The 111,841-nt window shown below is 67.4% G+C and carries 108 protein-coding genes, 1 tRNA gene and 1 pseudogene (2 of these 110 cut by a window edge); 50 read left to right on the top strand and 60 right to left on the bottom strand.

The genetic code is table 11. The features are described 5' to 3' along the window. The 3 genes from ACTIFS_RS13920 to ACTIFS_RS13930 form a co-directional block, all read right to left on the bottom strand. A protein-coding gene (locus ACTIFS_RS13920) for a response regulator (RefSeq protein ID WP_439574712.1) crosses the window boundary here: on the bottom strand, positions 1-186 show its 5' end (the start). Its footprint begins 465 nt before the window's first position; 186 of the gene's 651 nt are visible here — the first part of the coding sequence; the start codon lies at positions 184-186; its stop codon lies beyond the left edge, outside the window. Positions 187-260: 74 nt separating this feature from the next. Beyond that, positions 261-3,392, bottom strand: coding sequence for an efflux RND transporter permease subunit (locus ACTIFS_RS13925; RefSeq protein ID WP_439574713.1), 3,132 nt, complete (start codon positions 3,390-3,392; stop codon positions 261-263). Between the two features lie 12 nt (positions 3,393-3,404). Continuing rightward, positions 3,405-4,613 (bottom strand): efflux RND transporter periplasmic adaptor subunit, encoded by a 1,209-nt coding sequence (locus ACTIFS_RS13930; protein WP_439574714.1) that lies wholly within the window; start codon positions 4,611-4,613, stop codon positions 3,405-3,407. Positions 4,614-4,801: 188 nt separating this feature from the next. Here ACTIFS_RS13930 and ACTIFS_RS13935 point away from each other — a divergent pair, with 188 nt between their 5' ends. From ACTIFS_RS13935 to paaE, 6 genes are all read left to right on the top strand, one after another. Further along, positions 4,802-5,707, top strand: a complete 906-nt coding sequence (locus ACTIFS_RS13935) for a PaaX family transcriptional regulator C-terminal domain-containing protein (RefSeq protein ID WP_439574715.1) — start codon at positions 4,802-4,804, stop codon at positions 5,705-5,707. A gap of 100 nt (positions 5,708-5,807) precedes the next feature. Beyond that, positions 5,808-6,800, top strand: a complete 993-nt coding sequence (gene paaA / locus ACTIFS_RS13940) for a 1,2-phenylacetyl-CoA epoxidase subunit PaaA (protein WP_439574716.1) — start codon at positions 5,808-5,810, stop codon at positions 6,798-6,800. Between the two features lie 5 nt (positions 6,801-6,805). Further along, on the top strand, positions 6,806-7,108 hold the full coding sequence (gene paaB, locus ACTIFS_RS13945; RefSeq protein WP_439574717.1) for a 1,2-phenylacetyl-CoA epoxidase subunit PaaB: 303 nt from the start codon (positions 6,806-6,808) through the stop codon (positions 7,106-7,108). Positions 7,109-7,178: 70 nt separating this feature from the next. Continuing rightward, positions 7,179-7,940 carry a 1,2-phenylacetyl-CoA epoxidase subunit PaaC gene (gene paaC / locus ACTIFS_RS13950; RefSeq protein ID WP_439574823.1) on the top strand — a complete coding sequence of 254 codons (762 nt, stop codon included), beginning with the start codon at positions 7,179-7,181 and terminating at the stop codon, positions 7,938-7,940. Positions 7,941-7,999: 59 nt separating this feature from the next. Continuing rightward, positions 8,000-8,458 carry a 1,2-phenylacetyl-CoA epoxidase subunit PaaD gene (gene paaD, locus ACTIFS_RS13955; RefSeq protein WP_439574824.1) on the top strand — a complete coding sequence of 153 codons (459 nt, stop codon included), beginning with the start codon at positions 8,000-8,002 and terminating at the stop codon, positions 8,456-8,458. A 12-nt stretch (positions 8,459-8,470) separates the two neighbouring features. Further along, positions 8,471-9,556: a 1,2-phenylacetyl-CoA epoxidase subunit PaaE gene (gene paaE, locus ACTIFS_RS13960; protein ID WP_439574718.1), complete on the top strand. Its 1,086-nt coding sequence runs from the start codon at positions 8,471-8,473 to the stop codon at positions 9,554-9,556. A gap of 6 nt (positions 9,557-9,562) precedes the next feature. On the opposite strand, the gene phnF is transcribed toward paaE, so the two are convergent. Beyond that, positions 9,563-10,297 carry a phosphonate metabolism transcriptional regulator PhnF gene (gene phnF, locus ACTIFS_RS13965; protein ID WP_439574719.1) on the bottom strand — a complete coding sequence of 245 codons (735 nt, stop codon included), beginning with the start codon at positions 10,295-10,297 and terminating at the stop codon, positions 9,563-9,565. A 121-nt stretch (positions 10,298-10,418) separates the two neighbouring features. On the opposite strand from phnF, the gene phnG reads away from it, so the two are divergent. From phnG to ACTIFS_RS14025, 12 genes are all read left to right on the top strand, one after another. Further along, positions 10,419-10,883 (top strand): phosphonate C-P lyase system protein PhnG, encoded by a 465-nt coding sequence (gene phnG, locus ACTIFS_RS13970; RefSeq protein ID WP_439574720.1) that lies wholly within the window; start codon positions 10,419-10,421, stop codon positions 10,881-10,883. Next, on the top strand, positions 10,883-11,503 hold the full coding sequence (phnH, locus tag ACTIFS_RS13975; protein WP_439574721.1) for a phosphonate C-P lyase system protein PhnH: 621 nt from the start codon (positions 10,883-10,885) through the stop codon (positions 11,501-11,503). The genes phnG and phnH overlap by 1 nt, the downstream gene beginning before the upstream one ends. A 1-nt stretch (position 11,504) precedes the next feature. Beyond that, on the top strand, positions 11,505-12,626 hold the full coding sequence (locus ACTIFS_RS13980; RefSeq protein WP_439574722.1) for a carbon-phosphorus lyase complex subunit PhnI: 1,122 nt from the start codon (positions 11,505-11,507) through the stop codon (positions 12,624-12,626). Next, entirely contained in the window at positions 12,623-13,543 is a 921-nt protein-coding gene (locus ACTIFS_RS13985; RefSeq protein ID WP_439574723.1) for an alpha-D-ribose 1-methylphosphonate 5-phosphate C-P-lyase PhnJ, read from the top strand. Before ACTIFS_RS13980 ends, ACTIFS_RS13985 begins: the two co-directional genes overlap by 4 nt. After that, a complete protein-coding gene (gene phnK, locus ACTIFS_RS13990; protein WP_439574724.1) occupies positions 13,540-14,331 on the top strand; it encodes a phosphonate C-P lyase system protein PhnK in 792 nt (263 codons plus the stop codon). The genes ACTIFS_RS13985 and phnK overlap by 4 nt, the downstream gene beginning before the upstream one ends. A gap of 7 nt (positions 14,332-14,338) precedes the next feature. Then, positions 14,339-15,052 (top strand): phosphonate C-P lyase system protein PhnL, encoded by a 714-nt coding sequence (gene phnL, locus ACTIFS_RS13995; protein WP_439574825.1) that lies wholly within the window; start codon positions 14,339-14,341, stop codon positions 15,050-15,052. 8 nt (positions 15,053-15,060) lie between these two features. After that, on the top strand, positions 15,061-16,224 hold the full coding sequence (locus ACTIFS_RS14000; RefSeq protein ID WP_439574725.1) for an alpha-D-ribose 1-methylphosphonate 5-triphosphate diphosphatase: 1,164 nt from the start codon (positions 15,061-15,063) through the stop codon (positions 16,222-16,224). A gap of 22 nt (positions 16,225-16,246) precedes the next feature. Then, positions 16,247-16,888, top strand: a complete 642-nt coding sequence (phnN, locus tag ACTIFS_RS14005) for a phosphonate metabolism protein/1,5-bisphosphokinase (PRPP-forming) PhnN (RefSeq protein ID WP_439574726.1) — start codon at positions 16,247-16,249, stop codon at positions 16,886-16,888. A gap of 67 nt (positions 16,889-16,955) precedes the next feature. Continuing rightward, the gene (locus ACTIFS_RS14010) at positions 16,956-17,684 is read left to right on the top strand and encodes an FkbM family methyltransferase (protein ID WP_439574727.1); all 729 of its coding nucleotides are present in this window, start codon (positions 16,956-16,958) and stop codon (positions 17,682-17,684) included. 98 nt (positions 17,685-17,782) lie between these two features. Then, positions 17,783-19,207, top strand: a complete 1,425-nt coding sequence (locus ACTIFS_RS14015; protein ID WP_439574728.1) for a dihydrolipoyl dehydrogenase family protein — start codon at positions 17,783-17,785, stop codon at positions 19,205-19,207. 33 nt (positions 19,208-19,240) lie between these two features. Beyond that, positions 19,241-20,749: an ATP-binding protein gene (locus ACTIFS_RS14020; protein ID WP_439574729.1), complete on the top strand. Its 1,509-nt coding sequence runs from the start codon at positions 19,241-19,243 to the stop codon at positions 20,747-20,749. 255 nt (positions 20,750-21,004) lie between these two features. Continuing rightward, a tRNA-Arg gene (locus tag ACTIFS_RS14025) sits at positions 21,005-21,081 on the top strand. 146 nt (positions 21,082-21,227) lie between these two features. Here the strand turns inward: ACTIFS_RS14025 and ACTIFS_RS14030 are convergent. The 4 genes from ACTIFS_RS14030 to ACTIFS_RS14045 form a co-directional block, all read right to left on the bottom strand. Then, on the bottom strand, positions 21,228-22,097 hold the full coding sequence (locus ACTIFS_RS14030; RefSeq protein WP_439574730.1) for a nucleotidyltransferase family protein: 870 nt from the start codon (positions 22,095-22,097) through the stop codon (positions 21,228-21,230). Positions 22,098-22,239: 142 nt separating this feature from the next. Continuing rightward, on the bottom strand, positions 22,240-22,491 hold the full coding sequence (locus ACTIFS_RS14035; RefSeq protein WP_439574731.1) for an acyl carrier protein: 252 nt from the start codon (positions 22,489-22,491) through the stop codon (positions 22,240-22,242). Continuing rightward, positions 22,481-23,050: a GNAT family N-acetyltransferase gene (locus ACTIFS_RS14040; protein ID WP_439574732.1), complete on the bottom strand. Its 570-nt coding sequence runs from the start codon at positions 23,048-23,050 to the stop codon at positions 22,481-22,483. The genes ACTIFS_RS14035 and ACTIFS_RS14040 overlap by 11 nt, the downstream gene beginning before the upstream one ends. 5 nt (positions 23,051-23,055) lie before the next feature. Further along, on the bottom strand, positions 23,056-24,459 hold the full coding sequence (locus ACTIFS_RS14045) for a class I adenylate-forming enzyme family protein (protein ID WP_439574733.1): 1,404 nt from the start codon (positions 24,457-24,459) through the stop codon (positions 23,056-23,058). A gap of 96 nt (positions 24,460-24,555) precedes the next feature. Between ACTIFS_RS14045 and ACTIFS_RS14050 the strand changes: the two genes are divergently transcribed. After that, positions 24,556-24,756, top strand: a complete 201-nt coding sequence (locus ACTIFS_RS14050) for a hypothetical protein (protein WP_439574734.1) — start codon at positions 24,556-24,558, stop codon at positions 24,754-24,756. 153 nt (positions 24,757-24,909) lie between these two features. Here the strand turns inward: ACTIFS_RS14050 and ACTIFS_RS14055 are convergent, their stop codons facing one another. Both ACTIFS_RS14055 and ACTIFS_RS14060 read right to left on the bottom strand, forming a co-directional pair. Beyond that, positions 24,910-25,878: a hypothetical protein gene (locus tag ACTIFS_RS14055; protein WP_439574735.1), complete on the bottom strand. Its 969-nt coding sequence runs from the start codon at positions 25,876-25,878 to the stop codon at positions 24,910-24,912. 84 nt (positions 25,879-25,962) lie between these two features. Further along, positions 25,963-26,247, bottom strand: a complete 285-nt coding sequence (locus tag ACTIFS_RS14060; protein ID WP_439574736.1) for a PqqD family peptide modification chaperone — start codon at positions 26,245-26,247, stop codon at positions 25,963-25,965. Between the two features lie 140 nt (positions 26,248-26,387). On the opposite strand from ACTIFS_RS14060, the gene ACTIFS_RS14065 reads away from it, so the two are divergent. The 3 genes from ACTIFS_RS14065 to ACTIFS_RS14075 all read left to right on the top strand — a co-directional run bounded on the left by ACTIFS_RS14065 (position 26,388) and on the right by ACTIFS_RS14075 (position 31,609). Then, positions 26,388-27,713, top strand: coding sequence for a Mur ligase family protein (locus tag ACTIFS_RS14065; RefSeq protein WP_439574737.1), 1,326 nt, complete (start codon positions 26,388-26,390; stop codon positions 27,711-27,713). Positions 27,714-27,738: 25 nt separating this feature from the next. Then, positions 27,739-29,601, top strand: coding sequence for an asparagine synthase (glutamine-hydrolyzing) (gene asnB / locus ACTIFS_RS14070; protein WP_439574738.1), 1,863 nt, complete (start codon positions 27,739-27,741; stop codon positions 29,599-29,601). A 250-nt stretch (positions 29,602-29,851) separates the two neighbouring features. Beyond that, positions 29,852-31,609: an ABC transporter ATP-binding protein gene (locus tag ACTIFS_RS14075; RefSeq protein WP_439574739.1), complete on the top strand. Its 1,758-nt coding sequence runs from the start codon at positions 29,852-29,854 to the stop codon at positions 31,607-31,609. Between the two features lie 121 nt (positions 31,610-31,730). Here ACTIFS_RS14075 and ACTIFS_RS14080 read toward each other — a convergent pair whose 3' ends face one another. The 6 genes from ACTIFS_RS14080 to ACTIFS_RS14105 all read right to left on the bottom strand — a co-directional run bounded on the left by ACTIFS_RS14080 (position 31,731) and on the right by ACTIFS_RS14105 (position 37,278). Further along, a complete protein-coding gene (locus ACTIFS_RS14080) occupies positions 31,731-32,588 on the bottom strand; it encodes an FAS1-like dehydratase domain-containing protein (RefSeq protein WP_439574740.1) in 858 nt (285 codons plus the stop codon). Beyond that, positions 32,585-33,712, bottom strand: a complete 1,128-nt coding sequence (locus tag ACTIFS_RS14085) for a CaiB/BaiF CoA transferase family protein (RefSeq protein WP_439574741.1) — start codon at positions 33,710-33,712, stop codon at positions 32,585-32,587. The genes ACTIFS_RS14080 and ACTIFS_RS14085 overlap by 4 nt, the downstream gene beginning before the upstream one ends. Then, complete coding sequence (locus tag ACTIFS_RS14090; protein ID WP_439574742.1) at positions 33,712-34,875, bottom strand: acyl-CoA dehydrogenase family protein; 1,164 nt, start codon at positions 34,873-34,875, stop codon at positions 33,712-33,714. The genes ACTIFS_RS14085 and ACTIFS_RS14090 overlap by 1 nt, the downstream gene beginning before the upstream one ends. A gap of 197 nt (positions 34,876-35,072) precedes the next feature. Continuing rightward, on the bottom strand, positions 35,073-35,855 hold the full coding sequence (gene hpaH / locus ACTIFS_RS14095) for a 2-oxo-hept-4-ene-1,7-dioate hydratase (RefSeq protein WP_439574743.1): 783 nt from the start codon (positions 35,853-35,855) through the stop codon (positions 35,073-35,075). A gap of 27 nt (positions 35,856-35,882) precedes the next feature. Further along, a complete protein-coding gene (locus ACTIFS_RS14100; RefSeq protein WP_439574744.1) occupies positions 35,883-36,266 on the bottom strand; it encodes a carboxymuconolactone decarboxylase family protein in 384 nt (127 codons plus the stop codon). A 40-nt stretch (positions 36,267-36,306) separates the two neighbouring features. Beyond that, positions 36,307-37,278: a Bug family tripartite tricarboxylate transporter substrate binding protein gene (locus ACTIFS_RS14105; RefSeq protein ID WP_439574745.1), complete on the bottom strand. Its 972-nt coding sequence runs from the start codon at positions 37,276-37,278 to the stop codon at positions 36,307-36,309. On the opposite strand from ACTIFS_RS14105, the gene ACTIFS_RS14110 reads away from it, so the two are divergent. The 4 genes from ACTIFS_RS14110 to ACTIFS_RS14125 all read left to right on the top strand — a co-directional run bounded on the left by ACTIFS_RS14110 (position 37,253) and on the right by ACTIFS_RS14125 (position 39,882). Beyond that, entirely contained in the window at positions 37,253-37,411 is a 159-nt protein-coding gene (locus ACTIFS_RS14110) for a hypothetical protein (protein WP_439574746.1), read from the top strand. The two genes, ACTIFS_RS14105 and ACTIFS_RS14110, sit on opposite strands and share 26 nt — an antisense overlap. Next, positions 37,408-38,307 (top strand): amidohydrolase family protein, encoded by a 900-nt coding sequence (locus ACTIFS_RS14115; protein WP_439574747.1) that lies wholly within the window; start codon positions 37,408-37,410, stop codon positions 38,305-38,307. Before ACTIFS_RS14110 ends, ACTIFS_RS14115 begins: the two co-directional genes overlap by 4 nt. A gap of 13 nt (positions 38,308-38,320) precedes the next feature. Beyond that, complete coding sequence (locus tag ACTIFS_RS14120; protein WP_439574748.1) at positions 38,321-39,010, top strand: GntR family transcriptional regulator; 690 nt, start codon at positions 38,321-38,323, stop codon at positions 39,008-39,010. 92 nt (positions 39,011-39,102) lie between these two features. After that, entirely contained in the window at positions 39,103-39,882 is a 780-nt protein-coding gene (locus ACTIFS_RS14125) for an SDR family NAD(P)-dependent oxidoreductase (protein ID WP_439574749.1), read from the top strand. Positions 39,883-39,886: 4 nt separating this feature from the next. Here the strand turns inward: ACTIFS_RS14125 and ACTIFS_RS14130 are convergent, their stop codons facing one another. The 24 genes from ACTIFS_RS14130 to ACTIFS_RS14245 form a co-directional block, all read right to left on the bottom strand. Then, entirely contained in the window at positions 39,887-40,729 is an 843-nt protein-coding gene (locus ACTIFS_RS14130) for an HpcH/HpaI aldolase/citrate lyase family protein (protein ID WP_439574750.1), read from the bottom strand. 1 nt (position 40,730) lies between these two features. Continuing rightward, a complete protein-coding gene (locus ACTIFS_RS14135) occupies positions 40,731-41,192 on the bottom strand; it encodes a MaoC family dehydratase (RefSeq protein WP_439574751.1) in 462 nt (153 codons plus the stop codon). 3 nt (positions 41,193-41,195) lie between these two features. Next, positions 41,196-43,166 carry a biotin carboxylase N-terminal domain-containing protein gene (locus ACTIFS_RS14140; RefSeq protein ID WP_439574752.1) on the bottom strand — a complete coding sequence of 657 codons (1,971 nt, stop codon included), beginning with the start codon at positions 43,164-43,166 and terminating at the stop codon, positions 41,196-41,198. A gap of 2 nt (positions 43,167-43,168) precedes the next feature. Beyond that, on the bottom strand, positions 43,169-44,770 hold the full coding sequence (locus ACTIFS_RS14145) for an acyl-CoA carboxylase subunit beta (protein WP_439574753.1): 1,602 nt from the start codon (positions 44,768-44,770) through the stop codon (positions 43,169-43,171). Between the two features lie 112 nt (positions 44,771-44,882). Continuing rightward, positions 44,883-45,680 (bottom strand): ABC transporter ATP-binding protein, encoded by a 798-nt coding sequence (locus ACTIFS_RS14150; protein WP_439574754.1) that lies wholly within the window; start codon positions 45,678-45,680, stop codon positions 44,883-44,885. A gap of 14 nt (positions 45,681-45,694) precedes the next feature. Continuing rightward, positions 45,695-46,888 (bottom strand): ABC transporter substrate-binding protein, encoded by a 1,194-nt coding sequence (locus ACTIFS_RS14155; RefSeq protein ID WP_439574755.1) that lies wholly within the window; start codon positions 46,886-46,888, stop codon positions 45,695-45,697. A gap of 59 nt (positions 46,889-46,947) precedes the next feature. Continuing rightward, positions 46,948-47,997, bottom strand: coding sequence for a branched-chain amino acid ABC transporter permease (locus ACTIFS_RS14160; protein ID WP_439574756.1), 1,050 nt, complete (start codon positions 47,995-47,997; stop codon positions 46,948-46,950). Between the two features lie 3 nt (positions 47,998-48,000). Beyond that, entirely contained in the window at positions 48,001-48,900 is a 900-nt protein-coding gene (locus tag ACTIFS_RS14165; protein ID WP_439574757.1) for a branched-chain amino acid ABC transporter permease, read from the bottom strand. Beyond that, complete coding sequence (locus ACTIFS_RS14170; protein ID WP_439574758.1) at positions 48,897-50,855, bottom strand: AMP-dependent synthetase/ligase; 1,959 nt, start codon at positions 50,853-50,855, stop codon at positions 48,897-48,899. Before ACTIFS_RS14170 ends, ACTIFS_RS14165 begins: the two co-directional genes overlap by 4 nt. Further along, complete coding sequence (locus ACTIFS_RS14175; protein ID WP_439574759.1) at positions 50,852-51,688, bottom strand: ABC transporter ATP-binding protein; 837 nt, start codon at positions 51,686-51,688, stop codon at positions 50,852-50,854. The genes ACTIFS_RS14170 and ACTIFS_RS14175 overlap by 4 nt, the downstream gene beginning before the upstream one ends. Before the next feature lie 72 nt (positions 51,689-51,760). Continuing rightward, the gene (locus ACTIFS_RS14180; protein ID WP_439574760.1) at positions 51,761-52,924 is read right to left on the bottom strand and encodes an acyl-CoA dehydrogenase family protein; all 1,164 of its coding nucleotides are present in this window, start codon (positions 52,922-52,924) and stop codon (positions 51,761-51,763) included. 70 nt (positions 52,925-52,994) lie between these two features. Continuing rightward, positions 52,995-53,636: a TetR/AcrR family transcriptional regulator gene (locus tag ACTIFS_RS14185; protein WP_439574761.1), complete on the bottom strand. Its 642-nt coding sequence runs from the start codon at positions 53,634-53,636 to the stop codon at positions 52,995-52,997. Between the two features lie 432 nt (positions 53,637-54,068). Beyond that, a complete protein-coding gene (pufC, locus tag ACTIFS_RS14190; RefSeq protein ID WP_439574762.1) occupies positions 54,069-55,088 on the bottom strand; it encodes a photosynthetic reaction center cytochrome PufC in 1,020 nt (339 codons plus the stop codon). Continuing rightward, positions 55,085-56,071: a photosynthetic reaction center subunit M gene (pufM, locus tag ACTIFS_RS14195; RefSeq protein ID WP_439574763.1), complete on the bottom strand. Its 987-nt coding sequence runs from the start codon at positions 56,069-56,071 to the stop codon at positions 55,085-55,087. The genes pufC and pufM overlap by 4 nt, the downstream gene beginning before the upstream one ends. Before the next feature lie 10 nt (positions 56,072-56,081). Then, complete coding sequence (gene pufL, locus ACTIFS_RS14200) at positions 56,082-56,906, bottom strand: photosynthetic reaction center subunit L (RefSeq protein ID WP_439574764.1); 825 nt, start codon at positions 56,904-56,906, stop codon at positions 56,082-56,084. Positions 56,907-57,017: 111 nt separating this feature from the next. Continuing rightward, complete coding sequence (pufA, locus tag ACTIFS_RS14205) at positions 57,018-57,236, bottom strand: light-harvesting antenna LH1, alpha subunit (RefSeq protein WP_439574765.1); 219 nt, start codon at positions 57,234-57,236, stop codon at positions 57,018-57,020. 15 nt (positions 57,237-57,251) lie between these two features. Continuing rightward, a complete protein-coding gene (gene pufB / locus ACTIFS_RS14210) occupies positions 57,252-57,464 on the bottom strand; it encodes a light-harvesting antenna LH1, beta subunit (RefSeq protein ID WP_439574766.1) in 213 nt (70 codons plus the stop codon). Between the two features lie 122 nt (positions 57,465-57,586). After that, the gene (locus ACTIFS_RS14215) at positions 57,587-57,814 is read right to left on the bottom strand and encodes a hypothetical protein (RefSeq protein ID WP_439574767.1); all 228 of its coding nucleotides are present in this window, start codon (positions 57,812-57,814) and stop codon (positions 57,587-57,589) included. 94 nt (positions 57,815-57,908) lie between these two features. Next, complete coding sequence (gene bchZ / locus ACTIFS_RS14220; protein WP_439574768.1) at positions 57,909-59,354, bottom strand: chlorophyllide a reductase subunit Z; 1,446 nt, start codon at positions 59,352-59,354, stop codon at positions 57,909-57,911. Beyond that, complete coding sequence (gene bchY / locus ACTIFS_RS14225) at positions 59,354-60,898, bottom strand: chlorophyllide a reductase subunit Y (protein ID WP_439574769.1); 1,545 nt, start codon at positions 60,896-60,898, stop codon at positions 59,354-59,356. Before bchY ends, bchZ begins: the two co-directional genes overlap by 1 nt. 4 nt (positions 60,899-60,902) lie before the next feature. After that, a complete protein-coding gene (locus ACTIFS_RS14230; protein ID WP_439574770.1) occupies positions 60,903-61,910 on the bottom strand; it encodes a chlorophyllide a reductase iron protein subunit X in 1,008 nt (335 codons plus the stop codon). After that, positions 61,907-62,842 carry a chlorophyll synthesis pathway protein BchC gene (gene bchC, locus ACTIFS_RS14235; RefSeq protein ID WP_439574771.1) on the bottom strand — a complete coding sequence of 312 codons (936 nt, stop codon included), beginning with the start codon at positions 62,840-62,842 and terminating at the stop codon, positions 61,907-61,909. Before bchC ends, ACTIFS_RS14230 begins: the two co-directional genes overlap by 4 nt. Before the next feature lie 80 nt (positions 62,843-62,922). Next, entirely contained in the window at positions 62,923-64,068 is a 1,146-nt protein-coding gene (locus ACTIFS_RS14240; RefSeq protein WP_439574772.1) for a methyltransferase, read from the bottom strand. Continuing rightward, complete coding sequence (locus ACTIFS_RS14245; RefSeq protein ID WP_439574773.1) at positions 64,065-64,934, bottom strand: polyprenyl synthetase family protein; 870 nt, start codon at positions 64,932-64,934, stop codon at positions 64,065-64,067. The genes ACTIFS_RS14240 and ACTIFS_RS14245 overlap by 4 nt, the downstream gene beginning before the upstream one ends. Before the next feature lie 101 nt (positions 64,935-65,035). On the opposite strand from ACTIFS_RS14245, the gene crtD reads away from it, so the two are divergent. Then, positions 65,036-66,556: a 1-hydroxycarotenoid 3,4-desaturase CrtD gene (gene crtD, locus ACTIFS_RS14250; RefSeq protein ID WP_439574774.1), complete on the top strand. Its 1,521-nt coding sequence runs from the start codon at positions 65,036-65,038 to the stop codon at positions 66,554-66,556. Further along, positions 66,514-67,425 (top strand): carotenoid 1,2-hydratase, encoded by a 912-nt coding sequence (locus ACTIFS_RS14255; protein ID WP_439574775.1) that lies wholly within the window; start codon positions 66,514-66,516, stop codon positions 67,423-67,425. Before crtD ends, ACTIFS_RS14255 begins: the two co-directional genes overlap by 43 nt. Here the strand turns inward: ACTIFS_RS14255 and ACTIFS_RS14260 are convergent. From ACTIFS_RS14260 to ACTIFS_RS14320, 13 genes are read right to left on the bottom strand one after another with little or no spacing between them, the layout of a single operon-like run. Next, positions 67,422-67,571 carry a hypothetical protein gene (locus ACTIFS_RS14260; protein ID WP_439574776.1) on the bottom strand — a complete coding sequence of 50 codons (150 nt, stop codon included), beginning with the start codon at positions 67,569-67,571 and terminating at the stop codon, positions 67,422-67,424. The genes ACTIFS_RS14255 and ACTIFS_RS14260 overlap by 4 nt on opposite strands. A gap of 11 nt (positions 67,572-67,582) precedes the next feature. Then, complete coding sequence (locus ACTIFS_RS14265) at positions 67,583-68,683, bottom strand: phytoene/squalene synthase family protein (protein ID WP_439574777.1); 1,101 nt, start codon at positions 68,681-68,683, stop codon at positions 67,583-67,585. Next, positions 68,661-70,187 carry a phytoene desaturase gene (locus ACTIFS_RS14270; RefSeq protein ID WP_439574778.1) on the bottom strand — a complete coding sequence of 509 codons (1,527 nt, stop codon included), beginning with the start codon at positions 70,185-70,187 and terminating at the stop codon, positions 68,661-68,663. Before ACTIFS_RS14270 ends, ACTIFS_RS14265 begins: the two co-directional genes overlap by 23 nt. Continuing rightward, positions 70,184-71,104, bottom strand: a complete 921-nt coding sequence (gene bchO / locus ACTIFS_RS14275; RefSeq protein WP_439574779.1) for an alpha/beta fold hydrolase BchO — start codon at positions 71,102-71,104, stop codon at positions 70,184-70,186. Before bchO ends, ACTIFS_RS14270 begins: the two co-directional genes overlap by 4 nt. Further along, complete coding sequence (locus ACTIFS_RS14280) at positions 71,101-72,867, bottom strand: magnesium chelatase subunit D (protein ID WP_439574780.1); 1,767 nt, start codon at positions 72,865-72,867, stop codon at positions 71,101-71,103. The genes bchO and ACTIFS_RS14280 overlap by 4 nt, the downstream gene beginning before the upstream one ends. Continuing rightward, a complete protein-coding gene (bchI, locus tag ACTIFS_RS14285) occupies positions 72,864-73,892 on the bottom strand; it encodes a magnesium chelatase ATPase subunit I (RefSeq protein WP_439574781.1) in 1,029 nt (342 codons plus the stop codon). The genes ACTIFS_RS14280 and bchI overlap by 4 nt, the downstream gene beginning before the upstream one ends. Before the next feature lie 2 nt (positions 73,893-73,894). Then, positions 73,895-74,887: a 4-hydroxy-3-methylbut-2-enyl diphosphate reductase gene (gene ispH, locus ACTIFS_RS14290; RefSeq protein WP_439574782.1), complete on the bottom strand. Its 993-nt coding sequence runs from the start codon at positions 74,885-74,887 to the stop codon at positions 73,895-73,897. Positions 74,888-74,912: 25 nt separating this feature from the next. Then, positions 74,913-75,416 (bottom strand): TspO/MBR family protein, encoded by a 504-nt coding sequence (locus tag ACTIFS_RS14295; protein WP_439574783.1) that lies wholly within the window; start codon positions 75,414-75,416, stop codon positions 74,913-74,915. Further along, positions 75,413-76,603, bottom strand: a complete 1,191-nt coding sequence (locus ACTIFS_RS14300; protein WP_439574784.1) for a geranylgeranyl diphosphate reductase — start codon at positions 76,601-76,603, stop codon at positions 75,413-75,415. Before ACTIFS_RS14300 ends, ACTIFS_RS14295 begins: the two co-directional genes overlap by 4 nt. Before the next feature lie 4 nt (positions 76,604-76,607). Next, positions 76,608-77,966, bottom strand: a complete 1,359-nt coding sequence (locus tag ACTIFS_RS14305) for a BCD family MFS transporter (protein ID WP_439574785.1) — start codon at positions 77,964-77,966, stop codon at positions 76,608-76,610. Between the two features lie 8 nt (positions 77,967-77,974). Further along, positions 77,975-78,844: a chlorophyll synthase ChlG gene (gene chlG, locus ACTIFS_RS14310; protein ID WP_439574786.1), complete on the bottom strand. Its 870-nt coding sequence runs from the start codon at positions 78,842-78,844 to the stop codon at positions 77,975-77,977. 56 nt (positions 78,845-78,900) lie between these two features. Continuing rightward, positions 78,901-80,316 carry a transcriptional regulator PpsR gene (ppsR, locus tag ACTIFS_RS14315; protein WP_439574787.1) on the bottom strand — a complete coding sequence of 472 codons (1,416 nt, stop codon included), beginning with the start codon at positions 80,314-80,316 and terminating at the stop codon, positions 78,901-78,903. A gap of 51 nt (positions 80,317-80,367) precedes the next feature. Further along, positions 80,368-81,267, bottom strand: coding sequence for a cobalamin B12-binding domain-containing protein (locus tag ACTIFS_RS14320; protein ID WP_439574788.1), 900 nt, complete (start codon positions 81,265-81,267; stop codon positions 80,368-80,370). Positions 81,268-81,553: 286 nt separating this feature from the next. Here ACTIFS_RS14320 and bchF point away from each other — a divergent pair, with 286 nt between their 5' ends. Genes bchF through hemA form a run of 14 tightly spaced genes read left to right on the top strand, consistent with a single transcriptional unit; the run spans position 81,554 to position 97,417 of the window. After that, the gene (bchF, locus tag ACTIFS_RS14325) at positions 81,554-82,057 is read left to right on the top strand and encodes a 2-vinyl bacteriochlorophyllide hydratase (protein ID WP_439574789.1); all 504 of its coding nucleotides are present in this window, start codon (positions 81,554-81,556) and stop codon (positions 82,055-82,057) included. After that, positions 82,054-83,346: a ferredoxin:protochlorophyllide reductase (ATP-dependent) subunit N gene (locus tag ACTIFS_RS14330; protein ID WP_439574790.1), complete on the top strand. Its 1,293-nt coding sequence runs from the start codon at positions 82,054-82,056 to the stop codon at positions 83,344-83,346. Before bchF ends, ACTIFS_RS14330 begins: the two co-directional genes overlap by 4 nt. A 2-nt stretch (positions 83,347-83,348) precedes the next feature. Next, positions 83,349-84,893 carry a ferredoxin:protochlorophyllide reductase (ATP-dependent) subunit B gene (gene bchB / locus ACTIFS_RS14335; protein WP_439574791.1) on the top strand — a complete coding sequence of 515 codons (1,545 nt, stop codon included), beginning with the start codon at positions 83,349-83,351 and terminating at the stop codon, positions 84,891-84,893. Then, positions 84,868-88,614: a magnesium chelatase subunit H gene (locus ACTIFS_RS14340; protein WP_439574792.1), complete on the top strand. Its 3,747-nt coding sequence runs from the start codon at positions 84,868-84,870 to the stop codon at positions 88,612-88,614. Before bchB ends, ACTIFS_RS14340 begins: the two co-directional genes overlap by 26 nt. Beyond that, entirely contained in the window at positions 88,611-89,522 is a 912-nt protein-coding gene (gene bchL, locus ACTIFS_RS14345; protein ID WP_439574793.1) for a ferredoxin:protochlorophyllide reductase (ATP-dependent) iron-sulfur ATP-binding protein, read from the top strand. Before ACTIFS_RS14340 ends, bchL begins: the two co-directional genes overlap by 4 nt. Then, positions 89,522-90,223 carry a magnesium protoporphyrin IX methyltransferase gene (gene bchM, locus ACTIFS_RS14350; RefSeq protein ID WP_439574794.1) on the top strand — a complete coding sequence of 234 codons (702 nt, stop codon included), beginning with the start codon at positions 89,522-89,524 and terminating at the stop codon, positions 90,221-90,223. Before bchL ends, bchM begins: the two co-directional genes overlap by 1 nt. Further along, the gene (locus tag ACTIFS_RS14355; RefSeq protein WP_439574795.1) at positions 90,220-91,662 is read left to right on the top strand and encodes a BCD family MFS transporter; all 1,443 of its coding nucleotides are present in this window, start codon (positions 90,220-90,222) and stop codon (positions 91,660-91,662) included. Before bchM ends, ACTIFS_RS14355 begins: the two co-directional genes overlap by 4 nt. 46 nt (positions 91,663-91,708) lie before the next feature. After that, positions 91,709-92,482: a photosynthetic reaction center subunit H gene (gene puhA / locus ACTIFS_RS14360; protein ID WP_439574796.1), complete on the top strand. Its 774-nt coding sequence runs from the start codon at positions 91,709-91,711 to the stop codon at positions 92,480-92,482. Further along, positions 92,479-93,135, top strand: a complete 657-nt coding sequence (puhB, locus tag ACTIFS_RS14365; RefSeq protein ID WP_439574797.1) for a photosynthetic complex putative assembly protein PuhB — start codon at positions 92,479-92,481, stop codon at positions 93,133-93,135. The genes puhA and puhB overlap by 4 nt, the downstream gene beginning before the upstream one ends. 10 nt (positions 93,136-93,145) lie before the next feature. Further along, positions 93,146-93,607, top strand: coding sequence for a photosynthetic complex assembly protein PuhC (gene puhC / locus ACTIFS_RS14370; RefSeq protein ID WP_439574798.1), 462 nt, complete (start codon positions 93,146-93,148; stop codon positions 93,605-93,607). Continuing rightward, positions 93,604-93,909: a hypothetical protein gene (locus ACTIFS_RS14375; RefSeq protein WP_439574799.1), complete on the top strand. Its 306-nt coding sequence runs from the start codon at positions 93,604-93,606 to the stop codon at positions 93,907-93,909. Before puhC ends, ACTIFS_RS14375 begins: the two co-directional genes overlap by 4 nt. Next, on the top strand, positions 93,906-94,967 hold the full coding sequence (gene acsF, locus ACTIFS_RS14380) for a magnesium-protoporphyrin IX monomethyl ester (oxidative) cyclase (protein WP_439574800.1): 1,062 nt from the start codon (positions 93,906-93,908) through the stop codon (positions 94,965-94,967). Before ACTIFS_RS14375 ends, acsF begins: the two co-directional genes overlap by 4 nt. Positions 94,968-94,979: 12 nt before the next feature. Then, complete coding sequence (puhE, locus tag ACTIFS_RS14385) at positions 94,980-96,053, top strand: putative photosynthetic complex assembly protein PuhE (protein WP_439574801.1); 1,074 nt, start codon at positions 94,980-94,982, stop codon at positions 96,051-96,053. 29 nt (positions 96,054-96,082) lie between these two features. Next, complete coding sequence (gene hemA / locus ACTIFS_RS14390) at positions 96,083-97,417, top strand: 5-aminolevulinate synthase (RefSeq protein WP_439574802.1); 1,335 nt, start codon at positions 96,083-96,085, stop codon at positions 97,415-97,417. 69 nt (positions 97,418-97,486) lie between these two features. On the opposite strand, the gene ACTIFS_RS14395 is transcribed toward hemA, so the two are convergent. From ACTIFS_RS14395 to ACTIFS_RS14405, 3 genes are all read right to left on the bottom strand, one after another. Further along, on the bottom strand, positions 97,487-97,885 hold the full coding sequence (locus ACTIFS_RS14395; protein WP_439574803.1) for a c-type cytochrome: 399 nt from the start codon (positions 97,883-97,885) through the stop codon (positions 97,487-97,489). A 117-nt stretch (positions 97,886-98,002) separates the two neighbouring features. Further along, positions 98,003-99,937, bottom strand: coding sequence for a 1-deoxy-D-xylulose-5-phosphate synthase (dxs, locus tag ACTIFS_RS14400; protein WP_439574804.1), 1,935 nt, complete (start codon positions 99,935-99,937; stop codon positions 98,003-98,005). Between the two features lie 245 nt (positions 99,938-100,182). Beyond that, positions 100,183-101,085: a polysaccharide deacetylase family protein gene (locus ACTIFS_RS14405; RefSeq protein WP_439574805.1), complete on the bottom strand. Its 903-nt coding sequence runs from the start codon at positions 101,083-101,085 to the stop codon at positions 100,183-100,185. Between the two features lie 109 nt (positions 101,086-101,194). Here ACTIFS_RS14405 and ACTIFS_RS14410 point away from each other — a divergent pair, with 109 nt between their 5' ends. After that, positions 101,195-102,292, top strand: coding sequence for a helix-turn-helix transcriptional regulator (locus ACTIFS_RS14410; RefSeq protein WP_439574806.1), 1,098 nt, complete (start codon positions 101,195-101,197; stop codon positions 102,290-102,292). Positions 102,293-102,525: 233 nt separating this feature from the next. Here the strand turns inward: ACTIFS_RS14410 and ACTIFS_RS14415 are convergent, their stop codons facing one another. The 4 genes and pseudogenes from ACTIFS_RS14415 to ACTIFS_RS14430 all read right to left on the bottom strand — a co-directional run. Continuing rightward, positions 102,526-103,767, bottom strand: coding sequence for an RNA polymerase sigma factor (locus ACTIFS_RS14415; protein WP_439574807.1), 1,242 nt, complete (start codon positions 103,765-103,767; stop codon positions 102,526-102,528). After that, positions 103,764-104,123: a YciI family protein gene (locus ACTIFS_RS14420; RefSeq protein ID WP_439574808.1), complete on the bottom strand. Its 360-nt coding sequence runs from the start codon at positions 104,121-104,123 to the stop codon at positions 103,764-103,766. Before ACTIFS_RS14420 ends, ACTIFS_RS14415 begins: the two co-directional genes overlap by 4 nt. Positions 104,124-104,169: 46 nt before the next feature. Next, a complete protein-coding gene (locus tag ACTIFS_RS14425; RefSeq protein WP_439574809.1) occupies positions 104,170-104,613 on the bottom strand; it encodes a hypothetical protein in 444 nt (147 codons plus the stop codon). Between the two features lie 391 nt (positions 104,614-105,004). Further along, positions 105,005-105,172, bottom strand: a pseudogene (locus tag ACTIFS_RS14430) (IS3 family transposase); the annotation flags it as partial. 171 nt (positions 105,173-105,343) lie between these two features. Between ACTIFS_RS14430 and ACTIFS_RS14435 the strand changes: the two are divergent. From ACTIFS_RS14435 to ACTIFS_RS14465, 7 genes are all read left to right on the top strand, one after another. Continuing rightward, positions 105,344-106,036, top strand: a complete 693-nt coding sequence (locus ACTIFS_RS14435) for a GntR family transcriptional regulator (protein WP_439574826.1) — start codon at positions 105,344-105,346, stop codon at positions 106,034-106,036. Next, complete coding sequence (locus ACTIFS_RS14440; protein WP_439574810.1) at positions 106,033-106,698, top strand: GntR family transcriptional regulator; 666 nt, start codon at positions 106,033-106,035, stop codon at positions 106,696-106,698. Before ACTIFS_RS14435 ends, ACTIFS_RS14440 begins: the two co-directional genes overlap by 4 nt. A gap of 80 nt (positions 106,699-106,778) precedes the next feature. After that, complete coding sequence (locus ACTIFS_RS14445) at positions 106,779-107,627, top strand: shikimate dehydrogenase family protein (RefSeq protein ID WP_439574811.1); 849 nt, start codon at positions 106,779-106,781, stop codon at positions 107,625-107,627. Next, positions 107,627-109,528, top strand: a complete 1,902-nt coding sequence (locus ACTIFS_RS14450) for a bifunctional sugar phosphate isomerase/epimerase/4-hydroxyphenylpyruvate dioxygenase family protein (RefSeq protein ID WP_439574812.1) — start codon at positions 107,627-107,629, stop codon at positions 109,526-109,528. The genes ACTIFS_RS14445 and ACTIFS_RS14450 overlap by 1 nt, the downstream gene beginning before the upstream one ends. Before the next feature lie 111 nt (positions 109,529-109,639). Continuing rightward, positions 109,640-110,629, top strand: coding sequence for a TRAP transporter substrate-binding protein DctP (gene dctP / locus ACTIFS_RS14455; protein ID WP_439574813.1), 990 nt, complete (start codon positions 109,640-109,642; stop codon positions 110,627-110,629). 54 nt (positions 110,630-110,683) lie between these two features. Beyond that, the gene (locus ACTIFS_RS14460) at positions 110,684-111,202 is read left to right on the top strand and encodes a TRAP transporter small permease (protein WP_439574814.1); all 519 of its coding nucleotides are present in this window, start codon (positions 110,684-110,686) and stop codon (positions 111,200-111,202) included. Beyond that, positions 111,199-111,841, top strand: partial view of a TRAP transporter large permease gene (locus ACTIFS_RS14465; RefSeq protein WP_439574815.1) — the 5' end (the start) only. It continues 653 nt past the right edge of the window; only the first 643 of its 1,296 coding nucleotides appear in the window; it begins with the start codon at positions 111,199-111,201; its stop codon lies beyond the right edge, outside the window. The genes ACTIFS_RS14460 and ACTIFS_RS14465 overlap by 4 nt, the downstream gene beginning before the upstream one ends.

Raw genomic sequence — 111,841 nt, forward strand, 5'->3', positions numbered from 1 at the left:
ACCGGGCATGGACAGGTCGAACAGCGCAAGCGCCACGTCATCCGTCTCGCCGAGCAGTGCCAGGGCCTCGTCGAGGGAAGCGGCCTCCTCCACCACGTCGAAGCCGAGCCGGTCCCTCAGGGTGAGGGCAAGTCCCATGCGGTAGAGACCGTGATCGTCGGCGACGATGGCGATGCGGAGCGGCATGCGGAGAGGCCTAGAGCCGGGCCGGCGCGCCTGTCAACGCACAAGGCCGTGGAACGGTCCTGCCGGCCGGCGGCTCATTCCGCCGGCGTGGTCTGCGGCGTGTGGCCGACCGGTTTCGGCTCGTTCTGGCGAACCGTACCGCGCCGCGAGATCCGGTCGCTGATGCCCTCGAACATCAGGTAGACCACCGGCGTGATGTAGAGCGTCAGAAGCTGCGAGACGGCGAGGCCCCCGACCACCGCCACGCCCAGCGGCTGGCGCAGCTCGGCGCCGGCACCGTGGCCGATGGCGATCGGCACCGCGCCGAGAATGGCGCAGAGCGTGGTCATCATGATCGGCCGGAAGCGCAGCACGGCCGCCTCGCAGATGGCGTCCTTCGCGGTGTAGCCCTGGTTCCGTCGCTCGATGGCGAAATCGACCATCATGATGGCGTTCTTCTTGACGATGCCGATGAGCATGACGAGGCCGATCATCGCGATGACCGACAGGTCGAAATTCATCAGCTGCAGCATCAGGAGCGCGCCGATGCCCGCCGAAGGCAGGCCGGACAGGATGGTCAGCGGATGGATGAAGCTCTCGTAGAGGATGCCGAGGATGATGTAGATGACCAGCACGGCGGCGAACAGCAGCAGGCCCTGGTTGGCCACCGCCTGCTGGAACACCTGCGCGGTGCCCTGGAAGCTGGTGAACACGGTGGCCGGCAGGCCGATCTCGCGGGCCGCAGCCTCGATCCGGGTCACGGCCTGCGATAGCGCGAGGCCCGGCGGCAGGTTGAACGAGATGGTGACGGCCGGCAGCTGGCCGAGATGGCCGACGGTCAGGGCGGTCGGATGCTCGCGCACGGTCGCCAGGGCATCGAGCGGCACGATCGCGCCGGTTGATGACCGCACCGAGAGCCGGCGCAGCATCGAGGCCGTATCGGCATATTTCGGATCGGCCTCAAGGATCACCTGATAGGTGTCCTCCGGCGCATAGATGGTGGTGACCTGGCGCGAGCCGAAGGCCGAATAGAGCGTCGACCGGATCTGGTCGGCATTCACGCCGAGCCGGGAAGCGGCGTCCCGGTTGACGTCGACCACAGCCGCGCGGGCGCGCATCTGCAGGTCGGAATTGACGTCGAGAATGCCCGGCAGCTGGCGCATGCGCGCCTCGAGCTGCGGCGCATACTGGCGCAGCACGTCAAGCTCGGCCGACTGCATGGTGAACTGGTACTGGCTGCGGCTCTGCACCGTGCCGAGGCTGATCGACTGGATCGGCACGAAGAAGGCCTGGATGCCCGGCACCTGGCCGGCAGCCTGCCGCAGGCGGGCAATGACCACGGGCGCGCCGTCCTTCCGCTCCGGCTTGTCGCGCAGCGTGATGAACAGGCGGCCGGCATTCTGGGTGTTGGCCGCGTTGCCGCCACCGGCATTGGCCATGACCGAGACCACGTCGGGATCCTGCCGGATGACCTCGGCAAGCTGGCGCGTGCGCACGACCATGGCCTCGAACGAGGCATCGTCCGGGCCGAGGGTCGCCGCCGTGATGAGGCCGATATCCTCCTGCGGGAAGAAGCCCTTGGGGATGTCGCGGAACATCACATAGGTGAGGCCGAAGGTGCCGGCCGTGATCATCAGCATGATGGCCGGAATGTTCACCACCTTGCGCACCGACCAGCCGTAGAAGCGGGTCAGGCCGTTGAACAGCGTTTCGAACCAGCGCAGCAGGAAGAACGGCCGCTTCTGCTCATGGTGCGGCTTGAGCATGCGCGAGCAGAGCATGGGCGTGAGCGTCAGCGAGACGATCCCGGAGATCAGGATGGCGGTGGAGATGACCACGCCGAACTGGGCGAACATGCGCCCGACCACGCCGCCCATGAACAGCACGGGAATGAACACCGCCACCAGCGAGATGGTCATGGAGATGATGGTGAAGCCGACCTCGCGCGAGCCCTCGATGGCCGCCTGGAACGGATCCTTGCCCATCTCGATGTGGCGCATGATGTTTTCGAGCATGACGATGGCATCGTCGACGACGAAACCGACCGCCAGTGTCAGCGCCAGCAGCGATATGTTGTCGATCGAATAGCCGAGCACATGCATGACCGCGAAGGTGCCGACGATGGAGATCGGCAGGGCCACGGCCGGGATGAGGGTCGCCCGCCAGGTCTTCAGGAAGAACCAGATGACGATGATGACCAGGAAGGCGGCGAGGACCAGCGTGAACTCGACGTCGGCGACGGATTCGCGAATCGACTTGGAGCGGTCGTTGAGCACCGCGATGTTGTAGGAGGCCGGCGCCTCGCGCTGGATCTGCGGCAGCAGTTCCCTCACCCGGTCGACCACGGCAACGGTGTTGGCATCGGGCTGGCGCTGGATAGCCAGCACGATGGCGCGCTGGCCGTTGAGCCAGGCGGCGATGCGGTCATTCTCCACCCCGTCGACCGGGGTTGCCACGTCCGACACGCGCACCGGGGCGCCGTTCTGCCAGGAGACGATGACCGGGCCATAGTCGGCGGCCCGGCTCACCGGTCCGGTGGCATCGAGGATGGCGGCGCGGTTGCCCTCGTTGATCTGACCAACGGGGCGGTTTGAATTGGCGTTGACCAGCGCGGTCTGCAGGTCGGTCATGGTCAGGCCGCGGGCCGCGAGCTGTTCCAGGTCCGCCCGCACGCGCACGGCATATTTCTGCGAGCCGTAGACCAGGACCTGCGCCACCCCCGGCAGGGTCGACAGGCGCGGCAGGATGGAAGAATTGCCGAACCGGTCGAGGTCGGAGAGCAGCGCCGTGTCGGAGGACAGCGCCAGGAACATTACGGGAAAGTCGGCCGGATTGACCTTCCTGAAGCCAGGCGGTGCGGAGAGGTCGGCCGGCAGGCGACGCATGGCGGTCGAGATCTGCGACTGCACGTCAAGCGCGGCGCCGTCGATGCTCCGGTTGAGGTCGAACTGCAGCACGATGGACGTGTTGCCGTAGGACGAGGTGGAGGACATCGCGGTCACGCCCGCAATGGTCGAGAACTGCTTCTCCAGCACCGACGCGACCGACGCCGCCATGGTCTCGGGGCTGGCGCCGGGCAGCTGGGCCGTCACCTGGATGGTGGGGAAGTCGACACGCGGGATCGCCGCGACGGGCAGCTGGCGGTATCCGAACATGCCGGCCGCGAGAAAGGAGACCATCAGCAGGATGGTCATCACCGGACGGCGGATGCAGAGCTCCTGCAGCATGGCGAAGCCTCCTCAGCTCTGGCCGCCGCGCGCGGCGGGCTCGCCTGAGGCGGTCCCGGGCGCACGGGTCCGGTCGATCACCCGCGAACCCTGGACGATGCGCAGCTGTCCGGAGGTCACCACCTGCTCGCCGCCGTTCAGGCCCGAGGCAATGATGACCTCGTCGCCGAGCCGGCGCGCCACCTGGACGCTGACCACCTGCGCCACGCCATCGCTGACCGTGAACACAAAAGGTCCGTTCTGACCGGCCTGCATGGCCGAGGCCGGCACGACGATGGCGTTGGGCTGCATGCCGAGCGTCACCTTCACCGGCACGAAGGAGCCGGGCCAGAGCTGCTCGGCGCCGTTCTCCATGCGCGCCTTGGCGGTGACGGTGCCGGTGGCGAGATCAACCTGGTTCTCGACGAAGGCGATGACGCCGGTGGCGGACTTGCCGCCGGCGGTGGCCTCCACCCTGATGTCCTGCGGGCTGCCGCCGAGCAGGCTGCGCAGTTCGTAGAACGTGGCCTGCGGCATGGCGAAGGCGATGTAGATCGGGTCAAGCTGGTTGATCGTCGTCATGGCCGCGGTGTCGGCGGGGCGGACGAAGGCGCCGGGCTTTGCGGCGATCGATCCGATGCGGCCGGTGATCGGCGCCGTGATCCTGGTGTAGCTGAGCTGGGTCCTGAGGCTCTCGCGGTTGGCCTCGTCGGCGGCCAGCTGGGCCTCGACGGCCTTCACGTTGGTGATGGCATTGTCGCGGGCGACATCGGTCGCGACGTTGCGGCGGGCGAGGTCCACCAGACGCTCCCGGTCGCGCGTGGCCTGCTCGAGCTGGGCACGCGTCCTGAGGATCTGGGCCTCGATCTGGGCGATCTGCGCCCGCAGCACCCGGTCGTCGAGGGTGAAGAGCAGGTCACCCTCCTTCACCGACGCGCCCTCGGCGACATGGACCTGCACGACCTGCGTGTCGAGCCGCGCCTTGATCTGCAGCGAGGCAATGGCCTGGACCGTTCCCACCGCCTCGATGACGATGGGCATGTCGCGTTTGTCGGCGCGGGCCAGGGCCACGGCAACCGGCGGGCCGCCCTGCTGGCGCCGGACCGCTCCGAACGAGGCGGGCGGCGGCGGGTGGATGATCTGCTGCACCCGCTGGTAGGCCTGTTCGGCAAGGTCCGGACGCCAGGTCGCCACGCCGCCGATCGCGGCCAGAATGCCGAAGACAATCACCACCCTGAGCATCGCGCTGTCCCGGTTCCTGGCCCGGCGCGGCTATGCGCAGACGGGCCGGCAGAGTTTCCCGAGGGTCACCCTAGCGCCTGTCATACGGTTCAGACATTCGACCCGATGGTCTAGACCACCCCTGCAAGCGATTGCGCCAGCGCGTGCGGCGCGCTAGCGCTTGGCCACCAGAGGGTGGGCACGGGCAATTGTCGGTCGCGGCGGATGCAGAACCAGGACGACGGGAAGACGATGGCAGCGCCGTCGTTGCAGCCCTCGGGCAGCGCCTTTCCGTCGAGCGCCCGCTGCGCACCGCCTCGCTCATCGTCACCCTGTTCGGCGATGCCATCGTGCCGCGTGGCGGCCGCCTGTCCATCCGCGCCCTGATCGACCTGGTGGCCGGTCTCGGCATCGAGGCGGGCGCGGTGCGCACCGCCATGTCGCGCCTGGTTGCCGATGGCCTGTTCGTCCGCCAGGGCGCCGGCCGCCGGCCCGTCTATGCGCTGTCGGCCAATGGCGAGCGCACATTCGCCGGAGCCTTCCGGCGGGTTTATGCCGGCGAGCGGCCACAGGGCGCGTCGGGCTTTCGTCTGGTCGTGCTGCCGGGCAACGGACGCCGCGGCTTCGACCCCGCCGCCCTCATCGATGCAGGCTACCGGCCGATGCTGGCCGGGCTTTACGTGGCCCATGGTTCGGCGCCCGACATCGCGCTGCCGGACGGCGCCTTCCGTCTCGACGCGGCGGCTGACAGCGAGACCACGCGCCGGGTCGCGCGCGACGTGCTCGGCAGCGCCGAGGCTGAGGCCGCCTATCGCCGGTTCTCGGCGGATTTCGGGCCGGTCGCCGGCGCCGCAATCACCGCGCCGCAACAGGCCTTCGTGCTGCGCATGCTGGCCGTCCACGCCTTCCGCCGCGCGGTCATCCACGATCCCGGCCTGCCGGACGGCCTGCTTTCCCCCGACCGGCCTGACCTCGCCGCCCGCCGGCTGATGGCCCAACTCTACCGGACGGTGGCGGGTGCGGCCGAAGCCCATCTCGATGCCGTGACGCTGGCCGACCGGGAGCCGCTGGCGCCACTCTCCATCGATCTGGCGACCCGCTTTCCGCTGCCTTGATGCCGCCCGTGCCGCAGTGCAGCGACGATTATACCGGCTAGTGTTACGGAAATTGTTGCGATCAGATTTTTTCGTAACATACTGTGGCGAGGAGGCCCCGATGTACACCCAGGCGCTGAACATCAAGGACGACGGCCCGGCCCTCGTGGATGCCGAGCGCGAGGCGCGGTTCCAGGCGCGCATCGACCGCGACGAGAAGATCGAGCCGAACGACTGGATGCCGGAGAAGTACCGGCGCACGCTGGTCCGCCAGATCTCGCAGCACGCCCATTCCGAGGTGGTCGGCATGCTTCCCGAGGGCAACTGGATCACCCGCGCGCCGTCGCTGAGGCGCAAGGCGGCGCTCCTCGCCAAGGTGCAGGACGAAGGCGGCCACGGCCTCTACCTCTATTCGGCGGCCGAGACGCTGGGCACCGCACGCGAGGAACTGCTCGACCAGCTTCTGTCGGGAAAGGCGAAATATTCCTCGATCTTCAACTATCCGGCGTTGACCTGGGCCGATATCGGCATGATCGGCTGGCTGGTGGACGGCGCCGCGATCATGAACCAGATCCCGCTCTGCCGCACGAGCTACGGCCCCTATGCGCGGGCCATGATCCGCATCTGCAAGGAGGAGAGCTTCCACCAGCGCCAGGGCTACGAGATCGTCATGACGCTCGCCCGCGGCACCGACGGCCAGAAGGCCATGGCGCAGGAGGCCCTGAACCGCTGGTGGTGGCCGGCGCTCATGATGTTCGGCCCGCCGGATTCCGAGAGCCAGCACACCGACCAGAACATGGCCTGGCGCATCAAGCGCTTCACCAACGACGAGCTTCGGCAGAAATTCGTCGATGCCACCGTGCCGCAGGGCCATTTCCTCGGCCTGGCATTTCCCGATCCGGACCTCAGGTTCAATGAGGAGACGGGCCACTGGACCTTCGGCGCCATCGACTGGGACGAGTTCCGCCGCGTGCTGGCGGGCGAGGGTCCGTGCAACCGCGAGCGGCTGGCCGCCCGCCGGAAGGCCCATGACGAGGGCACCTGGGTGCGCGAGGCGGCCCTCGCCCATGCCGCCAAGCGCCGTGCAAGGCGCGCCCTGCAGGCTGCGGAGTGACGATCATGACCACACCGACCACCCCCGACGGCGCCTGGCCCCTGTGGGAGGTGTTCATCCGCTCGCGCAACGGCATGGCACACCGGCATGTCGGCTCGCTCCACGCGGTGGACGCGGCGATGGCGCTGAAGGCCGCCCGCGACACCTACACCCGCCGGGGCGAGGGCCTGTCCGTGTGGGTGGTGCCCTCGGCGGCCATCACAGCCTCCGACCCGGCCGACCGGGATATGCTGTTCGAGCCGGCGGCCTCGAAGATCTACCGCCACCCCACCTTCTACGACGTGCCCGACGAGGTGGGCCATATGTGAGGCGCCCGGCCCCGCGCGGCACAGCCTCGAGGATCACCCGTTTCGCAGCGCCTCCCAATCCGATGGAAAGATCGCGTTGACCGACAGCCCTCTCTTTCTCGCCACGCTGCGCCTCGCCGACGATGCGCTGATTCTCGGCCATCGCCTGTCGGAATGGTGCGGCCATGCCCCGGTGCTGGAGGAGGATCTGGCGCTGGGCAATCTCGGCCTCGACCTGATCGGGCAGGCGCGTGCGCTCTACACCCATGCCGGCACCGTCGAGGGCAAGGGCCGCGACGAGGATGCACTGGCCTATCTCCGCCACGAGCACGACTATCGCAACGTGCTGCTGGTGGAGCAGCCGAACGGCGACTTCGCGCAGACCATGGTGCGCCAGCTTCTGTTCGCCGCCTTCATGCATCCCTTCCATGAGGCCATGACCGCCTCGAAGGACCAGACGCTGGCAGCCATTGCCGCAAAATCCGAGAAGGAACTGGCCTATCACGTTCGCCATGCCGGCGAATGGGTGGTGCGTCTCGGCGATGGCACGGACGAGAGCCGTCGCCGCACCATCGCGGCCCTGGAGGTGCTGTGGCCCTTTTCCGGCGAGTGGTTCGAGGTGGATGCGCCCATGCGGGCGGCGATCGAGGCCGGCTTCGTGCCGGACCCCGAGCGGCTCAGGCCAGCCTATGACGCCACGCTGGACATGGTCTTCGCCGAGGCCGGTCTCGACCGCCCGGCCATTCGCCCTTACCGGAGCGGCGGCCGCGACGGCCGGCATTCCGAGCATATGGGCTACCTGCTCGCCGAGCTTCAGTTTCTCCAGCGCAGCTATCCGGGCGCGACATGGTGAGTGCCGGGACGACCGCCCCTGATGTCGCCGACGGCATCGCGCGCCAGCGCGCCGAGGCCATGGCCATTGCCGGCGCCGTGCCCGATCCGGAAGTGCCGGTCCTGACCATTGCCGACCTCGGCGTGCTGCGCGACGTGCGCATCGAGAACGGGCAGGTTCATGCCTTCATCACGCCGACCTATTCCGGCTGCCCGGCGATGAACCTCATCGCCCTCAATGTCGAGGTGGCGCTGGAGGAGGCAGGCTTCACCCGCGTCAAGGTGACCACCGTGCTCTCGCCAGCCTGGACGACCGACTGGATGAGCCAGGAGGGCCGCGACAAGCTGCGCGCCTATGGCATCGCCCCGCCAGCGGAGAAGGCGACCCGCCGCGCCCTGTTCGGCATCGAGGAGGTCGCCTGTCCGCGCTGCGGTTCGGCCGATACCGAGAAGATCTCCGAATTCGGCTCCACGGCCTGCAAGGCCCACTGGCGCTGCCGTGCCTGCCGGGAGCCCTTCGACCATTTCAAGTGCATCTGAGGTCCTTCAGCCATGACCCCGCACTTCCATGCCCTTGCCGTCCGCGACATCCGCCGCGAGACCGATGATACGGTGTCGATCGCCTTCGCGGTGCCGGACGCCCTCGCCGAGGCCTATCGCTTCCAGCACGGCCAGTATCTGACCCTGCGCACCCATCTCGATGGCGAGGAGGTGCGCCGGTCCTACTCGATCTGCACCGGCATCGACGACGGCGACCTGCGCGTGGCGGTGAAGCGCATCGATGGCGGCCGGTTCTCGCGCTTTGCTGCCGAGGCGCTGAAGGTCGGCGATCCCATCGACGTGATGACGCCCATGGGCCGTTTCACCGCCCCGCTCGATCCCGCTGCCGCGCGCCATTATCTCGCCATCGCCTGCGGCTCGGGCATCACGCCGGTCATGTCGATCATCCGCACCGTGCTGGCCCGCGAGCCGATGAGCCGCGTGACCCTGATCTACGGCAACCGCACCGCCGCTTCGGTCATTTTCAAGGCTGAACTTGAGGACCTGAAGGACCGCTTCCTCGGCCGCCTCGCGGTCCATCACGTCCTCTCGCGCGAGGCCTCGGACTTTGCCGTCGCGCAGGGCCGTGTCGATTCATCCAAGATCGAGGCCCTGACGCGCCACCTGCCTCGCGATCGCGACGGCCGGTTCGCCGCCCATGCCTTCCTGTGCGGGCCGCAGGGCATGATCGCGGAGGCGCGGGCAACGCTGGAGCGCCTCGGACTGCCGCACGAGGCGATCCACACAGAGCTGTTCACGGCGGACGGAACCGCGCCCCGCCCGGCCGCGCCCCGGCGACCGGAAGCGTCGAACGGCCTGCCGCTCGCCATCCGGCTCGACGGGGCGATCCATTCGCTCGCCATGGAGCCGGACGAGACGGTGGTGGAGGCGGCGGTCCGCCACGGCCTCGACCTGCCCTATTCCTGCAAGGGCGGCATGTGCTGCACCTGTCGCGCAAGGCTCGTCGCCGGCGATGTCGCCATGGACCAGAACTTTTCGCTCGAGCCATGGGAACTGGAGGCCGGCTACGTGCTCACCTGCCAGTCGCGGCCCAAGCCGGGCTCCGGACCGGTCAGCGTCGATTTCGATTTCGCCTGAACGGTCTCAGCCGCCGACGGTGAGCCGCACGCGGTCGGCGCAGAAATGCGAGGCCGCCCACTGGATCGGCACGCCCTGCGGATCGACATTGATGCTCTCGATCTCCAGCACGGGCCGGCCTTCGGCGATCTCCAGCCGTGCCGAGTCGAGCGCATCGGCAATCGTCGCGCCGACGCGGGTCATGGCCCTGCGATAATCCGGCACGCCGCAGCCGGCCAGCGCCGCGGTGATCGAGCCGCTCGCGCCGTAGAATTCCGCCACCCGCTCGAATCGGGGCATCGGAAAGGCGATCACAGCCCAGGAAATCGGAACGCCGTCGGCAAAATGCATGCTTTCCAGCCGCAAAATCGGGGCGCCGGGCGACAGCCCCAGCGCCTCGGCGATCCTGTGGTCGGCGCCCGCCACCCGGTGTCCGAGCAGCTTGCCGGCCGGGTCGCGCGCCTGACCGATGACGATCTCGGAGAACCGCGTGCGGGCGCTGATCGGATAGGCCAGCGGGCGCGCCTCGACGAAAGTGCCCGAGCCCTGCGCGACGCGCACGAGGCCTCTCTCGACCAGCGACTTGATGGCCTGGCGCACCGTGTGCCGGTTGACGGCGAACCGCTGCGAGAGCTGCGCCTCCGTGGGCAGCCTGGCGCCGGGCGCCAGCCCTCCGGCTGCGATCTCGGCTTCAAGCGCCTCGGCGATCTGTCGCCAGACCGTGACGCCCCGTCCACGCGCCAGCATCAGCCCTTCCGTCATTCGCCTGTCATCCCCGCCATGACAATGGCGCCGCTCACGGACGGCGCAGGGCCGGCTTAGCCGATTGACGCGGGCGCCGCACTGTCATAAAAATGAAATGGTCTAGATCAATATACAAATCATGACCGCTTCCAACCCCCTCTCAAGCCCTGCTCCCGCCGACCGCAAGGCCGCCATGGGCCTTCTGGCCCGCGCCAGCCCCGACGAGTTGCGCGACATTGCCGCCCTGGCGCCGGACGGCGCGGTGAAGGCGCTGCGCGCACCCGAAATCGGCCTGGTCATGGTGCGCGGCCGGATCGGTGGCGACGGAGCCCCGTTCAATCTCGGCGAGGCCACCGTGACCCGCGCGGCGGTGGCCCTTGCCAGCGGCGAGGTCGGTTTCGGCCATGTCCTCGGCCGCGACCGCCGGCGCGCGGAGCAATCCGCCATCGGCGATGCGCTCTGGCAGTCTCCCCTGCATCGGCCAGCCGTCGAGGCCGCGCTTGCGGCCGTGCGCGCGCGCCTCGCGGACGAGGCCCGCGTCACCCGCGAGCGAACCGCCGCCACGCGGGTCGACTTCTTCACCATGGTGCGGGGAGAGGATTGATGACCCTTGCTGCCGCTTTTGCCGATCCGGTCCACGAATCGCAGGCCACGTTCCGGGCGGTGATGGACGCCATGGCCCGCCCCGGCACGATCCATCGCCTCGCGGGCCTTGCCGGCGCCCCGGCGCCGCTGTCGCCGGTTGCGGCGGCGGTTGCCCTGACGCTCGCCGATTTCGAGACGCCGCTCTTTCTCGACGCGCCGCTCGCCCGCGTGGCGGATATCGGCCGCTGGCTCGCCTTCCATTCCGGCGCTCCCATTGTCCGCGAAGCGTCCCTGGTGGCCTTCGCGCTGATCGCCGATCCGCTCGCCATACCGGACTTCGTGGCCTTTGCCGCCGGTACGGACATCTATCCGGATCGCTCGACGACGCTGATCGTCCAGGTCGAGGCGCTGGAGAGCGGGACCGTCGGACAGCCGACCCAGACGCTCCTGCTCGACGGTCCGGGCATCAGGGACACGACGGCGATCAGCGTGAGCGGCCTGCCGGCCGATATTGTCGGGCGGCTTGCTGCCAACCGTGCGCTGTTTCCGCGCGGTGTCGATCTCGTCCTCGCCGCGCCGGAAGCGATCGCCGCCCTGCCGCGCTCCACCCGCGTGCGCGCCCCCTCGCAAGGAGCCTGACATGTATGTGGCTGTGAAGGGCGGCGAGAAGGCCATCGACAATGCCCACCGCCTGCTCGCCCATGCCCGGCGTGGCGATCCGCAGGTGCCGGAAATAGCGCCGGTCCAGATCCGAGAGCAGCTGACACTGGCCGTCGACCGGGTGATGACAGAAGGCTCGCTGCATGACCGCGACCTGGCCGCGCTGGCGATCAAGCAGGCGCGCGGCGACCTCGTGGAGGCTTCTTTCCTGGTGCGCGCCTTCCGCACCACCCTGCCACGCTTCGGCATGGCCGAGCCTGTGGACACCGGGGCGATGACCGTGCGCCGGCGCGTCTCCGCGACCTTCAAGGACCTGCCCGGCGGGCAGGTGCTCGGCCCGACCTTCGACTACACCCACCGCCTCGTCGATTTCCTTCTGGAGGCCGGCGCGGAGGTCCCGGAGCCCGCGAGCGCCCCGGCAGACGGGGCGCCAATGCCGCGCGTCACCGATCTGCTCGGCCAGGACGCCCTGATCGAGCAGAACCCCCTGCCCGATCCGGATGCGCCGGTCGGCGACCTGACCCGCACGCCGCTCCAGATCCCCGCAGACCGCGACCTGCGCCTGCAGAACCTTGCCCGCGGCGACGAGGGCTTCGTGCTGGCGCTCGGCTATTCCACGCAGCGCGGCTTCGGCCGCTCGCACCCCTTCGTCGGCGAGATCCGGCTCGGCGAGGTGGAGGTGGAACTGTTCGTCGAGGAACTCGGCTTTGCCGTGCCGCTCGGCGATATCACCGTCACCGAATGCCAGATGGTCAACCAGTTCAAGGGCTCGGCACAGGAAGCCCCGCGCTTCACCCGCGGCTACGGGCTCGCCTTCGGCCATTGCGAGCGCAAGACCATGGCCATGGCGCTGGTCGACCGGGCGCTGCGTGCCCGCGAGCTTGGCGAGGAGGTGAAGGCGCCGGCGCAGGACGAGGAGTTCGTCCTGATGCATTCGGACAACGTGCAGGCGACAGGCTTCGTCGAGCACCTGAAGCTGCCGCACTATGTCGACTTCCAGGCCGAACTGGCGCTGATCCGGCAGATGCATCGCGAGATTGCCGAACGCGGGATGGCCTGCGGGGACGAAACAGCCCAACCCTTCGAGGAGGCCGCCGAATGAGCGCGCAGCGGGACGTTACGGCCTCCGCCAGCGGGCAGGCCTACAACTTTGCCTATCTCGACGAGCAGACCAAGCGGATGATCCGTCGGGCGATCCTGAAGGCCATCGCCATTCCCGGCTATCAGGTGCCCTTCGCCTCCCGCGAGATGCCCATGCCCTATGGCTGGGGCACCGGCGGCGTGCAGGTCACCGCCGCCATCCTCGGCGCGAGCGACATCCTCAAGGTGATCGACCAGGGCGCCGACGACACGACCAATGCCGTGTCCATCCGCAAGTTCTTCCAGACCACCGCGGGCGTTGAGACCACCACCAGCACCGCCGAGGCGACCATCATCCAGACGCGCCACCGCATCCCGGAAAAGACGCTGACCGACGGCCAGGTGCTCGTCTATCAGGTGCCCATTCCCGAACCGCTGCGCTTCCTGGAGCCGCGCGAGACCGAGACACGGCTGATGCACGCGCTGTCGGACTACGGGCTCATCCATGTGAAGCTCTATGAGGACATCGCCCGGCACGGCCATATCGCCACCACCTATGCCTATCCCGTCATGGTCGCGGGCCGCTACGTGATGGACCCCTCGCCGACCCCGAAATTCGACAATCCGAAGATGGACGACTGCGCCGCGCTCCAGCTGTTCGGCGCCGGCCGCGAAAAGCGCATCTACGCCGTGCCGCCGCACACGCGGGTGGTCTCGCTCGACTTCGAGGACCACCCCTTCGAGCCGACCAGATTCGACCGGGCCTGCGATCTTTGCGGGGGGACGCATACCTATCTCGACGAGGTCATCACGGACGATGCCGGAGGGCGCATGTTCGTCTGTTCCGACACCGACCATTGCGAGGAGCGCCGCGCCGAGGGTCATCGCGGCGCCCTGCTCGGCGAGGCTCCGTCTGCCATCGCGGGAGGCCGGCCATGACCGCCGCCGCGATGACCGATACCCCCCTGCTGACCGCCGAGGGCGTGACCAGGCACTACGGCGCCCGCCTCGGCTGCCGCGACCTGTCGTTCGAGCTGTTTCCCGGCGAGGTGCTGGCTGTGGTCGGCGAATCCGGCTCGGGAAAGTCGACGCTGCTGAAGCTGATCTCAGGCCAGATGGAGCTCACCGCCGGCCGCGTGCTCTATGCCATGCGCGACGGCGTCACGCGCGACATCGTCTCGCTCAGCGAGGCCGAGCGGCGTTTTCTCGCCCGCACAGACTGGGGCTTCGTCCATCAAGATGCCGCCGAGGGGCTGCGCATGGGGGTCTCTGCGGGAGCCAATGTCGGCGAACGGCTGATGGCGGTCGGCTGGCGCCATTACGGGAAGATCCGCGCCGAGGCGGAAACCTGGCTGGAGCGCGTCGAAATCGACCGCGGGCGCATCGATGACAGGCCAACGTCCTATTCGGGCGGCATGCGCCAGCGCCTGCAGATCGCCCGCAACCTGGTCACCGCACCGCGCCTCGTGTTCATGGACGAGCCGACCGGCGGGCTCGACGTGTCGGTGCAGGCGCGCCTGCTCGACCTGCTGCGAAGCCTCGTCGCGGATCTGGGTCTGGCGGCCGTGGTGGTCACCCACGATCTCGCCGTGGCGCGGCTCCTGTCCCACCGCATTCTGGTGATGAAGGAGGGCCGCGCCATCGAGACGGGCCTCACCGACCAGGTGCTCGACGACCCGCGCGAGCCCTATACCCAGCTCCTCGTCTCCTCGATCCTGCAGCCGTGAGGCCCTCATCGTGACCGGCGCACCGCTCCTGACCATCGAGGGCCTGACCAAGGCCTTCACTATGCACCTGCAGCACGGGCTCGCCATCCCCGTGGTGGCTGGCGTCGACCTTGCCGTGGCGCCGGGAGAATGCGTCGTGCTCGGCGGCCCCTCGGGCGCCGGCAAGTCGTCGATCCTGAAGATGATCTACGGCAACTACCGCACCAATTCGGGCACCATACGGGTGCGCGCGGACGGTCACGACGTCGATGTGGCGACCGCTACCCCGCGCGCGATGCTCGCCCTGCGGCGCACCACCATCGGCTATGTCTCGCAGTTCCTGCGCGCGATCCCCCGCGTGCCAGCCATCGCCGTCGTCGCCGAGGCCGCCAGCGCCTTCGGCATCCCCGCCGCGGAGGCGCGCGAGCGGGCGGCCGGCCTGCTCTCCCGCCTGAACGTGCCGGAGCGGCTCTGGTCCCTGCCACCGGCGACCTTTTCCGGCGGCGAGCAGCAGCGCGTGAACATCGCGCGCGGCTTCATTGCCGATCATCCGCTGCTGCTGCTCGACGAGCCGACCGCCTCGCTCGACGCTGTCAACCGCGCCGCGGTGGTGGACCTGATCGAGGTCAAGAAGGCGGCCGGAACCGCCATCGTCGGCATCTTCCACGACGACGACGTGCGCGAGCGCGTCGCCACCCGCATCATCGACATCACCCGTTTCGCCCCGGCACGCGCCGCCTGACCCAGAGCATGACCATGTCCCCGTCCGACGATACCGGAAGCCTTGCCCTGTTCTCGCGCCGCGTCGTGCTGGCCGATCGCGAGGTCATTGCGACCGTGGTGGTCGAGAACGGCCTGATCGCGGCGATCGAGGAGGAGCGCCAGCGACCGGAGGCCATCGACCTCGGCGAGGACCTGCTGATCCCGGGCCTTGTCGAACTGCATACGGACCATCTCGAACCCCATTACCAGCCGCGCCCCAAGGTGCATTGGGAGCCGCTCTCCGCCGTCTTCGCCTATGATGCGCAGATCGCGACCTCCGGCATCACGACCGTTTTCGACAGCCTCAGGATCGGGACGGACGATGACCGGATGACGGCAGCCGATGGCCTGCTCGTCCTCTCCGAGGCGATCGAGGCCGCCAAGGTCACGGGGCTTCTGCGCGCGGACCATCACACCCATCTGCGCTGCGAGATTCCCTCGCGCGGGGTCGTCGAGGAGGCCGGTGCCTATCTGGCCCGCTTCGACGTGCGCCTGATGTCGCTGATGGACCATACGCCCGGCCAGCGCCAGTTCCGCGACGAGGAGAAGCTGCGCACCTATTACCGCGGCAAGACCGGCCTGACGGAAGCCGATCTCGACCGCCTGTTCGACAATCGCCGCGCGCGAGCCGCCGAAATCGGCGAACCCAACAAGCGCGGTCTGGTGGCGCTCGCCCATGAGCGCGGCATCGCACTCGCCAGCCACGACGACACGCTGGAGGACCACGTCGCCGAATCCCTTGCCGACAGGGTTTCCATCGCCGAGTTTCCGACCACCGTGGAGGCTGCGAAGGCCTCGCACGGCGCCGGCATCGCGGTGCTCATGGGCGCGCCGAACGTGGTGCGCGGCGGCTCGCATTCCGGAAATGTCTCGGCAGTCGATCTCGCCGCGCGCGGTATGCTCGACATCCTGTCCTCCGACTATGTTCCGATCAGCCTGATCCAGGGTGCCTTCGCACTGGGCGCCGTGGAGGCCATGGGCGGCCTGCCGGGAGCGCTGCGCACCGTCACCAAGACGCCTGCCGATGCCACCGGCATGACCGATCGCGGCGAGATCGCCATCGGCCGGCGTGGCGACCTGGTGCGCGTTGCCCTGATCGGCGAGCAGCCGGTGGTCCGCCAGGTCTGGCGCACGGGCCTGCGGGTCGCGTGAACGAAACGGCAGGGGCCTCGCCATGGAATCCCCGGACAAGACGGAACGAGCGGGCAGCACCCGGCCTGTCATCGGCCCCGGCCGGCTGGTTCTGGTGGTCGGGCCGAGCGGAGCCGGCAAGGACACCGTCATCCGGGCGGCCCGCAGCCGGCTCGGTCATGACGAGGCCTATCTGTTCCCGCGCCGGGTGGTGACCCGCCCGCCCTCTGCGGCCGAGGACAATATCGAGGCCGATCCCGACACATTCGCCCGGATGGAGGAAGCCGGCGGCTTCGCCCTCGTCTGGTCGGCCCATGGCCACCGCTACGGCATCCCTGCCGTCATCGACCATGCGGTCTATGAGGGCCGCACGGTGGTGTGCAACGTCTCGCGCCAGGTGATCGACCTCGCCCGCAGGCGCTATGAGCACCTCACCGTCGTCGAGATCACCGCGCCGGCCGACATCCTGGCAGCGCGCATTGCCGCCCGCGGACGCTCCTCCGACAGCGCCTCCGCCGACCGTCTCGACCGGCGCCCCGCCGGTTCCGTGGAGGCCGATGTGACCGTGGTCAATGACGGCGAGCCCGAAGAGGCGGTGATGAGGTTCCTCGCCATCCTGGCCGGACCGGCACGCCCGGCTTCAGGCGCCGTCGCGCCCGGCCGCAGCGACCGTCGGCCTCTCTAGGGGACTTTTCTGATTGCGCTTGGAGGCCATTCCCGCCTCAGATGCAGCGCGAGGAGGAGGGCCCGACGTGAATCGCTATGTGGCGCAGATCCCCATGACCATTGCCTGTCCCGAGGCGATGGAATTTGTCGTTCGAGACGTTCTCGGTGGCGAGTATGAACCCAATCTCGACGGATCGGGCTTCACCATCCTCGATATCGGCGCCAATGTCGGCTCCTTTGCCCTCTGGGCGTCGGCACGCTGGCCCGGCAGCCGGGTCACCTCCTACGAGCCGCATCCCGGCACGTTCGACTATCTGAAGCGCAACACGGCCGGCCGTGGCGACATCACCATCGTCAATGCCGCCCTGTTTCCCGGCAGCGAGAAGAAGGCCACGTTCCTCAGCCGCTATGCCGGCGACGGGGAATCGGGGCTTGCCGCCTATTCCGGCGAGACTTTCGTGGAGGGCGCGATGGTGGAGAGCTACGAGGTCGACGTGATCGACCCGGCAAGCCTCGCCTCGGCCGATATCGTCAAGATCGACATCGAGGGCGGCGAAGGCGACGTCCTCGCTCATCTCGACCTGTCCGGCACGTCGCTGGTGCTGCTGGAGTTCCAGAACCGGCGCAACCTCGACAGCATCCTCGCCACGCTCGCCGCCGATTTCGAGATTGTCGAGCGGATCGAGTATTCCTGGGATCCCCTGCTGTCCCAGAACGACTACCGCACCGATCTGGCCGGCGACGTCTTCGGCCGGGTCTTCGCCCTTCGTCGCGGCCAGAGTCGCCTTGTGCGGCGGGAGCCGGTCGGGCACTGAAGGGGTGCAGCCCATGGGCTTTCGCAGTCAGGCTGCGCCCATGACCTTGCGCATCGCCCGCGCGAACCCCGCGTCCGTCCCGACTGCCGAGGTGCCTCTTGGATGAGAAGCTGACCCCTGATGTCTGCGTCATCGGAGCCGGCTCGGGCGGCCTGACGGTCGCGGCGTTCTGCGCCATGCTCGGCGCCCCGGTCGTGCTGGTCGAGCGCGGCCTGATGGGCGGCGACTGCCTCAATGCCGGCTGCGTGCCGTCCAAGGCGCTGATCGCGGCCGCGCGCGCAGCCGACATGGTCCATGAGGCCCCGGCCTTCGGCATCGGCTCGGGGCGCAGCAAGGTCAATGTCGAGCATGTCCGCGAGCACATCCGCGAAACCATCGCCACCATTGCCCCCAACGACTCCGAGGCGCGGTTCGCCGCCCTTGGCGTCAGGGTGATCCGCGGCGAGGCGGCCTTCCGCGATCCGTCCACCGTCGAGGTGGGCACCACCACCATCGCCGCCCGGCGCTTCGTCATCGCCACCGGATCGCGCCCGTTCATTCCAGCGATTCCGGGGCTGGACGGCGTGCCCTACCTGACCAACGAGAGCGTTTTCGAACTTGGCGAGTTGCCGCGGCACCTGGCGGTGATCGGCGCGGGCCCGGTGGGCCTTGAGATCGCCCAGTCCTGGCGGCGCCTCGGTGCCGAGGTCACCGTGCTCGAGCGCGACAGGATGCTCGCGTCCGAAGACCCGGAAATGGTGCGCCCGGTTCGCGACGCCCTGGTCGAGGACGGCATTGCCTTGCACGAGGGCGCCGAGGTGTTCCGGGTCGAGGGCGAGGCCGGGGCGCTTCGCCTGCATGTGCGGCGCGGCGAGGAGGAGGGTCTTCTCGAGGCGAGCCACCTGCTGGTTGCCGTGGGGCGCCAGCCGGCCCTGGATGCGCTGGCCCTCGACAAGGCCGGCATCACGCACTCGGCCCGCGGCGTCACGGTGGATCGCGGCCTGCGGACCACGAACCGGCGTGTCTATGCGATCGGCGATGCGAGCGGCGCGCCGCAATTCACCCATGTCGCCGGCTGGCACGGCTCGCTGGTTGCCCAGAACATCCTGTTCCGCAGACCGGTCCGCACCGACCGCACGCCGGTTCCACGCGTGGTGTTCACCGATCCGGAACTCGCCCATGTCGGCCAGACCGAGGCCGAGGCGCGGGCGAGCGATGCCCGAACGCGCGTGCTGCGCTGGCCCTTCAGCGAGAACGACCGGGCCGTGGCCATGCGCCGGACGCGCGGCCATGTGAAGCTGGTCATCGGCCGGAAGGGCCGCCTTCTCGGCTGCACGATCACCGGCCATGAGGCGGGGGAACTGATCGCCCCGTTCGTTCTGGCCGTATCAAAGTCCATGACGGTCCAGGATCTCGCCGGCATGGTGCTGCCATATCCGACGCTGGCGGAGATAGGCAAACGGGCCGCGGGCACCTATTTTCAGTCCAGCATTGGCAATCCATGGATCGGCCGGATCGTTCGCCTGCTGCGGCGCTTCGGCTGATCTCAACCGATCCGGGACCCCGAATGGCTGGTCATGACGGCTGACAGGTCCGACAGCGGACAAGACGACACGGCACGGCGCGCCCTTGACGCCGCGGCACCCCTGCCCTCGCGCGGCATCGGCATGTCGGGCAAGCTGCTGATCCTCACCGTGCTGTTCGTCATGGTGGCGGAAGTCCTCATCTATGTTCCCTCGGTCGCCAATTTCCGCAATAGCTGGCTGGAGGACCGGATTTCGGCCGGGCGGACCGCCGCGCTGGTGGTGGAAGCAGCCCCCGGTGGCAATGTCGCCGATACGCTGGTGCGGGAACTGCTGGAGAGCACCGGCGTCCATGCCGTGGCGCTGAAGACCGGGCCCGCCCGCCGCCTGCTGGCCGCAACCGAGGACCTCCCGGCTATCGACCTGACCGTGGACATGCGGTCGCAGACGCTGCTGAGCGCCATCAGCGAGACATTCTCCACCATGGCAGCGCCACCCGGACGCACGATGCGCGTGATGGGCAATGCGCGGCGCGACGGCGAGTTCGTCGAGATCGTCATGGACGAGACGCCGCTGAAACAGGCCATGGCGGTGTTCTCGCGCAACATTCTCATCCTGTCGCTGCTGATATCGGGGATCACCGCGGCACTGGTCTATCTGGCGCTGCACCTCATGTTCGTGCGGCCGTTGCGACGGCTGACCGACGCCATGATTGCCTTCCGGGAGAATCCCGAGGACCTCAACCGGGTGGTCCAGCCGACCGGCCGCAAGGACGAACTCGGAATTGCCGAATTCGAGCTGCAGTCCATGCAGAACTCGCTGCACGACATGCTGGCGCAGAAGTCGCGGCTGGCAGCGCTCGGCCTGGCCGTCTCCAAGATCAACCACGACCTGCGCAATCTCCTGGCCTCCGCGCAGCTGTTTTCGGACCGTCTCGCCAATGTGCCGGACCCGACGGTGCAGCGCTTCGCGCCCAAGATGATCCAGGCGCTCGACCGGGCCATCGCCTTCTGCCAGTCGACGCTGTCCTACGGCCGGGCGCAGGAGGCCCCGCCCCAGCGTCGCGCGACGCCGCTGGCCACCCTCGTCGCCGAACTGCGCGACACGGTCGGGCTCGGACCGGAGGCACGGATCGCGCTGGTCGATGCCATCGAGGCGGAGATGACCGTGGACGCCGATGGCGACCATCTGTTCCGGGTGCTGCTGAATCTTGTCCGCAACGCCCATCAGGCGCTGGAATCGCGTGCGCCCAACGACCCCTCCCGCGACCAGATCCGCATTGTCGGCCGGCGCGAGGGCGCGGTTTCCGTCATCGAGGTCTCCGATACCGGGCCGGGCATGCCGGAACAGGCCCGCGCCCACCTGTTCGAAGCCTTTCAGGGCTCCACCCGCCCCGGCGGCACCGGGCTGGGGCTAGCCATTGCCTCCGAGCTCGTGCGCGCCCATGGCGGCACCATCGCCCTTGCCGAGGGAACGGTTGGCGCCACCTTCCGCATCACCATCCCCGACCGGCCGATCGACCTGTCGCAGGCCCGCAAGTCGCAGCGCCGCAAACGCGCCTGAAGACACGTCCGCCCGTTGATCCGGCGTTGGGTTCCTGTTCGCGCCGCTCGCTCGCACGGCCCGGCCCGCATGCCGGTCAATGGCCCGTCGCGACAGGTTGCAACGACCGAAATCGCTTGGGCCACCCGCCGAAATCCCTTGGGCCACCCGCCGAAATCCCTTGGGCCACCCGCCGACCAGGGTCTTGCAATCGCCGGCGAAACAGCGTATCCGACCGCCTCCGTTCGAGAGCGTGTCGCTGCTCGGACGCGGCACGCGCCCGTAGCTCAGCTGGATAGAGCACCAGACTACGAATCTGGGGGTCAGAGGTTCGAATCCTTTCGGGCGCGCCATCTTCTTCGCTGCTGAAATTCCTGAAGAAACCGAGCTCGGGGCAACGTTCCGGGCTGGTCAACCGCAATGGTCTTGCCGGAAGGCCGGGAAACGCGGAAGGGGTTGAAGGCGGGCAAGTTCCCGGACGCAGCCCGTCCGCTCTGCTTCATCTTTCAGGCAGGCTCTGCAGGAGACGAAATGTCTTGCGGCGTCCCCATGATCGGCGGGCGTGGTGGGTCCCTTGAGCATGGACGACGGCATCCGGCGAGATGAGCCACCTGCCGAGCCGCGCGCGCAAGCCGGAGGGAAGCCGATCCGAAAGCTCCATCGACGCCCGGTCGCCGAACAGCCGTGCAAGCACCGAAAGGCAGACGGCGGCTTCGAGGCCAAGGCGCAGCCTGACGAGGACATTGGCGACCTCTGCCAGGCTCCCGGACGGCAGGCGTCGCGTCGCCTGGAGCACATCGACCAACATCTGGAGACGGTCGAGCTTGTGGCCCAACGTGGCATGCACGATCGCTGTGGCGAGCAAGGCGGCGGGGGCCCTTCCGTCGCCGTCGCCGGCAATCAGCAGTTCGCGCAGGCCGAAGCCCGCGCGCCGGCGCAGCCGCGGGTAGTGAACCAGATTGCCATGAAGCTCGATCAGCGCGGTGGGATGGTCCGGATGCGCGAACTTGTATTCCATGTCGCGCTGCGAATTGTCCCAGGCCTTGTCGGGTTGAACATAGCCAAGCCGCTCCATGACAGCGATCGCTTCGCCCATGGCGGCCGGATCGACGAGCAGGTCGATATCGCTGAACAGGCGGTCGCCGGATATCGGATAGAGCCGTTCGGCGAAGACCGGTCCCTTGACGACGCATGCGGCCACGCCGTTGGCCGCCAACGCCGCAGATATGTCACGACAGAGGCCCTCCAGAAGCATCGTCTGGCCCACCCGCTGAATGGTCTCGGCGCCGCCCGGCGCATCGATGCCGGCACCGAACTTGCGCCAGAGGATGTTTTCGACGCCGTGCGGCCGCGCCAGTTCCAGGAGCACCTCGCGGTCCGCTTCCCGCGTGGCCGGCGCGGGAGCCTCCGGATCGGCCAGGCGGGCCAGGACCAGGGCTAGCGCGTCAGCCACATTCGCCTCGATACCGGAATGGTCGGCAAGCGCCCGAACCCTGTGCCCCGCCTCTGGATCATGGTGCGGCCACGTCTTTTCCGCTCGGCGCAAGCAGCGCCGTGAAGCTGGCGACGGTTTCGAGCGAGGCGGTCTCCTCGGCCGTCAACTGCCGTCCGAGCCTGTCCTCGAAAGCCATGATGATGGACAGATGCGCGATGCTGTCCCACTGCGCCAGCGAGCCGACGGGCGCATCGTCAGTCACGTCCTCGATGCGGCAGCCCAGCACGGAGGCGATGATGCCGGCGACGGCGGCGTGGTCATCGTGCATCGGTCTTCTTCGCCATCCATTCCTCGCGGAACATCTCGAAGATCAGCATGTCATGCACCTCACCGGTGGCCGGATCGAGTCGGATTCGATGCAGGGTGCCGACATGGGTGAAACCGAGCTTGCGATAGTTGAAGATCGATGGAAAATTCCGCGCCATCACCTGGGCGTAGAGCCTTTCGACCCTGGAGTGCGCGAAGACGTGGTCGATCAGACGCGTGCGCACTTCCTGCACCACGGCCTTGCCCCACCAGTCGCGGTCGTGGATGCCGACGGCGAGAAGGCAGGACCTGTAGGGCCGCATGGCGACGATGTGGACGCCGATCGGTTTCGTTTGCCCATGCGGCACGATCGCGTGGACGAACTTTGTCCGGTTGTTCGGCCGGATCATTTCGCGATACCAGCTCCAGGGCGACCGACGCTCGCCGGAACCGCAGTAGCTCGACATGAACGCGCTGTCCTTGGTCCAGGCATAGGTCAGCAGGAAGGCCCGCCATCGGCCGAGCGGCACGAGGCGGAAGCGCTCGGTTTCGATCGGGGCCCGCAACTCCGCCAAACCCATGCGTGTCAGGCCCCCGGTCCGGAAGCCAGCGCGGCTTCACGCACATGATCGCGCACCACCTTGCCGCGATCATTGCGGGGAATGGCGTCCAGAACGAACAGGCGGGAGGGCACGGCTTCCGCCCGGCATCGCTCGCGGCACCAGGCGCGGATCGATGCAGCGTCCACCTCTGCACGGAGCACGATCGCCGCTGCCACGGCCTCGCCCGCGACCGGGTCCGGCAGGCCGAAGGCGCATGCCTCGCGCACCGCCGGATGGCGTTCGAGCAGCATGTCGATCTCCTCGGCCGGCACCTTGACGCCCCCGCGGTTGATTTCGTGCTTGATGCGGCCGACCAGCGTCAGTCGTCGGTGCGCGTCGATCCGCCCGGTGTCGCCGGTGCGCAGCCACGGGCCATGGAAGGCCGCCCGGGTTTCCGCCTCCATGCCGAGATAGCCGGTCATCATCGACGGCGTGGCGATCAGCACCTCGCCCGTGCCCTCTCGCAGAACCCTTCCGTCCTCGCCCAGCAGCGCCGCCGCGCCGCCCCATGGCAGGCCGACCATCCCGTCGGACGCGCCGTCGTCATCCAGGCAGGCGCCGCCGATCCAGTTCGCCGTCTCGGTCATGCCGTACATGTTGAACACCCGGCGCGTGCCCGTCCACCCGGCGATCGCCCGCCAGTGCTCGATCGAAAGCGGCGCGGAACCGACGTGTACACGGCGCATGGCCTGTTTAGGGCGGGGCGACAGCCGCATGGCCACGTTCCAGAAGGCGGGTGTGGAACTCATGAAGGTGACGCGCCGCTCATCGACCAGGGGGCCGAACCTGCGCATCTCCTCGATCGAGGGTTGCGGCCACAGGATGAGCGTTCCGCCGGCCGCCAGGACCGTGAAGACGTTGCCGATCAGCCCGTGGCCGAAATGCAGCGGCAGCACGCACAGCGATCGCTCCAGATCGGCCGTGCCGATGGCCATGACATTAAGCGCCACGCGCGCGGCAAGGCTGCGCTGCGTGTGGACAATGCCCTTGGGGCGGCCGGTCGTGCCTGACGTCATGAGCGTCAGGGCGGGGTCGTCGGGGCCGAGCGGACGAGGAGGGGATTGCGTCTCGATCGTCGGGTTCGGAGGTCCGTCGTCCAGCAGCGCCGTGGCTCCGGTCGCCCGCATGACATTGTCGCGCTCCTCCGCCGTGATCGCCGGGTTGACCGCGACGGCCATCGCGCCCGCCTCCCAGAGCGCCAATATGTCGCGGAGGTAGTCGAGAGGAGCCGGCCGGGCGACGACCGCACATTGCCCGTGGTCGATGCCTGATCGGTGCAGTTCGGCCGCGCGGGCAATGACACTTCGCGCGAAAACGTCAAGCCCAAGCTCCATTCCGGCGCGCGGATCGACGAGTTTGGACCGGTCATTGAGGATGGAAAGTAACATTGATCAGGTCACGGCCGAAGTTCTCGATTGCCGCCGGATCGACTTGTCGGAGGCTCGATAAACACGCAATGCTTGTGAGCCAAATCCAGACAAGGGTTGACGATTTTTGTCATGCGCATGATGATACCTGATCATCGACAATCAGATTCCGTGGGGGAAGTGATGAAAAAGATATACGCGCGGCCGACGCTTGAGAAGCGCGACAGGCTCTCTCTGGTAACGGCGAATGCAGGCGGAACCGCGCCCGGCGGCGGCCCGCCGAAGGGTGGCGGCGGTGGTGGCGGCCAGCTCAACTGATCATCGACAACCGGAAGGAGTTGGCAACCATGAAAAAAGTGTATGCGAGGCCGACGCTTGAGAAGCGCGACAGGCTCTCCCGTGTCACGGCGAATGCTGGCGGAACTGCCCCCGGCGGCGGCCCCCCGAAGGGCGGCGGCGGTGGTGGTCAAATCAACCCCGCATGACGTGACGCGCGATCGATTGCATGCCCACCAGTCCGGCAGCGACCGTCAGCCGGCAGGCGGGTACTGAGCGCACGAGATCAGCCAGCATCGCGTAACGGCGATGCTGGAGCGGCGTCAGGCCTGACGCCGATCCGCGCACGTTGTCGCTCGCCAGCGCAACCAGCATGTCTGCCGCGCTCAAGGGCTGGATGTCAGCGCACGGGCCGCGTTGAAGCAGCACCAGCCGCCTGACGGGCAGGACCCTGTCCTCGAGCGACACCGCCGGCGAGAGTGCGCGGCGCGGCACCATCTGCTCTCCCTGATCGTTCCACTGCGGGCGCAGCGCCAGCCACGGCAGCATGGCCGCCGTATCCCGGTGCACATGGAGCGCGCGTGGCAGCCCCATCGCGACGACCGCATTGCCGGTGCGTCGCAGCACGACGATGTCGTCAGCGGCCAGTGCAAAGCCGCACCGGGCCAGCGCCAAAGCCGTCGTCGTCTTACCGGTTCCGCTCGGTGCCGAGACCAGGATCATGCCTGCCTCGTCCGGCAGCGAGAGGCCAGCGGCGTGGACGACTTGCTGGTCTTCAAGGTCAAGCGCGAATTCGACGGCGATCGGAACCATGCTGCCATAGGCGCGCCAGGGGTGATCGCGTGAGACAACAATGTCAGATCTCCGGGCCCGGAGATCGACGGCCATCCGCGCCTCTCCGGCAAAGGACATGAAATAGGTCTCGCCCGTTCGCGCGAAGTCGCATTGCCCCTCGTTCAGCAGCGGCCCGCTGTAGAGGCGCTCGGCATCGGCGGGCAGCGGTCCCGGATCGCCTGTCCGGATCGTTATCGAGAACGTGCAGGCAGGTGCGGTGCTCCCGCCGCGTTCGCCAAGGAAGCGGTCAAACCCATCGAGAAGGTCGCTATGGTCAGCCTCGACCGAGATTTGCGTGGGTCCGAGATCGTAATGGCGGGCTGCACGCATCCGGTATGTCCGCGTCACGTCCGGGCGGCCTCATGGGCGCGATGCACAAGAGCCCCGGCGGACATGCACCTCAACCGAAATGGACTATTCCACGACACGCAGGATGCCCTCGTCGACCAGTCTTCCAGCAATCTCGATGACATCTGCAGTAGCTGTCCTGGGGTTGATGTCGAACTCATCGCTGAGCGCGGCCGCCAGATCGCTGACACGCCGCCTCCCGTCAATATGTCGCAGGATGGCCTCGGTGGTGCCGTTGCCGGTATACAATTGGCCGGTGTCGGCCAGCAGGATCACGGCCCCATCGCCAACCGATTGCATGCTGGCAGCTTGCTGAAAGGCCAGAACCGTACCTAGCGTAATGACTGTCATTCGCAGCGTACACCCCCTCTGGTGAGGTCGACAGGTTGCAAGTCAAATGCCCAACATGCAAGTTGTGCAAGGATAGAAAATGCGTTGAGCTGAAGGCGCCAAGCGACTCCACAATGGCGTGTCATGATTAGTTTGAAGGCATGAAGATCGTTCGTTTCGCAGGACATTCCGTGCGGGTCGCCTACTGGAGCGCCCGCCACCGGTTTTCGGCCTTGCGCCGCGTCGCGCGGACGGGTGCGGGGCATGCGCTACGCCCGCTCCTCTCTCGCTGGCGTTTCGTCGCGGTCACGGGGAGTTGCGGCAAGACAACGACGACAGGCCTTCTGGCGCACCTTGTCGGGGCGCCGTCTCCTCAATTGCTGACGCGCGGGTTGAACAATGCCAGCGGTGCGGCGCGGGCCTTCTTCCGGCTGGTTTGGCGGTCGCCGGCAACGGCCGTTTTCGAGGTGACAGGCCATGCACCCGGGGCGATCCGTCAAACGACCTCGCTGATAAGGCCCTCGATCGGCATCGTTACGGTGGTTGGACTGGACCACACCACCGCCTTCGGCCCGATCGAGGCGACCGCGGACGAGAAGATGAGCCTGGTCGCCGACCTTCCCGAGGACGGCCTCGCCGTGCTGAATGCCGATGATCCCCTCATCATGGCACGCGCGTCGGTGACGGCCGCCCGTGTCGTCACCTTCGGCGAGGCCGAGGGCGCCACGCTGCGGCTCGTTCATCTGCACGACCGCTGGCCCGATCCCCTGACGTTCAAGGTCCGCTGGCGCGACGAGGAGTTCGAGGTTCGCAGCCCGATGATCGGCAGGCAGTCGGTCAGCGTGGTGCTGGCTTCACTGCTCGCGGCCTTGGAAATGGGGATCGACCGAAGCCTCATCGTGGAGCGCCTCGCGGAGTTCGAGCCGCTCATGAACCGGATGTCGGTGCATCGCGCGCCGGATGGCCGGCAGTTCGTGCTGGACGCATGGAAGGCGCCGCAATGGACCATGGAGACCTGCCTGAATTTCCTGGAGCCGGTGCAGGCCCCGCGAAAGACCGTCATTCTCGGCACCCTGTCCGACGTGCGCGGCAATACACGCCGACGCTACGAAGCGACCGCGCGGCGCGCGCTGGAAGTTGCTGACAGGGTGCTGTTCGTCGGTGAGGAAGCGGCACGTGTCCGCAGAATGAAGGGCTCCGACACGCAAGAGCGTCTGTTCATGTTCGACCGCATCAGGGATGCGCACGACTTCCTGCAGAACGACCGCATTCCGGGCGAGGTCATCTACATCAAGGGCAGCAGGGCGGATCATCTGGAACGGCTGATGCATGCCGCTTACGCCGATATCGACTGCTGGCGATACCGCTGCGGCAAACGCTTTCAGGGCTGTTCCTATTGCGGGCTGCTGCTCGGAAAACGGATCCGCGATCGGCACAGATGCAGCACGCTGCCCTGGTTGAGCGAACAGCAGAGGCTTCCCGTTTGACCGCCGGGCCGCGCGTGACGGTCTCATGTGCGGAATAGCGGCCATCATCGCCGAAGAGACCGCCGCGGATCATCGCCGTCACGTCGCTGCGATGCTCGATGCGATTTCGCACCGGGGACCGGATGGCAGGGACATCTGGCAGGGTGACGGCATCACACTCGGGCATTGCCGGCTGGCCATCCTCGACACCAGCGCACGCGCCGCCCAGCCGCTCGCGACCACCGACGCGACCGGCATCCTCGCCTACAATGGCGAGATCTATAACGCGGGTCCCTTGCGTGAACTGCTGAAGGCCGAGGGTTGTGTCTTCGAGAGTTCCGGCGACACCGAAGTCGTTCTTCAGGCGCTGCATCATTGGGGGCCGGAGAAGGCGGTGCCGCTGTTCAATGGCATGTTCGCTCTCGCATATTGGGATCGACGCCACGCGAGCCTGTGGCTTGCGCGCGACCGGCTGGGCATCAAGCCGCTCGCCATCGCCCGGCATGACGGCGTGCTGCTGATCGCCTCCGAGATCAAGGCGTTGAACGCGCATCCGACTTTCAGCGGCCTTGTGCGCACCGGCATGATCGCTCGCTGGCTTGGCGAGCCCAGGGTGCAAGCACACCTCCTGATCGCCGAAGGGATCGAAGAACTGCCCCCGGGGGCTCTGTGGCGGTGCGCCGCCGGCCAGACCAGCAAGAGCCTCTATTTCGCTATTCCCGCGGCTGTCGATCCTGACCGCATCGTCGCGCCGGGCCGCGCACCCATGGCATCGCTCGTTAGCGCATTCGAGACGTTGATCCGCGAGAGCACCCTTGCGCACATGTCCAGCGACGCTCCGCTTGCCAGCATGTGCAGCGGCGGTGTCGATTCCAGCCTGATCACAGCGCTCGCCAGACGCGCCATGCCGGACCTCGTTGCCTATGTCGCCGATGTTGGCGGCACGGGCGAGGCCGCCGCCGCGCTGAAGGTGGGCCAGCATCTGCGGACGGAGATCCGGCAGGTGCCGCTGGACCGTGACGCGTTCCTGCGCCTGTGGCCCGAGGCCGTCTACCATGCCGACGGGCCTCTCTTTCACGCGAGCGACATGGCGTTGATGGCGGTTGCCAAGGCAGCGAGCCGCGATGGCTTCAAGGTGTTGCTGACGGGCGAGGGCTCGGACGAGTTGTTCGGCGGATATCATTGGCACATGGCAACACAGCGCCGCTGGCGCAGGATCGAGGGCCTGCGCGGGCTGTTTCTCACGCCGCGCCGGCGCGAGAGGGTGCGCCGCCAGCTGGAACGGCTGCCTTTCGCATCACCGTGGCCGGATGGGACCCCGCACGCCAGGGTGCTCGTTGCCTATGGCGGGCAGGCTGCTCCCCGCCAGCGGGTCTTGATGCGGCACCTGTCAGCTGTCCGGCCGGCATCAGAACGGGCATTGGCTGCCGCCTGCCTGCACGACCTCGACGCCCATCTGCGTTGGCTGCTCCACCGCCACGACCGCATGGGCATGTCGGCATCGATCGAAATGCGCGTGCCATATCTGGAAAACCGCCTGATCGACTTCGCCCTGCATCTGCCTCCCGGCGCACGCATCAGGCACGGCCGGGAAAAATGGCTGGTGAAGTCCGTCGCTGCCAAGTATCTGCCAGACTCAGTCGTTCACGCCAGGAAGATAGGCTTTCCCGTGCCGGCGACCTATTGGAAGGGCTGCGAAGGCATGCTGGCCAACGGTCATCTGGAAACGATCCTCGGCTGGACACGTCAGGAACGGAACGCGCTGGCCGAGGACATTGCGCAGGACCGTTTTCTGGCCTTTCATCTCGTCGGCCTGGAACTCTGGCTGGGACAACGTCTCGGCGCGGAGACCCCGGACGCGCAGGCGCAGCGGCTGCTTTCCATGCCTTCGATCGTCGCCCTTCAATGACCCCGAGCGTGGCCCTCGCAAGAACTGTAGCCCGTTCCAACAGCGGTTTCGGTGACCGACGTCACCTGCGCTCGCGCGCCGCGCAACCGTCTCCCGCGTTGGGCTTGCAGGGTTCATCAGGTTGCAGGTGCGCGAAGAGCGCGCGAAACGCGGCGGGAGGCGGCGGCGACAATCTGATGCTGCCGGTGATGCTGCGGCGGAAACACAACACCCGGACGACCTCCGCGCAGCCTGTTCGGAACAGCCTTCAATGACCGGGACCAAAGATGATCTCAACAGGACGTTGCCCCTGATCCGCAGGGCGTTTCGCGAGAACTATCGCACCCATTGGAAAGGCTACGCCGCGGCGATGCTCCTGATGGGGATTGCCGCCGGAGCCACCGCCGCCAGTGCCTGGATCGTTCGGGACGTCGTCAACGACCTGTTCGTTCTCGGTCAGCAGTCGCTGATCATCTATTACGGCCTGTTCATCGGTGCTGTTTCGATCATCAGGGGGTTCGCAGTCTATGGACACAATGTGATCCTGAGCCGGATCGGCAACAGCATTATCGCATCAACCAAGGCGGTGATGTACGACAAGCTCCTGGTCATGCAGACCGAATATTTCACGAACAGTCACAGCAGCACCTTCATTGCCAATCTCAACTACAACGCCGTTTGCGCCAGCACGGTGTTGAACCTGCTGGCGACAAGCCTGGGGCGCGACCTGCTGACCGTGGTTGCGCTGATCGGCGTGATGCTGGTCCTCGATCCGATTCTGGCCATCGCGGCGCTTCTCGTCGCTCCGCCGATCATTTTCAGCATCAGCCACGTCGTGAAGCAGATAAGGGCGATGGCGGCGCAGGAAGCCGGCTTCGCCGCCAACATCGTCAGGACGGCGATAGAAACGGCGCGCGGGATCGACGTCGTCAAATCGTTCGGCCTGGAAGATGCCATGCGCAGCCGCATGAACGCGGACCTCGACCGGTTTCGCCAGCGCGTCAACAGGCTTGAAACCCTTCAGGCCTCGACCGGACCCATCATGGAGACGATGGGCGGTCTCGCCGTCGGCAGCCTGATCATGTACGCCGCATGGCAAACCACCACGTCCGGCAAGACGCCGGGCGAATTCCTGGCCTTCGTCACGGCCTTCCTGCTCGCCTATGAGCCGGCGAAGCGGCTGGCGCGGCTTCACGTCCAGTTCGGGCGCAGCGTCGTCGGTCTTCGGCTGATGTATGATTTCCTCGACAGCCCGGCCGTGGAGAAGGATCAGCCCGGCGCGACCGACCTGGTCGTCAGCGACGGTGCCATCGTCTACGACGACGTGACGTTCGGCTATGCTGCGGGCCAGCCCGTCATTGAAAACGTGTCGTTCGAAGCACGACGCGGCGAGGTTGTTGCGCTGGTTGGCCCCTCCGGTGGCGGCAAGACCACGCTGGTCTCGCTGATGCCTCGGTTCTACAAGCCATGGTCGGGACGGATTCTGATCGACGGTCAGGACATCGCGGCCGTGTCCCTGAAGTCTCTGCGAAGCGCGATTTCGATCGTGTCGCAGCAGGCGTTTCTCTTCAACGGCACGATTGGCGAGAACATCGCGATGGTGCGGCCGGGCGCAACGCGGCAGCAGATCGAGGAGGCTGCGCGGGCCGCATATGCACTCGAGTTCATTGAGGAACTGCCGGACGGATTTGACACGCATCTCGGCGAGAACGGCACCAAGCTTTCGGGCGGCCAGCGACAGCGCATCGCGATCGCGCGAGCGTTGCTGAAGAACGCACCGATCCTGTTGCTGGACGAGGCCACGTCAGCCCTGGACAACCTGTCCGAGCGAAAGGTGCAACTGGCTCTGGAAGCGCTGATGGCCGGCCGGACCACGATCGTCATCGCCCACAGGCTTTCGACGATCGCGCGGACTGATCGCATCTGCGTCTTGCAGGACGGCCGGATCGTCGAAACGGGAACGCACGCCGAACTCATCGAAAACAGCGGCACGTACTATCGGCTGCACCAGATACTGGAAAGCGACTGAACCGCCCCAGGTCTGCCGGAGGGTCCCGCATCCAATCAGGACGGTGTCACCGCTCGATCGCCCGCCGCCGATGGCGCGCCATCTTCCAATCAACCACCCGAAACATCACGGCACCGGCCGCTCAGTCCCAGCGGGCCTCGGCCGACATGGCGATGGGCCCGCCCTCGCGCGCGGTCCACAGGCGAAGAGCATCGCCATCCGCAGTCGCGTTGACCGTGACGACATCCTCGTCGAACAGCGGCGACAGGCCGCGGAACGTGAAGCGCGACGGAGCCGTGCCCCTGAGATCGGTCGCATAGGCGGCAAGCCAGGCCGCCTGCAGCGGTCCATGGACGATCAGGCCCGGATAGCCCTCGACTTCGGTCGCATAGCGGCGGTCATAGTGAATGCGGTGGCCGTTGAAGGTCAGCGCCGAATAGCGGAACAGCAGCGGCGGGGTCGCCTCCATGCGGCGGCGGTGGGTGCCAGGTTCGGCCGGCGGCGGCGCCTTTGGCGCCGGGCCACCCGGGGCCTCAAGCCCGCGGAACACGATGTCCTGCCGGTCCTCGATGGCAAGGCGGCCATCGACGTCGAAGCGGTGCGCCACCGTGACAAAGCACAGGGGCCCGGTGCGTCCTTCCTTCAGGACGATGTCGAGGATGCGCGAGGTGCGGCGCACCCGATCGCCCACCTTGAGGTCGCCGTGGAAGACAAGGCTGCCGCCGGCCCACATGCGCCTGGGCAGCGGCACGGGCGGCAGGAAGCCGCCGCGAGCGGCATGGCCGTCGGCGCCGAGTTCCGCGGTCGGCGCAGCCGGCTGGGCGAGGCAGAAATGGATGAGGCGGGGCACGATGTCGCCCGGCCCCGGCGGCGGCCCCGCCCCGTCGAACATGGCGTGGTACTTGCGGGCGAGATCGGCGGTGACGACGTCCTCGGCCAGGTCCTCGCGCCCGATCCATTCGCGCAGGTGGTCGAGGTCGAGACCGGGATCCGTGGTCATGATGCCTGCTCCTTGCGGAAGGGCCCGTGCTGGCCGATGGCCGGGACAGGCCCATAGCGGCGCGGCTCGCCAGTGACGATGGGCGCGGGCGCGGGGACCGCCACCGGCCCGGCCGGCGTCTCGACCGTGATGCGGCGCAGATGCGGATGCGCGGCAAGTCCTGCCATGTCATTGAGGGTGGCGAACGCGATGTCGGCGCGCGACAGCCGGTCGATGGCGGTTGCCGCGTCCAGCCGGGAGAAGGCCTCCGCCACCATGGCGTCGGTCTCGCTGCGGTTGGCAACGCGGATGACATTGCTGGCAAAACGCGGATCGGTGGCGAGAGCCGCATCGCCGAGCACGCCGGCGCAGAAGGCCGCCCATTCCCGCTCGCTCTGGATCGAGATCAGCACGGGTCTGCCGTCGGCGGTGGTGAACACGCCATAGGGCGAGATCGAGGGGTGGGCGAGGCCGATGCGCTTCGGCGACTTGCCGCCCTCGTGGTTGAGCAGCGGCACGGTCAGCCAGTCAGCCATGACGTCGAACATCGAGATGCGGATGTCGGCGCCCTCGCCCGAGATGCCGCGGCCGATCAGCGCCTCCAGAATGGCCGCATGGGCCGTGGCTCCGGTGGCGATATCGACGAGCGAAACGCCGACGCGCGCCGGCTCCGTTGGCCCGCCGGTGATCGAGCATAGTCCGGATTCGGCCTGGATCAGCAGGTCATAGGCCTTGCGGCTGGCATAGGGTCCGCTCTCGCCGTAGCCGCTGATCGAACAGACGATCAGCCGCGGATGGCGCCGGCGCAACTCCTCAACCCCGAGGCCCATGCGATCGAGCGCGCCGGGTTTCAGGTTCTGCACGACCACGTCGGCCGAGGCGACCATGTCGGCCAGATGCGCCCGGCCATCGGGCCCGGACAGGTCGATCGCGACGGATTCCTTGCCGCGGTTGAGCCAGACGAAATAGCTCGACTGGCCGGCTGCCACGGCATCATAGCCCCGCGCGAAATCGCCCTCGGGACGCTCGATCTTGATGACCCGCGCGCCGGCATCGGCGAGGCGCGATGTGCAAAACGGGGCTGCCACAGCCTGCTCGATGGCAATAACGGTCAGCCCTGCAAGCGGCAGGCGGGCGGCGGCCATCAGAACGACCTCGGCAGGCCGAGCACATGCTCGGCGACATAGGAGAGGATCAGGTTGGTCGAGATGGGCGCCACCTGGTAGAGCCGCGTCTCGCGGAACTTGCGCTCCACGTCATATTCGCAGGCGAAGCCGAAGCCGCCATGGAACTGCAGACAGGCATTGGCGGCCTCCCACGAAGCCTTGGCGGCCAGATATTTAGCCATGTTGGCCTGTGTGCCGCAGGGCTCCCCCGCGTCGAAGCGCCGGCAGGCCTCGTAGCGCATCAGGTTGGCGGCCTCGACCTCGATGAAGGCCTCGGCGATGGGAAACTGGACGCCCTGGTTCTGGCCGATCGGCCGGCCGAAGACCACGCGCTCCTTCGTGTAGGCCGTCACCCGGTCGATGAACCAGTAGCCGTCGCCGATACATTCGGCGGCGATCAGCGTGCGCTCGGCGTTGAGGCCGGTGAGGATGTACTTGAACCCCTGCCCCTCCTCGCCGATCAGGTTCGCGGCCGGAATCTCCAGGCTGTCGAAGAACAACTCGTTGGTCTCGTGATTGACCATGTTGAGGATCGGCCTGACCGTCAGCCCCTTGCCGATCGCCTCCCGAAGGTCGACCAGGAAGATCGACAGCCCTTCGGACTTCTTGCGCACCTGATCGAGCGGCGTCGTGCGGGCGAGCAGGATCATCAGGTCGGAATGCTGGATGCGCGAGATCCAGACCTTCTGGCCGTTGATGACATAGCGGTCGCCCTTCTTCACCGCCGTGGTCTTGATCTTGGTCGTGTCGGTGCCGGTGGTCGGCTCGGTCACGCCCATGGACTGCAGGCGCAGTTCCCCGGAGGCGATCTTCGGCAGGTAGTGGCGTCGCTGCTCCTCGGAGCCGTGCCGGACCAGCGTGTTCATGTTGTACATCTGGCCGTGGCAGGCGCCGGAATTGCCGCCGGCCCGGTTGATCTCCTCCATGATGACGGAGGCTTCGGTCAGGCCGAGGCCCGAGCCGCCATACTCTTCCGGGATCAGAGCGGCCATCCAGCCGGCTTTGGTCAGCGCATCGACGAAGGCCTCCGGATAGCCGCGCGCCTCGTCGACCTTGCGGTGATATTCGGCAGGAAACTCGGCGCACAGCGCCCGCACCGCCTCGCGGATCTCGTCGAACCCAGAGCCTGCGCTCGTCTCCATGATGCCGTCCTCGGTACGGGGCCCTGCTTCCGACCTCTCTTACCGTCTCCGGGGTCCGTCATGAACCTGCCCGCTCGACGGGGGCAGGTCTGCGCTGCGCATGGGTCGCGGGCTGGTCCGCGGGGTCGGCCGAGGGACAACGGCCCGGCGCGGGCAGGCGGCGGGCCGTCAGACCGGGGAAAATGAGACAGCCGTGCTCAGACGAACTGCACGGAGACGCTGCCGAGCGGGCCGAAATCGGCGTGGAGCGTATCGCCCTTGGCTGCCCAGACGGGCCGCGTGAACGAGCCGGAGAGCATGAGGTGGCCAGGCTCCAGCACCGTGCCGAAACGGCCGACCTTGTTGGCGAGCCAGGCGATGGCCATCGCCGGATGGCCGAGGACGCCGGCGGCGATGCCGGTCTCCTCGATCTCCGCGTTCCGGTAGAAGATGGCGCCCACCCAGCGCAGGTCGATCGCATCCGGCCGCACCGGCCGGCCACCCAGCACGATGCCTGCGGCCGCGCCGTTGTCGGCCACCGTATCCTCGATCTTGCGCGGGTTCTGGATGCGCGCGTCGATGATCTCGATGGACGGGACCACCCATTCCGTGGCGCGCAGCACGTCGACAAGGCCGATGCCCGGCCCCTTCAGCGGTTCCTTGAGGATGAAGGTCAGTTCCGGCTCGACGCGCGGCACGCAATAGTCCTCGAACCGGACCTTCGCGCCATCGTTGAGCAGCATGGAATCGAGCAGGTGCCCGTAATCCGGCTCGTCGATCTGCGAAGAGGCCTGCATGGCCTTGGAGGTGAGGCCGATCTTGTGGCCGATCAGCTTTGCTCCCCTGGCGACCTTGATCTCTGTCACCAGCGAGGAGATCGCATAGGAATCCTCGATCCGGATATCCGGAAAGGTCCGGGTCAGCTGCGGCGCGGGCGTTCGCGCCTCCTCGGCGGCGAGAAGGATTTCGGCCGCCTTGCGGCGGTCGGCGTCGGACAGCATGGCTCTTTCCTCCGGCTGGGAGACCGATCAGGTCCTGTCGGGAAACAGGCCGGCAAGAACCTCGCCGGCCAGGTTGAAGGCGGCGACCCCGCGGAACAGGGCGGCGATTGCCGCCGCCGCATGCAGTTCCTCGAGGGTGGCACCGGCCTTGATGGCCGCCTTGGCATGGTTGGTGGCGGCTTCCGATGTCTGGGTCAGCAGGATGGCGAAGGCCATGAGTTGCACGGTCTTCTGGTCGAGGGCATCCGGCGTCAGGGCCGTGATGCGCCAGTCCTCGATGGCGGCCACCACGTCGGGGGCGACCGCCATTCCCAGCTTCAGCCGCTTGGCGATGCGCGGCGGCGTGAAGCCGATCATGTCCTCGTAGCGCTTCTCGAGTTCTGCCAGCGACGGCAGGTGCTTGTCTGTCATGATGCGGCAATCCCTCGCTGCTGGCCCGCCACGTTCCGGCTTACTGGGGCGTCAGGCCGGCGGCCCGGACGATGCCCGACCACTTCTCGGACTCGGCCTTCAGAAACTGTCCGAAGGCCTCGCCCGACACCGTGCCCGGCTCGGCACCGAGTTCGGCGAAGCGGGCGCCGATGCCCGGCTCCTTCAGAACGGCGGCGGTGGTCTCCACCAGCACCTTCATGACATCGGCCGGAGTGCCGGCCGGCGCCACGAGACCAAACCAGGCCGACGCCTCGAAGCCGGCAACGCCCGCCTCCGCCATGGTCGGAAGGTCCGGATAGAGCGAGGAGCGGCTGGCACCGGCAACGGCAAGCGCGCGGATCCGGCCGCCGGCCACCTGCGGGCGCACCGCCGGCATATTGTCGAACATGAAGGGAATATGGCCGGCGACGAGATCGTTCATGGCCGGCGCCGCGCCGCGATAGGGCACGTGGACAATGTTGATTCCGGCCAGCGTCTTGAACAGTTCACCGGCCAGGTGATTGGTCGAGCCGGCGCCGGAGGAGCCGAAATGCAGCTTGCCGGGCTCGGCCTTGGCGAGCGCGATGAGTTCGGCCACCGAGGTGGCGCGAACCTGCGGATTGACCGCCAGAACGATCGGAACGGAGGCGGCAAGCGCGACCGGCGCGAAATCCTTCAGCGGATCGAAATTCATCCGCTGGAACAGCGAGGGATTGATGGCGAGCGGACCGGGCGCGGCCAGCAGCAGGGTGTAGCCATCCGCCGGAGAGCGGGCGACGCCCTCGGCGCCGACATTGCCGCCGGCACCCGCGCGGTTCTCCACGACCACCGGCTGCTTCCAGATCTCCGACAGGCGCTGGGCCAGAAGACGCGTGATGACGTCGTTGGAGCCTCCGGGAGGGAACGGCACGATGATGCGGACGGCCCGCTCCGGGAAGGCGGCAGCGGCCGGTGCGGCCACCAGGCCAACAGCCAGGAGTGCCAGGATGGCGGTCAAGAAGCGTCGGGTCATGCTTTCCTCCCTTACGATCATCGATTATAAGAAAATCATCGATTATCTGGTGCCACAGGGTGCCGGCCCGGTCAAGCAGGGGCATGATGGCCTCGCACCTGATCGGCTGGCAGAGGAGAACGAGCCGCCATGACACGGATCGCCGAGGGAGAGCCGCCCGCCTGCGCGAGCCCGGACCGCAACCCGCGACGCCCGCGCTTCGCCATGCCGCCGGGCGCCTGCGACACCCATGTCCATGTCTTCGGGCCGGCGGCGATCCACCCCTTCAGCCCGGCCCGCAGCTATACGCCCGAGGATTGCACGCCTGAGGACCTCGACGACCTCCATGTGGTGCTTGGCATCGATCGCGCGGTCATCGTCCATGGCGGGGCCCATGGCACCGACAACAGCGCGACGCTCGCAGCCCTCGACCGCCGGCCGGACCGTCTGCGCGGCGTTGCGGTCATCCCGTCCGGCCTGCCGCAGGCGACGATCGAGGACATGCACCGGCGCGGCATGCGCGGCTGCCGCATGTCCACCGTGGTCAGCGGCGGCGCCTCATTCGACCATCTGGCCCGTCTTGCCGACGAGACGCGCGACTTCGGCTGGCATCTGGTGCTGCATTTCCATCGCGCCCGCGAGCTCCTCGACGTGGAACCCGCGCTGAAGGCCTGCGGCAGTTCCTTCGTGCTGGACCATCTGGCACGCATCACCGCCGCCGAGGGGGTCGATTCAGCGCCCTTCGCCGCGGTTCTGCGCCTGCTCGATAGCGATCGCTGCTGGGTCAAGCTTGCCAGCCTCTATCGCCTGTCGTCCGAAGCCTATCCGCACGAGGACATGCTGCCGCTGATCCATCGGGTGGTTGAGCACCGCCCCGACCGAATCCTCTGGGGCAGCAACTGGCCGCACCCCATCTGCCCCGTGGCGATGCCGAACGACGGCGACCTCGTCGACCTCGTTCCCCTGTGGATACCCGACGAAGCCAACCGCAGGCTTGCTCTGGTGGACAATCCGGCCATGCTCTACGGATTCGCTCCCATCGATGGTTGAGAACCCCGGCCCGATGACCCTTCGCGAATCCGTCCCCGCCGCAGCCACCCTGACGACGACGCTGGCCGAACGGCTGCGCGCCGCCATCATGCGCGGCGACCTGGAGCCGGGCTCGAAACTGGTGCTCGACCGGATGCGCGCGAATTTCGGGGTGAGCCTCAGCCCTTTGCGCGAGGCGCTTTGCCGGCTGGAGAGCGAGGGGCTGGTCCAGGCCGAGGACCAGCGCGGCTATCGGGTCGCGCCCGTCTCGGCCGACAACCTGACGGAGGTGATCCGGTTGCGCGTCGAACTGGAAGGCATGGCTGCGCAGGAGGCGATCCGCCATGGCGACGCGGCATGGGAAGGGCGCATTCTGTCGGCCCTTCACCAGCTCGGCCGCGGCCCGCGCGGGCCGCGCACCCCGGAAGAACAGGAACTCTGGGAACAGCGCCACAGGGCCTTCCATGCCGAACTGATCTCGGCCTGCCGCATGCCGCTGCTGCGGCAGTTCTGCGAAACGCTGCACGACCGCAGCGACCGCTACCGGCGGATTTTCCTCAAGGATCATGCCCCTGACCGCGACGTGCCGGCCGAACATGCCGCCATTGCCGAGGCCATGATCGACCGCCGGCCGGACGATGCCGTCCGCCTGCTCGGCGACCATATCGAGCGCACCGGCCGCAACATCCAGGCGGCGCTGCGCCGGCAGGACCAGCGCGCGTGAACCGGAGGGGACGTTCGACATCGGACGAACGGCAGCTTGATCTGCCGGCCGCCTGCCCGGAATCTGCCGTCCTGCATGACGGCGAGCCAGACATGAACGCAAGACGCATCGACGAGGCCGGAGCACTGATCTTCGGCGGCACGGCCGGGATCGGCCTGGCGAGCGCCACGGCCCTGCTGCGCGCAGGCCTTCCGCGGCTGGTGATCGTCGGCCGCAATGCCGGGCGCGGCGCGGCGGCAACTGCCATGCTGTCCGAAAGCCATCCGGGCGCGGAGATCGGCTTCCTCGCCTGCGACGCCACCCAGCCGGACCAGGTGCAGGCAGCCGTCGAGTCAGCGGCCGGTGCCATGGGCCGGATCGACATCCTCGTGAGCTGTGCCGGCGGCGACCCCATGCCGCGGCTCCTCCACACGATCCCTCTCGACGCCGTCATGCCGACCATCGGGATGATCGCCGGCGGCGTCATCCTGCCGGCACGCGCCGTGCTGGCGCACATGACCGCGCAGGGCGGCGGCGCGATCATCTGCCTCGCCTCGGATGCTGCCAAGGTGGCGACGCCCGGCGAGACCGCGATCGGCGCGGCCATGGCCGCCATCGTCATGTTCTGTCGCGGCATGGCCAACGAGGCCAAGCGCAACGGCATTCGCGTCAACTGCCTCACCCCGAGCGTCGTCGGCGATACGCCGCTCTATGCTAAGCTCAAGGCCGATCCCTTCGCCGGGAAGCTGTTCGGCAAGGCCGAGACACTGGCAAGCCTCGGTGTTGTCGAGGCCGCGGACATTGCCGCCATGGTGGCCTTCCTCGCAAGTCCCGCCGCGGCGCGTGTCACCGGGCAGACCATCTCCATCACCGGTGGCATCTCGGCCGTCTGAGGCATCAAGGCCGGCCGAGGATCCGCCGTGCGCGGGCGGCATGCGGCGCATCCACCATGTGGCCATCGACCATGGCGACGCCGGTCACGGACTGTCCCAGAGCCGCGAGCACCCGCTCGGCCCAGGCCCGTTCCGCATCCGAGGGCCGGAACACCGCGTTGATGATGTCGACCTGCGCGGGATGGATGGCCGCCTTGCCGTCGAAGCCGTCCCGCCGGGCCTCCTCCGCCTCGGCGCGAAGGCCCTCGGGATGGCCGAGATCGGTGAAGACGGCATCGATGGCGAGGACGCCGGCGCGGCGGGCGGCCATCAGGCAGAGGTCGCGCGCAAGCCTGAACGGGCTCGAATAGCTGCCGTCGGCGCGGCGATTTGCGGTCGCGCCGAGGTCCGCAGCGAGATCTTCCCCGCCCCAGAGCAGCCCCTTCAGGCGCGGATGGCCCCAGGGCGCGGCAGCCAGCTGGAGAACCGACGAGACCGTCTCGGTGGCAACGACAAGAATGCCGGTGCGGCCCGTCTCCGGCTCCAGCGTGGCGATCCGGTCCGACAGGCGCGCGACATCCCCCGGACCCTCGCTTTTCGGCAGCATGACGAAGTCGGGGCGCAGGGGCACGACGGCGGCGAGGTCATCGTCGATCCACGGGGATGCAAGGCCGTTCACCCGCACGGCGATCCGTGGCCCCGAGCGGTCGCGGCGGGCAAGATGATCGGCGAGCACGGCCCGCGCTTCCCCCTTGGCCGAGGGCTGGACCGCGTCCTCAAGGTCGAGAATGACCGCGTCGGCCGGTGCCGTCACCGACTTCTCCAGCATCCGGGCCGAGCCGGCGGGCACGAATAGCAGGGAGCGCATGTCAGGCCGCCGGCTGCGGCCGCATCATCATCAGCGCCTGCCGGTCGCAGATCCCGCAGACGATGCCCTCCTGGTTCAGCGCCTCGTGGCGCAGCGTGACGATGCCCTCGCCCGGTCGCGACCGGCTCTCGCGCTTGGCCAGAACGGTCGTGCGGATGCGGATCGTGTCGCCCTCGAACAAGGGATGGGGAAACCGCACGTCGCTCATGCCGAGATTGGCGATGGTGGTGCCGAAGGTCGTGTCGTTGACCGACATGCCGACCATCAGGCCGAGCGTGAACAGGCTGTTGACCAGCGGCCGCTTCCACACGCTCCGGGCGGCAGCCTCATTGTCGATATGCACCGGCTGGGTGTTCATCGTCAGAAGCGAGAACCACTTGTTGTCCGCCTCGGTGATCGTTCGCGTCCACTCGTGCTCGAACACGCGGCCCGGCTCGAACTCTTCGTACCACAGTCCCGCCATGGCTCATGCCTCCTCTTCGGGGTCGATGTCGATCAGCGGGGCGCCGGCCGCGACCGTCTCCCCGACCGCGCAATGGATGCGGGCGATGCGGCCGGCATGCGGCGCGGCAAAGGTATGGACCAGTTTCATCGCTTCCATCTGGATGAGGCTCTGTCCCTTCTCCACGCGCGCGCCTGCCCGCACGAAAAGCCCCGTGACGATGCCCGGCAGCGGCGCCACGAGGTGGTTGTCTCCCGCCTGTTCGGCCGCCGCGGCCGCGCTGGCCTCGATGGCGAGCCCGATCCGCGCATCGATGGCAAGTCCGTGCCAGGAGGCCTGGACCCCGCCCGGAACCAGCCGGGCGAAGGCTGTGCCGGTGGGCGCTGCCTGCGTACCGTCGGCAAAGGTCACGGTCGCGCCGGCAGGCCCGCGCGCCACCACCGCCGTCACCTCGCCATAGGCGTCGGCAAGCGTGATGTCGCAGGTCGCCGGGCGGCGGCCGTTCATGATGCGGATGGCGCTCCGGCGCTGCCAGGGGCTAGCGTCCTGGTCATCGGGGCTGGCGTCTGTCCAGGCCAGCGCGGCCTCTGCCCGCACGGCGCGGACGAGGGCTGGATCGGGCGACCAGCCGCCCGGAAACGCCTCCGTAAGGAAGCCGGTCGTCAGGTGCCCGGACACGAAGGCAGGATAACCGACGCAGTCGCGCAGCAGGCCGGCATTGGTGCCGACCCCGAGCAGGGCGAGGTCCCGCAGCGCCTCGTCGAGCCGGGCCACGGCCGCCTCCCGATCCGGAGCGTGGACGATCAGCTTGGCGATCATGCTGTCATAGTGGAGGCCGACATCGGACCCTTCGGCGACGCCCGTATCGAACCGCACGCCGGACGGCACGCGGATCGCACTCACCCTGCCCGTCGCCGGCTGGAAGCCGCGGTCGGGGCGCTCGGCGGCGATGCGCGCCTCGATCGCGTGCCCGCGCGCGCGCAAGGCCTCCTGTCCCGCCGGCAGCGGCAGGCCGGCCGCCACCCGGACCTGCCATTCGACGAGGTCGATGCCGGTGATCGCCTCGGTGACCGGATGTTCCACCTGCAGGCGGGTGTTCATCTCGAGGAACCAGGGCTCGCTGCCACCGGCCTCCATGATGAACTCCACCGTTCCCGCGGAGGTGTAGCCGATCGCCCGGCCGAGACGCAGCGCCCGCTCGAACAGCGTCTCGCGCACCGCGTCCGGCAGGTGCGGGGCCGGCGCCTCCTCGAAGACCTTCTGGTTATTCCGCTGGACCGAACAGTCCCGCTCGAACAGGTGGACGAGGTTGCCGTGGGTATCGCCGACGAGTTGCACCTCCAGATGGCGCGGGCTGGCGACGAGCTTTTCGAGCAGCACGGTATCGTCCCCGAACGCGGCCCTCGCCTCGGCCTTTGCCGACTGGAGCGCCGCCGCAAAATCGGCAGGTCCGTCGACGCGCCGCATGCCGCGCCCGCCACCGCCGGCCGAAGCCTTGATCAGAACCGGATAGCCGATGATGCCCGCCTCCGCTTCGAGCCGCCCGGCCGACTGGTCATCGCCGAGATAGCCGGGCACGGTCGGCACGCCGGCACGGTCGGCGATCTTCTTCGCCTCGATCTTCGAGCCCATGGCGGCGATGGCGTCGGCGGTTGGACCGATGAACACGAGACCCGCCTCCGTGCAGGCCCGCGCGAAAGCCGCATTCTCGGACAGGAAGCCATAGCCGGGATGGATCGCGTCGGCGCCGCTTGCCCGCGCGGCCTGAAGGATGGCGGCAATGCTGAGATAGCTCTCCGCGGCCGCGGCCGGGCCGATCCGGATGGCCTGGTCGGCCTCGCGGACATGCAGCGCCCCGGCATCCGCATCCGAATGGACCGCAACGGTTGCAAGCCCGAGCCGCTGGCAGGTGCGGATGACACGGCAGGCGATCTCGCCCCGGTTGGCAACCAGCACGGACCGGATCGGACGGGGAGCGGTGGCAAACACGGTCATGGTCACATCCGGTAGACGGGGCGATGGCCCGGGACGGGCGGCTGCATGGCGCCCGTCGCCAGGCACAGCGAAAGTACCGCGCGCGTGTCGGCAGGGGCGATGATGCCGTCGTCCCAGACCCTGGCGGTGCAGAAATAGGGATTGGACTTCTCGTCGAACTGGCGCCGGAGCTCCGCCTCATAGGCGGCAAGCTCCTCCTCGCTGGCCGGGTGGCGCGAGATGCTGGCGCGCCTGAGATCCATCAGCACGGAAGACCCGACATCCGGGTTCATGCCGCCGAGCCGGGCGTTCGGCCACATGAACATGAAGCGGGGCCGGAAGCCGCGTCCGCTCATGCCGTAATTGCCGGCGCCATAGGAGCCGCCGGTGACCAGGGTGTATCGCGGCACGCGGGCATTCGAGACGGCGTAGACGAGCTTGGCCGAGTGCTTGGCGATGCCGCTCCGCTCTGCGTCCGAGCCGACCATGAACCCGGTGGTGTTCTGCAGGAACAGCAGGGGAATGCCGCGCTGGTCGCACAGGCCGATGAAATGCACGCCCTTCAGCGTGCTGTGGGAGAACAGCACGCCATTGTTGGCGATGATGCCGACGGGGAAGCCGTCGATGTGAGCGAAGCCGCAGAGCAGCGTCTCCCCGAATTGCGGCTTGAACTCGTGGAACTCGCTGCCGTCGACGATGCGGGCGATGATCTCGCGCTGGTCGAGGGGACGGCTGAGGTCGGCGCCGACGATGCCCGGCAGTTCGGCCGCGTCGTAGAGCGGCAGGCGGCTGGCGATGCGGTCGCGCGACAGCGGCTGGGGACAGTTCAGGGCGCCGACGATATCGCGCAGCTTCGCGATCGCGGAGCGCTCGTCCGGCGCATAGTGATCGGAGACGCCGGACACGGTCGTGTGCATCAGCGCGCCACCGAGCGTATCGCGATCGACCACCTCGCTGATGGCCGCGCGGACGATCTGCGGTCCTCCGAGATGGATCGAGGACGTGCCGCCCACCATGACGAACTCGTCGCAGAGGACCGGGATATAGGCCCCCCCCGCCGTCGATTCCCCGAACACGGCCGCGACCTGGGGAATGCCCTCGGCCGACATGCGGCTCTGCCGGTAGAACGTGCCACCGAAATGGTCCTGGTCCGGGAACACGTCCTCGAGGTTCTGCAGGTTGGCGCCGCCGCAATCGACCAGGTAGATGCAGGGCAGCCGGTTCTCCTGGGCGATGTCCTGCGCGCGGATGTGCTTGCGCACGGTTTCGCGGAAGAACGAGCCGCCCTTCACGGTGGCGTCGTTGGCGATGATCATGCAGGTCACGCCGCGCACCGTGCCGATGCCGGTCACGATGCCCGCCGATGGTAGCCCGTTGCTGTAGAGACCCCAGCCGGCGAGCGGCGAGAGCTCCAGGAACGGCGTCATCGGGTCGATCAAGAGGTCGATCCGCTCCCGCACCAGGATTTTCCCGCGCTGGTGATGGCGGGCGATCATCTTCGGCCCGCCGCCGGCCAGCGCCCAGTCGAACTTGGCGTCGAGGTCCGCCAGCAGGCCGGCATAGGTTTCCTCATTGGCCCGGAACACCGGGTCGTCGGGATTGGTGCGGCTCTTCAGGACAGCCATGGGGTGACCCTGTCTTGGGGGATGCTCGGGTCGTTGCGACCCGCAGCGCCGGGAAGGGGCAGGCTCGCCCGCAGGAGAGCGCGCATCGGTGAAAAACGGTTCGCGGACGCGCTCATCCCAGCCACCGCTTGCGGCGCCGGTAATGCTTGATGTTGCGGAACCGCTCGCGGCCCTCGGCGCCGGAGAAGCCGAGGTAGAATTCCTTGACGTCCTGATTGCTCTCGAGCTGCTCGCGCGTTCCGTGCAGCACGATGCGGCCTGCCTCCATGACATAGCCGTAGTCGCATTGGCGCACCGCCGCACGGGCGTTCTGCTCCACCATCAGGATGGTCAGCCCCTCTTCGCGCCGGATGCGGGCGATGGTCTCGAAGAGCTGTTCGACGAGGATCGGCGCCAGGCCCATGGAGGGCTCATCGAGAATGAGGATGCGCGGCCTGGCCATCAGGGCCCGGCCGACCAGCAGCATCTGCATCTCGCCGCCGGAGAGATAGCCGGCCGTGCGGGACATGAGGTCCGGAAGGCGCGGGAAATAGCCGAAGATCCGGTCGAGATCATCCTTCACGGCCTTCCGGTCGGAGCGCAGATGCGCCCCGACCATCAGGTTCTGCTCGACCGTCAGGTGTTCGAGGACCTTGCGGCCCTCCAGCACCTGCACGACGCCGCGGCCGAAAATCGCTGCGGCATCGGCATGGCGTATATCCTGACCGTCGAGCAGGATCTGACCGGACACCACCTCGCCGTGGTCGGTGGCAAGCAGGCCCGATATGGCCTTCAGCGTCGTCGTCTTGCCGGCTCCGTTGGAGCCGAGCAGCACGACCAGGCTGCCGTCCGGCACCTCGATGCTGACCGAACGCAGCACCTGGATGACGCCGGCATAGACCACGTCGACATTGGTCAGGGTCAGGCCCATGACGGTCTCCGTTCTTACCACTTGGCGAGGGCAGGCACGTCGATCCAGCCGGTGCCGAGCGGCACGATCCGGCCGCCGCGGACGATCTCCGCCGTGGCGCGGATCTGGCCGATGGGGAACGGCGCCGTGGTGTCGAAATCCAGCGTCGGCAGCGCGCCCATCAGTTCCTGCTCGGTATAAACATTGTCGAGCAGGGCCTGCCGCATCGCTTCGCCGGTGACGTTGTCACGACCGACCTTGGCGATGGCCTTCTCGAGCACGCGCAGGGCCAGAATCGCCTGGGCGGCGGACTGGGCCGTGATCAGGCCCCATTCGCCCTCCTTGCGGTGGCGCTGGTAGATGTCGCGCAGCGGCAGGCTCTCCTGTCCGGGAGGCGCGAAGGAGAAGGCCGAGTAGAAGCCCTCCATGTCGGCAAGGCTGGTGCCCTTCGCGACCTCGTTGAGGCCGTTATGGGTCGAGGTGACGACCGGGATGCGGGAGCCCAGTTCCTTCAGCGCCGCGGCCGTTGCCTGGACCTGCGCGGTCGTGCCGCCGACGATGATGACGTCGGGGTTCTGGCCGACGATGGTCCTGACGCTGCTGCTGAGGGAGACCGGCGCCGTGTCGGCCCATTGCGTGTCGAGCATGACGAAGCGCTCGGGATAGGTGCGGGCCAGCGCCCGCAGGCCGTTGATCTGGTCGACGAAACCGGCCTGGTTCTGCGTGCTGACAGAAGCGATCCGGAGCACGCCGCCCTTCTGCTGCTGCAGGTGCGACAGCAGGCCGGCGAACTCATGGCTGTAGGTCGGACGGATGGCGTAGTGCCAGCCGTTCTCCGACCAGACGAGGCCGACCATGGCCGTGCCGATCAGCATCGGCACCTTGTCGTTGGGCAGGCGGCGCATCAGCGTCGTCAGGTCGGGCGAGCCGAAGCCGAGATGCATGATCGGCCGTTCCGAGCGCAGGATGGAGGGCCAGGTGCGGGCGATCACGGCGGCGTCGTAGCGCATGTCGTGGATGCTGAGCTTGACGGTGACGCCGAGGCGCTTGCCAACCTCCTCGTTCCACCAGTCGGTCACCGCCCTGACGCCCGACATGGCATTGGGCATGACATTGGCGAAGGGGCCGGAGAAGTCGGCGCTCACGCTCATGACATATTCGGTGGCCCGGGCCGGCAGGCTCGCTGCCAGCAGGACCGCTGCCGCGATCAATCCCTTTCGGATTTTCATCGGTCTTCCTCCCTGGTTTCTCCGGTTCAGGCCGGATGCCGTCTCGCTCCCCTCCCCGCTCAGTTGCGGGGGAAGGGCCAGATCTGAAATGCGCTGCGCAGCACGGCCCATCGGTGCGCGAGGCCCCGGGGCTCGAAGATGAGGGCCAGGAGGATGCAGCCTCCCAGGATGATGGATGTGAGGGCGAACAGGACACCCCCGCCGGCGGCGCCCGCCTGCATCAGCGTGTTCGCCACCTTGTGCAGGCTCTCCTGCAGGACCGTGATGAAGACCACGCCGAGGATGGCGCCAAGCGGGCTGTGCAGCCCTCCGACAATGAGCATGCCGAGGTACCAGACGGAGGCGAACAGCGTGAAGCTGGAAGCCGTCACGAACTGGAGGAAATAGGCCATGCAGGCCCCGGCGATGCCGGCGAACAGCGAGCCGACGAAGAAGGCCATGACCTTCACGCGCAGCACGGGGATGCCCATGACCTCGGCGGCGACATCGTTGTCACGCACCGCCACCATGGCCCGGCCGAAGCGCGAATGCTGCAGGCGGCACACCGACACGGTGAGGATGGCGACGATCGCCAGCGTGAAATAGTAGAGCCGCGCCGGGCTGCCGAGGTCGAAGCCGAACAGGCTGAGCGGCTCCACCGGCATGCCGGCAAGCCCGCCGACCCAGTCGGCCGGCAGCGCATAGATGATGATCGGGAACATGGCCTGGGCGGCCAGCGTGGTGAGCGCAAGGTAGAGCCCCTTCACGCGCGCCGCCGGCAGCGCGAAGAGGATGGAGGCGAAGCCCGTCACCAGCGCCGCCAGCGGGATCACCAGCAGCACCGGCAGGCCCCATGTCGACAGCTTGGCCGCCGTGAAGGCGCCGACCCCGACGAAGGCCGATTGCGCGATGTTGATCTGCCCGGCCATGCCGACCGTGACATAGAGCCCGTAGACCGCCATCAGGGTGATGAACATTTCGGTGGCGATGCCGGTCAGGTAGGCCCCGGCGAAGACCGGCGCGCCGAGCAGCGTGACCGCGAGGATCATCGCCCAGGCCTGGGAGCGGCGGGTCTTCAGGACCCGCGTCTCGGCCGCGTAGCTTTGGAAATGGATACCGGTGGGCAGCATCGCTCAGAGCCTTTCGATGCGCTTCCAGCCGAACAGGCCCTGGGGCCGGACCAGCAGGACGGTGATCATCACGAGATAGGGCAGCAGGCCCGAGGCCGCGCCATTGGTCAGCGGGTCGAGATAGGCCATGGCCAGCGCCTCGCCGACGCCGATCAGGATGCCGGCGAGCGGCGCGCCGCGGATCGATTCCAGCCCCCCGAGCAGCGCGACCGGCAGCGCCTTGAAGCCGATATGGGCGACCTCCAGCGACACGACCCGGCCGGACAGGAGAACGATGGCGGCGGCGGTCGCCACGACCGTCCCGAGGATCCAGGCGGTGGCGATGGCGCCGCGGACCGACACGCCGAGCGACATGGCGGTGCGATGGTCCTCGGCGACGGCGGCAAGCCTCAGGCCCTGCCGCGTCCGCGTGAAGAAGGCATGCAGCAGCATGGCAAGGCAGACCGAGAAGGCTCCGCCGATCAGCAGGGGAATGCTGATCAGAAACGGCCCGGCATGGAAGGCGCCCTCCGGCAGGATCGCGGGGAAGGCGCGGGTCTCGGCGGTCCAGAAGAACTGGGCGAAGCCGCGCAGCATGATGAGCAGCGCCACGCTTGCCATGAAGATGGCAAAGGCCGGCTGGCTGATCAGCGGACGGAACACGAAGCGCTCCAGAACGAGGCCGAACGCGATGCAGGCGGTCAGCGTCAGGATCAGGCTGACGATGAGCGGCACCTCCCAGCCTGCCGCCTTCAGGCCGAGCGTGAAGGTCCAGAGCAGCAGGGCGCCGACCACGAGCACCTCGCCCTGGGCGAGGTTCACGATGCGCGAGGCGCGGTAGATGACGACGAAGGAGATGGCGACGAGGCCATAGACCAGGCCGACCAGGGCCCCCTCGATCAGGATCTGCGCGAGCTTGATCATGCGGGTTCCCCCATCGGGTTGATGACGACCGGGGCGTTCAGGACGCTCGTGGTGCCGTCCTGGTAGCGGACCTCGATCTCGATGCGGATCTCGCGCCGGTCCTCGTAGAGGGCCTCGATGATCGTGCGGTAGCGCTCGTGAATCTGGCCGCGGCGGAGCTTGCGCGAACGGGTCAGCTCTGACTCGTCCGCATCCAGTTCCTTCGGCAGATTGGCGAAGGCGGCGATGCGGGCACCGGGGTCGAGCAGCCGGTTGACCCGTGCGATGGCGGCCGACACCTCGGCGCGGATCTCGGCGAGCTGGCTCAGCTCCGGGAATGTGCCGTAGGCGAGGCCCTTCAGCTCGGCAAACCGGCCGGCAATGTCGGAATCGATGTTGATGAGCGCCACGACGCGATCATGCGTCTCGTCGCCGATGACGATGGCATCGCGGATCAGCGACGCCGCGCGCAGGTGGTTCTCGATGAACTGCGGCGGATAGGACTGGCCGCCCTTCAGCTGCCTGAGGTCCTTGAGACGGTCGAGGAACACCAGTTCGCCTGTCTCGTCGATGCGCACGGCATCGCCCGTCTCGAAGCCATTGCCGGCCGTGCCCAGTTCGACGGTCGCCTGCGGGTCGTCGAGATAGCCGAGGAAGGCCATGGTCTTGAGGCGGAGCTGGCCGCGTTCGTCCACCCAGGCCTCGATGGGTGCGGCAATCGACGGATCGGACGGCATCAGGCTGCCGAGCGAATGGGCGTTGCGGCTGCCCGGCCGGTGGGTCGAGATCAGGCCAAGTTCGGTGGAGCCGTAGAGATTGCCCAGCGGGACGCCGAAGGCCCGGAACCGCTCGAACAGTTCCGCCGAAAGCCCCGCGCCGCCGGACAGCACGGCCCGCGCGCGGGTGAGGCCGAGCACGTCCCGGACCCCCTTGAGCACGGCGATGTCGGCGAGCTTCCACAACAGCCGGCCGAAAAGCCCCTCCCGCTCGCCGCGGACCCGGGCAAGCCCCTGCTCCAGTCCCCATTTGTAGAGCGCCTGCTGCCATCGGCCTGCGGCCATCATCCGCGCCTCCACGCCGGAGGCCTGCATCTCCCACTGGCGCGGGGTGAACATCAGGAATTCCGGGCCGATCTCGCGAAGGTCGTGCTGGACCGTGTCCGGCTTCTCGGCGAAGTGGACCACCATCGGGGCCAGCAGCGGCAGGGCGATGCCGAAGAACTGTTCTGCTGCCCAGGCCGGCGAGATGTAGGAAAGGTAGTTGCCACCCGGCCGGACATCGAGCGCGCCCATCAGGCGGTGCGCATTGTCGAGGATGAAGGCGTGCGACAGCACCGCCGCTTTCGGCCGCGACGTGGTGCCGGAGGTGTAGCAATAGGCGGCCGGATCGGTGGAGCGGCCCGCAGCGATCTGCCGGTCCACCCAGTCGGCGGCCTCGAAGCCCTCGCCTGCCTTGATGAGGTTGCGGAACGAGATGAGCCGGGGATCGTCATAGGACCAGAGCCCCCGCTCCTCCACGAAGACGGCACGGCGGATTCGCGGAACCTTCGGGGCGCAGGCAAGGATCTTGTCGATCTGCTCCTGGTCGTGGCCGAGGGTCATGACCGCGCCTGAATGGTCGAGCGCGAAGAGCAATTCGTCGGCCGGCGCGTCCGGATAGACGCAGACCGCAATGGCGCCGATGGACTGGACCGCAAGCTCGGCAACGAACTGCTCGGCCGTGTTCTCCGAGATCATCGCAACGACCTCGCCGCGCACGAGGCCGAGGGCGGCAAAGCCGCGCGCAACACCGTGCACCTCGTCCAGAACCTGCTTCCAGGTGCGGACCTGCCAGATGCCGGCCTGCTTGAATTTCAGGGCCGCGCTCTCGGGAAAATCGCGCGCATTGTCGGCCAGGAGCTGCGGCAGGGTGCGTCCTTCGGAACGGCGCAGGCCCGGCGGCGGCGGATCGGCATGAAAGATCAGGGGCGCGTTCATGCCGCATCCCCCAGATAGGCGTCGATGACGGCCGGGTGGACGCGGATCTCCTCGGGCGTGCCGCAGGCGATCACCTGGCCGAAATCGATCACGGTGATCCGGTCGGAGATGGACATGACCACCTCCATGTCGTGCTCGACGAGGACGACCGGGATGCCCATGCCCTCGCGGATGTCGAGGATGAAGCGGGCAAGATCCTCCTTCTCCTCGTTGCTCATGCCGGCCATCGGCTCGTCCATTATCAGGATGGCCGGATCGAGCGCCATCGCGCGGCCAAGATCGACCCGCTTGCGCATCCCGTAGGACATGTCGCCGACCGGGGTGTGGCGCTGCTCCTCCAGCTCCAGGAACTCGATGATCTTCTCGGCCCGGGCGGCAAAGACCTCCTCCTCGCGCCGGGTCGGCCCCCACCACATGAGAGCCGCGAAGGCGCTGGTGGTCATGCGCATGTGGAAGCCGGTGAGGATGTTCTCGCGTGCGGTCAGCGAGGGATAGGTCTGCAGGCCCTGGAAGGTGCGGCTGATGCCGATCGCGGCCCGGCGATGCGGGCTCAGCGCTGCAATATCCTGGTTCTTGAACCGGATGCTGCCGGACTGCGGCCGGTAGAAGCCGGAGAAGCAGTTGAGCAGGCTCGACTTGCCGGCGCCATTCGGACCGATGACGGCATGGATCTCGCCTTGCCGCACCTCCAGCGAGACCGACTTCAACGCCTCCACCGCTCCGAATCGCAGGCTGATGGCCTCGGCCTGAAGGACGATGGCTGACGGCGCCGAGCCGGCGCCAGTGGACAGGGCTCGATCGGACGCAGCTGCCTGGGACATGGCTTCGGACATGGCTTCCCCTTTCGGTGGCGCAGGTCCTGCGCCGCCGCTGCTATTCCTCTGGTCGGGTTCAGCGTCGGACGGTCAGCGGAACGTCACGTCGAGCCCGCATTCACGGGCAATCAGGAGCGTCTGGATCTGCGAACTGCCGTCGCCGATCGTGCAGATGCGGTTGTCGCGCAGGTAGCGGGAGGGCGGACAGTCATCCATGAAGCCCCAGCCGCCATGAACCTGGATCGCCATATTGGCGACCTCCGAGCCGGTTTCGGTCGCGTGCAGCTTGGCCATGGACAGCGCCATCATGTCGTCCTTGCCGGCATCGACGCCCCAGGCCGCGCGATAGGTGACGAGGCGGGCGCTGTCGACCTTCAGCGCCATCTTGGCGATCAACTCCTGGATGAGCTGGAGGCGGCCGATCGGGCCTCCGAAGGCCTGTCGCTGTTTGGCATAGGCGATGGCATGGTCGAGGCTCGCCTGGGCGAGGCCAAGCGAGCAGGCAGCCAGGAACAGACGGGCGGCCTGATAGCCCTTGTGCAGGACCCAGCGGCCGCCCTGCGGCTTGCCGACGATGGCGGTCTCGGGCAGCTGGCAATCGTCGAGATAGAGCGGCCGCGTGTCGGACGAGCGCCACCCCATCTTCCGGTACTTCTCGCCCTGGCTGTAGCCTTTCGTGCCATTGGGCACGAGGAACAGCGTGAACTTCTTGTCCTGCACGTCCCTGGGGCTGGAGACGGCGAGGATGATGGCGAAGGACGAGATGTCCGTGCCGGCATTGGTGATGAAGGCCTTCTCGCCTGTCAGTGTCCAGAGCCCGTTGCCGATCGGGGTGGCGCGGGTCTTGAACCCGGCGGTGTCGCTGCCGGCATCCGGCTCCGTGCCGGCAATCGAGCAGATCCGCCTGCCCGAAATGATGTCCGGCAGCCAGGTGCGCTTCTGCTCCTCGGTGCCGAAGCGGGCGACGGTAAGCCCGGTGGCCATCGAGACCATGGCGGAGACGGCGAGCGACTGGTCGGCGCGGGCGATTTCCTCGATGGCGAGCACCGCCTCGAAGACGCCGAGACCCATGCCGCCAAGCTCTTCCGGGAAGGGGATCGACAGGATGCCGAGATCGCCCAGCTTGTGGAACAGGTCGGTGGGGAAGACGGCATCGCGGTCGAGCTGCTCGGCGCGCGGCGCAACTTCCGCCTGCGCAAAGGCGTGGACGCGCTCCTTCAGCGCCGCCTGATCGGGCGTCAGATCGAAATTCAAGGTTTCCTCCATCCCATGGCTGCGGCCCGTATCCGGGCCGGCTTGTTGTCGGGCCTTTGCGGCCTCTGGATCATCGGTGCAGTCGTGCCGTCAGGGCCTCCTCCGGCCGGGCGGCAAGGCCGCGGGTTGCCACCTCGATCAGGGCATCTGCCACCTCGTCGGCGGTCCAAGAGCCCTCAGGCGCATACCACTTGGTGACCCAGTGAACGGCGCCCAGCAGGCTGAAGATGGCGAGTTTCGGATTGACCTGAACGATGCTGCCGTCGGCGATGCCTTCCTCGACGAGGCGGCGCATCCGCGTCTCGAACTCGTCGCGCAGGCGCAAGATCTCCTGCGCCTGGAAGCCGGTAAGCGCGTTCTCCTCGAGGATCAGCACGGGGACGCCCATCGCGCCGATCATCTCGCGCAGGTAGTCGGCCATGCCGATGCGGATCTTCTCGAGCCCGGTCCGGCCCTCCGCCTCGCCGCGATCCATGCTCTCGCGGGCGATCTCCATCGCCTCCTGATGGCAGGCGTGGAGAAGGTCCTGCTTGCTCTGGACGTAGCGATAGAGGGCCGCCTTGGAGACGCCGAGCCGCTCTGCGACATCGTCAAGCGAGGTGCCGTGGCTGCCACGACGGGAGAAGACCCGCGCGGCCTCGCGAATGATCGCCTTGCGCTTCGTCTCGACCTGCTCTTCCCGATTGGGAAGGGCATTGCCCCACCGCGACATGTGCGAACTCCCCTGCGGATCGGCTGGCTGAAGCCCGGTGTCTTGAATGGCACCTTACCGTCCCGTCATGCATGTGACGTTATCATCACTGAAGTTACCGTCAAGTCACTTTAGTGACGCGAGTCATTCACGCGGAGTTCTGGCTGCGCTCCCGGTAAGGGCTGGAGCGGTCTGCCGGGCGGGGATGAAGGGGTTCGATCCGGCTTGCGCGACCCTCTGGACATCAGGGTCTGGACTATCCGGGCACCGGATTGCCGCGGCGGCCGTTGCCTTCCGCCAGCGGCGGATGGGCGGTGGTCGGGCGCGCCGAAGGTCCCGGCTCGGCCGAGCGCGGGACCCTGGTCAGGCTTGTTCTGGCGAGGAGCGCGGAAAACGCCGCGCTCCTCAAACCGCCTTGGCGATCGCCGGTCGGCGCGGGTGATCACCGCGCCTTCAGGGCGCGGGACGGGGTGCGCCCAGCTCCGGGTGGTCGCGCAGCATGGGGGCGCCGCCCATGGGTTTCGGCTGTCCCTGGTGACAGGTGGTGCAGAACACCTTCGCGATGTCCCCCTCGGGCCCCAGGCGCTCGGCAGGCAGCAGGGCCGCCAGCGGCTGGACATGGCGCGTGTTGATGTCACGCACCATGCGGATGCCGTGGAAGGCGGCGGCCCGCTGCGGCGGGCTGTCGGCCCACTCCCCGAAGTTGCGCGAGTTGTGGCAGAAGGTGCAGTTGACGCCGAGCCCTTCCGACATGTGGATCATCAGGCCGTAGGTCATCTCCGCGTCCTGGATGGTACGCGGATTGCCGGCCGGCAGCGGGCTTGCCGTGTTCACGCGGATCTGGTCGGCATAGGACAGGAGCCGGGTGAACGGATCGTTCGGCAGGGACGTCGACCCGACCGACCGCGCCGCGAAGTTCTGGCCCTGCCGGCTGGCGGTGAAGCCCCCTGCCCCCATCGGGCCCGGATCGGTCCGGAAGGTGGCCTGCGGCTGTGCGTTGCCGCGGTGGCAGGTGTAGCAGGTCACGCCGGTCTCGCCGACATGGGCCTTCCAGTCGGTGTTCAGCGAGCGCGTCATGATCAGCATCTGGCGCGCGACGCGGTACTGGTACTTCGACTCGTCGGCCATGTTCTCGAGGTTGTGGCAATAGCCGCAGCTGGCCTCCGCCGGCGCCACCCACTCCGTCATCTGTGCCATCAGGCGCAGGAACTCGCCCTCGCTCAGGTCTCCCAGCACCCGGACATTCTGGTAGATCGTCGAGGCGCGCGGCCCGGACGGATCGGCAGCCGGCTGGGTTTCCGGGGGCCGGTTGGCGGCTTCCCGCATCTCCAGCGTCCGCGGATTGGCGACCGAGCCCATCGACTGGCCACGGTAGCCATTCTGGTCGGCGGCGGGCGGCGGCATTTCACAGCCGCCGAGCGCGAGGATGGAACCCAGGACGAGAGCCGTGAAGACGGTGTTTGCGGGTTTCATCGCGTGGCTCCCGGCAAGGTCGAGGGATCGACGGCAGGCGTGTAGGGCACCGGATAGACCGGGGCGAAGTCGTGCTTGACCGCCCACAGGTACCAGTTGTCCACGACCGTGCCGGTGAGCAGGATACCGATACCGCCGGTCAGCGGGGTCAGCACGGCAAACCACCAGGCCCAGCGATGGATCGATTCCATGGTGGCGTTGAAGCCCATGGTCCAGCGCCAGAACAGGGCGGCGCGCTCGGAGGCCGTGCCGCGATCGACGATCTGCTCGATCTCGCGCTCCCCGCCGTAGCGGGAGACCGCCAGGATGGTCGCCCCGTGCATGGCGAACAGGAGCGCCGAACCGTAGAGGAAGGCGATCGAGAGCGCGTGGAACGGATTGTAGAAGAGGTTGCCGTAGCGGATCGAGAAGGCTGCGGTCCAGTCGAGATGCGGGAAGATGCCGAAGGGCACGCCTTCGCTCCACGATCCCATCATCAGCGGCCGGATGAAGCCGAGCACCAGGAACAGCCAGATGGCCGAGGCAAAGGCCCATGCGACATGCGTGCCGAGCCCGAGAGCCCGTGCGCGCCGGTAGGTCCTGACCCACCAGAGCAGAAGCGACAGGGTGAGGAAGAAGCCTGCCATCAGCCACCAGCCCCCTTCCGCCAGCGGCGGGTAGGACAGGCCGTATTTCGGCGCCGGCGGCTCGAGCGCCAGCCAGAACAGCTGGCGGACGAACTGGACCGGATCCCAGTTCACCGAGGCCCACATGTTGAGCCCGATGATCTCGAAGGCGATGATGCCGCACAGGAGCGAGGCACTGCCGAACCAGCCCAGATAGATGGGGCCGATCTGCGCGTCGCCGATCTTCCCCAGCCAGTAATTGTGCCGGATGGTCGAGCCGCGACGGTAGATGCCTGTGTCGATCGGCGGGCCGGTATCGTCCGGGCCACGAACCTGCACGCGGGTGAAGATGCTTTGATAGCCTACAGCGAAAGCCACGACACCCTCCTCAGCGCCAGATCGGAAGTTCGAGCCACCAGTTCCACCACTCGGGCCAGCCGAGGGTCCAGAAGGGGCCGGAGATGACGATGCAGACGGCACTCCAGAACACGGCCGAGAGCGCCAGGAACAGGCCGAGCCGGTGGATGCCGATGGTTCCGATCGAGTAGCCGATCGTGTCGCGGAAGAAGGCGTTCTCATGCTCGGGCGTCTTGACCGGTTCGCCCTTGGGCGGATTGGTCGCCGACAGCACGAGCGCCCCGTGCAGCGACAGAGCCAGCGTCGTCGTGAAGAAGAACGACACCGCGATCATGTGCGCCGGATTGTAGTGAAAGTGCAGATACTGGTAGCCGACGTTCGACACCCAGTCGAGGTGACTGAAGATCCCGTAGGGAAATCCGTGTCCCCAGGCGCCCATCAGGAACGGGCGGATCACCACGAGGGTCACATAGGCGAAGATGGCCATTCCGAAGGCCGCCGGGACATGCAGGCCCATACCGAGCTTGCGAGCGATCTCCACCTCGCGCAGCGCCCAGGAGACGAAGGCTCCGATCGCGCAGATGGTGATGATCTGCCACAGGCCGCCCTCTGCGAGCGGCGCCAGGCCCAGTCCGTATTTGATGTCCGGCGGGGCAATGCTGATCTTCCAGATGTTCCAGGTGTCGCCGAGTGCGGCACCCCACATGATGAGCCCGACGCCCACCAGCGAGAAGAACGCCGTCGTCACACCGAAGAAGCCGACATAGAACGGGCCGACCCAGAAATCGAAGAGGTCGCCGCCAACGAGGGTTCCGCCGCGGACGCGGTATTTCCGTTCAAAGCTCAGCATGGCCATGGTCGGCCTCCCAGGGGCAGTGCAAGCGACAGCCGTTGCACGAGATGGCCGGGGCCGCTGCCAAACCGAACGTTGAGACGAACGGTCTTCTGCGGCCCCGTACCTTTCGCGTCAGGTACCCGTGATCGTGAACGGCAGGCCGGCGACCGTGGTCGTCGGAAGCGTGATCACGTCTGCACGGGGTGCCGGGCGGGCACGCGGTCCTTCGAGCCAGTTGAAGCGATCGGTGCTGAGCAGGATGAAGTGAATCAGCAGAGCGAGAGCGAACAGGAACGTGAACAGCGCGACGAGGACCCGCCTTGGATCGAAGATGAGCCAGACTTTCCACATGAGTGCTTCCTCCGGTCAGCCGATAAGTGTCTGAGCAGCGACCGTCGCACCGTCGATCATCGACTGTGCGTAGCCGCGGGGGCCAGGGAGCCAGGGCCGCCACATCCACGCCAGAACGTGGGCGATGATCGCGACGACCGTGAATCCCGTGAACCCCTGGATGAAGTACCTGTGGAACTCCTGAGCTTCCTCCTCTGTGAGCCCCGAGAGGGTCTCTTTGTCAGCCATGATGGACTACTCCTCGTTTCGGCCTTGTGGGCCGTCGCCGTGCTTCCCCCGCACGGCAAGGTCGACGCCGACGCCTGGGCGCCGACGGCTGCTCGCCCGGCAGGGCCGGGCGACCCGGACCGTCAGCCCATGAAGGCGAACGGAATCGCAGAGGCCGCGGCCGCACGGGCTTCGGCGAAGACGGAGCCGCTGCCCTGGCCGGCGGCGTGATCGCCGCGGTCCCGGACAAGGCGGGACAGGCAGGTGAGGCAGAGGAAGAACGGGTAGGTCATCAGCATCAGCAGGCGGAACTCGATCCGGTCCATGCGACGCGAGCGCGACTGCGCCTGGCTGCGAGGGGAATGTGACATGGTCGTTCTCCCTGCGGGCGACACGGATGCCACCCTTGTTGTGCCTGCACTGCCTGCTTTGGCCGCCATCGGCGGCCCTGGCCGAACGATCCGGTCAGGAATCGGGGCGCCGAAGATTGCCGTGCGCACGCGTCACCGATTCCGGAGCGACGACGCCGGCGCCGGCCTTGCGCGCGTCGCGCTCCGCAACGTCGCGAAGCTGCTTGGCGGCGGAGATCCGCACGAGCACCGGGTGGGTTTCGACCAGGGCGTCGAGAAGCGCACGCGCCTCCTCGCTCCAGGGCAGCTGGTCCTCGAGCCGGGATGGGGTTGCCTCGATGCGGTCGAGGTCGGTTCCCAGGGGCAGGATATGGAAGAGCGCATCGAACAGCGCGTTGCAGACCTCCTGGAGGAGGTAGGTCGCGCCGGCATAGCCCATGAAGGGCGTACCGGTATGGCGCCGGATGATGGCACCGGGGAACGAGGCGGGAATGAACACCGCGCGCGCGCCGATCTCGGCCAGATACATCCGCTCGTTGTAGCTGCCGAACAGGATCAGCGGTGTCTTGTCGCGGATCGCCTGGCGGACCGCCTGGTTGTCCGGCTTGACGCCGGCCTTGCGCGAGAACGCGAAGGTGCAGGGCAGACCGAGTTCCTCGCTGAGGAAATGCCTGAGCCCGCGCGCATAGGTGTCGGTGGCCACCACGGCAAAGCTCGCCGTGCCGAAGAAGTCCTGCGTGACCGAGCGCCACAGATCCCACAGCGGCTTGATGGTGGTGTGCTTCTCGCGCTCGATGAAAGCGGTCGGATCGACACCGGTCAGTTCACCGAGCTTCGTCAGGAACCGGGTGGTCGAATGCAGGCCGATCGGCGCCTGCAGGTAGGGCCGCTCAAGCTGCTCGCAAAGCAGGCGTCCAAACTCCCGGTAGAGGCAGATATTGACGTCCGCATCGGCCAGCCGTGCGATATCGGCAAGATGGCTGCCGAGCGGGAACACCATGTTGATGTCGCAGCCGATGCCCTCGACCAGACGCCGGATCTCGGCGAGGTCGGACGGCATGTTGAACGTGCCATAGGCCGGCCCGATAATGTTGACGCGCGGCTTCGTACCCGGCTCGCGGCGCCGTTCCGGCACCCTGCGCGGGCCATACTCGGTCCACAGCCAGTTGAGCGCACGGTCGGCGCACTGCCACTGGTCCTCGTCGATGGTGCGCGGCAGGAAGCGGCGGATGTTGGTGCCTTCAGGCGTCACACCGCCACCGATCATCTCGGCGATCGAGCCGGTGACCACCACGGCCGGCAGGTCCGGATCGAGGGTCCTGTGCGCCCGCCGCATGGCGCCCTCGGTGCCTGTCTGGCCGAGTTCCTCCTCGCCAAGCCCGGTGACCACGATGGGCAACTCGTGGGGCGGCAGCGCGTCGGTATAGTGCAGAACCGAGGTGACCGGCAGGTTCTCGCAGCCGACCGGCCCGTCGATCACGACCTGCATGCCCTTCACGGCGGTGAAGACATAGACGGCACCCCAGTAGCCACCGGCGCGGTCGTGATCGAGGACAAGCATCAGATCATCTCCTCGCTCTTGCGCTTGCGGGCGAGGGCATCGACCTGGCGGCGATACTTGGCGCGGAATTCGGGCCGTGGACGCGGCGTCTCTTCCCAGATCCCGGACGTGTCGCCGGTGCCGACGCCCTCGAAGAAGGATACCATCCGGTCGAAGCGCGCCCTGTTGCCCAGCGCTGCGTTGACAACGGTTGCGAGCGAGCCGGCACCGGCCAGTCCGAATAGCGGACGGGCCGAGATCAGATTGGTGAAATAGAGAGCCGGAATGCCCTTTTCCTTGGCCTTCTGGACCACCGGTGTCGTGCCGATGGCAAGCTCCGGCTCGAACGCTTCCAGCGCGGCAAGGTCGTCCTCGAGCGAGGCGCGATACCGCACCTCGATGCCGCGGGCGGCAAGCCAGGCGCGGTCGGGCTCCGACCAGGGCGTGCGCGGACAGGCCGTGCCGACATAGCGCAGGTCCGCTCCGCTTTCGACAAGCAGACGGGCCACCAGCAGTTCCGATCCCTCGTAGCCGGACAGCGTGATTCGGCCACGGATCGGTGCGCGTTCGATGGCGGCCGTCATCAGGGGCAGGAAGCGGTTCTGGGCCTCGGCGATCTGGGCCGATGGGACGCCCGTGGCCTCTCCGACCGCCTTCAGCCAGTCGGCGACGCCGTCCCGGCCCACGGGGCCCGACGGAATGACCGGCCGGCCGGCTGCCTCGAACTCCCGGATGGTAGCGGTATAGAACGGATGGAGCGCGGCAACGGCCACGCAGTCGAGGGCGGAATAGAGCTCGCGCCATTCGCGTGTCGGCACCACGGGCCCGGCTGCAAGGCCGAGGGGCTCGAGCAGGGCACCGATGCCGATCGGATCAGCCGGAAACATCTCGCCGAGCAGGGCGATCGAGGGACGCTGCGAACGGGGCGTGCGGGGCGCCTGGACAGGCCCCTTCTCCGCCTCGCCGCGGGCATAGCGCAGCATGGCTCCGGCCAGCACGTCCTTGGCCTCGGCATGGGTCGGAACCCCGAAGCCGGGCACGTCGATGCCGATGATGCGCACCCCGTTGATCGACTTGGGCAACAGCTTCAGCGGCACGCCGGAGGCCGTCGGGACGCACAGGTTGATGATCACGACGGCATCGTGCTGCTCGGGATCGGCGAGGTCGTGGACCGCCTCGCGGATGTCCTCGAACAGCTTGCCTGTGACCAGGCTCTCCGAGTTGAACGGAACGTAGCCGACCGTCCGCCGCGCCCCGTAGAAGTGCGAGGTGAAGGTCAGCCCGTAGACGCAGCAGGCCGAGCCGGACAGTACGGTTGCGGTCCGTCGCATCCGCAGTCCGACGCGCAAAGAGCCGAAGGCCGGGCACATGCTCTGGGGCTGGTCATGGGGTCCGCGCGGATAGTCCGCGGCATAGCGGTCCAGGGTTTCGCTCTGGCCAGCCGCGCGGGCGGCACGGTCCATCTCATCCCGGCCGGCATGACAGGAGGTTCCGGTGGTGGACGCAGCCGCCTTCGGCGCCTGCTCCTGTCCGGCCACTGCCAGCTTGTTGATGAGCGTGACCATGGCCTCAGACCGCCTCGTAGATGACTTCGAGGGAGGGGCGCTCGACGAGAGTCCCGCCGCGCAGATCGGCCTGGCTCGCCGGCTGCAGGACGACGCCCCGGCCCACCGCATCGCCCGAGAACAGGCCGAGGAGCTCGTCCTGGTTGAGGGGCTTCGGACGCATGGGCGGAGCCGCCGCGACGTTCAGTCCAAGTTCGGTGAACAGCGACGCCCACGGGCTGTCGGGATGACCGACGATCTCGTAGTTGGCGCTCTTGCGCCTCAGATCGTCGTGCTGGGGGATGGCGGCGAGGACGGGAATGCCGGCGGCGGCCGAGAAGGCTGCGGCCTCGCCAGTGCCGTCGTCCTTGTTGATGACCATGCCGGCGATGCCGACATTGCCGCCGAGCTTGCGGAAATATTCCACCGCAGAGCAGACATTGTTCGCCACATAGAGCGACTGCAGGTCGTTGGAGGCGACGACGATGACCTTCTGGCACATGTCGCGGGCGATCGGCAGTCCGAACCCGCCGCAGACCACGTCGCCGAGGAAATCCAGCAGGACATAGTCGAAATCCCACTCGTGAAAGCCCAGCTTTTCCAGCAGCTCGAAGCCGTGGATGATGCCGCGGCCGCCGCAGCCGCGACCGACCTCGGGACCGCCGAGTTCCATGGCGAAGACGCCGTCGCGCTTGAAGCAGACATCCTCGATCCGGACCTCTTCGCCGGCGAGTTTCTTGCGGGCCGAGGTCTCGATGATGGTCGGGCAGGCACGCCCGCCGAACAGCAGCGATGTCGTGTCGCTTTTCGGGTCGCAGCCGATGAGCAGCACACGCTGGCCCTGCTGGGCCATCATGTAGGAGAGGTTGGCAAGGGTGAAGCTCTTGCCAATGCCGCCCTTGCCGTAGATGGCGATGATCTGCGTGTTGCGGGTTCCCGGCGCGGTCGCGGTATCTTCCGCATCGCGGATGATGGCGTCGAGGCCGGGGCCGGTGGGCCCGCGGGTGGCGAGGGCCGAAATGGCGGCGTTCATGGCAGAGACCTCCAACTGATCAAGGCCTTGAGGCATGCAGGATCCTCAAAGGCTGTCCGATAGGCCTCGCCGGCGTCCTGCGGTGCGAAGCGGCGGGTAATGAGGTCGTCAAGCGACAGAGTCCCGGCGGCCACCAGGGCCGATGCGCGGGTCAGGTCCTCGTCGCGGAATTCCGAAGCGATGCGGATCGCGGCTTCGCGCATGAAGGCAGGCGGGAAGGCGAAGGTCAGCGGGCGCTCGTAGAAGCCCGCGAGAACAACCTCTCCGCCGCGCGCGAGCCGCGCGATCAGCGTGTCGAGGAGCTCTGAATCGCCGCTGGCATCGGTGATCCGCGCGTAGTCGCAGCGGGTGTCGGTGGCCGGATCGATGACCGTGTAGCCGGTGGAACCGGTCCGCCGCTCGCTGCGTGTTTCCCAGACGACGGGCGGGGCACCGCCCTCGGCCATGGCAACACGCGCGATCAGCCGGCCGAGAACCCCGTGTCCGATGACGAGGTCGGGGCGACCGCCGATGGAAAGCGCCCGGCAGGCCGTGGCGGCAAGTGCCAGCAGGACGGCCTTTTCGCCCAGGGCCGCATCGACCGGATAGGCCCGCGCAGCCGGGACGACGAGGCGTCGTGCCGCGCCGCCGAACAGGCCCCGCACATCGCGGAAGCCGCGCGATCCGGGAACGAAGACCCGTTCGCCGATGCGGTGGCTTGCCTGCCTCCCAGCATCAATGATCTGGCCGACCGTCTCGTAGCCGGGAACCAGCGGATAGCCGAGGCCGGGGAAGGCGGGCATGCGGCCCGACCACAAGAGACGCTCGGTGCCGCTGCTGATGCCGGACCACATCACATCGACGATGACGTCGGTTTCCGTCAGCGGCACGAGTTCGACGCGGTCGAGGTGCAGGTGGTGCGGCTCTCGCAGGATGACTGCCAGCGTCTTCACGTTCGACCTCCAGGGTCGTGGCCGCAACCAGGTTCGGCATATGTCATCCTAGGATGACGGATGAGAGTGTCAAATTCTTTTTACGTTTGATCTGCCCTGCGCGCTGACATCAGCCCGGCAAAGAGGGGGCGGCGCGTGGGATGCTGGCGGACCTGGTGGAAGCCGGCCGCTGCGAGAAGCGCGCCGAGCGTGTCGGGCGAGCGGGCCTGCCCGCTGCCCATCGCCATGAGATAAAAACCGAAATAGGCATCAGCCATCGGCGCCAGCGACGCCGACTGGGCCATCGGCTCGGCGATCAGCAGCGTTCCGCCGGGCGCCATGGCGCCATGGATGCGGCGGAAAAGTTTCTGCAGGACGTCATCGTCGTGGTCATGCGCGACGCGCACGAGAGTGACGAGGTCGGCACCCTCCGGAACCGGATCGTGCAGGAAATGACCGGCGACGACCGAAAGGGAAGCGGGTCGGTCCGGCCGGCTGGCCGCCAGGGCCGCGACCGGCGGCAGGTCGAACAGAATCAGTCTCGCTCCCGGCGCGCGGCGGTGAACGTGACGCAGGAAGGTGCCGTCGCCGCCGCCAATATCGAGAATCACCTTGTGGCCGGATACCGGATAGGCGTCGAGGATGTCGTCGGCGATCAGCGGTTGGGAGGCGGCCATCAGTGCGGTATAGGCGGCCGTGGCCTCGCCACCTCCTCCATTCCCGCCATAGGCCCAGAACCGGCTGAGCTGCGATGGCGCCCCTCGACCCTGCAGCAGGGCGACCGGATCGGCAAGGTCGGCATAGAGCATGGCATGATGCTCGATCATGGCGAGCGCGCCGGGATTGCCGCGGAGCGCTGCGCCGCGCAGACCGAGGCTCACCTCGCCATTCTGCAACTCGACAAGGCCGAGCGCGGCGGCTGCCTTCACGAGGCGCGCGGCGCCCTCCGGAGGCAGGCCGAGCCTGTGTCCCAGTTCGTCGTGCGTGACAGGCCCCCCGGCCAGATGGTCGAACAGGCGCAGCCGCGCGCAAGCGAACAGAACCTGCGAATAGACAAAGCCCGCACAAAGGTCGAACAGGCCCGAGGCATGGCGACGTGCCGTCGGGCGGGTCAGGGGAAAGGTCGCCGCGAACCTTTGGAATCGCGGGTTTGCAACCAGCCTGTTGCGCCAGTTCCGCCAGCGGCCGGACACCCGGTCAGGCCAGGTTTCCGGCCGGTTGTTCACGCTGGGGGCAAGACTGGTCATGCTGCGTGGCGGACGAGCCCCGCCGGCAGGAAGCGCTTGGTCTCGATCAGGATGGCGGCGCGCAGTTGCGCCTGGCCCGGGCAGGCGGGAACCGCGGCAATGGCAGCCACAATCATCCTCTCGAGCAGGCCGATCGCCGGCTCCAGACCCAGTTCGCGCGCCATGTTGGGTCGCCCGAGTGCCAGATCCTGACCGCAAGGCTTGCCGATCTCCTCGGGTGAGGCGGCAACGTCGCGGATATCGTCGGCAACCTGGTAGGCTTCGCCAAGGCGCTCGCCGAGGTCGCGCCACTGCAGCGGCTCGGCGCCGGAGGCCAGCGCCCCGGCGGCTGTTGCACCGGCGAACAGGGAGGCCGTCTTGGCCCGATGATAGGCGGAGAGCGAAACCTCTGGCTCGCTCTCCCAGGCCTGCCCGGCGCAGATGCCGCCAGGAGCACCCACCGCCTGACCGGCAAGCCGGATGAGGCCGCCGAGCTTGACGGGATCGGACAGAACGCCCCGGGCGAGCGTCTCGAACGCCAGAACGATGAGCGCGTCGCCGGCGAGAACGGCCAGAGGCTCTCCGAAGATCTTGTGGACGCTCGGCTTGCCGCGGCGCTCGTCCGCATCGTCGAAACAGGGCAGATCGTCATGGACGAGCGAGGCGCAGTGGAGAAATTCGATCGCCGCGGCCGCAGCGTCGGCCGCATCGGGATCGCGGCCACCGCAGGCCTCCGAAACGGCCAGGACCAGCCGGGGCCGGATCCGGTGTCCGGCGGGGAAGACCGAATAGCGAAGGGCCGAGGCGAGCCTTGGTGGACAGTCCGTCCCCTCCGCCTTGGTCAGTGCGATTTCCAGGGCCTTCTCGATGCGAATGCCGAGGTCCATGGCAGCACTCCCTATGTCAAATCTGATTGACACTTTCATATGTCAATTACACTGTCGTCATCCTCAAGGGCTGTCAATGCCTTTCGATAAAGGGCCTGCCGGTGAGCGCAGATCGGGTTGTCGTGGTCGGAGCAGGCTTGGGCGGACTGGTCGCTGCACTGGAGCTGGCGCATCAGGGTTGCGCTGTGACGGTTGTCGACGCGGCGTCCGGGCCTGGCGGCAAGATGCGGCAGGTCGAGACCCGTTGCGGCCCTGTCGATGCGGGGCCGACCGTGCTGACGCTGCGCACGGTCTTCGATGCGCTGTTCGATTCGGTCGGCGAAAACCTCGACGACCATCTCAGCCTTGCGCCGCTCGACATTCTCGCCCGCCACGCCTGGACCGGAGACGGAACGCTCGACCTTTTTGCCGATCCGGGCAGGTCCGCCGATGCGATCGGCGACCTGGCGGGGGGCGCGGAGGCCGACGGGTTCCGGCGGTTCGCAGCCGATTCGCGGCGCGTATTCGAGCTTCTCGACACGCGCTTCATGCAGGCGCCGCGCCCGGGTTTTGTCGGCCTTGCCGGGAGCCTCGGCCTTGCCGGCCTGGCGATCCGGCCGTTCGAGACGCTGTGGAAGGCACTGGGCGACTATTTTTCCGATCCGCGCCTCAGGCAGCTGTTCGGCCGCTACGCGACCTATTGCGGCTCTTCGCCGTTCATGGCGCCGGCAACGCTCATGCTGGTCGCCCATGCGGAACTGGCAGGCGTCTGGTCGATCGAGGGCGGGATGCACAGGCTTGCGCGCTGTCTCGCCGGTCTCGCTGCAGGCAGGGGGGCGGACCTGCGCTACGACACGCCGGTCGAGGCCATCCTCACCGGCGCCGGCGAGGCCCGCGGCGTCCGACTGGCGAGCGGCGAGACGATCGCAGCAGACGCCGTCATCCTCAATGCCGACGCCTCTGCCCTCTGGCAGGGCCTACTCGGCCCGGACGTCGCGGCGGCCGTGCCGCGATCCGCCCCCGCCATGCGTTCGCTCTCGGCCGTCACCTGGTGCCTGGCAGCACGGGCCGGTGGCTTTCCGCTGGCCCGCCACACCGTCTTCTTTTCTGCCGACTATCGCGCGGAGTTTGCTGCCATCACGGCGGCTGGTCGCCTGCCCGATGACCCCACCATCTATCTCTGCGCGCAGGACAGGACCGGTACGGGTCCGCCACCCGCGGGACCGGAGCGCCTGTTCTGCCTCGTCAATGCACCACCGACCGGCGATCTCGGTCGGCCGGATGAGAAGGAAATCGACCGATGCGAAACGGCCATGATGACGCGGCTCACAAGGTCGGGACTGACGCTGGACATCAGCGAGAGGACGGTTTCGGGGCCAGCGGATTTCGCCCGTCGCTATCCGGGCACGGGGGGAGCGCTCTATGGGACAGCGACCCACGGCGCCATGGCCTCCTTTCGCAGACCGGGCACCCGCACGGCGATCGGCCGGCTCTATCTGGCGGGGGGCAGCGTCCATCCGGGACCGGGCCTGCCGATGGTGGCGCTGTCGGGCCGGCAGGCAGCCCGGACCGTGCTGGCAGACCTAACTTCGCGCGCCCCGTGGCGAAGGATGGCTACGCGTGGTGGTATGTCGATGCGCTGAGCGACGACGGCCGCCATGGCCTGTGCATCATTGCCTTCATCGGCAGCGTTTTCTCCCCCTACTATGCCTGGCGTCGGCGCAGCGGCCCTGCCGATCCCGCCGATTTCTGCGCGGTCAATGTCGCGCTCTATGGCGCCGGGGCGCGGCGCTGGGCGATGACCGAGCGGGGGGCCGCGGCGCTTGCCCGCACGCGCAACAGCCTGGCGGTCGGGCCAAGTTCGCTCGAATGGGATCGGGACGCGCTGACCATCCGGTTTGACGAGATGGCGGTGCCGTGGCCGCGTCGCGTCCGCGGCGAGGTGCGGCTGGATGCGCAGGCCCTGCCTGACCGCGAATTCCTGCTCGATCCGGCAGGCCGGCATCGCTGGCGCCCCATCGCCCCACGGGCGCGGGTGTCGGTCCGTCTGTCGTCTCCGGACCTTGCCTGGCAGGGACAGGGCTATTTCGACACCAATGACGGCGACCGGCCGCTGGCCGACGATTTTGTCAGCTGGGACTGGTCGCGCGAGGCCGGTGCCCATGGCGGCCGCATCGTCTATGACGCCCGCCGGCGGGACGGCGGCGCAACGGCGCTCGCGCTCGGCCTGGACAGCGCAGGAGCGCTCGTCGATATCGCGGCCCCTCCGTTCACCCGCCTGCCGCGAACCTGGTGGGGCCTCGCGCGTTCGACGCGGGCGGACGCAGGGGCAGATGCCCGGATCATCCAGCCTCTGGAGGACACGCCGTTCTATTCGCGCTCGGTGGTGGCGACGCGATGGGGCGGAGAACAGACGACCTTCGTCCACGAGAGCCTGTCGCTTGACCGGTTCACCAGCCCGGTCGTCCAGGCGATGCTGCCGTTCCGCATGCCACGACAGGCGCAGCGTTAGCCCTTTCCGTCCTTTCCGGAAGACCGGTCCTTGGCCTTGCGCTCGCGCTCCAGCCGGCGCAACTGCCTCAGTTGGTGGGCACAGAAGCCGAGCACGACCAGTGCGGTCAGGGCGAATTCGGCGACAAAAAGGGAGGTGCTGCTCATGGCCGGTCCTCCTAGGCCCGCGCCAGACGGCCCGTCCGCACCGACCGGCGCGCGCGTGTCGCCCGGCCCTGGCGGGGCTCGACGGGGTTGCGCCCGAGCCGATCGACCATGTCCAGCACCCGCTCCAGTCCGGCATTGATGTCCGCCAGCCTGGCAAATCCCGGCAGGCCCGCTACAATGGCGTCCTGCGTCTCCACTGCGTCGATCAGGAACTGCACTTCGGCCAGGGCCCGCTCCCTGCCGCTGCGGGTGCCAAACCCCGTATCGACAAGCGCCCGGGCCAGCAGGGCAACCTTGCGGTGGCGCGGCACGACGGCACGGTGCGTGATGCTGTCGAACCCCCGGGCGGCCAGCAGGACAGCAATCTCGGCATAGATGAGCCGGGCCGCATGGATCGCCGGACGACAGGCCAGGGGCAAGGCCGTGATCCCGCCCTCAGACCGCCGGTAGAGCCGGTCGGCCTCGGCGAGAAGGCGGCGGACGACGACCGCGACGCGCGGGTCAAAAGCCACCTCGCTGCCCAGGCTGCCGGCCGGCAGGCCCGCCTCGGCCAGCCAGTCCAGCGGCAGGTAGAGGCGGCCGGCCCGTGCATCCTCGCCGACGTCGCGGGCAATGTTGGTCAGTTGCATGGCGACCCCCAGGTCGCAGGCGCGCGCAAGCGCATGGGGGTCGCGGCACCCCATCAGCAGGGTCATCAGCGCGCCCACGGTGCCGGCAACCCTCGCCGAATAGGCGATGAGGTCGGAGAGCGTGGCGTAGCTTCGTCCCTCCGCGTCCCAGGCAAGGCCATCGATCAGGGCGTCGAACAGCGCGCGCGGCAGGGCGTGGCTCTGCACGACAACGGCAAGCGCCCTGTCGACCGGGTCGTCGGCTGGCAGGCCGGCATAGATGGCATCGAGCCGCGCGCCGAGCCGCAGCACGGCGGCCGCCGCATCGTCGGACAGGTCGACGGCGTCGTCGGCAACGCGGCAGAAGGCGTAGAGGACGGTGGCGGGGTCCCGCACGGCGGCCGGCAGCAGGACGGAGGCGGCGAAGAACGACTTCGACCCCACCCGCAGCAGGTCGCGGCAGGCGGCGAGGTCGCCCGGATCAGGTCTGCGTGGCATGGGCATGGGGAACGATCTCGTCGAGGATTCGGGCGGACGACAGAACCCCCGGCAGTCCTGCTCCCGGATGGGTTCCCGCACCGACCAGATAGAGATTGGCAACGTCCTCGGAGCGGTTGTGCGGCCGGAACCAGGCACTCTGGGTGAGCACCGGCTCCAGGCTGAAGGCGGCGCCGTGCGGAGCATTGAGCTCGTCCCGGAAATGGTCGGGTGTCATGACCCGGGAGGTGACGATGTGCCGACCAAGGCCCGGCATCACCGTTGCCTCCAGATGCGCGGCGATCCGCGCGCGATAATCTTCGGCAAGGGCGCCCCAGTCGGCCCCGCCGGCAAGGTTCGGCACCGGCGACAGGACATAGAAGGCATCATGACCGGCCGGCGCCAGCGAGGGGTCGGTCGCGGTCGGGCGATGGAGATAGAGGCTGAAGTCCTCGGCCAGGACCTTCCGGCGGAAAATGTCGTCCAGCAGTCCCCGATAGCGCGGGCCGAGCAGGATCGTGTGATGCGGGACCTCGTCATAGCGGCGGTCGGTGCCGAAATACCAGACGAAGAGGCTCATCGACCAGGACGCCCGCTTCAGTTTGGCCGGCCGCCAGCGCCGGGCCGAGCCTTCGGGCAGCAGGCGGCCATAGGTCCAGGCGACATCGGCATTGGAAACGACGACATCGGCGCGCAGGGCCTCGCCCCCCGCCAGAACGACGCCGGTCGCCCGCCCGCCCTCGACGGTGATCCGCTGGACATCGGCCGACAGCAGCACCTGCCCCCCCTGCCCCCGGATGAGATCGACAAGGCCAGCGACCAGCCGCCCCGTCCCGCCATGGGCGAAATGCACGCCCCAGCGGCGCTCGAGATGGGCGATGAGGCCGTAGATCGCGCTGGCCGTGAAAGGGTTGCCGCCGACGAACAGCGGATGGAACGACAGGGCGACGCGCAGCCGTTCGTCGCGGACATAGCGGCTGACCAGATGATGGACGGAGCGATGGCCGGACAATCGGATGAGATCGGGCGCAATACGGACCATGTCCAGGAACGAACCGAAGGGCACATGGCCGAGCTGCTCGAACCCGATCCGGCAGATCTCCTGGCTCCGGGCCATGAACCGCTCATAGCCGGCGGCATCGGAGGGTGCGAGGCGCGCGACATTGTCGCGCATGCGTTCCGGATCTCCGGTGCAGTCGAGCGTCGAGCCGTCGTGGAAGCACAAGCGATAGAAAGGGTCGAGGGCCTCCAGCCGGACATCGTCGGCGCGGCGCCGTCCGCATAATTCCCACAGGTCATCGAACAGGAATGGCGCCGTGATGATGGTGGGACCGGCGTCGAAGGTGAAGCCGTCCTGGCGGAAGACACGCGCCCTGCCGCCGGGCTGGTCCAACCGCTCCACCACCGTGACCCGATAGCCGCGGGCCCCGAGCCGGATGGCGGCGGCAAGTCCGCCGAAACCCGCGCCGATCACCACCGCATGGGGACGCGGATCATCGAGGGGCAAGGGATGTCGGAGCGGTGCCGTCATGCCGCCGGAGCTCCCATGGCACGCAAGGCGTCCGGGCGCTCGGCCGTGAGGCGGTCATACCAGTCGAGGATCACGGAGGCGATCCGCTCGGGCTGCTCCTCGTGGGCCAGATGACCGAGGCCCTTCAGGCGGACCACCTCGCCGGCGGGGAGCTTGCGGGCAACCGGAGCGGCGTCGCTGGCAGGAACCATTCCGTCCTTGGCTCCGGCGACCAGCAGTACCGGAACGGAGAGCCGGGACAGGCTCTTCTCGAGGGCCTCCAGATCCCAGCTGGCCATCATCGACAGGGCGGATGCAATGTGGCCCGGCGTGGTGGCCAGGAGCTGATAGCGGGCCCGGTCCTCGTCCGGAATGGTCGAGCCGGTCTGACGCAGCAGATCGTCGATGACGGCGGCGTCGCGCGCGCGCCAGGCGAACATGTTCGGCACGATCGGCAGGAGGGCGAGCAGGCGCGCGACCGGCGGGAAGACGCGGCTCGCAAAGCCGGACAGCGGACGCAGCGCGCCATTGATGCTGACGATACCGCGCGGCGCGACATGACCCTTCCGGGCGAGATGGACGCCGATCGCCGCGCCCGCCGAATGGCCGATGACCAGTTCCGGCCGGACATTGAGGGCCGCAAGCAGCGCGGAGACAGCCGTCGCCATGCCCTGCAGCGACAGGTCGGTCGACTTCAGGGTCTGCGTGAAGGCATGTCCGGGCAGATCCGGTGCAACGAGGGTCAGGCGCTTCGCCAGCAGGGGAGCAAGCCGTCGCCAGGAATGGGTGGAGGACCCCGTGCCGTGCAGCAGCAGCGCGACGGGTCCGGCACCCGAGATCTGGACATGCCAGCCGATGCCGCCGGCGGTGAGGAAGCGGCTGTGCTCCCGGCCCGGCCAGTTCACGCCATCGCGACGCCAGCTGAGGCCCTTGCTCATGGAAACCCTCCCATGACGGCTGCAGCGCCGTCGCGTACCGCGGCATGGAGGCTCGCCGCGTCAGCATGGGGCAGGGCGAGGTAGCGTGCGCCCATGGCCGTGGCCAGCGCCAGCGCCTGCGGTTCGGAACGGGTCGAATTGTCGATCAGCAGGCTGCGGAACCTGTGAAGGCCGACCTCCCGCGCGGCCGACAGTGCATCGCTGCCGGCCTGCACACGCCCTGCCACGCCGCCGAAGCCGATATTCGGCCGGCCGTCGGTGATCACCACCAGCGTCGGTGTGCGTCCGCGCAACCCGGTATCGCGTGCCATGCGGCAGGCCGTGGCAATGCCATCTGCAAGCGGCGTCCCGCCACCTCCGGGCAGGCCTGCCAGACAGTGGCGCGCACGGCGCAGCGACCGCGTCGGCGGCACAACGATTTCGGCGCCCAGGCCGCGAAAGGCGATGAGTGCGACCTCGTCGCGCCGGACATAGCAACCGGCCAGCATCTGCTCCACCGCACCCTTGGCCTCGCCCAGCCGTTCGAGCGCGGCCGAACCGGATGCGTCGACGCAGAAGATGGTGGTGCAGCCGCGCTGCTGGCGGAACCGCCGCACGCGAAGGTCCGAGGCACGAAACTTCAGGCCGGCACCGCCGGCCCTTATCGCCTGCCAGGGCACAGCGGTGCGCAGCGTGGCAATCAGGTCGAGGCGCTGGCCACGCCGCGGATCGCCGGCACGCGAACCCGTCTGTCGCCCGCGTCGGGCCTCCTGTTCGTGCTGACGTCGGCGGCCGGCGCCGGTCTCGCCGCGCCGCCGGACCGTATCATTGCCGCCGAGGCTTTCGAGCAGATGACGTGGCAGCGCGGCCACGGCAGCGTCGAGGACCCGGTCTTCCATCGGCCCTCCGTCCGCCTGGATATCCTTGTCCTGATCGGAGGGCGCAGCGGGCGCCTCGTCCGGCTGCCCCTCGTCCTGGTGCTGGTCCTCGGCCTCCGCTTCCTGCCGCGGCAGGCGCGTCGCGCGCGGGGCAAGCACGAGCATGGCGGCAAGTTCTGCATCCTCGGTGCCGGCGACCGCCCTCCCCGCCAGTGCCGCCGATGCGCGCGCCGTCCGCGTGGCAAGGATCAGGGCCCGGTCCGACGCGATGCCGAGCGCCGCGGCCGTATGCGCAAGTGAAGCGATGACCGCGTCCGGAACCCTGACGCCGGCCAGCCTCTGGCGCGCCGCCCCGACCCGCCGCGCCAGGCCGTCATCCGCCGGACAGGAGGTCAGGTCCGAGAGATCGAGCCACAGCCCGAGGCGCTCGGCGAGCACGGCCGGCAGCCTCTCCTCGGCCTCGGTCCCTTCGTCAAGCGCGATCAGGCCGAAACGGGTGCTGACGCCGGTGGAACCGCTGTAGCCGCTCGTGGACGTGCCGGTGTCGAGAGCCTCGGACAGGATGGCGGCAGCCTGGGGCTCGACACATTCGGCCGAGCGCAACTCGACAATGCCGCCGTCCGCCTTCGCCAGCAGTCCTTCAACGACCACCGGACGTCCGGCGGCGAGTGTTGCGAGCACGTCGACCTCGCCGGTGAGGCGGCCTGCCGACACGCTCGCCGGGATGCGGACCAGTGGCCTTTCGGGCGCAAGGCAGGCTGCAAGATGCGCCATCCACATGTCGCGGACCGGGCCAGGCGGCCCCCTGAGCAGGACGCCTCCCAGCCGGTGCGGATCGAGTGCGACCAAAGCGGCGGCCGACAAGGCCACATTCGCTTCGTCGTCGGTTCGGCGCGCGGCTGTCATGCTGCCCAGGCCTCGGCGACCGCCCGTTCGACACGCAGCCGCGAGCCGGCCTCGTCCATGGGGTTGCGCCTGAGCCGATGGCGCAGCGCGAGTGGCGCGACCTGGCGCAGATGGGTCGGCGCGACGGAGGCTGCCCCCTCCAGCGCCGCGACCGCACGCGCCGCCCGGATCAGTGTCAACTCGCCGCGCAGCCCGTCCGTGCCGAGCTTCATGCACAGGGCAGCGATGGCCCGGCGGATCATGTCGCTGACATCGACCGTGGCGAGCCGTCCGCGGCCCTGGGCGATGCGGCGGCTGAGGCGAACCTCCTCGCGGGCGACGCTTGCCAGAAAGGCATCCGGATCGTTGTCGAAGGCTTCCCGACGCTTCACCGCCTCGATCCGGATGTCGATGTCGTCCGGCGACGTCACTTCGACCGAGAGCCCGAACCGGTCGAGCAACTGGGGTCTGAGGTCGCCCTCCTCCGGATTGCCGCTGCCGACGAGAACGAAGCGGGATCTGTGCCGGATGCTCAGGCCCTCGCGCTCGACGATGTTCTCGCCCGATGCCGCCACATCGAGCAGCAGATCGACGATGTGGTCCTCCAGAAGATTGACCTCGTCGATGTACAGGAAGCCACGATGTGCCCGGGCGAGAAGGCCGGGTTCGAAGCGCTTGCGGCCATGGACCAGCGCCTGCTCGATATCGAGCGAGCCAAGGACCCTGTCCTCTGTCGCGGCAAGCGGCAGATCCACGACCCGGACCGGCTCGAGCAGGAGCGGCCGCCGAAGCCCCTTCGGGAAATGCTCGGAGCAATGCGGACATCCATCGGCGGGGTCTTCGGGTCCGCAGCGATAGGGGCAACCGGTCACCGAGCGGATCGCCGGCAGGACGGCTGCCAGCCCGCGCACGGCGGTGGACTTGCCGGTTCCGCGGTCGCCGGTGATGAGGACGCCTCCGATGGCCGGATCGACCGCGGCGATGACCAGGGCAAGCTTCATCTCGTCCTGGCCGGCAATCGCCGTGAAGGGAAAGGTGCGGGCCATGATCAACGGCTCCCCTGGGCAGCGGCGGCAATGGCGGGCCGGCGGTCGAGTGCCGCGGCCTGAAGCACCTGCGGCAGACGGAACTCAACCGTTTCGCGAACGTCTCCGACCGTCTCGACGGTCACCGCACGCATGTCGCTCAGCCGGTCGATCAGGGACTGGACGAGATCCTCCGGTGCCGACGCGCCGGCCGTGACGCCGACCCGGGAGACGCCGTCGAGCCATCCCGCATCGATCTCGGAGGCGTCATCGATCAGATAGGCGGGGATGCCGGCCTTCCGGCCGATCTCGCAGAGCCGGTTGGAATTGGAACTGTTGCGCGAGCCGAGGACCAGCAGCAGATCGACATCGCCGACCATGAGGGAGACCGCGGTCTGCCGGTTCTGCGTGGCGTAGCAGATGTCGTCCAGTTCGGGGCCGATGGCCTCCGGAAAGCGGGCCTTGACCGCATCCACGACCTCGCGGGTATCGTCCACGCTGAGGGTCGTCTGCGTCACGTAGGCGACGCGGGCGGCATCGGCCACCTCGACCGCTCCGACATCCTCGACGCTGCCGACCACCCTGACGCCGCCGGGCACCTGTCCGCGCGTGCCCTCCACCTCCGCATGGCCCTCGTGGCCGATCAGCAGGACACTGTAGCCACGCTCGGCGTAGCGCCGTCCCTGCCTGTGCACCTTGCTGACGAGCGGGCAGGTCGCGTCGATCACGTCCAGATGGCGGCGGCGTGCCTCGTCCTCGACAGCCTGGGAAACGCCATGGGCGCTGAACACGGTGACGGCACCGTGGGGGATGGCATCGACATCCTCGACGAAGACGGCACCGAGTTTCTGGAGCCGGGCGACCACGTGGCGGTTGTGGACGATCTCGTGGCGCACATAGACGGGAGGCCCATAGAGAGCGAGCGCCCGCTCGACGATCTCGATGGCGCGCACGACGCCCGCGCAGAAGCCCCTCGGGCTGGCGAGGACAACGGTCAGCGTGTTGCGCAGTGACATCGGCGCCTCCCGGCGTTTCGGTCGTTCATCCCGAGGCCCTCGTGAAGGGGCCGTTGAGCTGGACGATCCGGTAGTTCAGCAGGGCGGCAATGCCGACCCAGACCAGATAGGGGACGAGCAGCAGGCTTGCGCCGGAGCTGATGGGGAGAAGAACCAGGATGAGGGCGAGGATCGACAGCCAGAGAAGGCCGACCTCGGCGAGCGCGAGATCGGGGCGCCGCAGGGTGAAGAAGAGGTAGTTCCAGGCGACGTTCAGGCTGCCGTTCAAGGCGAACAGGCCGATGACCAGCGACTTCTGCAGAGGCGTCGACGCGCCGAACCAGGCCAGCACGATGGCAATGGCCGCCAGCGTCAGGATGACGGTCCAGATCGGCCCGAACACCCAGTCCGGCGGCTTCCATCCGGGAAAGCGCAGGGACCGGTACCAGGGGCCTATGACGGTAAGCATGCCTCCAAGCACGGCGACGGCCAGCGTTCCCGCAACGGCGAGGAAGATCGGCAGCCATCCCTGGGCGAGGGCGTCCATCATGGCCGCACCAGTCCTAGAAGGTGGCCGGCATCCTTGAGGAAGATGCGGAAGTGCGCGCCGGGACTTTTCCGGACCAGTTCCTTGTGCATGTAGGATTCCCAGGTCAGCCGCTGGACATCCTTGTCCGCGCACATGGAGACGAAGCGCTCGCGCAGCCGGTCGCTGCGGTACCAGAACCACTGCATGACGCCGAGGATGAAGAAGACCCGGCCGTGGGCCTTCATGAACCGCTTACGCGCTCGCGCGAGCGCGCGCGCGTCGCCTGTCCGCAGCATCTCTGCGGCCGCCTCGGCCGCGAAGGTCGCACTGGCCATCGCATAGTAGATGCCCTCGCCCGAAGCCGGAGCGACAACCCCGGCCGCGTCCCCGACAAGGAGGACGTCGCGCCCGTTGTCCCAGCGCCGGAGCGGCTTCAAGGGGATCGGCGCGCCCTCCCGGCGGATGGTCTCGAGCCGGTCGAGACCGGTCTTGACGCGGAAGGCGGCCACCGACTCGCGCAGCGCGAAGCCCTTGTGGTGCGTTCCGGTCCCGATGCTGGCCGTGGCACCGTGCGGGAATACCCAGCTGTAGAAGTCCGGCGAGTAGCGCCCGTCATAGTGGACGTCACACCGGCGGGCGTCGTAGCCGGCCTCTCCCGCTGCCGGCGCCCGGACGATCTCATGGTAGGCGAACACGCAGCGCATCCGTTCTGCGCCGGCGATCTCCTGGCGGCCAACGGCGGAGTTTGCACCATCCGCGCCGATGATCAGGCGCGCAGCCACGACCTTCTCGGACTGGTCGGAACCAGTGCGAATGTGAACGCGCGCATGCGCCCCCTCGTCCCGGCTGATCCGGACGAACCGGCCCGTCATGCGCTCGGCACCCCTGGTCCCGGCGCGGCGCCTCAGGAACTCGTCGAAGACCTCGCGGTCGACCATGGCGACGTAGCCATCGTCGATGGGCATGTCGACATGCCGGCTCGACGGGGCAACGATCCGGGCACAGTTGATGCGGGCGCAGATGATCGAATCCGGGATCGCATAGTCCTTGACCAGGCGCGGCGGGATGGCCCCACCGCATGGCTTGATCCGGCCGGCCCGGTCGATGAGCAGAACCGAGTGCCCCTGGCCCGCCAGTTCGGCCGCGATCGTGGCGCCGGCCGGACCGCCCCCCACCACAACGACATCGTAGACCTGGCGCGTGTCCATGGGCTCAGCCTCCACCTGCTGCGAGCGACACCTGCGTCTGCACTCGCGGAGGGTCGCCGATGACGGTCTCGCCCGACATGGCCGCGATGCGGACGGCGAGCACGGCAGCAACCAGGAACAGCACCGCCTCCACCGCAAAGACGCTGCCATAGGCGATCAGGCTGGAACCGGTGAGAAGCCGGGTCACGTCGACCGCGACGGTGCCGAGAAAGCCGCCGACGCCGAACGCGATCGCCTGCGAGGCACCCCACACGCCCATGCGCATGCCTTCGCGTCGTGCCGTGCCCATGCCAGCCATGGCCATCATGGTGCCGATGGCGGCGCCCGCGTAGACGCCGTTGCCGAAGCCGAGCAGGAACGTGTTGGCGTGAAGAGGCCATGACCGCCCCGCAAGGCCCGCAAGCGCCAGGCCGGCCAGCGCAAGGGCCGAGGCGATGCAGCCGAGGATGGTCCACAGCCGCGGCGATCCCCAGCCGTCATGGCGCAGGAAGGTGCCGAGAAGCGCAACCGAGATCATCCCGGCCAGAACGCCGGCGTTTTGAACCCCCGACAGGCGCGTCGTAGCCCCCGGCGTCAGGCCGAACACGAGGCCGGCAAAGGGCTCGAGGATCAGATCCTGACCCGAAAAGGCCAGCATCGACACGAAGATGAAGATCGTGAAAAGGCGCGAGCGGGGCTCGGCCCAGACCTCGCGCAGCACGGTGCGAAACGCCGGTTGCGCCTGTCCGCCCGCGGCTTCCTCGGGATGGCCCGACCCGACGGACCGGCCCTCGATGCCGGTGACCGCGACGATCGCCACCACAAGGGCAATCAGGCTGATCGTGGTTGAGACAGCGACCAGCCTCTCCATGGAGAAGGGGTCGAGAAAGGCCCCGGCGATCAGGGCTGTCACGGCGAAGCCTGCAATCATCATCAGCCACACGATCGTGGCGGCTGCCGGCCGGCGCTGCGGTTCCACCCGCTTTGCCAGCAGGGCCAGCAGAGAGGTTCCCGCCGCGCCGCCGCCGGCTCCGATCAGAACGAAAGCCAGGATGGCAAGCGTCAGTCCGGCGGCCCTGTCCCAGGCGATCAGCGCCGTCGCGACGGAGGCAAGGCTCCCGCCGGCGGCAAGCACGGCCATGCCGCCGATGATCCAGGGCGTGATCCGCCAGCCCTGGTCGGCGCCATGCCCCCAGCGCGGGCGGAGGATCTGCATCGCATAATGGATGCTGACCAGCGCGCCCGGGATCATGGCAGGCAGCGCAAGCTCGACGACCATCACGCGGTTCACCGTCGATGTGGTCATCACGACAATGCCGCCAAGCGCGGTCTGGACGAGGCCGAGGCGGATGATCTGGAACCAGGTCAGGTGAGCCGGGACCATGGTGCGCCTCACGCCGGCCTGAGGGCGAAAGCGGCCACCAGCATGCCCAGAACGTAGAGCGACGTTCCGGTGGCGTTGTAGCGGGCGGCCTGGCCGCGCGGGTCGGCGATGAGCCGGCCCATCAGCACCACCTGGACGGCCAGCAGGGCGGCGATGACGGCGGCATGGCCGGGACGACCGAAGCCGATCAGGAGGGCGATCACGCCGATCTGCGGCAGCGCCATGACCGCGCAGGCAAGGCGGGCGGCGGCATCCTCGCCCAGGGCGACCGGCAGTGACCGGATGCCGGTGCGGCGATCCCCCTCGACGGCCTTGAAGTCGTTGAGCGTCATGATGCCATGGGCGCCGATGGAATAGAGCGCCGCGATGATCAGGATGCGCCAGTCGGGCAGGACGGTGGCCATGATGGCGGCACCAGTGAACCAGGGCAGCCCTTCATAGGAGAAGGCGACCGCGGCATTGCCGAACCAGCCGTTCTGCTTGAGCCGCAGCGGCGGGGCGCTATAGGCCCAGGCGAGAGCGAGGCCGATGACAGTGGCCAGAAGCACCCAAGAACCCAGCATGGCGGCCACCACCAGCGAGACCGCCGACCAGATGATCGCGATATAGAGGCCCCAGCGGCCGGGAATGCGGCCGGAGGGAATGGGCCGGTGTGGCTCGTTGATGAGATCGACGTGGCGGTCGTACCAGTCGTTGACGGCCTGGCTGGTGGCACAGACCAGCGGACCCGCCAGCAGGATGCCGGCAGCAACCGTCATCCAGGGCGTCAGGGTGGTCGAACCGGCCGAGATGACGCCGCAGCCGAAAGCCCACATCGGCGCGAACCAGGTGATGGGCTTGAACAGTTCGAGGACGGCAGGCGCACTCGGATAGGTCATGCCTCATGGTAGGAGGCCCGGCCCGGAGTGTCAATTTCTCTTTACACTGGAGAGTGTCAATCTATCTCGGCCGATGCATCGTCCATGATGCCGAAGCGACGCATCTTGAGATACAGACTCTGGCGGCTGAGACCGAGGAGTTCGGCCGCCGTCGCGCGATTGTCCTGCGTCATTTCCAGCGCTGCCTCGATGCAGAGCCGCTCGATGATGTCGGTCGTCTCGCGCACGAGTTCCTTCAGCGAGACGCGCCCGACCAGTTCGGTGAACTGGTCGACGGATCGCGGCAGGGCCTGGGTCTTGGTGCCATTCACAGCGGGTGCCGGGCGGGGCGAGCCGCGAACGACGAATCCATAGCAAGGGAAGTCGGATGTCTCGACCAGCACCGCCGACACCTCCACCGATTCGACGAGACCGAAGGCCCCCCGCATGATGGTCGAGAAATTGCGGATGGAGCCGAAGTCGCGCAGCGTCGCGGTCATGGTCGGTACGTCGATGCCGGCCCGTCCAAGCCACTCGCCGAGCTGATGGCCACGCGCCTGATCGGCCGTGGCCAGTTGGGCGAGTTCGAGAAAGGCGGGATTGGCCTCGACGATATGGCCCTCCAGATCCGTCACCACGAACCCGTCGGGCAGCTTGTCGATGAGGCTGACATAGCGGCCGGCTGAGGTGCCGGCCACCGAACCTCCGGTGGCAACTACTTCCCTGAGCCGGATCAGGACAAGGGTCGCGCCCTCGTTCCGGAACAGCGAGGCCGTGGCGTCGAACTGGCGACCGGTCGCAGCCGTGGCAATCTGGACGGTGGCCGCACTCTGCCCGCCGGCAGACCGTGACAGAAGGGCCTCGATATCGGCGCCACCTTTGTCGTCGAACAACTGGCCGAGCGTCCGGCCCGTCAGTCGCCCAGTCGATGTGGCCAGCGCATCGATGGCGGCGGGATTGGCCTCAAGCACTTTCCGCGTCGCCATGTCGGCGATCAGGATCGGCTCGGAGGTCATCTGGAACAGCGCGCGATAACGTGTTTCGGCAGCGCGCAGGCGAAGATACTCGCGCTCCATGGCCTGCTGCGACTGGACCAGCTGCTGCTGGACCTGGGCCAGCGCGCTGAGGTCGCGGCCGACGACGATCACACTGCCCGCCGCCTTGGCCTTGATGGCCGAATAGCGGATCGGGATCGTCGACAGCGGATCGGAACCCTTGTGGTTGATTTCGCGCAGGCCGGAGGCGGAGCCCGTCTCGGCCTCGCTCAGGAGCCGGCTTGCCTTGTTCTGGCTGTCCGGAGCGATCGTGTCGAGCCAGGGGCGTCCCATCCAGGACTGGGCGTCCTTGGCGATGGGCGTATCGGGGCTGGTCTTGAGATCGCGAACGATCCCCTTTCCATCGACCAGCAGGATGATATCGGCGACAACCGAAGCCACCGCCACTGCAGTCCGGCCGTCAAGGCCTACAAGAGCATTCGGGCCGGTGGTTGCCATCGGAATCTTCGCTGTTTGGAGCGCGCCGGACTACCGGCGCGATCCGTCCGTTCATGAACTACCTGCCGAGCTTGACATGTCCATCCCGACCAGATTTCCGGCCAGGCGGACGGCCTCCCGACCATCCTCCGGCGCGCCATCCGCGCCGACCAATACACATCGGTCAGGCCTTCCGTTGAAGGCTGAGCCCCCAACAAGAACGCCGATCGACCGATTCTGCGAGCCCCTTCGCATGGCGCTTATCGCCGAAGTCAAAGGAGCGAGCAAGTCATCGTTGCTCAACGAGACGCCGACAAGGTCGAACCATTCGGCACCCAGCAGCTCGCGCGCCTGACCCATATGCTCGACGCTGACCAGCTCAACCTGCCAGCCCGCTTCGAGGAACATCTCCTTGACCACCGACAGGCCAAGGGTGTGCTGCTCATTCGCGTAGGGCATCAGCAGGGCGCGCGGCTGGCGCTCGAAAGGGTGAGCATGGTGCACGGGTGGCGGCGACATCGTCCGCATGATCTGCTGCAGACGGACAAGGCCGATCGTGACATCGGCGAAGCTGCACTGGTCGCGCAGCCACAAGTCGCCGAGCTGGCGCGCCGTCGGCGCCAGAAGATCCAGGAAGATCGTAGCGCTGACCAGTCCCCGTGCCCGCAGGCCGTTGATCTGGGCCATGGCGACGTGAATGTCCTGGAACATGATCGCCTGGATGAAGTCGTCGATCTCGGCCGCTGAAACCGTGTCGGCGGACGGCACATCCGGCGCCGCTGGTCCTTGGGCGCGCGTGACCATCAACAGGCGCGGAACGATCTCGAATTGGATGGTGCGGGCGATTGTCGCCAGCAACCGGTCGTCGATCATCTTCTTGCCGGCCGCACCATTCTGGCCGTCAGGATTGGATGTCGATGTGGCACGAGATGGTCGGCGTACCTGCCGGTCATCAAACCCGATATCCGTCATGGGCCTCTCCCCCACTCCGGGACCGGTTCGCCCACCATAGAGCATCCGGTCCGCATTCTGGCAGGCGATGCGGGACCCACGTCTCCCGGCCGCGACCGGGAACAGCAAAGTCCATACTTTAGTCTATCCGAACTGCACGCCGCCGCAAGGTGCCGGCTGTCCGGAATGTTGGACAGTCTATGAGTAAAACCGTCTTGACGTAAACTTCTTTTTACACTCACATGATCGTCGTCGTTGTCGGCCCACGGGGTCAGATGCGACCCCACCCCGACCCTGGGGAGACGTCATGCCTCGTCGTGCAGCGCAGCAGTGCGGGACCACCCGGCTCTACACGCCGGACCAGCGTCGGCGGCGTGACGAGAGCATGTGGACGCTGGTCCAGGGGCTGCTTGCCCCCCTCCAGTTCGCGATCTTTATCGTCAGCCTCGTGCTGGTCGTGCGGTACCTGCAGACCGGCGAAGGCTACTGGGCCGCAACCCTTTCCATCATCGCCAAGACCATCGCGCTCTACGTCATCATGGTCACCGGCTCGCTCTGGGAGCACGCGGTCTTCGGCCGCTATCTCTTCGCCCCGGCCTTCTTCTGGGAGGACGTCGTGAGCATGGCGGTGATCGCCCTGCACACCGCCTATCTGGCCAGCCTCCTGCTGCCCGGCGTCACCCCGCACACGCAGATGGCCATCGCGCTCGCCGCCTATGGGCTCTATGCCGTCAACGCGGCCCAGTATGTGTTCAAGCTCCGCCAGGCCCGACTGGAAGCCGGCTCCGCTTCTGTGGAGGCCGCCCGATGACCGTCCATACGCTCATCGCCCGATCGGGCACGACGTCGGGCTGCAGCGACACGGAGGTGTTGCGCGAGCGTGGCCAGCGTGAAGTCTTCTGCGGGCTGACCAGCATCGTCTGGCTGCACCGCAAGATGCAGGACGCCTTCTTCCTGGTGGTGGGCTCGCGCACCTGCGCCCACCTGATCCAGTCGGCGGCAGGCGTCATGATCTTTGCCGAGCCGCGCTTTGCAACCGCCATCATGGAGGAGCGCGACCTCGCCGGGCTGACCGATGCCAACGAGGAACTGGACCGGATCGTCGGCCGGCTGCTCGAGCGCCGGCCGGATATCCGCATGCTGTTTCTGGTCGGCTCCTGCCCTTCAGAGGTGATCAAGCTCGATCTCGGCCGCGCGGCAAGCCGGCTGGACAAAGCCTATGCGCCGCAGGTCCGGGTGCTCAACTATTCCGGCAGCGGCATCGAGACCACCTTTACCGAGGGGGAGGATGCAGCGCTGGCGGCCCTCGTCCCTCACATGCCGGATGAGCCGGCTGGTGCTCCTGCCTCCCTGCTCGTGGCGGGCACGCTGGCCGACGTGGTCGAGGACCAGTTCCGCCGGCTGTTCGCCGATCTCGGCATTGACCGTGTCGGTTTCCTTCCCGCGCAGCGCTCGACGGATCTACCGCCGGTCGGGCCTGCAACGCGGGTCCTGCTCGCACAGCCGTTCCTCAAGGACACGGCCAGGTCGCTCCAGGAGCGTGGCGCGAGCCTTCTCTCGGCGCCGCACCCCGTTGGCGCCGAGGGTACTACCCGTTGGCTTCAGGCCGCCGCGACGGCACTTCACGTTCCCCGCGAAAGGTTCCAGAACGTCACTCGTGCCGGACAGGCCCGCGCTGAGCGGGCCGTTGGCCGACACCGGGCTGCTCTCGCGGGCAGGCGGGTTTTTCTCTTTCCCGATTCCCAGATCGAGATCCCCGTCGCGCGCTTCCTGTCGCGCGAACTGGGCATGGAACTCGTCGAGGTGGGAACGCCCTACCTGCATCGCGGGCACATGGCGGCCGAGCTCGACCTCCTGCCGGCCGGCACCCGCATCTCCGAGGGCCAGGATGTCGAGCGCCAGCTTGACAGGTGCCGCCGGGATGCCCCGGACCTGGTCGTCTGCGGCCTGGGCCTTGCCAACCCGCTCGAGGCCGAAGGCATCGCAACCAAGTGGTCGATCGAGCTGATCTTCACGCCGATCCAGGGCTACGAGCAGGCCGGCGACCTGGCCGAACTCTTCGCGCGCCCGCTCGCGCGTCGCCAGAAGCTGGCGGTGTAGCGATGCAGCTGACCGTCTGGACCTATGAGGGACCTCCCCATGTTGGCGCCATGCGGATCGCAACCGCCATGGAGGGCCTGCATTACGTGCTGCACGCCCCGCAGGGCGACACCTATGCCGATCTGCTCTTCACGATGATCGAGCGGAGGGACCGGCGACCGCCGGTGACCTACACGACCTTCCAGGCGCGCGATCTCGGCGGCGACACGGCCGGGCTGTTCCAGGAAGCATGTCGGGCAGCCTACGAGCGGTTCCGGCCCGAGGCCATGATCGTCGGGGCCTCCTGCACGGCGGAGCTGATCCAGGACGATCCGGGAGGCCTTGCCACGACGCTCGGACTGCCGATCCCGGTGATCCCGCTGGAACTGCCCTCCTACCAGAAGAAGGAGAACTGGGGCGCCTCGGAAACCTTCTACCGGCTCGTCCGCGCGCTGGCGCAGCCGCGCACGGCGCCGCGCGCCCCGGATGCGCGTCCCAGCTGCAACATCCTCGGACCCACGGCGCTCGGCTTCCGCCATCGCGACGACCTTGCCGAGATCACCAGGCTCGTGACGGCAATGGGCATCGACATCAACGTGGTAGCCCCGCTCGGTGCCCGGCCGACGGATCTCGTTCGTCTGGGCGATGCCGATTTCAACATCGTCCTCTATCCCGAGATCGCCGATGCCGCGGCGCGCTATCTGGAGAAGAGCTTCGGACAGCCGGCGGTCAGGACCATCCCGATCGGGGTCGGCGCCACACGCGACTTCATTGCCGAGGTCGCCGGCCTCGCCGGCGTGCCGCCGCTCGCTGGAGACGCAGGCTCGCGGCTGCCCTGGTATTCGCGCTCGGTCGACTCGACCTACCTGACCGGCAAGCGTGTCTTCATTTTCGGCGATGCCCCGCACGCCATCGCCGCGGCGCGGGTCGCCACGACGGAACTGGCCTTCGACCTTGTCGGAATTGGCACCTATTCGCGCGAGTTCGCACGCGAGGTCCGCACGGTTGCCGCAACCCACGGCATCGAGGCGCTGATCACGGACGACTACCTGGAGGTCGAGGAGCGGATTGCCGCCCTGCGGCCCGAGCTCATCCTCGGCACGCAGATGGAACGCCATATCGCCAAGCGGTTCGGCATTCCCTGCGCGGTGATCTCCTCGCCCGTCCATGTCCAGGACTTCCCAGCCCGCCATTCCCCACAGATGGGTTTCGAGGGCGCCAATGTCCTGTTCGACACCTGGGTTCATCCGCTGATGATGGGGCTGGAGGAACACCTGCTCCACATGTTCCGGGGTGATTTCGAGTTCAACGACAGGTCCGCATCGCATCTCGGTGCGACGGCGTCCCATCCGGCTCCGGTCGCAGAGGCCGAGGCCACACCGCCCCCGGCAGCAACGACACTGGCCCCGGCCCTCTGGGACACGGGCGCCGAACAGGAGCTTCGCAAGATCCCCTTCTTCGTCCGCGGCAAGGCGCGCCGCAACACCGAACGCTTCGCGCTGGAGCGCGGCATTTCAACCATCACGCTGGACACGCTTTACGATGCGAAAGCCCATTTCGGCCGCTGACGCAACGCCGATCCGCGTCGCCGTTGTCACGCTGGACAATCATCTGGCGGGCGTCGTCGGCCGGGCGCGCAAGCGACTTGCCGAGGCCCTCCCGGGCCTGAGCCTGTCGCTTCATGCCGCCTCCGAATGGTCCAGCGACGAAACCGCGCTCGATCGTTGCCGCGATGCCATCGACCGGGCGGACATCATCCTCTGTTCCATGCTGTTCATGGAGGAGCATGTCGCGCCGATCCTGCCGAACCTGAAGGCCAGGCGAGAAAATTGCGATGCCATCGTCGGCTGCATGTCGGTTCCCGAGGTGGTTAATCTCACCCGCATCGGGCGCTACCGGTTCGGCGAAAATGCCGGCGGGGCACTGTCCTTCCTGAAGCGCCTGCGGGGGAAGTCAGCGCCCGGCGGCGGCTCGGGCGCGAGCCAGATGCGGATGCTGCGCCGGCTCCCCAAGCTGCTGCGCTTCATCCCGGGCTCGGCGCAGGATCTGCGCGCCTATTTCCTGACCCTGCAATACTGGCTGGCCGGCTCCGACGACAATGTCGAGAACATGATCCGGATGCTGATCGACCGTTATGCCGACGGTCCACGCCGGCCACTGCGCGGGAAACTGCCAGCCGGCCCGCCGATCGACTATCCGGAGGTGGGCGTCTACCACCCGGCCCTTGCCGGCCGCATCGCCGAGGACGCTGGGCGTCTCCCGGCCGGCCGCGGACCGCGGGTCGGCCTCATCGTCATGCGATCCTATCTGCTGGCCAGCGACACGCGCCATTATGACGGCGTCATCGCCGCCCTGGAGGCCCGCGGACTGACCGTGATCCCGGCCTTCTCCAGCGGACTGGACTCGCGTCCGGCCATCGAGCGCCACTTCATCGACCGTGGACGGCCGACCGTGGATGCCGTTGTGTCGCTGACCGGCTTTTCGCTCGTCGGCGGACCGGCCTACAACGACTCCGCTGCGGCCAGCGCCACCCTGACGCAACTCGGCGTGCCTTACATCTCGGCCCATCCGCTCGAGTTTCAGACGCTGGAGGACTGGGGCGCCTCCGACCGCGGACTGCTGCCGGTCGAGAACACGATCATGGTGGCCATTCCGGAGATTGACGGCGCCATCCAGCCGATCGTCTTCGGCGGACGTGTGGCCGGAAACGGCACGCCCTGCACGGGTTGCGAGCGCAACTGCCGCTTCACGGCGTCAAGCGACGGACGCGAGATGCAGTCCTGTCCGGAGCGCGCTGCAACGCTGGCTGCACGGGTCGACCGCCTGATCACGCTGAAGCGTAAGGCTCGCGCAGAGCGCAAGGTCGCCATTGTCCTGTTCAACTTCCCGCCCAATGCCGGAAATGTCGGAACGGCCGCCTATCTGTCCGTGTTCGAGAGCCTGCACAACACGATGACGGCCATGCGCGATGCCGGTTACCGGGTCGACCTGCCGGCCGATGCCGACGCCCTGCGCCGCCGCATTCTGGAGGGCAATGCTACCCGTTTCGGCGCCATGGCCAACGTCCACCATCGCGTCCCCGCGGGCGACCATATCCGCCGGGAGGCCCATCTCGCCGAGATCGAGGCGCACTGGGGCCCAGCGCCCGGCCGCCAGCAGAGCGATGGCGCCAGCATCTTCGTGCTTGGTGAGCGCTTCGGGAATGTCCTCGTCGGGATCCAGCCCTCGTTCGGCTGGGAGGGCGATCCGATGCGGCTTCTGTTCGAGAAGAGCTTTGCGCCCACCCACGCCTTCAGCGCCTTCTACCGCTTCATGAAGGAGGACTTCGGTGCCGATGCCCTCCTCCATTTCGGCACCCACGGGGCGCTGGAATTCATGCCGGGCAAGCAGACCGGCCTGTCCGCGCGGTCATGGCCCGAACGGCTGATCGGCGATGTGCCGAACTTCTATCTCTATGCCGCCAACAACCCCTCCGAGGGGGCGCTGGCCAAGCGACGCTCCGCCGCCACCCTGATCAGCTACCGCACCCCGGCGCTGACGCAGGCCGGCCTCTACCGCGGGCTGATCGACCTGAAGGCGTCGATCGACCGCTGGCGCGTACTCGATCTGGCCGACCTGGCGACGCGGGAAAGCCTTGGCTGTCTCATCCAGGCACAGGCAGCGACCGTCGATCTGGCCGACGCCGAACCGGCCTGGGGGCCGGAGGCTCAGGAGCGGATCACGCGCCTCACCGGGAGCGTGCTGGAACTGGAATATTCGCTGATCCCGCATGGCCTGCATGTCGTCGGCAAGCCGCCTGGACCAGCCGAGCGCGCCGACCTGCTCGCCGCCATCGGCGAGACGAGCCACGGGCTGGCGCCCCATGCCGGGGTGCTTGCCGATCTCGTCGGTGGCCTGCCGGTCGACAAGGCGCTGGCCCGCGCCGGCCTTGCCCCCGACGCGGAAACCCGCGCTGCCTGGCACCAGCTCGCCGAGACGGATCGTCTTCTGGCAGCGGAGACGGAACTGGGCGGCATCCTCAATGCCCTCGACAGCGGTTTCGTCCAGCCGGCTCCGGGCGGCGACGTTCTGAAGACCACAGCCGTGCTGCCCACCGGGCGCAACCTCCACGGCTTCGACCCGTTCCGCATCCCCAGCGCCTTCGCGGTGGCGGACGGCGCGCGCCAGGCCGAGCGGATCCTCGCCCGCCATGTCGCCGACGGCCATCCCTTGCCGGAGACCGTGGCGCTGGTGCTGTGGGGCACGGACAATCTCAAGACCGAGGGCAGCCCTATCGCCCAGGCCCTGGCGCTGATGGGGGCCAGGCCGCGCTTCGACGCCTATGGCCGGCTTGCCGGCGCGGAACTGATCCCGGTGGCGGAGCTCGGCCGCCCGCGTGTCGACGTGGTCATGACCCTGTCGGGCATCTTCCGCGATCTGCTGCCGCTGCAGACGCGCCTGCTTGCCGAAGCCGTTCACTTGGCGGCGACGGCGGACGAGCCGGACACCGAAAACTTCGTCCGCAAGCACGCCCTCGCTTTCCAGGCCTCAAGCGGCTGCAGCCTGGAGGAGGCCTCCATGCGCGTGTTTTCCAATGCGGACGGCGCCTACGGTGCCAATGTGAACGGTCTCATCCAGAGCGGGCGCTGGTCGGACGAGGACGAGATCGCCGAGACCTTCGCCAGCCGCAAGAGCTTCGCCTACGACCGCAAGGGCAAGCCGGTCCGGGCACCGGAACAGCTGGAGCGCGTGCTCGCCGGCGTCGACATGGCCTATCAGAACCTCGACTCGGCAGAGCTTGGAGTCACCACCGTCGACCAGTATTTCGACACGCTCGGCGGCATCTCGCGCGCGGTCAAGCGCGCCCGCGGCTCTTCCGTCCCGGTCTACATCTCCGACCAGACCCGTCGGACCGGCACCGTCCGTACGCTCGGCGAGCAGGTGGCGCTGGAAACGCGCACCCGCACCCTCAATCCCAAATGGTACGAGGGCATGCTCAAGCACGGCTACGAGGGCGTGAGGATCATCGAGGAGCATGTGACCAACACGGTCGGCTGGTCGGCGACGACCGGCGAGGTGGCACCCTGGGTCTACAAGGAAATCACCGAGCTCTACGTGCTCGACCCGGCCATGCGCGACCGCCTGGCAAGCCTCAACACCACGGCTTCGGCTCGTCTCGCCAACCGCCTTATCGAAGCCCACCAGCGCAACTTCTGGACCCCTGACCCCGAGACCCTGGCCGCCCTGCGCGAGGCGGGCGAGGACCTCGAGGACCGGCTGGAAGGCGTAACCCCCGGGAGGGCAGCATGAGCGGCCTCGTTACACCGATCGTCATCCGAAATCCTGTCCCGCGACGGGCCGACGGAGAAGGCAGCGTCCAGGTCCGGATGGATGCCAGCATCGACACCGGCTCGGCCAAGGTCTTCGCCGTTTACGGCAAGGGAGGCATCGGCAAGTCAACCACCTCGTCGAACCTGTCGGTGGCCTTCTCCAAGATCGGCAAGCGCGTGTTGCAGATCGGCTGCGATCCCAAGCACGATTCCACCTTCACGCTGACCAAGAGCCTGATCCCGACCGTCATCGACGTCCTGGAGGGCGTGAACTTTCATGGCGAGGAGTTGCGGCCCGAGGACTTCGTCTTCGAGGGCTACAACGGCGTCATGTGCGTGGAAGCGGGCGGGCCGCCGGCCGGCACCGGCTGCGGCGGCTATGTCGTCGGCCAGACCGTCAAGCTCCTGAAGGAGCACCACCTTCTGGACGAGACCGATGTCGTCATCTTCGACGTGCTGGGCGACGTGGTCTGCGGCGGCTTCGCCGCGCCTCTGCAATATGCCGAGCGGGCCCTCATCGTGGCGGCCAACGACTTCGACTCGATCTTCGCCATGAACCGCATCGTCGCGGCCATCAAGGCGAAATCGAAGAACTATGACGTGCGGATCGGCGGCGTGATCGCCAACCGCAGTGCCGATGTCGACCAGATCGAGCGGTTCAACAAGGCGGTGGGAACATCGACCATCGCCAGGTTGCCCGACCTCGACGTGATCCGCCGGTCGCGCCTGAAGAAGTCGACCCTGTTCGAGATGGAGGCGACGCCGGAAGTGCTCGCCGTCCAGCGCGAATATATCCGCCTCGCCCAGCACCTCTGGGACGGCACCGAACCTCTTCTCGTCAGCCCGCTCAAGGATCGCGAGATCTTCGACCTTCTGGGATTCGACTGATGCCAACGATCACCTATCGCGACCGGCGTCATGAACTGGAGACCTACTTCGACCGCACGGCGGTCGAGGCTTGGAGCCGTCTGACGTCCGATGCACCGGTCGGCCGCATTCGGGCAACCGTCCGTGCCGGCCGCGACACGATGCGCTCCACCCTTCTGTCCTGGCTGCCCGAGGACCTGTCCGGCCGGCGCATTCTCGATGCGGGATGCGGCACCGGAGCCCTGGCGATGGAAGCGGCCCAGCGCGGGGCCGATGTCGTGGCCGTGGACCTGTCGCCACAGCTTGTCCGCCTGGCGCGCGAGCGCACCGCCGGCCTTGCCGGCACGGGCCGCATCACCTTCCGGGTCGGCGATCTGCTCGATCCTCTCCTTGGGCGCTTCGACCATGTCGTAGCGATGGACTCGCTGATTCACTATCGGACGGACGACATGGTCCGGGTCCTTTCGGCCCTGTCGCGCCAGACCTCCGGCTCGCTGCTGTTCACGTTCGCGCCGAAGACGCCGCTGCTGGTCATGATGCATGCCGCCGGGCGGTTGTTCCCTCGCGGCGACCGGGCGCCGGCCATCGAGCCCGTCGGCGAAAGGCGGCTGCGTACCCGTCTGGGGACGGCGACGGCCCCGGACGGCTGGCGGCTTGGGCGCGGTCTGCGGGTCGCGCGCGGCTTCTACATCAGCCAGGCGCTGGAGCTCGTCCGTCCATGATGCGCGCGAGCGGCTCCATCCTCTCTCTGTGGCGGCAGATCGGCACGCGGTTCCTGCCGTTCGCCGATGCCGCCAGCGCCGAGGTGCCGCTTGCACGCCTGATCCGCCTGTCGCTGTTCCAGGTTTCGGTCGGCATGGCCACCGTGCTGCTGGTCGGCACGCTCAATCGGGTCATGATCGTGGAACTCGCCGTGCCAGCCTCGCTGGTGGCGGTGATGGTCGCCCTGCCCCTGCTCTTCGCGCCCTTCCGCGCCTTTGTCGGGTTCCGCTCCGATACGCATGTCTCGGCCATCGGCTGGCGTCGTGTGCCCTATATCTGGATGGGGTCCCTCCTCCAGTTCGGCGGCCTTGCGATCATGCCGTTCGCGCTGCTGGTCCTGTCGGGCGACGGCGTCGGACCGGTCTGGGCCGGACAGGCGGGGGCGGCACTCGCCTTCCTGATGGTCGGAGCCGGGCTCCAGATCACCCAGACCGCCGGACTGGCACTTGCCACCGACATCACGCGACCCGAGGCGCGGCCGCGGGTGGTGGCGCTGATGTATCTGATGCTGCTCGTCGGCATGCTGGGAAGTGGCGCGGTTTTCGGCCTCCTGCTGACCGATTTCAGCCCCAAGCGACTGATTCAGGTGATCCAGGGCGCCGCCATGGTGACCATCGCCCTCAACGTCATCGCCCTGTGGAAGCAGGAACCGCGCGACCCGTCGCGCAACCGGGCGCCCGCCGAGGAGCCCCGCTTTTCAGTGGCCTGGGCGCGGCTCATGGCCGAACCGAAGGCGCGGCGCTATCTGGTCGCGGTCGGGCTCGGCACGGCCGCCTTCAACATGCAGGACATCATCCTGGAGCCCTATGGCGGCGAGGTGATCGGCCTGTCCGTTGCGGCCACGACCATGCTGACCGCGCTGCTCGCCTTCGGTGCCATTCTGGCCTTCGCACTGGCCGCCCGGCTGCTGGTGCGTGACTTCGATCCGGCCCGGCTGGCGGCGCTCGGAACGGTCGTCGGCATAGCGGCCTTCACCGCTGTGATCCTCGCCGCCCCGCTCGGCTCGGCGGGCCTGTTCCGCTTCGGCGCTTTCCTGATCGGATTCGGCGGCGGGCTCTTTGCGGTCGGCACGCTGACGGTCGCCATGACGCTCGACAGACGCGGCAACAACGGCCTTGCGCTCGGAGCCTGGGGCGCGGTCCAGGCATCCGCCGCCGGCCTTTCGATCGCCTGCGGCGGCATCCTGCGGGACGTCGTCAATGCGCTGGCGGCGAAAGGTGCTCTGGGACCGGCCCTGACCGGCCCGTCGATCGGCTACGGCGCGGTCTACCACGTCGAATTGTTCCTGCTTTTCGCCACGCTCATCGCGCTCGGCCCGCTGGCCGGACGCTCCATGTCCGACGTGCATGCCGGGGCGTCTGCTTCGGCACCCTTCGGCCTCTCGCAGTTTCCGCGATAGGCCCAAGAACAGCCCTCAAGCCCTGGAGGCACCAATGATCACCGGAATGGAAGACAGAGGCATCGATCTGGCGCTGCTGTGCCTGTGGGCCTTCGCCATCTTCTTCGCGGGCCTGATTTTCTATCTTCACCGCGAGAACAAGCGCGAGGGCTATCCGCTGGTCGAGGAGCCCGGAGAAAGGCCCCGGCGGGTGAGCATCATCGGCTGGCCGGCACCGCCTCCGCCGAAGTCCTACCTTCTGAAGGGAGGTCAGACCGTGACCGTTGCCGATGGCCGGCCGGATCTGCGTCCGGTGGCAGCCAGGCCGCTCGCCAGGTTCCCCGGCGCGCCCCTCGTGCCGACCGGCAATCCGCTGGCCGATGGTGTCGGGCCTGCCGCCTATGCCGAGCGCGCCGACGTTCCGGACAAGCTCTATTCCGGCGAGCCGCGCATCCAGCCGCTCAGGGCGCTTCCGGCCTTCCATATTGCCGACCGCGATCCCGATCCGCGCGGCATGAAGCTCATTGCCGGTGACCGAGAGCATGTCGGCACCATCGTCGATGTATGGATCGACCGCGCCGAATATGTCGTGCGCTACCTGGAGGCGGAGCTTCCCGGGGCCGGCGGCGGGCGGCGCCTGCTCGTTCCCATGGGCTTTGCAAGGGTTGATGGCCGCCGTGGCCGCGTCGAGGTCTCGGCGCTGTTCGGCGAGCATTTCCCCGGCGTTCCGGCCACCCGCGATCCCGATCAGGTCACGCTGCTCGAGGAGGACAGGATCATGGGCTATTTCGGCGGAGGCATGCTCTACGCCTCGCCGCAGCGCGCGGAGCCGATGCTGTGAGCGACGATTTCGACTTCGAACCGATCCCCGGCCTTCCGGCCGTTCCGCCACAAGGCGAGCGCCTGCTCTGGCAGGGCCGGCCCGACTGGCGCGCCCTGGCGGTCCGCGCCTTCCATATCCGCAAGGTCGCGGTCTATTTCGCGATCCTGGTGGCATGGCGCGGCCTGACCGCCCATGCCGACGGACTGGCGATCGCTGCAGCCTCGCGGCAGATGCTATGGATTGCGCTCCTGGGTGCGGCCTGCATGGCGGCACTCACCCTGCTCGCCTATGCCTATGCGCGCAGCACCGTCTACACGATCACCTCGCGCCGCATCGTGATCCGATCCGGCGTCGCGCTGCCTCTCACCATCAACATCCCGTTCGCGCAGATCGAATCCGCGGCGGTCAAGCTCAGGGCCGACGGCTCGGGGGACATTCCGGTCCGGATTCGTCCCGGCAACCGGATCGCCGCCCTTGCGCTCTGGCCCAACTGGAGGCCGTGGCATTTCACCCGGCCCGAGCCGATGCTGCGCTGCATCGAGGACGCCGGGGCGGTTGCGAGCCTTCTGGCGGGCGCCCTGACCGGCGCGCCGGTCCAGCCCCAGACCCAGACGCCGCAGATGGCGCCGCAATCGGACGGGTCGGCGCTGCCGACGCCGGCAACCAGCTGAGGACCCTGTCATGACCGTCGCGATCCGCTCTGCCATCCCGTTCCGAACCTGGCCGATTGTCGCCGCTGGAATGCTGGTGGCCATCGCGGTCGGGGCGGCGCTGGTCGGCCGACTGGCCGGCATCGGCACGGTGGCCGTTCCGGTCTCGCCGCCTGTCCAGGCGGTGGAGCTGGTCTTCTCCGATCACCGTGACGGTTCAATCAGGGTCGCGGATGCAGCCGACAGCCGGCTCGTCCTGACAGTTCCGTCCGGTGAGGGCGGATTCATGCGCGGAGTCATGCGCGGGCTCGCCCGCGACCGGAAGATGCGCGGCCTCGGCCCGGACCTGCCGTTCCGTCTGGAGCGGCGGGAAAACGGCATGCTCATCCTCCTCGACCCTGCGACCGGTCGCGAGATCGCGCTCGGTTCCTTCGGACCAACAAACCTGGAGGCGTTCTCCCAGCTCCTCCCAACCAAGGATGGTTCAACATGAGACAGAATGGGAACAACGGGGAAAGGCAGTTCGACGTGCCGTGCACGATCGACCTGGAGAATACGCCTGAGAGCCTGCACGCCTATGTCGATATCGGGACCGTCGAGATCGGCCCCGGCGATCGCGTGCTGGTCCACAACGCGCCCTCCACGATCGCCTTCGGCGAGCGGCGCGTCATCCAGAGCACGGCGACGGTCATTCGCGCCGGCGGGTTGACCCGCCTGGCCACGAAGATCGCCGCCTATCTCGAACTCACGGAACTCTACGAGGTCGGCTTCGAGGCCGCTGGAGGCGAGTCATGACCCCCGAAGGCGGAACCCGCGCAACCTTTTCAACCGATGTCGCCAAGGAAGACGCGCTGCTCAGCCCGCGCTTCTACACCACCGACCATGCAGCGATGGACAAGATCGACGTCAGTTCGGTCCGCGCCGAATGGGACGAACTGCTCGCCGAGATGCGGCGCGACCCCAATCGCGGCCACTTCAAGCGCGATGGAGCGTTTGACTTCGATCTTGAATCGCTGCCGGAGGATCTCCGCAAGGAGTTCCTCGATTTCATGGTCAGTTCGCTGACCGCGGAATTCTCCGGTTGCGTTCTCTATGCGGAGATCAAGAAGCGCATCCAGAACCCCGATGTCCGCGACCTGTTCACCTTCATGGCGCGCGACGAATCGCGTCATGCCGGCTTCATCAACGAGTCGCTCAAGGATTTCGGGATCGGCGTCGATCTCGGATTCCTGACGCGGGAGAAGAAGTACACCTACTTCAAGCCGAAATTCATCTTCTACGCGACCTATCTGTCCGAGAAGATCGGCTATGCCCGCTACATCACCATCCACCGGCTGTTCGAACGCGATCCGGACCGCCGGTTCCATCCGATCTTCAAATGGTTCGAGAACTGGTGCAACGACGAGTTCCGCCATGGCGAGGCGTTTGCCCTCATCATGCGCGCCGACCCGAAACTGCTGACCGGGCACAACCGCCTGTGGATCCGATTCTTCCTCCTGGCGGTCTATGCGACCATGTATGTGCGCGACCACATGCGACCGGCATTCCACCGGGCGCTCGGGATCTCGCCATCCGACTATGACTACCGGGTGTTCCGGATCACGTCGGAGATCTCCAAGCAGGTCTTCCCCTTCACGCTCGACATCGACCATCCGGCCTTCAAGAAGGGGCTGGACCGTCTGCTGGCCATCGTGGAGGCGACCGAGGCCGCCAAGGAGCGTGGGGGGGTCGTCGGCAGGCTCCAGCGTCTGTGGCTCGGCATGCGCGGGGCGGCAACCTTTGCCCGCCTCTACACGCTGCCTGTCGTGCCCAACGACCTGCCGCCCCAGGTCCGCCTCGCTCCGGCCTGGTAGGGAGTCCTCCGGGTGTTCGAGATCGCTCTGCCCATCGTGTTCACCATCTGGCTGTGGTGGTTCAGCACCGGAGCGATCCTCTTTGTCGATGGACTGCCACGCCGGACCCATCCCTGGAGTCTCGGCGTGGCCACCCTTCTGGCGCTCGCGGCCCTTGCCGTCATCTGGCAGACGGCGGGCGAGACGACGACGGCGGCCGCCTATGCAGCCTTCGTGGCGGTCATCATCGTCTGGGGCTGGAACGAACTCGCCTTCCTCACCGGTGCGATCGTCGGCTCGCGACGCGAGCCCTGCCCCCCCGATGTCGCGGGATGGCGCCGGTTTCGCCTCGCAACCTCTGCCATCATCGACCACGAGGTCGCCATCGCCCTGTCGGCCGGTGCGGTCGCGCTGCTCACATGGGGCGCGCCGAACCAGGTGGCCTTGTGGACCTTTGCCGTCCTGTGGGTGATGCGCCTCAGTTCCAAGCTGAACATCTTCCTCGGCGCCCCCAACATCCCCGAGGCTTTCCTGCCGGTGCACCTTCGCTATCTGGCGACCTATTTCCGCCGCCGCCCGATGAACGCCCTGTTTCCGGTGTCGGTGACCGGCGCGACGGTCGTGCTGGTCCTCATGGCCAGCAATGCGCTGGAGCCTTCGGCGACACCCTTCCAGACGCTGGCGCTGATCCTGCCGGCGAGCATGCTCGCGCTGGCCATTCTCGAGCACTGGCTCATGTTCCTGCCCATTCCCTCCACGCTGCTGTGGAAGTGGGGACTGGCCTCGCATCAGCGGGAAGCCGGAAAGATTGCGGGCCGCGATACGACGAGGCTTCGCTCCTGGGAGGCGCCCATGACCGGCGCCGTCGACCGGCAGGCCTTGCAGACGGTTCTCGATGCCATCGCCACCGGCGGCTTCGGCCAGGTCGTCAGCCTGGCCGGAACGAGCCGGTCGGCAGACGGCTGGATCCAGTTCGAAGTGGAGAATGGTCGTACCGATCTGCGCCCTGTCGCGGCCAGCCGGTTCCGGCCCGCATTCGTCATGGCCGTCGGCCGTGACTTCGATACCGAAAAACTCGGCAAGGCATTGGCCGCATGTGCGGCATGAACCGTGAAACCACGGAAAGGGAGGACATCATGACCGACGACCTAGGCTTTGCGAGCCGCAGCGACGCCCTCTCCTTCGAAGCCGGACACGGAGCCCAGCGGAACCCCACCTCCACAGGACGATGCCCCTATGCAGGCGGCGCCTTCTCGCTTCGGAACGCCCGGCCGCTCGACCACGAGGCCTTTTTCGTCGGCGAACTCGACAGGCTCCGCCTGGAAGGCCGCTACCGCGTCTTCGCCAATCTGGAGCGCCATGCCGGCAGCTTCCCCCATGCGACACACCGCGGCGGAAAGCGCGAGCGCGAGGTCACTGTCTGGTGCTCAAACGACTATCTCGGCATGGGCCAGAACCCCGCGGTATTGGCCGCCATGCATGAAGCTCTGGACCGCTGCGGCGCAGGCGCCGGCGGGACGCGGAATATTTCCGGCACCAACCACTATCATGTCCTGCTCGAGCGCGAGCTGGCCGACCTTCACGGCAAGGAATCGGCCCTGCTGTTCACCTCCGGCTACGTCTCGAACTGGGCGACGCTGTCCACGCTCGCCTCGCAGATCCCCGACTGCGTTGTCCTGTCGGATGCGGGCAACCACGCGTCGATGATCGAGGGCGTCCGCCACTCGCGGGCACCCAAGCGCCTGTTCCGCCACAATGACCCGCGCGATCTCGAGCGCTGCCTCGCGGACCTCGATCCGGCAGCCCCCAAACTGGTGGCGTTCGAATCCGTCTATTCGATGGACGGCGATATCGCACCCATCGCGGAGATCTGCGACGTGGCCGATGCCTTTGGCGCCATGACCTATCTCGACGAGGTCCATGCGGTCGGTCTCTACGGCCCGCGCGGCGGGGGGATTGCCGAGCGCGAGGGGTTGAGCCATCGCCTGACGGTCATCGAGGGAACGCTCGGCAAGGCCTTCGGTGTGGTCGGAGGCTATATCGCGGCCTCGGAGGCGCTTTGCGATTTCGTCCGCAGCTTCGCATCCGGCTTCATCTTCACCACGTCCCTGCCGCCGGCAGTGGCGGCCGGTGCGGCGGCGGCCATTGCCCATCTGAAGGCCAGCGGCGTCGAGCGCGAGCGCCAGCAGGATCGGGTCGCGACGGTGCGCCGACGTTTTGCAGAGGCCGGCATCCCGATGATGGACAATCCCAGCCACATCGTCCCGGTCATGGTCGGCGACCCCGTGCGCTGCAAGGCGATGAGCGACATGCTGCTGGAGGAGTTCGGCATCTATGTCCAGCCGATCAACTATCCGACCGTATCGCGGGGAACTGAGCGCCTGCGCATCACCCCGCTGCCGATGCACACCGACGCGGATATCGAGCATCTGGTGCGCTCGCTGAAGGCGGTCTGGCGGGCCGTGGGCTGAACGACACCAACGGAAAAAGGGGGCCGCGAGGCCCCCTTTCAGCATCAGCCGACGGATATCCAGACAGCACTACTGCTGGCGCTGCCCTTCGGCATTGAACTGCTTCAGATAGGCAATCAGGTTGGTGATCTGGGTCTCGTCGCGCAGGCCGTTGAAGACCATGCGCGTTCCCGGCGTCACCTCGCGCGGATTGCGGATGTAGACGCGGAAGTTCTCCTCGTCCCAGACCTTGTCGAGCGAGCGATAGGCCGGTGAATAGTTGAAGTTCGGGAACGAGCCGGCCTTGCGTCCGAACAGTCCGTTCAGCGGCGGCCCGACGCCGACCCGGGCGGTTGGCCCGACCTGGTGGCAGGCCCGGCACTGCAGGAAGACCCGTTCGCCAGCGGCGGCATCCTGGGCCCGGACTTCGGCCGCAGGAACAAGGGCCAAGAGGGCCGCGGCGACTACGATGCGACTGGTATATGCCATCCGGTATGCTCCTTGTTCAGAGCGGGACCGGCAGGCCCCGCCTTTGCTTCTCCCGTCCGTTCATACGAACGGGCGCTCTATCGGATCGTTCCGGACCGTTGGCACTGGAACCCGAAACTATTCGGCGGCCTGGACGTGCAAATCCGCCGGACCGCGATCGAGTCGCAGTCTCGGCCGCGCAAGCTGGCCGACGAACCCGGCGATGGCCTGGGCATCGAGTCCGGCCTCCCGGTACATCCCGGCGGGCGAATCCTGGGCCTGGAACCGGTCGGGCAGCGTCAGGCTGCGGACCTTCAGACCCCGGTCCAGCAGGCCCTCGCCCGCCATCCACTGCAGGACATGGGCGCCGAAACCACCAATTGCGCCGTCCTCGATCGTGACCAGAACCGCATGGTCCTGAGCCAGTTGCTCGATCAGAGCTGTGTCCAGCGGCTTGGCAAAACGGGCATCGGCGATCGTGGCCGACAGGCCCTGTCCGGCCAGCAACTCAGCTGCTGCCAGGCATTCTGACAGCCGGGTTCCGAACGAGAGAATGGCGACATCTTCGCCTTCGCGCAGGATTCGTCCCTTGCCGATGGCCAGCGGCACACCCCTGGCCGGCATGTCGACACCGACCCCGTCGCCGCGCGGATAGCGGAAGGCGATGGGACCCGCGTCATGGGCCGCCGCGGTGGCAACCATATGGACGAGTTCGGCCTCGTCGGCCGCCGCCATCACCACCATATTGGGCACGCAGGAGAGAGCCGCGACGTCGAAGGCCCCGACATGGGTCGGCCCGTCGGCGCCCACGAGCCCTGCACGGTCGATGGCGAAGCGGACGGGAAGCCCCTGCAGCGCCACATCATGGATGATCTGGTCGTAGGCGCGCTGCAGGAACGTGGAATAGATCGCCACGAAGGGCTTGAGGCCCTGGCAGGCAAGGCCCGCGGCAAAGGTGACGGCGTGCTGTTCGGCGATGCCGACATCGAACGTCCTGTCAGGGAACTGACGCTCGAACAGGTCGAGACCGGTGCCGGTCGGCATGGCCGCCGTGATCGCGACGATCCGCTCGTCCCGCTCGGCCTCGCCGATCAGGCTCTGCGCGAAAACCTTCGTATAGCTGGGCGCATTCGACTTGGCCTTGGTCTGGGCACCGGTGGTGACGTCGAAACGGACCACGCCATGGTACTTGTCGACCGCACATTCGGCCGGCTGGTAGCCCTTGCCCTTCTCTGTGACGACATGGACGAGGATGGGACCGTTGCGGGCCCGCTTGACGTTCTCAAGGACCGGCAGGAGCTGGTCGAGATTGTGGCCGTCGATCGGACCGACATGCAGGAACCCGAGCTCCTCGAACAACGTGCCGCCGGTGACATAGCCGCGGGCATGCTCGACGGCACGGGTGACCGCGCTATCGACCGTCTTGCCGAGACGCCGGGTGACGCTCTTGCCGCGCTTGCGCAACTCCAGGTAAGCGGGGCTTGAGATCATCCGTGCCAGATAGGCTGACATCGCCCCGACGGAGGGCGAGATCGACATCTCGTTGTCGTTGAGGATGACGATCAGACGCGAGCCGAGTGAGCCGGCATTGTTCAGGGCCTCATAAGCCATTCCCCCCGAAAGGGAGCCATCGCCGATCACGCAGACGACGTTGAAGTCGTCGTCGGTGAGGTCGCGCGCGACGGCAAAGCCGAGCCCGGCCGAGATCGAGGTGGACGCGTGGGCCGCGCCGAACGGGTCATAGGCGCTCTCCGCGCGCCGCGTGAAACCGGACAGGCCATCCTTCTGGCGCAGCGTATGCATCCGGTCCCGGCGACCCGTGAGGATCTTGTGCGGGTAGCACTGGTGCCCAACGTCCCAGATGATCTTGTCGCGCGGGGTATCGAACACATGGTGCAGGGCGACCGTCAGTTCGACCACGCCAAGCCCGGCGCCGAGATGCCCTCCTGTCTGGGCCACCGCCTCGATCGTGGCCTGCCGGACTTCGGCGGCGAGTTCGCCGAGCTGGCGGCGGTCGAGCGGCTTCAGGTCGCTGGTCGAATGAATGCTGTCCAGGATCGGTGTGGGCGACATGGCAGGGTCCCTTCCGCGGGCCCGGATCGTGCCGGACGTAGGGACAAAGTATCGGCGTGACGATTAGATGTGTCAATTTTTTTTGACACTCGCTCTCGAACGCCTGCCCTGCCTCCGGGCGCTGGAGTCTGAATCTGCCGAGGGCTGATGCCAAGCCCGGCTTGAACCGAAAGCCGGCCATCTCCGCCACCCGGCCTGCTTGAACAACCTGCTTCCGCAGCAAGGCAGTGAGCTGTGTGTGGACCTCAGGCCGACCGGCAAACCAGTCCCGACACCTGAGCGCTATGGACGCGGCTGCCTTTGGTCGGGCTCCGGGCAAGATCCGTAGCGGTTCCCGGTGTTGCGACACCGACCGGAGCTCCCGATGCACCCAGCCACGGCACACCGAGCTGGTCCAGAACCTCGCATACCGGCGCAATGGGAATTCCGGCGTCCCGGGCCGCCGCGATGGCATCCCCCAGCAATCCGGGGGTGGTGCCATAGCGTGTCGGATCATCCGCCACATCGTGGGTGAAGAAGATCACCCACCCCGGAGCACGGACCGCCTCCTTCAGAAGCGCGCGAATACGAGCCATGTCTGTCGTACGGGGCGAGAGATCGATGGCCCTCAGAAAGCCTGGGTCGATCCATCCGCGGTTGACGCCGGGATGAACCGATCGAGCGCCGCGGACCATCGATGAGAGCTGGCGCTTGCGCCAATAGCAACCGATGCCGAAGGGGTAGGCGAAAGTCTCGAAACGCGCCTGGGGAGCAGCCTCGGCGAGATAGCTGACGCTCCGCTCGTATTCCTCGCTCAGCCGGCTGGCGTCATATTGCCAGGCTAGGCCATGCCCGTGCGTATGCCAGCCGATTTCGTGCCCCGAGGCATCGAGCACGGCGATGTCCTCCTTGGTCGCCATGGGCCACAGGTCATGCGGACCGCCGATGAGGTCGGTGGCAGCGTAGAAGGTCCCACGGACGCCACTCCTTCCCAGGAGTTCGGCGCCAATGCGAGCAGCTGATGCCGGAAAATCATCGAAGGTGAAGGAGACAAACGGGCGGGTTACCTCTACGCAATGGCTCAACATTGGCAACCGCCGCGCAGCCACATGCGACAGGCGATGCCACAAACTCGGCATCAGCTCTATGTTGCTGGTCTTTCGCGCCACTCTTGTCGAACTCTCTGCACTTGTCGGACCGGCTTGATCCCGATCGACAATAGCTTCTAGCTTTGCAGCGGCGCCCCCCGTTTGGGGGTTGAGGAGCATTCGGCGCGGGATGTCGCAGTCAATCCCAGCCGCTCTGGAAGAGCGCATTTACGAAGCGGCTGTTGTTCCGGAGCTTTGGCCGGGCGTTCTGGATGATCTCAGCCGAATCGCCGGGGCAGAAGGAGGCGTTGCCTTCGGAGTGGTCGACGCCACCACGTGCTGGACAAGTTCGACGTCGATCCGGCCGGCCATGGAAGCCTTCATTTCCGAATCCTGGTTCGCTCGCAACAGCCGCAGCGCGCGAGGTTTCGCGAGGCGCCTGGACCGCGAGGCGCGCTTCGTGACCGAAGCGGACCTTTTTGACGACGAGACATTCCTCGCCGACGCGATCTATCGGGATTTCTTTGTGCCGTGGGGATTGGGGTGGCATGCCGCCACGGTCATCTCCACGGTACACGGTGACCGGCTGATCGTCAGCGTCGAACGGGCGTTCGAAAAGGGCCCGGTTTCCACCGAGGCGATCGACGCATTGACCCTGGCCAGGCCGCACCTCGCACGTTCCGCCATGATCAGTGCCCGGCTGTCCTTCGAGAAGTCCCGGGCGGCGGTGGCGACCCTGGAGGCGATCGGGCTGCCTGCTTTCGCGATTGCCGGTAGCGGCCGGCTCATCATCACCAATGACCTCTTCGAACAGGAGTCGGAGAACTGGACGACCCGGGGCGGTGATCGCTTGATGCTATCCGACCAGCGCGCCAATCGCCTCGTGGATCGCGCGTTGCAAGGCATTCTGCTGCCGGGCGGCATTCGTTCCCTACCTCTCCTCGACCGATACAGCGATGCACCCGCGGTCCTGCATATCCTCCCAATCCGGCGATCTGCCCACGAACTCTTCGCGAGCGCCGCAGCCATTGGCATCGTGTCCCGACCCAAGCCCATCGGCGGCGGGGAACCGCAAGTTTTGCAGGCCTTGTTCGACCTCACGCCCGCCGAGGCGCGCGTGGCCCTGCGGATCGCCGATGGAGAAACCATCGCGCAGATTGCAAGGGACGGCGACAGGTCCGTCGAAACCGTGCGCGGCCACGTCAAGAGGGTACAGATGAAGACCGGGTGCCGGCGTCAGGCGGAGCTGGCCGCGCTGATCAAGAGCCTTGTATCGCCGCTGCCCTGAGGGGCCCATCCAGGGACTGCGCGATCACCCTTGCCCAGGAAGCGCTCGCTGGCCTGAAACGCTATCAGGCAATCGGGTGACAAGCGACCGGATGGAGCTTCGCCGTCGGAGACTGGAAGGCCGCTGCGCGACAGGCCGTGGAACCGGTCACCGGAGCCGTTGGCGACGCGGACAGAGGTGTGAGATGAGTTGATTGCGGTGCGGAGGGGACCGCAGTCCAACGCTCTCTGCGCTCACACAAGTTTAAGGTGCTGTTCCACAAGGAAATCCTTCACAGCCTGATCATCGGTGAGGTCGATTGCGCGCGCGAGGCAAGTCTTTTGCAAGGCGATGTCCCCGGCCAGTTCCGCGACGCGTGCACGCGCGACCCACCAGGGCTGGTGGCTGTCCACCCTTTCCCTTGGAAGCGCCTCAAGCTCGTCCATCGCAGTCCCGGTTTTGCCGGTCTCGGCCAGTATGATCGCGCGGCCGATCCGCGCACCGAGGCTGCCCGTTTTGCCCACCAACAGATCGTAGAGAGTTCGAAGCGCGGGCAGGTTCAGGTGCCCCGTGATCGGCCGCTGGATGTGCACGGACTGGATTGCAGCCTCGCACTGGAAACGCCCGAAACGCCCCGCCTGCGCCGCACGGGTCAAAAGCCCCTCGGCCTCGATTATCATGTTGCGGTCCCAAAGCCGGGCGTCCTGCCGGTCGAGCGGCACGAACCGCCCCTGGGAGTCGCGCCGCGCTCTGCGCCGCGCCGCACAATAGAGCATCAGCGCCAGAAGCCCCTTCGGCTCGGGCTCGCCCGGCAGTTGCGCGACGATCAGCCGGGCCAGCCAGATCGCCTCTCCGGTGAGCGCCATAGGGTCATTCGCGGTATCAAGCCCGTCCCAGCCGGCGCCAAAGGCCGAATAGATCGCATCGAGCACAGCCTCCAGCCGGGGCGCCAGATCCTCGGACCCGGGCAAGGCAAAGGGCACACCGGCGTCGCGAATGCGCGCCTTGGCCCGGACCAGCCGCTGCGACATCGTTGCCGGTGGCACGAGAAAGGCGCGAGCGATGCGGGCGGCATCAATGCCGAGGACGGCCTGCAGGATGAGGGGCGTGCGCGCGCTGGCATCGATGGCAGGGTGCGCGCAGACGAACATCAGCCCCAGCCGTTCGTCCGACAGCGGCGACGGCATGGGCCTGTCCTCTGCTTCCTCCATGCGCCTCAGGATCTCAGGCTCGGCCCGCCGGCGGACTGCAGACCCGCGAAGGTCGTTCCTGCGAAAGTTGCGTGCAGCGGCAACGAGCCAGCCTTCGGGGTTCGCGGGCACTCCCTGCGCGGGCCAGGCCTTCAACGCGGCAGCGAGGGCGTCGGACAGGGCATCCTCGGCGGCGGCAATGTCACGGTCCCGCGCGGCCAGGATGGCAACCAGCTTGCCATAGCTGTCGCGGGCGACCTGCTCGGCCGCCCGCGCCGACTGTGATGTTTGGGTCGTCTCGCTCACGCGGGCGGCATCGGCAGCACGGGGCGCACCTCGACCGAGGCCGTCCGCGCGGAGGGGGCCTTCTCGGCCCAGTCAAGCGCTGAGTCGAGGTCAGGCACCTCGATCACGAAATAGCCGCCCAGCTGCTCCTTGGTGTCGGCGATGGGGCCATCCTCGACCACGCGCTTGCCGTCACGCATACGGAGCGTCGTCGCGGCATGGGGCCCCATCAGCCCGTCACCCTTCACGATGACCCCGGCCCGCGCCATGGCCCCGATGAAGGCATTCCAGCCACCCCAATAGGTCTGAGACTGTTCGGGATGATTGCGCTGCGCAAAATCCTCGGCTGTTTCGTTCAGAATGAGCATGAACTGCATGTCGGGTTCCCTCTGTGAAACGCTAGCATCAGATGCGGCGGAACAGTCAGGTCGTTGCGGCCGCATGACGGCTCAGTGCGTAAAGCGCCGCCGCGATGGCCACGACGAGGCTCAGAATGATGACCTGCTGCAAGCCAAGCGCGGCAAAGACGCCATGGACAGCATCGCCGATCCAGAGCGCGCCATAGGCCACCAGCGAAGCCATCAACACGTGGTGGGCATGGGCATGGCGCCGCAGCAGCAGCATGCTGCCCGCCAGCCCGCCAAAGACGCCGACGGCGAAGGCTGCCGTCATCCAGGCCGGATATCCGGTCATCACGGTGGCCTGTTCGGGCGTCATGCCGGAAGCGATCAGGCTCGCCTCGGTCGCGACGACGGAGCCGATGAACTGAACGATGCCAAACACATTCCAGGCGATGCCGCCGATGGCGGCTGCAGCAAGCCAGACCTGTGAATGCAGGCGCGCCGCGGCGATGGGAAATACGGTCACTCGGGTGTCTCCTTCGGCCAGTACGAAGCCGCCGGAATGGCGACGTCTGACCGGATGACACCCGAGCAGGACCGATTTCGACGAACACCGCAAAAAAGTTCGGAGAGGGTTGGAACCGGTTTGCGAAAAATCTGGCGGACAGGGCGTCTGCCTTCGCCATATCTGGGCGTCTCAGAGTGTCTCAAGTCCCGCAGCTTCGCCTCGGAGAATAGGAAAACCGTCTGGACACGTCTCAGCGCGTCTCTCTCAATCTCAACATTTTTTTTGGTCGTTCTATGAGCCGGTCGGAGCCAGACGAGTTGGAATTCTCACTGCATTTGCAGTCAAGAACGCTCCTGAGCCTGGCCCGCTATCCGACGGCGGCGGTCGCTGTCTCCAGATCGGCGTTGTCCTCCGTGCGCTTGATCCACTGGCTGAGCATGTGCGCCGTGCAGCCGATCTTCCCCGCGACCGACATGATCGCCGCGCAGCACGACATGTGCTCGTGTTCATGATCGAGGACCAGACGAATCGCGCGGCTGCGGACCTCAGGCGAGAACGTGTTCCTCGTATTGCCCATGATGGCTCCACCGTCTCTGGAGTTGGAGCATCCGGCAGACCCGAGGCGGTTCATTTCGATGGTCTGAAACGGGCTTCCGTGGATCATGCTGGGCCGCCGGCTGCATGGCTGGTTGCAAGACGCGGCTGCGCCAGCTTTTCTGGCGGACCATATACGGCCCGGTCAGGTATCATGACAATCGGATCTCTCGATGTTCAATCGTCCGTTGGCGAGGTCGCGTATCGGCAGATTCGCGCCGATGTCCTGTTCGCCAGGCTGAAGCCCGGTCAGCGGCTGAAGCTAGACCGCCTGCGCGCGGAATATGGGACGAGCGTCTCCACGCTGCGTGAGATTCTCAACCGGCTCGCTTCGGAAGGCCTGGTGCTGGCCGAAGGCCAGAAGGGCTTCGAGGTCGCGCCGGTTTCCGTGCCGGATCTCAGGGAAATTGCCGAGATGCGCCTTTTCCTCGAGCATCATGCCCTTGAGCTCTCTTTCGTCGCGGGTGATCTCGAATGGGAGGGGCGGGTGGTCGCAGCTCATCACAAGCTGGCGCGGATCGAGCAGCGCCTGCTGGCGGGCGCGGCGGCCGACCCGGCCGAATGGAAGCGCTACGACTGGGAATTTCACCACAGCCTCGTATCGGCCTGCGGCTCGGCCGAGCTGATTGATATCCATGCCGGCGTCTATGACAAATATCTTCGCTACCAGATGGTGGTCGGCATTTTCCGGGGCGAAGTCGCTGCGGACGAGCATGCCAAGCTCCTGGCGGCTGCGCTTGCGCGCCGCATCGATGAGGCCCGGACGATCCTCGCCACCCACATCCGCGCCTGCGTCGACGCGATCGAGGCGCGCCAGGCCCTTCCGGAAAACCGGGTGGCCGCGTGAGCTCCGACCTGTTCCCGTCGGCCGGTGAGAGCGCCTACAAGCGCATCCGCACGGATATCATCACCGGCCACCTGGCTCCCGGCAGCAGGCTGAGGCTCGATGCGCTGCGGCGCGACTACGGGGCCAGCATCAGCACGTTGCGGGAGACGCTCAACCGCCTGGTCTCGGAGAAGCTGGTTGTTGCGGAAGGGCAGCGCGGCTTCGAAGTGGGGCCGATCTCGGCGGCCAACCTGCGCGAGATCGCGGCCCTGCGGCAGCTTCTCGAATGCCATGCATTGCGACAGTCCTTTGCGCAGGGAGATATCGAATGGGAAGCGCGGGTCATTGCGGCCCACCACAAGCTCGCCCAGATGGAAGCACGGATGGCCAGCGGCGACCGCACCGATACCGATCTGTGGAAGCGCTATGACTGGCAGTTCCATCAGGCACTGGTCTCGGCCTGCGGCTCGCAGGTGCTGATGCACGCCCATGCCGCCATCTTCGAGCGCTACCTGCGTTACCAGATGATTGCACTGAGCTACCGCGGCGCCATCGCGAGTGCCGAGCATCTGGCAATGAAGGAGGCGGCGCTCCGGCGCGACTCTGACGAGGGCTGCGCGCTGCTCGAACGGCACATTGCCGGCGGCGTGGACCATGCCCTTGCAAAAGGCGCGATCGCCTAGGCTCAGAGGATTTCTTGAATCTCATATGAAATAACGTATGACTGATAGCTCATGACTCCTCGGTGGAGCAGGGCGACCCTATGCAGCACGTTCGGCTTGGTCTGATCGGCGACAAGATCCAGGCCTCACGATCGCCCGATCTGCATCGCCTGGCTGGTCGCCTGTGTGGCCTCGATGTCAGCTACGAATTGCTGATCCCACCGACCCGCGGAGAGACCTTCGATACCGTCTTCGACCATTGCCGCAACGGCGGGTTTCGCGGCATCAATGTCACATACCCCTACAAGGAGGCGGTGCTGTCGCACCTGCCGGCACCCGGCGCGGATCTTCTGGCGCTCGGCGCCTGCAACACCGTTGTTTTCGACTCAAGCGGTCCGCAAGGCGCCAACACCGACTGCACCGGCTTCGCATCGGCCTTCCGTCACCGGTTCGGTGACGCCTCGCCCGGCATCGTCGCCATGGCGGGCGCCGGCGGTGTCGGCAAGGCCATTGCCTTTGCGCTTGTCTCATTGGGAGCTGTAGAGATCAGGCTGTGCGATGCCGAACGCAGCAAGGCGGAGGCGCTTGCTGCCGCCCTGTTGCCGCGTGCCGACGGCACCCGAATCGTCATCTGCGGCAGCATGGCAGAGGCCGCAGAGCAGGCCGACGGCATCATCAATGCCACGCCCCTCGGCATGGCTGGCGTCGGCGGCAACGCCATTCCGGACAGGGCTCTGGAAGGTGCAGGCTGGGCCTTCGATGCGGTCTATACGCCGGAATGGACGGAGTTCCTGAGCGCGGCACGGGAGGCCTGCCTCGATATCCTCAGCGGCTACGAGCTCTTCCTGTTCCAGGGTATCGACGCCTTCCGCATCTTCACCGGGCACCAGGTCGATGCCGAAACCCTGCGGCGCGAACTTGCAGGCTGCGAACTGAGGGAGGCGTCCTGATGCGCACCTCGATCGCAACGGTCTCGGTAAGCGGCACGCTGCCGGAGAAGATCGCGGCCATCGCCGCCGCCGGTTTTGACGGGCTGGAACTCTTCGAACAGGACTTGCTCGTCACCGACGAGACGCCGGCGACAGTCCGCCGGATGATCGAGGACAAGGGGTTGACCCTGACGCTCTATCAGCCGTTCCGGGACTTCGAGACATTGCCTGAACCCTATCGCGCTGCCGCCTTCGACCGGGCCGAGCGCAAATTCGACCTGATGCAGGAACTGGGAGCCGACCTGATGCTGGTCTGCTCCAGCGTTGCCCCGCAGGCGATCGGCGGCATCGACCGCGCCGCAGCGGATTTTCACGCGCTCGGCGAGCGGGCCGGGCGGCGCGGCCTGAGAGTGGGGTACGAGGCCTTGTGCTGGGGCCGGCACGTCAGCGACCATCGCGATGCCTGGGAGATCGTCCGGCGCGCCGACCACCCTGCGATCGGCCTTGTCCTCGACAGCTTCCACTCGCTGGCCAAAGGAATCGATTCCGAAACGATCCGCTCCATCCCAGGCGACCGCATCTTCATCGTTCAGCTCGCGGATGCACCGCTCATCCACATGGACCTGCTGCACTGGAGCAGGCACCTGCGCAACATGCCGGGCGAGGGCGACCTCCCCGTGAAGGATTTCGTCAGGGCCATCTACGCGACGGGCTATGAGGGCTACCTGTCGCTGGAAATCTTCAACGACCAGTTCCGCGGCGGTTCGGCCCGCATCGTCGCCAAGGACGGTCACCGCTCCCTCGTGCATCTGATGGACCAGGTGTCGCGAGAAAGCCCGACCGACCGGGTGCCCGCCCGCCCGTTGCCGGACCGATCGGCCGTGCACGGCGTCGAGTTCGTCGAGTTCGCGGCCGACGCACGCCGCGCGGATCACCTGGCGGCCACGCTGCGCACGCTTGGGTTCCGCAAAGCCGGGCGGCATCGCTCGAAATCGGTCGATCTCTACCGGCAGGGCCAGATCAATATCGTCGTCAATGCCGAGCAGCAGGGCCAGGCGCGCTCAGCCTTCCTCGCCCATGGTACGGCCGCCTATGCCATCGGACTGCAAGTCGATGACGCCAGGGCGACACTGGCCCGTGCCCTGGCGCTGGGCGCCGAGCCTTTTTCGCAGGAGCCCAACCCCGGCGAGATCCACCTGCCGGGCATCCGCGGCATCGGCGGCAGCGTCATCTATCTGGTCGACCGATCAGCTGAACTGGTGAGGCTCTGGGAGCACGAGTTCATCAATGTCGCGGACACGGCCCCATCGGTCGATGCGGGTCTCGCACGCATCGACCACGTTGCGCAGACGATGTTCGTCGACGAATTGCTGACGTCACTGCTGTTCTACACCTCGCTGTTGGAGGTCCGGAAACTGCCTATGGTGGATGTCGTCGATCCCGGCGGCCTTGTGCGCAGCCAGGTGATCGAGAACGACAGTGGCGGCCTGCGGCTGACGCTGAACGGGGCCGAAAACAGGCGCACGCTGGCGGGCCACTTCGTCAGCGAGCTCTTCGGCGCTGGCATCCAGCACATCGCCTTCGAAACCCGTGATATGCACCGAACGGCGCAGGCACTGGCGGCCAACGGCTTCGAGCCGTTGCGCGTCTCGCCCAACTACTATGTCGATCTCGCTGCGCGCTTCGGCCTTTCCGCGACGGAGATCGAGACGCTCCAGTCGGCCTGCATCCTCTATGACCGCGACGCAGGCGGCGAGTTTCTTCAGCTTTACGGTCGAACCGGCGAGGACGGCTTCTTCTTCGAGATCGTCGAGCGGCGAGGCTATGCCGGGTATGGCGCTTTCAATGCTCCGTTCCGTATCGCCGCCCAGAAGAGGCACCTTGCGCCCTCGGCCATTCCACGCTCGACGGAGCGGATCTGAACATATGATAAATTCGAAATCATCCTATGAAATTCAATCTGTCTGTTGCCTCGACCTGAGGAACAAGCGATAGTCCGAGCGATCCGCCCCGCCAGAGGGCCCAAGGGAGGAATGATGATGAGCATCGACCGCCGAATGTTCATGGCTGGTGCCGCCGTTGGCGGTCTTGCCGGCACCGCCACGGGTGCGGCTGCCCAGGCCAAGCCGAACCTGCGATTCTCCGCCGTGTTCTCAGAGCAGGACATCCGCGCGGACATGGTCAAGCGCTTCGCCGAAGCGATCAAGAACGACTTCACGCTGCAGCCCTATTATGGCGGCACGCTGTTCCGGCAGGGCACCGAGCTCGTTGCCATGCAGCGCAACAATCTGGAGATGGGGAATATCGCCCCCCAGGACATCTCCAACCAGATCCCGGCCTGGTCGATCGTCACATCGGCCTATCTGTTCAAGGATGCAGCCCATCTGAAGCGCGTCTTTGCCAGCGACGTCGGCCGCGACCTGAAGAAGATGGCCGAGGACCAGCTCAACATCCGCATCCTTGGGCCGACCTATTTCGGTGCGCGGCAGGTGGGCCTCAAGCCGCGCACGCGCATCAACACACCCGCCGACATGGCCGGCATCAAGCTGCGGATGCCCGGCGGCGATGCCTGGCAGTTTCTCGGCCGCTCGCTCGGCGCCAACCCGACGCCGATGGCCTATGGCGAGGTGTATACGGGCCTGCAGTCGGGCGCCATCGACGGGCAGGACAATCCCTTGCCCAACGTTCAGAACATGAAATTCTTCGAGGTGATGAGCCAGATTGTCCTGACGTCGCACCTGGTCGGTTTTGATCTCCTGTGCATCACAAATCGGGCCTGGAGCGCGATGGGCGCGCAGAAGCAGGCCGCTTTCCAGGCTGCCGCCGATGCCGCGATGGACTGGAGCGCCCAGGAGCATCAGAAGCGCGAGGCCGAACTGGCCGACTTCTTCCGCAGGCAGGGGCTGGAGGTCTACGAGCCCAACATCGCAGCCTTCCGCGAGCACGCCCAGAAGATGTATCTGGCTTCCGATCTGGCAAAGTCCTGGCCGCCGGGCATGCTCGAGAAGATCAACGCACTCTGACGGACTTGACCGAGCCGCTCCCCGGCGGGTCTGGCAGCCAAGAGGCAGTTTCCCGTGAAGCGGATCATCGGCAGGTGGGCCCCCTGGCTTGCAAGGCGCGCGGAGAATATCGCCGCGCTGATGCTGGCGGCGATGTTCGCCGCCTTCCTCATCCAGATCGTGTTCCGCTACCTGCTCAACCTTCCGATCGGCTGGACCCACGAGATCAGCGTCATCCTGTGGGTCTGGCTGGTCCTGTGGGGCGCGGCCTTCGTGCTCGGCGAGCGCGAGGAGATTCGCTTCGACATTCTCTACGCCGCCGCAGGCAAGCGCCTCAGGCGGGTCCTGGCAGCGGTGGCGGCGCTGGCGGTGGTGCTGCTCTATGGGACCGCCCTGCCGGCCATGGTTGACTACGTGTCCTTCATGAGGGTGGAGCGCACCGCCTACATGAAGATCCCGTTCAACTGGGTCTATGCCATCTTCATCGTTTTCGCCGTGGCATCCATCGCCCGGTATCTGTGGCTCGGATTTGCCGCCCTGCGCGGCGAGATGCCCGATGACGACGATCCCACGAAGCGGGGCTCCGGCACATGAGTCTCGCCTTCCAGTGTGCGATCGGCCTCATTCTGGCGCTATCGCTCTGCGGTCTGCCGATCGGCCATGCCATGATCGCTGGCTCGATCGTCTATCTCATGGTCTCCGGGCAGGACATGGGCATCGCTGCGGAGCAGCTGCTCAACGGGATGTACACGAACTACGTCATCCTGGCGGTGCCGCTGTTCATCCTTGCTGCCGAGCTGATGAACATCGGTTCGATGACCGAGCGGCTGCTGAATTTCTGCAATGCGCTTGTCGGACGCTTCCGCGGTGGCCTTGCCCAGGTGAACGTGGTGCAGAGCGTCATCTTCGCGGGCATGTCGGGTTCAGCCATTGCCGATGCGGCCGGTACGGGCCGCATGATGCAGGCCATGATGACCCGGGACGGCCGCTACCCGGCCAGTTTTGCGGCCGCGCTGACGGCTGCCTCCTCGGTGATCGGGCCGATCATTCCTCCCTCCATTCCGATGGTGCTCTACGCGCTCGTCTCCGACGCCTCCATCGGTTACCTCTTCCTCGGCGGCGTCGTGCCAGGGCTTCTTCTCGGCATCAGCCTCATGGTGATCGTTGCGGTCATCGCGCGGCGTCGGGACTTTCCGGTCGAGGCGCCGGTGCCGATGCGCGCCCTGCCGGGCA

The sequence above is a fragment of the Phreatobacter sp. genome, assembly GCF_051860605.1.
Lineage (GTDB): Bacteria > Pseudomonadota > Alphaproteobacteria > Rhizobiales > Phreatobacteraceae > Phreatobacter.

Bases quoted from the DNA above. Each gene is read 5' to 3' on its own strand.
- ACTIFS_RS13925 (WP_439574713.1), bottom strand. From the start codon at position 3,392: ATGCTGCAGGAGCTCTGCATCCGCCGTCCGGTGATGACCATCCTGCTG.
- ACTIFS_RS13930 (WP_439574714.1), bottom strand. From the start codon at position 4,613: ATGCTCAGGGTGGTGATTGTCTTCGGCATTCTGGCCGCGATCGGCGGC.
- paaA (WP_439574716.1), top strand. From the start codon at position 5,808: ATGTACACCCAGGCGCTGAACATCAAGGACGACGGCCCGGCCCTCGTG.
- paaB (WP_439574717.1), top strand. From the start codon at position 6,806: ATGACCACACCGACCACCCCCGACGGCGCCTGGCCCCTGTGGGAGGTG.
- paaD (WP_439574824.1), top strand. From the start codon at position 8,000: ATGGCCATTGCCGGCGCCGTGCCCGATCCGGAAGTGCCGGTCCTGACC.
- paaE (WP_439574718.1), top strand. From the start codon at position 8,471: ATGACCCCGCACTTCCATGCCCTTGCCGTCCGCGACATCCGCCGCGAG.
- phnF (WP_439574719.1), bottom strand. From the start codon at position 10,297: ATGACGGAAGGGCTGATGCTGGCGCGTGGACGGGGCGTCACGGTCTGG.
- phnG (WP_439574720.1), top strand. From the start codon at position 10,419: ATGACCGCTTCCAACCCCCTCTCAAGCCCTGCTCCCGCCGACCGCAAG.
- phnH (WP_439574721.1), top strand. From the start codon at position 10,883: ATGACCCTTGCTGCCGCTTTTGCCGATCCGGTCCACGAATCGCAGGCC.
- ACTIFS_RS13980 (WP_439574722.1), top strand. From the start codon at position 11,505: ATGTATGTGGCTGTGAAGGGCGGCGAGAAGGCCATCGACAATGCCCAC.
- ACTIFS_RS13985 (WP_439574723.1), top strand. From the start codon at position 12,623: ATGAGCGCGCAGCGGGACGTTACGGCCTCCGCCAGCGGGCAGGCCTAC.
- phnK (WP_439574724.1), top strand. From the start codon at position 13,540: ATGACCGCCGCCGCGATGACCGATACCCCCCTGCTGACCGCCGAGGGC.
- ACTIFS_RS14000 (WP_439574725.1), top strand. From the start codon at position 15,061: ATGACCATGTCCCCGTCCGACGATACCGGAAGCCTTGCCCTGTTCTCG.
- phnN (WP_439574726.1), top strand. From the start codon at position 16,247: ATGGAATCCCCGGACAAGACGGAACGAGCGGGCAGCACCCGGCCTGTC.
- ACTIFS_RS14020 (WP_439574729.1), top strand. From the start codon at position 19,241: ATGACGGCTGACAGGTCCGACAGCGGACAAGACGACACGGCACGGCGC.
- ACTIFS_RS14035 (WP_439574731.1), bottom strand. From the start codon at position 22,491: ATGCACGATGACCACGCCGCCGTCGCCGGCATCATCGCCTCCGTGCTG.
- ACTIFS_RS14040 (WP_439574732.1), bottom strand. From the start codon at position 23,050: ATGGGTTTGGCGGAGTTGCGGGCCCCGATCGAAACCGAGCGCTTCCGC.
- ACTIFS_RS14045 (WP_439574733.1), bottom strand. From the start codon at position 24,459: ATGTTACTTTCCATCCTCAATGACCGGTCCAAACTCGTCGATCCGCGC.
- ACTIFS_RS14055 (WP_439574735.1), bottom strand. From the start codon at position 25,878: ATGCGTGCAGCCCGCCATTACGATCTCGGACCCACGCAAATCTCGGTC.
- ACTIFS_RS14060 (WP_439574736.1), bottom strand. From the start codon at position 26,247: ATGACAGTCATTACGCTAGGTACGGTTCTGGCCTTTCAGCAAGCTGCC.
- ACTIFS_RS14065 (WP_439574737.1), top strand. From the start codon at position 26,388: ATGAAGATCGTTCGTTTCGCAGGACATTCCGTGCGGGTCGCCTACTGG.
- asnB (WP_439574738.1), top strand. From the start codon at position 27,739: ATGTGCGGAATAGCGGCCATCATCGCCGAAGAGACCGCCGCGGATCAT.
- ACTIFS_RS14075 (WP_439574739.1), top strand. From the start codon at position 29,852: ATGACCGGGACCAAAGATGATCTCAACAGGACGTTGCCCCTGATCCGC.
- ACTIFS_RS14080 (WP_439574740.1), bottom strand. From the start codon at position 32,588: ATGACCACGGATCCCGGTCTCGACCTCGACCACCTGCGCGAATGGATC.
- ACTIFS_RS14085 (WP_439574741.1), bottom strand. From the start codon at position 33,712: ATGGCCGCCGCCCGCCTGCCGCTTGCAGGGCTGACCGTTATTGCCATC.
- ACTIFS_RS14090 (WP_439574742.1), bottom strand. From the start codon at position 34,875: ATGGAGACGAGCGCAGGCTCTGGGTTCGACGAGATCCGCGAGGCGGTG.
- hpaH (WP_439574743.1), bottom strand. From the start codon at position 35,855: ATGCTGTCCGACGCCGACCGCCGCAAGGCGGCCGAAATCCTTCTCGCC.
- ACTIFS_RS14100 (WP_439574744.1), bottom strand. From the start codon at position 36,266: ATGACAGACAAGCACCTGCCGTCGCTGGCAGAACTCGAGAAGCGCTAC.
- ACTIFS_RS14110 (WP_439574746.1), top strand. From the start codon at position 37,253: ATGGCGGTCAAGAAGCGTCGGGTCATGCTTTCCTCCCTTACGATCATC.
- ACTIFS_RS14105 (WP_439574745.1), bottom strand. From the start codon at position 37,278: ATGACCCGACGCTTCTTGACCGCCATCCTGGCACTCCTGGCTGTTGGC.
- ACTIFS_RS14115 (WP_439574747.1), top strand. From the start codon at position 37,408: ATGACACGGATCGCCGAGGGAGAGCCGCCCGCCTGCGCGAGCCCGGAC.
- ACTIFS_RS14120 (WP_439574748.1), top strand. From the start codon at position 38,321: ATGACCCTTCGCGAATCCGTCCCCGCCGCAGCCACCCTGACGACGACG.
- ACTIFS_RS14125 (WP_439574749.1), top strand. From the start codon at position 39,103: ATGAACGCAAGACGCATCGACGAGGCCGGAGCACTGATCTTCGGCGGC.
- ACTIFS_RS14130 (WP_439574750.1), bottom strand. From the start codon at position 40,729: ATGCGCTCCCTGCTATTCGTGCCCGCCGGCTCGGCCCGGATGCTGGAG.
- ACTIFS_RS14135 (WP_439574751.1), bottom strand. From the start codon at position 41,192: ATGGCGGGACTGTGGTACGAAGAGTTCGAGCCGGGCCGCGTGTTCGAG.
- ACTIFS_RS14140 (WP_439574752.1), bottom strand. From the start codon at position 43,166: ATGACCGTGTTTGCCACCGCTCCCCGTCCGATCCGGTCCGTGCTGGTT.
- ACTIFS_RS14145 (WP_439574753.1), bottom strand. From the start codon at position 44,770: ATGGCTGTCCTGAAGAGCCGCACCAATCCCGACGACCCGGTGTTCCGG.
- ACTIFS_RS14150 (WP_439574754.1), bottom strand. From the start codon at position 45,680: ATGGGCCTGACCCTGACCAATGTCGACGTGGTCTATGCCGGCGTCATC.
- ACTIFS_RS14155 (WP_439574755.1), bottom strand. From the start codon at position 46,888: ATGAAAATCCGAAAGGGATTGATCGCGGCAGCGGTCCTGCTGGCAGCG.
- ACTIFS_RS14160 (WP_439574756.1), bottom strand. From the start codon at position 47,997: ATGCTGCCCACCGGTATCCATTTCCAAAGCTACGCGGCCGAGACGCGG.
- ACTIFS_RS14165 (WP_439574757.1), bottom strand. From the start codon at position 48,900: ATGATCAAGCTCGCGCAGATCCTGATCGAGGGGGCCCTGGTCGGCCTG.
- ACTIFS_RS14170 (WP_439574758.1), bottom strand. From the start codon at position 50,855: ATGAACGCGCCCCTGATCTTTCATGCCGATCCGCCGCCGCCGGGCCTG.
- ACTIFS_RS14175 (WP_439574759.1), bottom strand. From the start codon at position 51,688: ATGTCCGAAGCCATGTCCCAGGCAGCTGCGTCCGATCGAGCCCTGTCC.
- ACTIFS_RS14185 (WP_439574761.1), bottom strand. From the start codon at position 53,636: ATGTCGCGGTGGGGCAATGCCCTTCCCAATCGGGAAGAGCAGGTCGAG.
- pufC (WP_439574762.1), bottom strand. From the start codon at position 55,088: ATGAAACCCGCAAACACCGTCTTCACGGCTCTCGTCCTGGGTTCCATC.
- pufL (WP_439574764.1), bottom strand. From the start codon at position 56,906: ATGGCCATGCTGAGCTTTGAACGGAAATACCGCGTCCGCGGCGGAACC.
- pufA (WP_439574765.1), bottom strand. From the start codon at position 57,236: ATGTGGAAAGTCTGGCTCATCTTCGATCCAAGGCGGGTCCTCGTCGCG.
- pufB (WP_439574766.1), bottom strand. From the start codon at position 57,464: ATGGCTGACAAAGAGACCCTCTCGGGGCTCACAGAGGAGGAAGCTCAG.
- ACTIFS_RS14215 (WP_439574767.1), bottom strand. From the start codon at position 57,814: ATGTCACATTCCCCTCGCAGCCAGGCGCAGTCGCGCTCGCGTCGCATG.
- bchZ (WP_439574768.1), bottom strand. From the start codon at position 59,354: ATGCTTGTCCTCGATCACGACCGCGCCGGTGGCTACTGGGGTGCCGTC.
- bchY (WP_439574769.1), bottom strand. From the start codon at position 60,898: ATGGTCACGCTCATCAACAAGCTGGCAGTGGCCGGACAGGAGCAGGCG.
- ACTIFS_RS14230 (WP_439574770.1), bottom strand. From the start codon at position 61,910: ATGAACGCCGCCATTTCGGCCCTCGCCACCCGCGGGCCCACCGGCCCC.
- ACTIFS_RS14240 (WP_439574772.1), bottom strand. From the start codon at position 64,068: ATGACCAGTCTTGCCCCCAGCGTGAACAACCGGCCGGAAACCTGGCCT.
- ACTIFS_RS14245 (WP_439574773.1), bottom strand. From the start codon at position 64,934: ATGGACCTCGGCATTCGCATCGAGAAGGCCCTGGAAATCGCACTGACC.
- ACTIFS_RS14260 (WP_439574776.1), bottom strand. From the start codon at position 67,571: ATGAGCAGCACCTCCCTTTTTGTCGCCGAATTCGCCCTGACCGCACTG.
- ACTIFS_RS14265 (WP_439574777.1), bottom strand. From the start codon at position 68,683: ATGCCCATGCCACGCAGACCTGATCCGGGCGACCTCGCCGCCTGCCGC.
- ACTIFS_RS14270 (WP_439574778.1), bottom strand. From the start codon at position 70,187: ATGACGGCACCGCTCCGACATCCCTTGCCCCTCGATGATCCGCGTCCC.
- bchO (WP_439574779.1), bottom strand. From the start codon at position 71,104: ATGAGCAAGGGCCTCAGCTGGCGTCGCGATGGCGTGAACTGGCCGGGC.
- ACTIFS_RS14280 (WP_439574780.1), bottom strand. From the start codon at position 72,867: ATGACAGCCGCGCGCCGAACCGACGACGAAGCGAATGTGGCCTTGTCG.
- bchI (WP_439574781.1), bottom strand. From the start codon at position 73,892: ATGGCCCGCACCTTTCCCTTCACGGCGATTGCCGGCCAGGACGAGATG.
- ispH (WP_439574782.1), bottom strand. From the start codon at position 74,887: ATGTCACTGCGCAACACGCTGACCGTTGTCCTCGCCAGCCCGAGGGGC.
- ACTIFS_RS14295 (WP_439574783.1), bottom strand. From the start codon at position 75,416: ATGATGGACGCCCTCGCCCAGGGATGGCTGCCGATCTTCCTCGCCGTT.
- ACTIFS_RS14300 (WP_439574784.1), bottom strand. From the start codon at position 76,603: ATGGACACGCGCCAGGTCTACGATGTCGTTGTGGTGGGGGGCGGTCCG.
- ACTIFS_RS14305 (WP_439574785.1), bottom strand. From the start codon at position 77,966: ATGGTCCCGGCTCACCTGACCTGGTTCCAGATCATCCGCCTCGGCCTC.
- chlG (WP_439574786.1), bottom strand. From the start codon at position 78,844: ATGACCTATCCGAGTGCGCCTGCCGTCCTCGAACTGTTCAAGCCCATC.
- ppsR (WP_439574787.1), bottom strand. From the start codon at position 80,316: ATGGCAACCACCGGCCCGAATGCTCTTGTAGGCCTTGACGGCCGGACT.
- ACTIFS_RS14320 (WP_439574788.1), bottom strand. From the start codon at position 81,267: ATGACGGATATCGGGTTTGATGACCGGCAGGTACGCCGACCATCTCGT.
- bchF (WP_439574789.1), top strand. From the start codon at position 81,554: ATGCCTCGTCGTGCAGCGCAGCAGTGCGGGACCACCCGGCTCTACACG.
- ACTIFS_RS14330 (WP_439574790.1), top strand. From the start codon at position 82,054: ATGACCGTCCATACGCTCATCGCCCGATCGGGCACGACGTCGGGCTGC.
- bchB (WP_439574791.1), top strand. From the start codon at position 83,349: ATGCAGCTGACCGTCTGGACCTATGAGGGACCTCCCCATGTTGGCGCC.
- ACTIFS_RS14340 (WP_439574792.1), top strand. From the start codon at position 84,868: ATGCGAAAGCCCATTTCGGCCGCTGACGCAACGCCGATCCGCGTCGCC.
- bchL (WP_439574793.1), top strand. From the start codon at position 88,611: ATGAGCGGCCTCGTTACACCGATCGTCATCCGAAATCCTGTCCCGCGA.
- bchM (WP_439574794.1), top strand. From the start codon at position 89,522: ATGCCAACGATCACCTATCGCGACCGGCGTCATGAACTGGAGACCTAC.
- ACTIFS_RS14355 (WP_439574795.1), top strand. From the start codon at position 90,220: ATGATGCGCGCGAGCGGCTCCATCCTCTCTCTGTGGCGGCAGATCGGC.
- puhA (WP_439574796.1), top strand. From the start codon at position 91,709: ATGGAAGACAGAGGCATCGATCTGGCGCTGCTGTGCCTGTGGGCCTTC.
- puhC (WP_439574798.1), top strand. From the start codon at position 93,146: ATGACCGTCGCGATCCGCTCTGCCATCCCGTTCCGAACCTGGCCGATT.
- ACTIFS_RS14375 (WP_439574799.1), top strand. From the start codon at position 93,604: ATGAGACAGAATGGGAACAACGGGGAAAGGCAGTTCGACGTGCCGTGC.
- acsF (WP_439574800.1), top strand. From the start codon at position 93,906: ATGACCCCCGAAGGCGGAACCCGCGCAACCTTTTCAACCGATGTCGCC.
- hemA (WP_439574802.1), top strand. From the start codon at position 96,083: ATGACCGACGACCTAGGCTTTGCGAGCCGCAGCGACGCCCTCTCCTTC.
- ACTIFS_RS14395 (WP_439574803.1), bottom strand. From the start codon at position 97,885: ATGGCATATACCAGTCGCATCGTAGTCGCCGCGGCCCTCTTGGCCCTT.
- dxs (WP_439574804.1), bottom strand. From the start codon at position 99,937: ATGTCGCCCACACCGATCCTGGACAGCATTCATTCGACCAGCGACCTG.
- ACTIFS_RS14410 (WP_439574806.1), top strand. From the start codon at position 101,195: ATGTCGCAGTCAATCCCAGCCGCTCTGGAAGAGCGCATTTACGAAGCG.
- ACTIFS_RS14420 (WP_439574808.1), bottom strand. From the start codon at position 104,123: ATGCAGTTCATGCTCATTCTGAACGAAACAGCCGAGGATTTTGCGCAG.
- ACTIFS_RS14435 (WP_439574826.1), top strand. From the start codon at position 105,344: ATGACAATCGGATCTCTCGATGTTCAATCGTCCGTTGGCGAGGTCGCG.
- ACTIFS_RS14445 (WP_439574811.1), top strand. From the start codon at position 106,779: ATGCAGCACGTTCGGCTTGGTCTGATCGGCGACAAGATCCAGGCCTCA.
- ACTIFS_RS14450 (WP_439574812.1), top strand. From the start codon at position 107,627: ATGCGCACCTCGATCGCAACGGTCTCGGTAAGCGGCACGCTGCCGGAG.
- dctP (WP_439574813.1), top strand. From the start codon at position 109,640: ATGATGATGAGCATCGACCGCCGAATGTTCATGGCTGGTGCCGCCGTT.